General features: G+C 72.6%; 88 protein-coding genes, 3 tRNA genes and 1 pseudogene (3 of these 92 only partly in view). 52 read left to right on the top strand and 40 right to left on the bottom strand.

Features of this window, described 5'->3' with window-relative positions:
* A protein-coding gene (locus tag ACGH52_RS13890) for a tyrosinase family oxidase copper chaperone (protein ID WP_399939424.1) crosses the window boundary here: on the top strand, positions 1–6 show its final stretch. Its footprint begins 570 nt before the window's first position; the window shows 6 of its 576 coding nt (coding positions 571–576); the start codon falls outside the window, past its left edge; its stop codon occupies positions 4–6.
* Positions 1–856 carry the 3' portion of a tyrosinase family protein gene (locus ACGH52_RS13885; protein WP_210975388.1) on the top strand. 11 nt of this gene lie to the left of the window's left edge, so the window shows 856 of its 867 coding nt (coding positions 12–867); its start codon lies beyond the left edge, outside the window; its stop codon occupies positions 854–856. Before ACGH52_RS13890 ends, ACGH52_RS13885 begins: the two co-directional genes overlap by 17 nt.
* Before the next feature lie 86 nt (positions 857–942).
* Here the strand turns inward: ACGH52_RS13885 and chpF are convergent, their stop codons facing one another.
* Positions 943–1215: a chaplin ChpF gene (gene chpF / locus ACGH52_RS13880; protein ID WP_059302409.1), complete on the bottom strand. Its 273-nt coding sequence runs from the start codon at positions 1213–1215 to the stop codon at positions 943–945.
* Between the two features lie 325 nt (positions 1216–1540).
* Here chpF and ACGH52_RS13875 point away from each other — a divergent pair, with 325 nt between their 5' ends.
* Positions 1541–2119, top strand: a complete 579-nt coding sequence (locus ACGH52_RS13875) for a DUF2087 domain-containing protein (RefSeq protein WP_247700186.1) — start codon at positions 1541–1543, stop codon at positions 2117–2119.
* Between the two features lie 6 nt (positions 2120–2125).
* Here ACGH52_RS13875 and ACGH52_RS13870 read toward each other — a convergent pair whose 3' ends face one another.
* Together ACGH52_RS13870 and ACGH52_RS13865 are read right to left on the bottom strand one after the other, a co-directional pair.
* Positions 2126–3115, bottom strand: a complete 990-nt coding sequence (locus ACGH52_RS13870; protein WP_210975390.1) for a D-2-hydroxyacid dehydrogenase family protein — start codon at positions 3113–3115, stop codon at positions 2126–2128.
* A gap of 75 nt (positions 3116–3190) precedes the next feature.
* A tRNA-Arg gene (locus ACGH52_RS13865) sits at positions 3191–3263 on the bottom strand.
* A 330-nt stretch (positions 3264–3593) separates the two neighbouring features.
* Here ACGH52_RS13865 and ACGH52_RS13860 point away from each other — a divergent pair.
* The 4 genes from ACGH52_RS13860 (at position 3594) to ACGH52_RS13845 (ending at position 10035) form a co-directional block, all read left to right on the top strand.
* Complete coding sequence (locus ACGH52_RS13860; RefSeq protein ID WP_121702006.1) at positions 3594–5201, top strand: dynamin family protein; 1608 nt, start codon at positions 3594–3596, stop codon at positions 5199–5201.
* A gap of 3 nt (positions 5202–5204) precedes the next feature.
* Positions 5205–7643: a GTPase gene (locus ACGH52_RS13855; RefSeq protein ID WP_399939419.1), complete on the top strand. Its 2439-nt coding sequence runs from the start codon at positions 5205–5207 to the stop codon at positions 7641–7643.
* A gap of 181 nt (positions 7644–7824) precedes the next feature.
* On the top strand, positions 7825–8340 hold the full coding sequence (locus tag ACGH52_RS13850; RefSeq protein WP_399946751.1) for a single-stranded DNA-binding protein: 516 nt from the start codon (positions 7825–7827) through the stop codon (positions 8338–8340).
* A 279-nt stretch (positions 8341–8619) separates the two neighbouring features.
* Positions 8620–10035 (top strand): Cys-Gln thioester bond-forming surface protein, encoded by a 1416-nt coding sequence (locus ACGH52_RS13845; protein ID WP_399939415.1) that lies wholly within the window; start codon positions 8620–8622, stop codon positions 10033–10035.
* Here ACGH52_RS13845 and ACGH52_RS13840 read toward each other — a convergent pair.
* A complete protein-coding gene (locus tag ACGH52_RS13840) occupies positions 9986–10501 on the bottom strand; it encodes an HAD domain-containing protein (protein WP_121701267.1) in 516 nt (171 codons plus the stop codon). The two genes, ACGH52_RS13845 and ACGH52_RS13840, sit on opposite strands and share 50 nt — an antisense overlap.
* A gap of 135 nt (positions 10502–10636) precedes the next feature.
* Here ACGH52_RS13840 and ettA point away from each other — a divergent pair, with 135 nt between their 5' ends.
* From ettA to ACGH52_RS13825, 3 genes are read left to right on the top strand one after another with little or no spacing between them, the layout of a single operon-like run.
* On the top strand, positions 10637–12301 hold the full coding sequence (ettA, locus tag ACGH52_RS13835) for an energy-dependent translational throttle protein EttA (protein WP_076974368.1): 1665 nt from the start codon (positions 10637–10639) through the stop codon (positions 12299–12301).
* Between the two features lie 2 nt (positions 12302–12303).
* Positions 12304–12714, top strand: coding sequence for a thioesterase family protein (locus ACGH52_RS13830; RefSeq protein ID WP_059302402.1), 411 nt, complete (start codon positions 12304–12306; stop codon positions 12712–12714).
* Positions 12711–13412 carry a hypothetical protein gene (locus tag ACGH52_RS13825; protein WP_399939410.1) on the top strand — a complete coding sequence of 234 codons (702 nt, stop codon included), beginning with the start codon at positions 12711–12713 and terminating at the stop codon, positions 13410–13412. The genes ACGH52_RS13830 and ACGH52_RS13825 overlap by 4 nt, the downstream gene beginning before the upstream one ends.
* 89 nt (positions 13413–13501) lie before the next feature.
* On the opposite strand, the gene ACGH52_RS13820 is transcribed toward ACGH52_RS13825, so the two are convergent.
* The 4 genes from ACGH52_RS13820 to ACGH52_RS13805 form a co-directional block, all read right to left on the bottom strand.
* Positions 13502–14461, bottom strand: coding sequence for an ABC transporter ATP-binding protein (locus ACGH52_RS13820; RefSeq protein WP_076974366.1), 960 nt, complete (start codon positions 14459–14461; stop codon positions 13502–13504).
* Positions 14462–14535: 74 nt separating this feature from the next.
* A complete protein-coding gene (locus tag ACGH52_RS13815; protein ID WP_399939407.1) occupies positions 14536–17259 on the bottom strand; it encodes an FtsX-like permease family protein in 2724 nt (907 codons plus the stop codon).
* 172 nt (positions 17260–17431) lie between these two features.
* The gene (locus ACGH52_RS13810) at positions 17432–20725 is read right to left on the bottom strand and encodes an FtsX-like permease family protein (RefSeq protein WP_399946748.1); all 3294 of its coding nucleotides are present in this window, start codon (positions 20723–20725) and stop codon (positions 17432–17434) included.
* Positions 20726–20923: 198 nt separating this feature from the next.
* The gene (locus ACGH52_RS13805; RefSeq protein ID WP_059302397.1) at positions 20924–21337 is read right to left on the bottom strand and encodes a globin; all 414 of its coding nucleotides are present in this window, start codon (positions 21335–21337) and stop codon (positions 20924–20926) included.
* Positions 21338–21423: 86 nt separating this feature from the next.
* Between ACGH52_RS13805 and ACGH52_RS13800 the strand changes: the two genes are divergently transcribed.
* Positions 21424–22398, top strand: a complete 975-nt coding sequence (locus tag ACGH52_RS13800) for a methyltransferase domain-containing protein (protein WP_210975397.1) — start codon at positions 21424–21426, stop codon at positions 22396–22398.
* 18 nt (positions 22399–22416) lie between these two features.
* Here ACGH52_RS13800 and ACGH52_RS13795 read toward each other — a convergent pair whose 3' ends face one another.
* From ACGH52_RS13795 to ACGH52_RS13730, 14 genes are all read right to left on the bottom strand, one after another.
* Positions 22417–24021 (bottom strand): FHA domain-containing protein, encoded by a 1605-nt coding sequence (locus ACGH52_RS13795; RefSeq protein ID WP_399939403.1) that lies wholly within the window; start codon positions 24019–24021, stop codon positions 22417–22419.
* Between the two features lie 46 nt (positions 24022–24067).
* Complete coding sequence (locus ACGH52_RS13790; RefSeq protein ID WP_059302422.1) at positions 24068–25414, bottom strand: VWA domain-containing protein; 1347 nt, start codon at positions 25412–25414, stop codon at positions 24068–24070.
* Positions 25415–25528: 114 nt separating this feature from the next.
* Entirely contained in the window at positions 25529–26911 is a 1383-nt protein-coding gene (locus tag ACGH52_RS13785) for a PP2C family serine/threonine-protein phosphatase (RefSeq protein ID WP_210975399.1), read from the bottom strand.
* A gap of 3 nt (positions 26912–26914) precedes the next feature.
* Positions 26915–29632 carry a tetratricopeptide repeat protein gene (locus tag ACGH52_RS13780; protein WP_399939398.1) on the bottom strand — a complete coding sequence of 906 codons (2718 nt, stop codon included), beginning with the start codon at positions 29630–29632 and terminating at the stop codon, positions 26915–26917.
* Positions 29633–29666: 34 nt separating this feature from the next.
* Positions 29667–30995: a hypothetical protein gene (locus ACGH52_RS13775; RefSeq protein ID WP_399939395.1), complete on the bottom strand. Its 1329-nt coding sequence runs from the start codon at positions 30993–30995 to the stop codon at positions 29667–29669.
* 70 nt (positions 30996–31065) lie between these two features.
* A complete protein-coding gene (locus ACGH52_RS13770; RefSeq protein WP_121701859.1) occupies positions 31066–32115 on the bottom strand; it encodes a glutamate ABC transporter substrate-binding protein in 1050 nt (349 codons plus the stop codon).
* 83 nt (positions 32116–32198) lie between these two features.
* Complete coding sequence (locus ACGH52_RS13765; RefSeq protein ID WP_107487804.1) at positions 32199–33563, bottom strand: hypothetical protein; 1365 nt, start codon at positions 33561–33563, stop codon at positions 32199–32201.
* 154 nt (positions 33564–33717) lie between these two features.
* Positions 33718–34689: an N-acetylglucosamine kinase gene (locus ACGH52_RS13760; RefSeq protein WP_193777580.1), complete on the bottom strand. Its 972-nt coding sequence runs from the start codon at positions 34687–34689 to the stop codon at positions 33718–33720.
* Complete coding sequence (locus ACGH52_RS13755) at positions 34680–35945, bottom strand: 6-phospho-beta-glucosidase (protein ID WP_399939390.1); 1266 nt, start codon at positions 35943–35945, stop codon at positions 34680–34682. Before ACGH52_RS13755 ends, ACGH52_RS13760 begins: the two co-directional genes overlap by 10 nt.
* 7 nt (positions 35946–35952) lie before the next feature.
* Entirely contained in the window at positions 35953–36864 is a 912-nt protein-coding gene (locus ACGH52_RS13750) for a carbohydrate ABC transporter permease (RefSeq protein WP_121701856.1), read from the bottom strand.
* Positions 36861–37805 carry a carbohydrate ABC transporter permease gene (locus ACGH52_RS13745; RefSeq protein ID WP_059302388.1) on the bottom strand — a complete coding sequence of 315 codons (945 nt, stop codon included), beginning with the start codon at positions 37803–37805 and terminating at the stop codon, positions 36861–36863. The genes ACGH52_RS13750 and ACGH52_RS13745 overlap by 4 nt, the downstream gene beginning before the upstream one ends.
* A gap of 6 nt (positions 37806–37811) precedes the next feature.
* Entirely contained in the window at positions 37812–39149 is a 1338-nt protein-coding gene (locus ACGH52_RS13740; protein ID WP_059302387.1) for an ABC transporter substrate-binding protein, read from the bottom strand.
* Positions 39150–39243: 94 nt separating this feature from the next.
* Positions 39244–40461: an ROK family protein gene (locus tag ACGH52_RS13735; RefSeq protein WP_399939385.1), complete on the bottom strand. Its 1218-nt coding sequence runs from the start codon at positions 40459–40461 to the stop codon at positions 39244–39246.
* Between the two features lie 236 nt (positions 40462–40697).
* A complete protein-coding gene (locus tag ACGH52_RS13730; protein WP_399946744.1) occupies positions 40698–41882 on the bottom strand; it encodes a mechanosensitive ion channel family protein in 1185 nt (394 codons plus the stop codon).
* Positions 41883–42138: 256 nt separating this feature from the next.
* Between ACGH52_RS13730 and ACGH52_RS13725 the strand changes: the two genes are divergently transcribed.
* Positions 42139–42675 (top strand): HNH endonuclease, encoded by a 537-nt coding sequence (locus tag ACGH52_RS13725; RefSeq protein ID WP_059302385.1) that lies wholly within the window; start codon positions 42139–42141, stop codon positions 42673–42675.
* Between the two features lie 31 nt (positions 42676–42706).
* On the opposite strand, the pseudogene ACGH52_RS13720 reads toward ACGH52_RS13725, so the two are convergent.
* A pseudogene (locus ACGH52_RS13720) lies at positions 42707–43247 on the bottom strand (Uma2 family endonuclease).
* A 24-nt stretch (positions 43248–43271) separates the two neighbouring features.
* Positions 43272–43928, bottom strand: coding sequence for a class I SAM-dependent methyltransferase (locus tag ACGH52_RS13715; protein ID WP_399939382.1), 657 nt, complete (start codon positions 43926–43928; stop codon positions 43272–43274).
* Between the two features lie 254 nt (positions 43929–44182).
* On the opposite strand from ACGH52_RS13715, the gene ACGH52_RS13710 reads away from it, so the two are divergent.
* The 3 genes from ACGH52_RS13710 (at position 44183) to ACGH52_RS13700 (ending at position 46994) form a co-directional block, all read left to right on the top strand.
* On the top strand, positions 44183–44494 hold the full coding sequence (locus tag ACGH52_RS13710; protein WP_210977989.1) for a hypothetical protein: 312 nt from the start codon (positions 44183–44185) through the stop codon (positions 44492–44494).
* Positions 44495–44503: 9 nt separating this feature from the next.
* Positions 44504–46615 (top strand): 4-alpha-glucanotransferase, encoded by a 2112-nt coding sequence (gene malQ / locus ACGH52_RS13705; RefSeq protein WP_399939379.1) that lies wholly within the window; start codon positions 44504–44506, stop codon positions 46613–46615.
* 85 nt (positions 46616–46700) lie between these two features.
* Positions 46701–46994: a hypothetical protein gene (locus ACGH52_RS13700; protein ID WP_059302377.1), complete on the top strand. Its 294-nt coding sequence runs from the start codon at positions 46701–46703 to the stop codon at positions 46992–46994.
* An 88-nt stretch (positions 46995–47082) separates the two neighbouring features.
* Here ACGH52_RS13700 and ACGH52_RS13695 read toward each other — a convergent pair whose 3' ends face one another.
* Positions 47083–47601, bottom strand: coding sequence for a MarR family winged helix-turn-helix transcriptional regulator (locus tag ACGH52_RS13695; protein ID WP_210977991.1), 519 nt, complete (start codon positions 47599–47601; stop codon positions 47083–47085).
* A 195-nt stretch (positions 47602–47796) separates the two neighbouring features.
* Between ACGH52_RS13695 and ACGH52_RS13690 the strand changes: the two genes are divergently transcribed.
* Both ACGH52_RS13690 and ACGH52_RS13685 read left to right on the top strand, forming a co-directional pair.
* A complete protein-coding gene (locus tag ACGH52_RS13690; protein WP_210977992.1) occupies positions 47797–48717 on the top strand; it encodes a DMT family transporter in 921 nt (306 codons plus the stop codon).
* Between the two features lie 9 nt (positions 48718–48726).
* Positions 48727–49629 (top strand): LysR family transcriptional regulator, encoded by a 903-nt coding sequence (locus ACGH52_RS13685; protein ID WP_076974345.1) that lies wholly within the window; start codon positions 48727–48729, stop codon positions 49627–49629.
* 101 nt (positions 49630–49730) lie between these two features.
* Here ACGH52_RS13685 and pepN (ACGH52_RS13680) read toward each other — a convergent pair whose 3' ends face one another.
* Positions 49731–52304: an aminopeptidase N gene (gene pepN / locus ACGH52_RS13680; RefSeq protein ID WP_121701064.1), complete on the bottom strand. Its 2574-nt coding sequence runs from the start codon at positions 52302–52304 to the stop codon at positions 49731–49733.
* Between the two features lie 112 nt (positions 52305–52416).
* Here pepN (ACGH52_RS13680) and ACGH52_RS13675 point away from each other — a divergent pair, with 112 nt between their 5' ends.
* Positions 52417–52893 carry a DUF1203 domain-containing protein gene (locus tag ACGH52_RS13675; RefSeq protein WP_399939373.1) on the top strand — a complete coding sequence of 159 codons (477 nt, stop codon included), beginning with the start codon at positions 52417–52419 and terminating at the stop codon, positions 52891–52893.
* Positions 52894–52918: 25 nt separating this feature from the next.
* Here ACGH52_RS13675 and ACGH52_RS13670 read toward each other — a convergent pair whose 3' ends face one another.
* Both ACGH52_RS13670 and ACGH52_RS13665 read right to left on the bottom strand, forming a co-directional pair.
* Positions 52919–54166 (bottom strand): TerD family protein, encoded by a 1248-nt coding sequence (locus ACGH52_RS13670; RefSeq protein WP_399939370.1) that lies wholly within the window; start codon positions 54164–54166, stop codon positions 52919–52921.
* 124 nt (positions 54167–54290) lie between these two features.
* The gene (locus ACGH52_RS13665) at positions 54291–55310 is read right to left on the bottom strand and encodes an aspartate-semialdehyde dehydrogenase (RefSeq protein ID WP_210977994.1); all 1020 of its coding nucleotides are present in this window, start codon (positions 55308–55310) and stop codon (positions 54291–54293) included.
* 349 nt (positions 55311–55659) lie between these two features.
* Here ACGH52_RS13665 and ACGH52_RS13660 point away from each other — a divergent pair, with 349 nt between their 5' ends.
* Both ACGH52_RS13660 and ACGH52_RS13655 read left to right on the top strand, forming a co-directional pair.
* Positions 55660–56196, top strand: a complete 537-nt coding sequence (locus ACGH52_RS13660) for an RNA polymerase sigma factor (RefSeq protein ID WP_076974340.1) — start codon at positions 55660–55662, stop codon at positions 56194–56196.
* 1 nt (position 56197) lies between these two features.
* Positions 56198–56947, top strand: a complete 750-nt coding sequence (locus ACGH52_RS13655; RefSeq protein ID WP_399939366.1) for a hypothetical protein — start codon at positions 56198–56200, stop codon at positions 56945–56947.
* Between the two features lie 90 nt (positions 56948–57037).
* Here the strand turns inward: ACGH52_RS13655 and ACGH52_RS13650 are convergent, their stop codons facing one another.
* Positions 57038–60334 carry a S8 family serine peptidase gene (locus ACGH52_RS13650; protein ID WP_121701849.1) on the bottom strand — a complete coding sequence of 1099 codons (3297 nt, stop codon included), beginning with the start codon at positions 60332–60334 and terminating at the stop codon, positions 57038–57040.
* Positions 60335–60669: 335 nt separating this feature from the next.
* Between ACGH52_RS13650 and ACGH52_RS13645 the strand changes: the two genes are divergently transcribed.
* The gene (locus tag ACGH52_RS13645; RefSeq protein WP_121701848.1) at positions 60670–61809 is read left to right on the top strand and encodes a serine hydrolase; all 1140 of its coding nucleotides are present in this window, start codon (positions 60670–60672) and stop codon (positions 61807–61809) included.
* Positions 61810–61831: 22 nt separating this feature from the next.
* Here the strand turns inward: ACGH52_RS13645 and ACGH52_RS13640 are convergent, their stop codons facing one another.
* A complete protein-coding gene (locus ACGH52_RS13640; protein WP_193777579.1) occupies positions 61832–62905 on the bottom strand; it encodes a hypothetical protein in 1074 nt (357 codons plus the stop codon).
* Positions 62906–63227: 322 nt separating this feature from the next.
* Positions 63228–65801 carry an aminopeptidase N gene (pepN, locus tag ACGH52_RS13635; RefSeq protein WP_399939361.1) on the bottom strand — a complete coding sequence of 858 codons (2574 nt, stop codon included), beginning with the start codon at positions 65799–65801 and terminating at the stop codon, positions 63228–63230.
* Positions 65802–65971: 170 nt separating this feature from the next.
* On the opposite strand from pepN (ACGH52_RS13635), the gene ACGH52_RS13630 reads away from it, so the two are divergent.
* Positions 65972–66610, top strand: coding sequence for a DsbA family protein (locus tag ACGH52_RS13630; RefSeq protein WP_193777577.1), 639 nt, complete (start codon positions 65972–65974; stop codon positions 66608–66610).
* A 117-nt stretch (positions 66611–66727) separates the two neighbouring features.
* Here the strand turns inward: ACGH52_RS13630 and ACGH52_RS13625 are convergent, their stop codons facing one another.
* Together ACGH52_RS13625 and ACGH52_RS13620 are read right to left on the bottom strand one after the other, a co-directional pair.
* Positions 66728–67369 (bottom strand): superoxide dismutase, encoded by a 642-nt coding sequence (locus tag ACGH52_RS13625; RefSeq protein WP_121701845.1) that lies wholly within the window; start codon positions 67367–67369, stop codon positions 66728–66730.
* A 153-nt stretch (positions 67370–67522) separates the two neighbouring features.
* Positions 67523–68908, bottom strand: a complete 1386-nt coding sequence (locus ACGH52_RS13620) for an amino acid permease (RefSeq protein ID WP_121701844.1) — start codon at positions 68906–68908, stop codon at positions 67523–67525.
* A 332-nt stretch (positions 68909–69240) separates the two neighbouring features.
* Here ACGH52_RS13620 and ACGH52_RS13615 point away from each other — a divergent pair, with 332 nt between their 5' ends.
* Positions 69241–69825: a biotin transporter BioY gene (locus ACGH52_RS13615; RefSeq protein ID WP_076974332.1), complete on the top strand. Its 585-nt coding sequence runs from the start codon at positions 69241–69243 to the stop codon at positions 69823–69825.
* 76 nt (positions 69826–69901) lie between these two features.
* Here ACGH52_RS13615 and ACGH52_RS13610 read toward each other — a convergent pair whose 3' ends face one another.
* Positions 69902–71359 (bottom strand): amino acid permease, encoded by a 1458-nt coding sequence (locus tag ACGH52_RS13610; protein WP_399939356.1) that lies wholly within the window; start codon positions 71357–71359, stop codon positions 69902–69904.
* Positions 71360–71566: 207 nt separating this feature from the next.
* Here ACGH52_RS13610 and ACGH52_RS13605 point away from each other — a divergent pair, with 207 nt between their 5' ends.
* Positions 71567–72052 carry a ribose-5-phosphate isomerase gene (locus ACGH52_RS13605; protein WP_210978001.1) on the top strand — a complete coding sequence of 162 codons (486 nt, stop codon included), beginning with the start codon at positions 71567–71569 and terminating at the stop codon, positions 72050–72052.
* An 868-nt stretch (positions 72053–72920) separates the two neighbouring features.
* Positions 72921–73739, top strand: coding sequence for an Fpg/Nei family DNA glycosylase (locus ACGH52_RS13600; protein ID WP_399939353.1), 819 nt, complete (start codon positions 72921–72923; stop codon positions 73737–73739).
* A gap of 16 nt (positions 73740–73755) precedes the next feature.
* Here ACGH52_RS13600 and ACGH52_RS13595 read toward each other — a convergent pair whose 3' ends face one another.
* Positions 73756–75027 (bottom strand): GNAT family N-acetyltransferase, encoded by a 1272-nt coding sequence (locus ACGH52_RS13595; protein WP_399939350.1) that lies wholly within the window; start codon positions 75025–75027, stop codon positions 73756–73758.
* Positions 75028–75189: 162 nt separating this feature from the next.
* Between ACGH52_RS13595 and ACGH52_RS13590 the strand changes: the two genes are divergently transcribed.
* Together ACGH52_RS13590 and ACGH52_RS13585 are read left to right on the top strand one after the other, a co-directional pair.
* The gene (locus ACGH52_RS13590) at positions 75190–76377 is read left to right on the top strand and encodes a PP2C family protein-serine/threonine phosphatase (RefSeq protein ID WP_210977290.1); all 1188 of its coding nucleotides are present in this window, start codon (positions 75190–75192) and stop codon (positions 76375–76377) included.
* Positions 76378–76401: 24 nt separating this feature from the next.
* Entirely contained in the window at positions 76402–76890 is a 489-nt protein-coding gene (locus ACGH52_RS13585) for an HD domain-containing protein (RefSeq protein WP_399939346.1), read from the top strand.
* Between the two features lie 10 nt (positions 76891–76900).
* Here ACGH52_RS13585 and ACGH52_RS13580 read toward each other — a convergent pair whose 3' ends face one another.
* Positions 76901–78067, bottom strand: a complete 1167-nt coding sequence (locus ACGH52_RS13580) for an acyltransferase family protein (RefSeq protein ID WP_210977292.1) — start codon at positions 78065–78067, stop codon at positions 76901–76903.
* A 700-nt stretch (positions 78068–78767) separates the two neighbouring features.
* Between ACGH52_RS13580 and ACGH52_RS13575 the strand changes: the two genes are divergently transcribed.
* A complete protein-coding gene (locus tag ACGH52_RS13575; RefSeq protein WP_059302352.1) occupies positions 78768–78962 on the top strand; it encodes a hypothetical protein in 195 nt (64 codons plus the stop codon).
* A gap of 98 nt (positions 78963–79060) precedes the next feature.
* Here ACGH52_RS13575 and ACGH52_RS13570 read toward each other — a convergent pair.
* Positions 79061–79131, bottom strand: a tRNA-Gly gene (locus tag ACGH52_RS13570).
* Between the two features lie 162 nt (positions 79132–79293).
* Here ACGH52_RS13570 and ACGH52_RS13565 point away from each other — a divergent pair.
* The 5 genes from ACGH52_RS13565 to clpX all read left to right on the top strand — a co-directional run bounded on the left by ACGH52_RS13565 (position 79294) and on the right by clpX (position 84145).
* Positions 79294–79370, top strand: a tRNA-Pro gene (locus tag ACGH52_RS13565).
* Between the two features lie 202 nt (positions 79371–79572).
* On the top strand, positions 79573–80979 hold the full coding sequence (gene tig, locus ACGH52_RS13560) for a trigger factor (RefSeq protein WP_399939343.1): 1407 nt from the start codon (positions 79573–79575) through the stop codon (positions 80977–80979).
* Positions 80980–81300: 321 nt separating this feature from the next.
* Complete coding sequence (locus tag ACGH52_RS13555) at positions 81301–81906, top strand: ATP-dependent Clp protease proteolytic subunit (protein ID WP_059302418.1); 606 nt, start codon at positions 81301–81303, stop codon at positions 81904–81906.
* 50 nt (positions 81907–81956) lie between these two features.
* Positions 81957–82667, top strand: coding sequence for an ATP-dependent Clp protease proteolytic subunit (locus ACGH52_RS13550; protein ID WP_076974315.1), 711 nt, complete (start codon positions 81957–81959; stop codon positions 82665–82667).
* A 191-nt stretch (positions 82668–82858) separates the two neighbouring features.
* The gene (clpX, locus tag ACGH52_RS13545; protein ID WP_076974314.1) at positions 82859–84145 is read left to right on the top strand and encodes an ATP-dependent Clp protease ATP-binding subunit ClpX; all 1287 of its coding nucleotides are present in this window, start codon (positions 82859–82861) and stop codon (positions 84143–84145) included.
* A gap of 77 nt (positions 84146–84222) precedes the next feature.
* Here clpX and ACGH52_RS13540 read toward each other — a convergent pair whose 3' ends face one another.
* Positions 84223–85209 carry a hypothetical protein gene (locus tag ACGH52_RS13540; RefSeq protein ID WP_076974313.1) on the bottom strand — a complete coding sequence of 329 codons (987 nt, stop codon included), beginning with the start codon at positions 85207–85209 and terminating at the stop codon, positions 84223–84225.
* 138 nt (positions 85210–85347) lie between these two features.
* Here ACGH52_RS13540 and ACGH52_RS13535 point away from each other — a divergent pair, with 138 nt between their 5' ends.
* The 10 genes from ACGH52_RS13535 (at position 85348) to ACGH52_RS13490 (ending at position 99424) form a co-directional block, all read left to right on the top strand.
* Positions 85348–87972, top strand: coding sequence for a valine--tRNA ligase (locus tag ACGH52_RS13535; RefSeq protein ID WP_076974312.1), 2625 nt, complete (start codon positions 85348–85350; stop codon positions 87970–87972).
* 180 nt (positions 87973–88152) lie between these two features.
* Positions 88153–89676 (top strand): bifunctional folylpolyglutamate synthase/dihydrofolate synthase, encoded by a 1524-nt coding sequence (locus tag ACGH52_RS13530; RefSeq protein WP_399939338.1) that lies wholly within the window; start codon positions 88153–88155, stop codon positions 89674–89676.
* A 6-nt stretch (positions 89677–89682) separates the two neighbouring features.
* Positions 89683–90039, top strand: coding sequence for a DUF4233 domain-containing protein (locus ACGH52_RS13525; protein ID WP_059302345.1), 357 nt, complete (start codon positions 89683–89685; stop codon positions 90037–90039).
* Between the two features lie 116 nt (positions 90040–90155).
* Positions 90156–90569, top strand: coding sequence for a nucleoside-diphosphate kinase (gene ndk / locus ACGH52_RS13520; RefSeq protein ID WP_059302344.1), 414 nt, complete (start codon positions 90156–90158; stop codon positions 90567–90569).
* 319 nt (positions 90570–90888) lie between these two features.
* Positions 90889–91908, top strand: a complete 1020-nt coding sequence (locus ACGH52_RS13515) for a rod shape-determining protein (protein ID WP_059302343.1) — start codon at positions 90889–90891, stop codon at positions 91906–91908.
* Between the two features lie 182 nt (positions 91909–92090).
* Positions 92091–93134 carry a rod shape-determining protein MreC gene (gene mreC / locus ACGH52_RS13510; RefSeq protein ID WP_121702650.1) on the top strand — a complete coding sequence of 348 codons (1044 nt, stop codon included), beginning with the start codon at positions 92091–92093 and terminating at the stop codon, positions 93132–93134.
* 13 nt (positions 93135–93147) lie between these two features.
* Positions 93148–93819 carry a rod shape-determining protein MreD gene (gene mreD, locus ACGH52_RS13505; RefSeq protein WP_059302341.1) on the top strand — a complete coding sequence of 224 codons (672 nt, stop codon included), beginning with the start codon at positions 93148–93150 and terminating at the stop codon, positions 93817–93819.
* 52 nt (positions 93820–93871) lie between these two features.
* Positions 93872–96181, top strand: coding sequence for a penicillin-binding protein 2 (gene mrdA, locus ACGH52_RS13500; RefSeq protein ID WP_121702649.1), 2310 nt, complete (start codon positions 93872–93874; stop codon positions 96179–96181).
* Positions 96178–97374, top strand: a complete 1197-nt coding sequence (gene rodA, locus ACGH52_RS13495; protein WP_059302339.1) for a rod shape-determining protein RodA — start codon at positions 96178–96180, stop codon at positions 97372–97374. The genes mrdA and rodA overlap by 4 nt, the downstream gene beginning before the upstream one ends.
* Before the next feature lie 91 nt (positions 97375–97465).
* Positions 97466–99424: a TIGR03960 family B12-binding radical SAM protein gene (locus ACGH52_RS13490; protein ID WP_059302338.1), complete on the top strand. Its 1959-nt coding sequence runs from the start codon at positions 97466–97468 to the stop codon at positions 99422–99424.
* A 47-nt stretch (positions 99425–99471) separates the two neighbouring features.
* Here ACGH52_RS13490 and ACGH52_RS13485 read toward each other — a convergent pair whose 3' ends face one another.
* Positions 99472–100818 (bottom strand): MFS transporter, encoded by a 1347-nt coding sequence (locus ACGH52_RS13485; RefSeq protein WP_399946741.1) that lies wholly within the window; start codon positions 100816–100818, stop codon positions 99472–99474.
* A 304-nt stretch (positions 100819–101122) separates the two neighbouring features.
* Here ACGH52_RS13485 and ACGH52_RS13480 point away from each other — a divergent pair, with 304 nt between their 5' ends.
* The 9 genes from ACGH52_RS13480 to ACGH52_RS13440 all read left to right on the top strand — a co-directional run bounded on the left by ACGH52_RS13480 (position 101123) and on the right by ACGH52_RS13440 (position 115253).
* Positions 101123–103246 (top strand): TIR domain-containing protein, encoded by a 2124-nt coding sequence (locus ACGH52_RS13480; protein ID WP_076974305.1) that lies wholly within the window; start codon positions 101123–101125, stop codon positions 103244–103246.
* A gap of 48 nt (positions 103247–103294) precedes the next feature.
* Positions 103295–104371: a hypothetical protein gene (locus ACGH52_RS13475; protein WP_399939330.1), complete on the top strand. Its 1077-nt coding sequence runs from the start codon at positions 103295–103297 to the stop codon at positions 104369–104371.
* Positions 104372–104418: 47 nt separating this feature from the next.
* Positions 104419–105195, top strand: a complete 777-nt coding sequence (locus tag ACGH52_RS13470; protein ID WP_210977299.1) for a TIGR03936 family radical SAM-associated protein — start codon at positions 104419–104421, stop codon at positions 105193–105195.
* A gap of 274 nt (positions 105196–105469) precedes the next feature.
* A complete protein-coding gene (locus ACGH52_RS13465) occupies positions 105470–109450 on the top strand; it encodes an Rne/Rng family ribonuclease (RefSeq protein ID WP_399939327.1) in 3981 nt (1326 codons plus the stop codon).
* Positions 109451–109600: 150 nt separating this feature from the next.
* Positions 109601–110662 carry an iron-containing alcohol dehydrogenase family protein gene (locus ACGH52_RS13460; RefSeq protein ID WP_193777405.1) on the top strand — a complete coding sequence of 354 codons (1062 nt, stop codon included), beginning with the start codon at positions 109601–109603 and terminating at the stop codon, positions 110660–110662.
* 199 nt (positions 110663–110861) lie between these two features.
* A complete protein-coding gene (gene rplU, locus ACGH52_RS13455; RefSeq protein ID WP_007449531.1) occupies positions 110862–111182 on the top strand; it encodes a 50S ribosomal protein L21 in 321 nt (106 codons plus the stop codon).
* Positions 111183–111196: 14 nt separating this feature from the next.
* Positions 111197–111451 carry a 50S ribosomal protein L27 gene (gene rpmA, locus ACGH52_RS13450; RefSeq protein WP_003976205.1) on the top strand — a complete coding sequence of 85 codons (255 nt, stop codon included), beginning with the start codon at positions 111197–111199 and terminating at the stop codon, positions 111449–111451.
* Positions 111452–111561: 110 nt separating this feature from the next.
* Positions 111562–112998, top strand: coding sequence for a GTPase ObgE (gene obgE, locus ACGH52_RS13445; RefSeq protein WP_210977302.1), 1437 nt, complete (start codon positions 111562–111564; stop codon positions 112996–112998).
* A 248-nt stretch (positions 112999–113246) separates the two neighbouring features.
* A complete protein-coding gene (locus tag ACGH52_RS13440; protein ID WP_079252591.1) occupies positions 113247–115253 on the top strand; it encodes a glycosyltransferase in 2007 nt (668 codons plus the stop codon).
* Between the two features lie 78 nt (positions 115254–115331).
* On the opposite strand, the gene ACGH52_RS13435 is transcribed toward ACGH52_RS13440, so the two are convergent.
* On the bottom strand, positions 115332–115343 hold the 3' end of the coding sequence (locus ACGH52_RS13435; protein ID WP_076974300.1) for a bifunctional glycosyltransferase/CDP-glycerol:glycerophosphate glycerophosphotransferase. It continues 3552 nt past the right edge of the window; the window shows 12 of its 3564 coding nt (coding positions 3553–3564); its start codon lies beyond the right edge, outside the window — the gene reads right to left on this strand; its stop codon occupies positions 115332–115334.

Here is a 115343-nt window from a genome sequence, read left to right as displayed (position 1 = left end):
GCGTAAGGACGTCAGCACGCTGACCCGCAGCGAGAAGCGGCGGTTCGTCAACGCGCTGCTGGAGGTCAAACGACGCGGCGAGTACGACCAGTTCGTGCGCACCCACATCGAGTACTACGTCTCCGACGGCGAGGACGGACTGCGTACGGCCCACATGGCGCCGTCCTTCCTGCCCTGGCACCGCCGGTTCCTGCTGGACCTGGAGGAGGCGCTGCGCCGGGTGGACGATTCGGTCACCGTGCCGTACTGGGACTGGACCAAGAACCGCGGCGCCAAGTCGACACCCTGGACCGCCGACCTCCTGGGCGGCACCGGGAGGCGGTCCGACCACCGGGTCACCACCGGTCCCTTCGCCCACGCCGAGGGCAACTGGACCATCAAGGTGAACGTCACCGACACGGAGTACCTCACCCGGGACCTCGGACGCGCGGGCGACCCCCTCGACCTGCCCTCGAAGAGCGACCTGGAGCGGGCGCTGGACGACCCGATGTACGACACCTCGCCCTACGACTCCACGGTCCGCAAGGGGTTCCGCAACAAGCTGGAGGGGTGGGGGACCGGCCGGGGCAGCGTCTCCTGGCTCAATCACAACCGCGTGCACCGCTGGGTCGGCGGCGCCATGGTCGGCGGCGCCTCCGTCAACGACCCGGTGTTCTGGCTGCACCACGCCTTCGTCGACCTCCAGTGGTCGCGCTGGCAGGCCCGCCACCGCGGCGCCCGCTACCTGCCCGCCGAGCCGCCCGGCCGGGGCAGCGCGCAGCGCGGGCGGATCGTCGCACGGCACGAGAAGCTGCCGCCGTGGGACGTGACGCCGGACGAGCTGGAGGACGTCGGCCGGATCTACCGGTACGCCTGAGCGCGTCCGACCCGGGGAACCGGACGCATCCGTACCGGGTACGGGAAGAGCCCCGGCCTAGGCCGGGGCTCTTCGGTGCCTGGGACTCAGCTGCCGTAGCCGCCGCTCTTGTCCTCGTCGTCGCCGTTTTCGCAGGCGTTGCCGAAGGCCGGGTTCAGCAGACCGATCACGTTGATGGTGTTGCCGCAGACGTTGACCGGCACGTGCACCGGGACCTGGACGACGTTGCCGGACAGGACACCGGGCGAGCCGACGGCCGCGCCCTCCGCGCCCGCGTCCGCCATGGCCATGCCGGTGCCGCTGAGCACCACGGCACCGGCACCGAGGGCGATGCCGGCGGCCTTCGCGATGCGAGACATCACGTTCTCCTTCTGACTCGGGGAGCACGGCGGCAGGACCCGCCGCCGCACTGTCGGTTCAACGCACCCGGTCGCAGCGGGTCACGGGGGGAATGTGCGGATCACCCTTTTTGAGCGTGCGGGCGGCGGGTGTCGGCGACGCGCGGAAAACCGTTCCCGTGCGCGGCGGTGTGTCCACTAGCCTCCCGGCATGCCGAATGACCGATCCGACTCGTCCGCCGAGGATTCCGAGTCCTTCCAGTCGCCTCAGTCGCCTCAGTCGCCTCTGTCGTCCTACTCGTCCCGGTCGCCCCAGCGGGCCCGGCGGTCCGTGGAGTCTTCGTCGCTGCCGTCCGCGCTCGCCGCGCTGCCCGCCCTCTTCGCCGAGGAGAGCCGGGTGCGGGCCTTCGCGGCCGTGGCACTGGGCGCGGGCGACGCCGCAGGGGTGGCACGGGCGGCCGGCCTCTCCGCGAAGGAGACGTCCGGCGCGCTGCGCCGACTGCGGGAGCAGGGCGTGGTGGCGTCCGGGGAGGACGGCGGACTCGTCGTCGTCCACGACCGTTTCCGGGAGCTGGCCCGCGCTGCCCGCCCGGCGTCGCAGGCGTCCGACGACCCCGCCGCGGCGGGCGACGACGGCCGGGTCGGCATGATCGTGCGGACCTTCGTCAGGGACGGCCGGCTGGTCCGTCTCCCCGCACGCTGGACGCGCAAGAAGGTGGTGCTGCGGCACATCGCCGAGCAGACCTTCGCCCCCGGCGTGGAGTACCCGGAACGCACCGTCGACGAGAAGCTGCGGGCCTGGTGCGAGGACGGCGAGGTCGACCATGTGACGCTCCGGCGCCATCTGGTGGACTTCGGCCACCTGAGCCGGAGCGAGGGAATCTACACGCGCCCGGCGGACGCCGCCCGGACGGGCACCGCCTGAGCGTCCTTACCCCCGGCCCGGGGCCGGAGGCGGGGACACGGGCAGCCGCCGTACGGGGGAGCCCGCGAGGTAGGCCGCGATCGCCTCGACGGCCTGGCCGTAGTACGTGGCGTAGTTGGCGCGCGAGACATAGCCCAGGTGGGGCGTCGCGAGCAGGCGCGGGGCCGTGCGCATCGGGTGACCGGCGGGCAGCGGCTCGGTGTCGAAGACGTCCACGCCCGCACCGGCGATGCGGCCCTCGTGCAGCGCGGCGAGCAGCGCCTCCTGGTCGACGATCGCCGCGCGCGAGGTGTTGACCAGGTAGGCGGTCGGCTTGAGCAGGGCCAGTTCGGCGGGGCCGAGCAGGCCGCGGGTGCGCTCGCCCAGCGCCAGGTGGACGGAGACGAAGTCGGCGCTCCGCAGGAGTTCTTCCTTGGACGGGGCCAGTTCCACGCCGACCTCGTCGGTGCGCTCCCGGGTGAGGTTCTGGCTCCAGGCGCTCACCCGCATGCCGAAGGCCAGGCCGACCCGGGCCACCCGCCCGCCGATCTTGCCCAGGCCCAGCAGTCCGAGTCGGCGGCCGTGCAGGTCGGCGCCCACCGTCTGCTGCCAGGGGCCGCCCTCGCGCAGTCCGTTGCCCTCCTGGACGATGCCGCGGGCCAGGCCGAGCAGCAGGGCCCAGGTCAGCTCGACGGGTGGGGTGGAGGAGGAGGCCGTACCGCAGACGGTGACGCCGTGCGCCTCGGCGGCGGCGTAGTCGATCACGCTGTTGCGCATGCCGGAGGCGACGATCAGTCTCAGCCGGGGCAGCCGGGCGAGCAACGAGCCCGGGAACGGCACGCGTTCGCGCAGGGTGACCACGATGTCGGCGTCCGCGAGCGCCGCGGCGAGGGCGTCCTCGTCCGGGAAGTGGGTGTCGTAGGAGACGACGTCCACGGAGTCGGCGACGGGGGACCAGTCGGCCACCTCGGTCGCCACCCGCTGGTAGTCGTCGAGCACGGCACAGCGCAGTCGCACGGTGATGGTCCCTCTCGCCGAACGGGAAATGGCGTCGGCACCGGCGAAGGTGCCCTCCCGGAGGAGGGAGCCCGGCGCCCCCGGCAGGACTCGAACCTGCGGCCAAGCGCTTAGAAGGCGCCTGCTCTATCCACTGAGCTACGGGGGCCTGATGTGGCGGCCTCGGTCCTGGCGCCCTGGCGTGGGCCGTTCCGTGGCGTCGCCGGGGACAAGGATAGGGCTCCCCGCTCCATGTCCCGGACGCTTCCCCTCCGTGGCTCGATGTGGAGGTTCGGTGAAGCGATCCCGATAATCGCAGGCAGTTACGAATCGTGCATCGCTTTTGGCGTCTCGCGCACCGGGTGTTGTCCACTCGTTATGCCTGAACTGTCCTCGCGCCCCAGTAGTCCCTTCCGTCCGGAGTGTCCGGTCGGGGCGCAGACATGCTCATCATGCTCATATGCTTCAGAATTCCCTCAAAATTGGGCATTCTTCACATGTGGTGACCTTGGACGTACGGCCTCAGCTGCTCGACGCACTCTCCGCCCTGCGCGACCGTGTCGCGGCCGCACGCTTCCCGCTGCCCCTGCCGGGGGCCCCACGCGCGCGTGCCAACCGCGACGAACTGCTCGCGCAGCTCGACGACTACCTGGTGCCCCGCCTGAAGGAGCCGGAAGCGCCCTTGCTGGCCGTGGTGGGCGGGTCCACCGGCGCCGGGAAGTCGACCCTGGTGAACTCCCTGGTGGGCCGCCGGGTCAGCGAGGCGGGCGTGCTGCGGCCCACGACCCGCACGCCGGTCCTGGTGTGCCACCCGGAGGACCACCACTGGTTCAGCGGCATGCGGGTGCTGCCCGACCTCACGCGCGTGTGGGTGCCCCACCGGGACCCCGACGACGACCTGCTGCTGCCCGGCGAGAACCCCGCGCGCGTGCTGCGGGTCGAGACCGCCGACACCCTGCCGCCCGGCATCGCCCTCCTCGACGCGCCCGACGTCGACTCCCTCGTCGCCGACAACCGCGTCCTGGCGGCCGAACTGATCTGCGCCGCCGACATCTGGGTGATGGTCACCACGGCCGCGCGGTACGCCGACGCGGTGCCCTGGCACCTGCTGCGCACCGCCAAGGAGTACGACGCCACCCTCGTCACCGTGCTCGACCGGGTGCCCCACCAGGTGGTGTCCGAGGTGTCGCGGCAGTACGGGGCGCTGCTCACCAAGGCCGGACTGGGCGACGTTCCCCGCTTCACGGTCCCCGAGCTGCCCGAGTCGGCCTGGGGCGGCGGCCTGCTGCCCGCCAGCGCCGTGGCGCCCCTGCGGTCCTGGCTCGTCCACCGGGCGCAGGAACTGGAGGCCCGGCACCACGCCATGGCCCGCACGGCGCACGGCATCCTGGACTCGCTCAAGTCCCGGATGCCCGAACTGGCCGGGGCCACCGCCGCACAGTACGCCGCCGCGCTGCGGCTCACCGCCGCCGTCGACGGCGCCTACGACGGCGAGCACGCGCGCGTACGGGGGCGGTTGCAGGCGGGCGCCGTGCTCGCCGGGGACGCGCTCAAGCGCTGGCGGGCCTTCCCCCTCGACTGCTCCCCGGAAGAGCTCCTCGACTCGCTGGTGGAGAGCCTGAGCGCCCTGCTGCTGTGCGCCGTCACGGCCGCCGACGAACGCGTCGACGAGGCCTGGCGGCACGAACCGGCCGCGGACGCCCCCGAACTCGCCGGCCACGCCCCCGCACCGGAGAGCGCCGAGCACCGCATCGGGATGGCCGTACGGCGCTGGCGGCGCGAACTGGAGGAGTACGCCGAGGACGAGGTGCGCGAGCTGGACCGGAACCTGGCACCGGACCCCGGGGTGGTGGCCGGTCTGGTCGCCACCGTGCTGCTGGGCGGGCGGCGCGCGCGCGTCGCCGGGGAGCGGCTCGCCGAGCGGATCGGCGCCCACGGCGCGCTGCGGCTGCGCGACCGGGGCGGACGGCTGCTCGAGGAACACGTCGACCGGGTCATGCACGTCGAGCGGGAGCGCAGGCTGGCGCCGCTCGACGGTCTCGAGGTGCACCCCGAGCCACAGGCAGAGCTGATCGCCGCGCTGTCCGTACTGCAGAAGGAGAGGTGACCGGTGACCGCCGTCACTGACCAGGACCCCACCGAGCACACCGAGCACACCGACCCCGCGACGAAGGAGGCGGAGCGCGCGGACCGGGCGGCCGATACGTCGGGCTCCCGGGAGGACCGGGAGGACCGAGGCGTCCTGGGCGACCGAGGCGACCGAGGCGACCGGGCTGTCCGGGAGAGGCGTGACGGCCGGGAGCAGCGAGACGGCCGGGACGACCGGGCTGCACGGGAGCAGCGAGATCGACGGGAGGAAGGAGACGGCCGGGACCGGCGGGACGATCGGGACCGCAGGGACGGCCAGAGCCGTCGGGGCGGCCGGGACGAGCGACAGAGCCGGGACGAGCGACACAGCCGGGACGACCGGGACCGGGACCACCTGGACCACCGGGACCGAGAGCACCGGGACGACCGGGGCCCGCGCGACGGCCGAGGCGGGTCGGACAGCCGGGGCCGGGAGGACGCTGCCGGGCAGGCAGCCGTCCGCGAGCGTGCCGCCCGTGAGCGCGCCCCGCGCGAGGACGCGGCGGGGGAGGCGGGCGAGGACGGGAACGCGGGGCGCGGGAGGCGTTCGCGGGAACGCGGCAGCGAGCGCTCGGACGGCTCTCACGCGCGCGTGCGGGACGAGGCCCCCGGGGCGCACCCCCGCGCGGACCGTACCGAGGACTCGACCGGCGGGCCGGGCGGGCCGGGTGGCGCGGGTGGCGCGGGAGGTTCCGGGGACGGGGAGGCCGCCTGGGGCGACGGGCTGATCGCACGGCGGGTGGACGAGAACGGCGGGGCCGAGCAGTTCGCCGTCCTGCCGAGCAGGCCCCCCGCGACCTCGGCCGCCCTGATGCCGCTCGCCTACGACGGGAACCTCAGGTCGCGCCTGGACGCCCTGCGCGAACTGGTGGGACTCTCCCGGACCCGGCTCGACAGCGGCACCCTGGCCGAGGCGGGCCGGGTCCTGGACGAGGCCGCCGCGCGGCGCAGGCTCTCCGGACAGCACACCGTCGTCGCCATCGCGGGCGCGACCGGCAGCGGCAAGTCGCAGCTGTTCAACACCCTCGCCGGGGTGACCATCTCCGAGACCGGCGTCCGCCGGCCGACCACCGCCGCACCCATCGCGTGCAGTTGGAGCGACGGCGCCGCCAGCCTCCTCGACCGGCTCGGCATCCCGGGCCGCCTGCGCCGCCGTCCGCTCCAGCACCCGGACTCCGAGTCGCCGCTGCGCGGGCTGGTCCTGATCGACCTGCCCGACCACGACTCGGCGGCCGTACAGCACCGCGAGCAGGTGGACCGCATCCTGGCCCTGGTCGACGCCGTCATCTGGGTCGTCGACCCGGAGAAGTACGCCGACGCCCTGATCCACGAGCGCTATCTGCGGCCGATGGCGGGCCACGCCGAGGTCACCTTCGTCGTCCTCAACCAGGTCGACCGGCTGCCCGGGGAGGCCGCCGAGCAGGTCCTCGACGACCTGCGGCGCCTGCTCGACGAGGACGGCATCGCGCTGGGCGAGCACGGCGAACCGGGCGCGACCGTGCTCTCCCTGTCCGCGCTCACCGGTGAGGGGGTCGGCGAACTGCGCGAGACACTCGGCCAGTTCGTCGCCCAACGGCAGGCTCCGGCCCGCCGCATCGCGGCCGATGTGGACGCCGCCGCCCGGCACCTGCGTCCCCTGTACGTCACGGGGCGGCGCACCGGGCTCAGCGAGGAGGCGCGGGAGGAGTTCGCGGACCGGCTGGCCGACGCGGTGGGCGCCACCGCGGCGGGCGAGGCGGCCGAACGCGCCTGGCTGCGCAACGCCAACCGCGCGTGCGGGACTCCCTGGCTGCGGCTGTGGCGCTGGTACCACGACCGGCGCGATCCCGTGACGGGACGGCTGTCCACGCGCTCCCAGGCGGACGAGGAGGCCACGGCCCGTCAGCGCGTCGAACAGGCGGTGCGTACGGTCTCGGACCGGGCATCGGCCGGACTGCCGGCGCCGTGGGCGCTGGCGATGCGTGAGGCGGCCGTCCGCGGCGCCCAGGGGCTGCCCGAGGCCCTCGACGAGCTGGTGGTGCGCGCGGGGCTGCCGCCGGGACGCCCGCCGCGGCCCGGATGGTGGCCGGTGGCCGTCCTCGCCCAGGCGACCATGACCCTGCTCCAGGTGGTGGGCGGCCTGTGGCTGCTGGGCCAGATCATCGGCATCGTGCCGCCGAACCTGGGAGTGCCCGTGCTGCTGATGCTGGCCGGCATCGTCGGCGGTCCGCTCATCGAGTGGAGCTGCCGTCTGGCGGCTCGCGGACCCGCCAAGCGCTACGGCCACGAGGCGGAACGCCTGTTGCGGGAGGCGGCCGCGGGGTGCGGCCGGGCCAGGGTGCTGGATCCGCTGGCGGCGGAACTGCTGCGCTACCGCGAGGTGCGGGAACAGTACGCGCGGGTCACAGGGGCGGGGACGGGGGTGGGGGCCGCGGCGAGGTAGCGGCGCCCGTCCACGGCCGCCACCCGTGCGGGTGGTGGAGTTCTCCACAGGCGCCGGGCCGGTCCACAGCCCGCGGCGGACCGGCCCGAACGCGGGCAATCTGGCCTCCACGGCGATCGCGACGGACGCGGTCGCCCCGGCCGCCGTACGGGACAGGCCCGTGCGGGAGGGAGGACTCGCGATGAACGAGACGATGATCTGCGCGGTGGGGAACGTGGCCACCCAGCCGGTCTTCCGGCACCTGGCGAACGGACCGTCGCTGCGCTTCCGGCTCGCGGTCACCGCGCGCTACTGGGACCGCGAGAAGAGCGCCTGGACGGACGGACACACCAACTTCTTCACGGTGTGGGCCAACCGGCAGCTCGCCGCCAACGCCTCGGGATCACTGGCGGTGGGCGACCCCGTCGTCGTGCAGGGCAGGCTCAAGGTGCGCACCGATGTGCGCGAGGGGCAGAGCAGGACCTCGGCCGACATCGACGCGGTGGCGATCGGTCACGATCTCGCCCGCGGCACGGCAGCCTTCCGGCGCACCGGCAGGGCGGAGGCATCGACCTCCCCGCCCCAGCCGGAACCCAACTGGGAGATGGCTGCCGCGGGACCGACCGGGGCACCGGCCGGGGAGCCGACGGGGGAGTCGGCGGAGCAGCCGACCGCTCCGGCCCCCGAACAGCGACCGGAGCCCGTCCCGGTGGGATGACACCGATGACACCGACGCCGACGGGCCCCTCCCAAACCGCCCGAAGTGCGGCTTGTCCCCGCATGCGCCCGGGGCGGACCCAGGTGGATTTGTCGATAAGCCCTGCTCAAAGGTGCTCTCGGCGATAACGATTCCGATTCGGATCACCGCGCGGGCGACGATCACCGGCAAGCCCGGTCCGTCACGTCCTTAGGATGCCGAACGAGCCTTGTGTGGCTGCTGATTCTGCTGGTGGGACCGTTCCCCCCACGCCAACGGGTCCTGCTCGAAGGGGAATTTGTGTTTTCTTCGCTCGCTGCGCCGTTCCTGCCCGGTCGAGGGGCGGCGCGTCTGGCCGCCGGAGCGCTGGCGTCCGCGCTCGCCGTCGCCGGTGCGGTGACCGCCGCGGCACCGGCCGCCGCCCAGGACGGCGCGCGGGACGGCGTACGGGGACAGGGCGGGGCGACGGCCACGATAGGCGGCCTGAAGACGCACGGCACCGCGGTCATCCACGGGGAGGACGGCGACCAGCAGGTGTCGGCCGGCCTGTTCGAGATGTCCGTCGAGGGCGGCGGCATGCTGCAGACGTACTGCGTCGACATCCAGAACCCGACGCAGAAGGACGCGAAGTACCAGGAGACTCCCTGGAGCGGGACGTCGCTGGGCACCAACAAGGACGCCGGCCGCGTCCGCTGGATCCTGGGGCACTCCTACCCGCAGGTCAACGACCTGGCCGCGCTCGCGAAGAAGGCGGGCGTCCGGGGCGGGCTCACCGAGGAGGACGCGGCGGCCGGTACCCAGGTCGCCATCTGGCGGTACTCGGACGACACGGACGTCGAGGCCGTCGACCCGCAGGCCGAGCGGCTCGCCGACTACCTGGAGAAGAACGCCCGCGACCTGGCCGAGCCCGCGGCGTCCCTCGCCCTCGACCCGCCGGCCGTCTCGGGCCGCCCCGGCGAGCGGCTCGGCCCGGTGACGGTCCACACCAACGCGGGCGGCGCGACGGTGACGCCCCCGGTGGACGCCACCGCCAAGGACGCCGTACGGATCGTCGACAAGAAGGGCGAGCCGGTCACCGAGGTCACCGACGGCACCCAGATCTTCTTCGACGTGCCCGAGGACGCGGAGGCCGGCACCGCCCGGCTGTCCGTCCAGGCGTCGACGACCGTGCCGGTCGGCCGCGCCTTCGCCTCCGAGAGCCGCAGCCAGACGCAGATCCTGGCCGGTTCCAGCGAGTCGACGGTCACGGCGACGGCGACCGCCACCTGGGCCGCCGAGGGTGCGATACCCGCCCTGTCCGCCGAGAAGAACTGCGCCGAGGGCACCCTCGACATCACCGCGCTCAACAAGGGCGACGAGCCCTTCACCTTCGAACTCCTGGACACCGAGTACACCGTCGCGCCGGGCGCGACCCGGACGGTGCCGGTCCCGCTGCCGGAGGACCGCGCCTACGACTTCACGATCCGCGGCCCGGCCGGTTTCGCACAGCGCTTCAACGGCGTCCTCGACTGCCGCACCCAGAGCGCCGCCCTGGCCGACACCACCCACACCCTCAGCGAACCGGCCCCCGCCCCGGTCGTCACCCCCTCCCCCAACCCCAACCTCGCCGAAACCGGCAGCTCCGACGCGACCCCCCTGATCGGCGGCGCGGCCATCGGCCTCGTGGTCATCGGCGGCGCGGTCCTCCTCTTCGTCCGCCGAAGGAACGAGCAGTAACGGCGAGCAGGGCGAAGTCGGCGTCCGTGAGGCCCTCGACCGGGTCGACGCGGTGGAGCAGGTACGGGCCGGGGTGAGCGGCCGCCACCCACTGGCGGTCCATGGCGCCGATCTCGTCGTCGACCCAGACGAAGGGACGGCCATCGGCCCACTCGACCAGGGGACGGGTCTTCCAGTGCAGCCCCCGCGGGCCTCCCTCCGCGCAGGCGTCCGGCCGGTCCAGTACGGGCAGTCTGGGGAGGCCGATGCGCGGGGCGACGGCCTCGTTCGCCTCTTCCCCCCACGTCGTCGCCCAGACAAGATCACAGCCCAGGGCCGACAGGCGCGCCCCGACCCCGGGGTCCAGCCGGGCCAGCAGCGGATTCCCCTCGTCGACGGGGCGAGCGGCGCCGACCGGTGATCCGAACGGGATCAGCGGGCCGTCGATGTCGAGGAAGAGGAGCGGACGCCCCGTCGCGCTGGTCACGGCGGCACGGTAGCGCAGCGCACGAAACCCCCAGGTCAGAGAGGTCGCGTCAAACGGGTTTCCGCCCAGGGGTGGCGGTGCGGCAAGATGGGGTGTATCTGCCCACTGCCTGATCAAGCTGCCGGACGGTTTCTCTTGGCTGAGTACATTTACACCATGCGCAAGGCGCGCAAGGCGCACGGCGACAAGGTGATCCTTGATGACGTCACCCTGAGCTTCCTGCCCGGCGCGAAGATCGGTGTGGTCGGACCGAACGGTGCCGGTAAGTCGACCGTTCTGAAGATCATGGCGGGGCTGGAGCAGCCCTCGAACGGGGACGCCTTCCTGTCCCCGGGTTACACCGTCGGCATCCTGCTGCAGGAGCCCCCGCTCAACGACGAGAAGACCGTCCTGGAGAACGTCCAGGAGGGTGTCGCCGAGGTCAAGGGCAAGCTCGACCGGTTCAACGAGATCGCCGAGCAGATGGCGACCGACTACTCGGACGCGCTCCTCGAGGAGATGGGCAAGCTCCAGGAGGAGCTGGACCACGCCAACGCCTGGGACCTCGACGCCCAGCTGGAGCAGGCCATGGACGCGCTGGGCTGCCCGCCCGGCGACTGGCCGGTCGTGAACCTCTCCGGTGGTGAGAAGCGTCGCGTGGCGCTGTGCAAGCTGCTGCTGGAGGCGCCCGACCTGCTGCTGCTCGACGAGCCGACGAACCACCTCGACGCCGAGTCCGTCAACTGGCTGGAGCAGCACCTCGCCAAGTACGAGGGCACCGTCGTGGCCGTGACCCACGACCGGTACTTCCTGGACAACGTCGCCGGCTGGATCTGCGAGGTCGACCGCGGCCGCCTGCACGGCTACGAGGGCAACTACTCCAAGTACCTGGAGACCAAGGCCACCCGCCTCAAGGTCGAGGGCCAGAAGGACGCCAAGCGGCAGAAGCGCCTCAAGGACGAGCTGGAGTGGGTGCGCTCCAACGCCAAGGGGCGGCAGGCCAAGTCCAAGGCCCGCCTGGCGCGGTACGAGGAGATGGCCGCCGAGGCCGACAAGATGCGGAAGCTGGACTTCGAGGAGATCCAGATCCCGCCGGGCCCCCGGCTCGGCAACGTCGTCGTCGAGGTGAACAACCTCAGCAAGGCCTTCGGCGAGAAGGTGCTGATCGACGACCTGTCCTTCACGCTGCCCCGCAACGGGATCGTCGGGGTCATCGGCCCCAACGGCGCCGGTAAGACGACCCTGTTCAAGATGATCCAGGGGCTTGAGGAGCCGGACTCCGGCGAGATCAAGGTCGGCGACACCGTCAAGATCTCCTACGTCGACCAGAGCCGCGAGCACATCGACCCGAAGAAGACGCTGTGGGCCGTCGTCTCCGACGAACTGGACTACATCAACGTCGGTCAGGTGGAGATGCCGTCGCGCGCGTACGTCTCCGCCTTCGGGTTCAAGGGGCCGGACCAGCAGAAGGCGGCCGGAGTCCTCTCCGGCGGTGAGCGCAACCGGCTGAACCTCGCGCTCACCCTCAAGCAGGGCGGCAACCTGCTGCTCCTCGACGAGCCGACCAACGACCTCGACGTCGAGACCCTGAGCAGCCTGGAGAACGCTCTGCTCGAGTTCCCCGGGTGCGCCGTGGTCGTCTCCCACGACCGGTGGTTCCTGGACCGGGTGGCCACCCACATCCTCGCCTACGAGGGCGAGTCCAAGTGGTTCTGGTTCGAGGGCAACTTCGAGTCCTACGAGAAGAACAAGGTCGAGCGGCTGGGTGCGGACGCCGCCCGTCCGCACCGCGCCACCTACAAGAAGCTGACCCGGGGCTGATCTTGCGGCACATCTACCGCTGCCCACTGCGCTGGGCGGACATGGACGCGTACGGCCACGTCAACAACGTGGTCTTCCTCCGCTACCTGGAGGAGGCCCGTATCGACTTCCTGTTCCGCCCGGACAAGGACTTCAAGCAGGGGTCGGTGGTGGCCCGCCATGAGATCGACTACAAGCGGCAGCTCGTCCACCGGCACCACCCGGTCGACGTCGAGCTGTGGGTCACGGAGATCCGGGCGGCCTCGTTCACCCTCACCTACGAGGTCAAGGACGGGGACGAGGTCTACGTCCGCGCCTCCACGGTGATCGTGCCGTTCGACTTCGAGGCGCAGCGGCCCCGCCGGATCACCGCGGAGGAACGGGAGTTCCTCCAGGAGTACACGGACGCCAAGGAGGAGGCCGTCGCCGCATGACGGTCCTCCACCTGGCCGACGAGGGGGAGGCCGCGGATCTCGCGGCCTTCCTCTCCCGGCTGCTCCACTACGACCGTTCGGCCGCGGTGCGCCTCCAGGCGGCCGGCACCGCCCTGGCCGTCTTCGGGCGGCCGCCCTCCTTCGAGGTGCTGGCCGTGCGCGCGGTACGGCTGGCCAAGCCGTACGAGAACGGGCTCGACGACACGCTCGACGTGACCGTCTCCGCCGGTGAGCTGCTGGAGACCGTGGACGAGCAGACGGCCACATCCGGCGTGCCGGACGCGGTGACCGGGCCGCCCTGGGCCGGGGTGCTGCCCCCGCGCGGGGGCTGGCGGACCGAGGCGGGGCTGCCCGCCCCGGATGCCCTGCGCGCGCTGGTCGCCGCGGCGGTGGCGGAGTTCCGGGCACGTACCGAGGAGCTGGCGGCCGAGGACCGTACGCGGGCCGAACTCGACCGGATCGGGCGGGACATCTGGTCCCGGACGGTCGGGGAGACCGGGCTGCCGGTACGGGCCGTGCACGCGGCCCAGTCCCTCGGGTTCCTGCGGCCCTCCGGAGCGTCGGGGTCCGGCGCGGGCGGGGGCGAGGGCGCGCCGACGCTGTTCTCCTCCGGCGCGTGGCTGCGGCTGCGCACGCCCTTCGGGTCCGTCGCGCTGCGGCGGGCGGGGACCGGGGCCCTGGGCATCAGCGTGCGCTGAAGCCGTCCGGACCCACGGCCCGTCCGGACCCCACGGCCCGTCCGGACCCCACGGCCCGTCCGGACCCCACGGCCCGTCCGGACCGCCGCTCAGTGCTGGGCCTCGCTGTCGTCCGGGCGTACGGCGATGTGGTCCGACTCCAGTTCCAGGGCGACGCGGTCGCGCATGCCGAGGGCGGCGGTGTAGTCGGCGGGCAGCTGGAGCCGCCCGGCGCGGTCGAGCATGGCGTACTCGCGGGCCACCACCGTCTCGTGGCCGGTCTCGGCGTCCACCTCGCTGCGGCGCAGCACCTCCGTGGAGGTGCGGCCGTCGCGGATGGCGACGGTGCGGCGGACCTCACCGGCCACCGCCTGGTCGTGGGTGACGATGACGACCGTGGTGCCCAACTGCTCGTTCGCCGTGCGGAACGCGGCGAAGATCTGTTCCGCGGTGTGGGAGTCCAGCTCACCCGTCGGCTCGTCCGCGAGCAGCACCGACGGGTCGCACGCGAGGGCCACGGCGATGGCGACCCGCTGCTGCTGCCCGCCGGACAGCTGCTGCGGGCGCCGGTCGCGGCAGTCCGCGATGCCCATCAGGTCCAGCAGCTCCAGCGCGCGCTCGGTGCGCGCCGCCCGGCGTCCGCCGGTGCCGGCCAGCTGCATGGGCAGGGCCACGTTCTGCGCGGCCGTCAGGTACGGCATCAGGTTCCGAGAGGTCTGCTGCCACACGAAACCGACCACCGTGCGGCGGTAGGCCAGGCGGTCCTTGGCCGTCATCGCGAGCAGGTCGCGCCCCGCGACCCGGGCAGCTCCGGCGGTCGGCGTGTCCAGCCCGGCCAGGATGTTCATCAGCGTGGACTTGCCGCTGCCCGAGGCGCCGACCAGCGCCATCAGCTCGCCCTCCCGCACCAGCAGGTCGAGCCCCTGCAGGGCCTGCACCTCCACGCCGTCCGCGCTGAAGATCCGGACCAGGCGGTCGCAGGTGATCAGGGCGTCGTGGCCGTACGCGGGCCGGTCCCGGGACGCCGTGGCGCGGTCGGCCAGGTCCGCGAGGGTGGGGTTGGTCGTCATCGGGTCTCCTCCGTGTCTGCGTCCGCGGTCCGCCGTGTCTCCGTCCGCGGTCCGCCGTCCGTCCGGTCGCCCCGTCACCGCGCGTCACCCGCCCGGAGTTCCGCCACCGCGCCGCGGCGGCCCGACCACCAGGCCTGGAGCGCCGCCACCCCCACCGTCAGGACCAGCACCGCCACCGCCGGGACGGCCAGCGACCACGGGTCGGCGCTCAGTTCCGCGCGCCCCGCGGGGGATGTCGGCGCCGACACCGCGATGGTCGTCAGGTCGATGCCGGGGGAGAGCAGCCGGACGGCCGCCCAGCCGGTCAGGACGCCGCCCAGTGCCGCGGGCAGGGCCTGCGGGAGCGACTCCAGGACGAGCAGGCGGCGGCCCTGGGCGCGGGTGAGGCCCATGGTGCGCAGCCGGGCGAGGAGGGCGGTGCGTTCGGGGGCGGTGCTCGCGAGGGACAGCAGCAGGGCCAGGGCGGCGTAACCGGCGGCGGAGGTCACGGCGGCCGTGTAGAGGTGCTCCGCACCGGACTGCAGCGGCGAGTCCACGTACGTGCCGCGTTCCTCGGACCGCAGCTGGACGGTGCCGGCGCCGTCCGTCGCCCGGCGTACCGCGCCCGCGTCCAGGTCGTCGCCGGTCAGCAGCAGTACGTTCGGCCGGACCGCCCCGGTCGGCAGCCCGGCCCGGTCCACGACGAGGAAGTCGTCGCCGGACACGGCCGGGGTGCGGTCGCGGACCAGCGCGATCCGCAGCGTGGCCGTGCTGCCGTCGGCCAGGCGCACCCGGAAGGAGTCGCCGCCGAACCGTTCGGCGACCGCGGGCGAGGCCAGGGCGGGCAGCACGGCGTCCTCGGCACCGCCCGCGGCTCCGTCCGGCCGTCTCAGCTCGCCCGCGGGGAACGCGCCGAGGTCCGTCCGCCCGGCCAGCGCCGCGTAGTCGCCCGGGTCCACCGTCGCGAGCGGCAGCGACTGGCGGCCGTCGTTCGCCCTGGCCCGGTAGTCGAGGCCGACCTCGGTGACCTCCCGCACCCCGGGCGTCTTTCCGAGGCGGCCGGGCAGCCCGGCGGGCAGCGCGGACTCCGCCTCCACCCGGCCGTCGGCGCCGACGGAGAGCAGCGCCGCCCGGTCGCGGGCGTCGGCCACGCCGCTGAGGACCGAGCCGCCGAACGCCGCCACGGTGAACGCGGTCAGCAGCGCGAGCAGCGGCAGTACGGCGGAGGCGGAGCCGCGGGCGGCCCGGGCCAGCGCGAGCGGTCCGACGGCGCCCCGCAGCCGCCGGGCCGGGCGGGCCAGTGCGCGCAGCGGCAGCGGATACAGGCGCACCAGCACCAGCGCGGCGATCACCCCGACCAGGACCGGGGCCATCGCCACCAGGTCACCGGCGCCGTCCGTCGCCCCGCGCCGGCGCAGCAGCTCGACCGCGCCGAGCGCGAGGACCACGACGGTCAGTTCGGCGACCGTACGGCGCCGCGACGCACGCGGGGACACCGCGTCGCGGCGGCCGTCGTGGACCCCTATGGCGCGGTGCGCGGCGGCGGCCCGCAGCGGCAGCGCCAGGCAGGCCACAGCGGTGACCGCGGCGGCGGCCCACAGCGAGGGGAGCAGCCGGCCGCCGGGCAGTGCGAGCAGGGCCACGCCGCATCCGAGGGCGCCCGCGGGCACGGCCGCGGCCGCCGTCTCGGCCAGCAGCCGCCCCGCCATGCCCCGTACGGAGGCGCCGCGGGCCCGCAGCAGTGCCAGTTCGGCGCGGCGCCGGTCGGTGGCCAGGCCGCCCGCCATGAGCAGGACGACGGCGGCGACCGTGCCCGTGCCCGAGGCGGCGACGACGATCAGCGGGCCGATGTCGCCGCGGAGTTCCCCGTACGTGGTGAAGGCGGCGTCGAGTCCGGTCGTGACGTCGGTGAGGGGGCTGATCGTCGCGTGCAGCTTCTCCAGGCCGGGTCCCGACTCCAGGGAGGCCACGGCGGAGGCGAGGGGGTCGAGGTCGCGGCTGTGCAGGGCGTCCGGGTCGGGGGTCAGGTGCCAGTAGCGGACCGTGGGGGTCACGCTCAGCAGCGCGGGGGCCGCCTCGGGGGCGAGCAGCAGGCCGCCGGTCCAGTAGGCGGGGTTGGAGGCCCCCATCGGTCCCGGCGTGCGCCGCAGGGAGGGGCCGCGCAGCAGGGAGTCGACGGACCAGTAGGCACTGTCGGGCTCCTCGGGCGTGACGATGCCGGTGACGCGGACGGTGAGGTCCTGTGAGCCGGGCAGGTGGATGACGGAGCCCACCTCGATGTGCAGCGTGCGGGCCGTCTCCTCGGTCACCGCGGCCTGCACCTCGGAGGTCGAGGCGGTCGCCTCCCCGCCGGGGACCTCGGGCAGTCGGCCGGAGCGCAGCCGGGAGTGGTCGGCGAGACCGTGCGGGGCGGCGAGGAGCATTTCGGCGGGGAGGCCGTCGGGCCTGGGCAGCCACGTGTCCGGCGAGGGCAGGGTCTCGGTGGTGCGGACGCCGTAGGAGGACCGCTTCTCGTCGATGACGAGCGGACGTTCGACCGTGTCGAGGGTGGACTCGTAGAGCTCGGTGAGGCGTTCGGGCCGGACGCTCTCCTCCGTGTGGGCCACCCCTCCGTCGAGGTCGGGCTCGGCGGTCACCAGGATGCCGCTCTCGCCGACCGGGGCGTGCTCGACGGCCTGGCGCAGACCGGCGTCCGTGTACCGGTCCAGCGCCCGGGGGAAGGCGGCGGCCAGGCACGCGGTCACCGCCACCAGCAGCGCCAGCGCGACGGCGGCACCGGGCGCGGCCCGCAGCCGGGTCCGCACCCAGGGCGCGGTCACGGGGTTCACCGTCCGGTACCTCCGTCCTCGAGGGGCCCCGGGGTATCCGCGCGGCGCGGTGGTGGCGCGGGCGGAGTGGCCGTCACAGGGGTCGTTCGACGCTCCGGCAGGGCGCGGGGCCGGGTGGGCGCCCGAGGTGCGGTCGTAAGCGTCCTGAGCGCGGTCGTGGGGTTCACCGGCCGGTGCCTCCGGGGTCCTTGAGGGTCACCGTCGTGTCGGTGCGGCGCAGGGCCAGGGCCGCGGTGACCAGGAGCGGGACGACGGCCATGCCGGCCACCAGCAGGAGGATGCGGTCGCCCGGCAGGGCCACGTGGACCTCCGGCACGGGGCGGGTGGCCTGCGGGGTCAGTACGGTCAGCGGGATCACCGCCCGGGTCAGGACCGAGCCCAGGGCGGCGCCGGTCAGCAGGGCCAGGCCGGTCAGCACACCCTGCTCGGCGGCGACCGTGCGGGCCAGTCGGCGGCGCGAGGCGCCCAGGGCGCGCAGCACGGAGAACTCGGTGCCGCGCTCGCGCAGGGACCCGGCCGCGCTGACCGCGAAGCCGACCGCGGCGAGCGCCCCCGCCACCAGGGTCGCCGCGGCGAACGCCGCCCCGGGGCCGGCGCCGAACGGGTCGTCCCGCAGCCGCTCCGCGACCTCGTCGCGCACCAGCACCTGGGCCGGTGCGGTGTCCGGGAACGCCCGCAGGCCCGCCGCCGCCTCGTCGGTCCGCCCCCGCCCGGCCCGCAGCCACCACTCGGTGGGCGCGACGGCGGCGCCGTACTCGCTCTGCAACTGCTGGTTGACCGCGGGCAGGTCGACCAGCAGGGCGCCGCCGAACTGCCCCGAGGGGTTCTCGGCTCCGGTGCCCGGCAGTTCGCGCACGGAGCGGACGATCCGCACCGGGACGTCGTGGCCGCCGATCAGCACCGTGACGCGCTGCCCGGCGCGGGCGCCCGAGGAGTCGAGGAAACGGTCGGTGGCCACCCCGGTCACCTCGGCCGGCTCCGGCTGCGCGACCCGCAGCCGCACGGTCAGCGTGGTGATCTTCCAGCTGCCGACCTCCGAATGCCCGGTGTCGTACTCGACGGCGAGCGGACCGGAGCCGAGGACGCGCGGCGTGGACGGGGCGCCGCCCGGGAGGGGCGTGGCCGACGGCGGCGCAAGTTCCGACCCGGCCGTCCAGGCGTCGGGCAGCGGCACTGGGCGTACCGTCCCGTCGGCGGCCGTGGCCGTCACCTGCCGTACGGTCAGCCGGTGTTGTTCGCTCCGGCCGCCGGGCTGGACCACCGTGGACTCGACGCCGGTCAGGGTGAGCGGTCCGGCGGAGACGTCCAGGCCGAGGGTGTGCTCCCGGCCGTCGGCGGCCAGTGAACCGGCCGCCAGCCGGTACGGCGTGCCCCAGCGGTCCTCGACGGTGACCGTCACGTCCGCCGACCCGGAGTCGGCCGCGCCCGGGTCGGCGCCCTGGACGGTCAGGGTCGCCGCCAGCGCGAGCCGGGCCGTGCCCGCCGGGATGCTCGCGCCCTTCGACGGGCGAGCGGGCGCCATCCCGGACAGCAGCGCCCGCGGCGACTCGTCGGCGAGGTCCGGCCGCATCAGCATCAGGCCCGCCGCGTGCGAGGTGTCCAGCGCCAGCACCGTCGCCGTCCGGTCGCCGGACAGGGAGACCTCGGACCGGGCCGCGGGGGCGACTTGCGCCACCCCCGTGACACCCGCGACCTGGTCGGTGCGGCCCGGGCCCGGCGTGCCCGCGGCCTGCACCCGGATCGGCGCCCCCGTGCGGAAGTCGGCCTGGTCGTCCTGCGAACGGGACCACGAGGCGCCCTGCCCGATCGCCATCGTGCCCAGCGCCACGGCCAGCACCAGCAGCAGCACCGGCCCCGCCCCGCGCATCGGACGGCGGCTCAGCTGCCAGCCCGCCAGCGCCGCCGCGAGACCGCGCCCGCTCGCCGCCCGGCGCTCCGCGAGCCGTGCCACCAGCGGCAGCAGCCGCAGCGCCAGCACCGTCCCGGCCAGCAGCGCCAGCGTGGGCGTCGCCACGAACAGCGGATCGACCCCCAGACCGCCCGCGGCCGCGCCCTCGGCCCCGGCCCCGCCCTCGCCCGCCCCGGCGGCGGAGGTCTGCTGGTCCAGCTGCCAGTAGGCGATACCGGCGAGCACCAGCAGGCCCACGTCCGCGCCGGCCCGCAGCCAGCCCGGCAGCGCCCGGGACCGGCCGCCACCCGCCTCCGGCGCGAGGGTCAGCGCGGGCAGCGTCACGGCCAGCGTGCACCCGAGGGCCGCGACCGCCGCCACCAGCCACACCGTGCCGCCCCCGCCGGCCGTCGGCTCCCAGCCGAGCCCGATCCGCGCCAGCGCCCCGTGTCCGGCCAGCAGCCGGATCAGCGGCCCGGCCAGCAGCGGCGCGCAGACCAGCGCGGGCACCGCCAGCAGCAGCGCCTCCAGCGCAGACCCCGCCGCCAGCCGGCCCCGGGAGGCGCCGCGGGCCCGCAGCAGCCGCAGCTCGTCCGCCCGCTCCACGCTCAGCAGCCGCGCCACCAGCAGCAGCGCGCCGCCCGCGAGCAGCACGAGCTGCGACGCGATGACCAGGAGAGTGGAACGGGAGACCTCCAGCGAACGGTCGAGACGCTCCAGGATCGCGGGCAGTTCGGTGGTCGCCGCGGTGGTGCCGCTCAGCACCTGCTGCTCGCGCAGCCACGCCAGGCCGCCCCGGGCCGCGTCCCCGAGGTCCCGCGTCCGCCCGGTCGTCAGCGACGCGTAGTCCGCCGTCACCAGCCACCCGGACGACCCCGCGCTGACCCGGCCGCCGCTCAGCGCAGCGGGCGGGGCGAGCAGCGGCCCGTACGTCGTGAAGCCGCCCTGCTGGAGGCCGCGCCCGGACAGGTCGTCGAGGCGCCAGTACGGTGACCCGGCGTCGACCGGCCGGTACAGACCGCTCACCACGACGCGGACGGCGGGGCCGTCGAGCCGGTCGGTGAGGGTGAGCCGGTCGCCCGTACCGACCCCGATGCGCTCGGCGGCGGCCACCGGCACCGCCACCTCGACGGTGCCCTCGGCGTCCGGGCCCCCGTCCGCGACGGGCACCCGGCCCTCCTCGACGCGGACCTGCGTCGGGTCCAGCGCCGCGAAGTACGTCAGGTCGGGATCACCGGACCGCTCGGTGGGCGGACGCAGGGAGCCCGGCAGCGCGTACGGGCCCGAGCGCACCAGGGTCCGTACCGTACGCGGCAGCCCCTCGAAGGTCTTCGCGGCGCCCTCGCGCACGGTCGCGTCGGCGGCCGACCGCTGCTCGGCCGGTACGTCCGCCTTCACGATCAGCGCGGCGTCGGCCCCGGTGCGCGCGTCGGCGAGGGCGTGCCGCAGGGCCGCGTCGCCGATGGCGCCCGAGTAGGCGGTCAGGGTGGCCAGCACCGTGGTGGTGAGCAGGACGGTGAGCAGGGCCGCGGCCAGCAGCAGGCGATGCGCCCGCGCCCGCAGCAGCACGAACCCCACGAGCCCCCCGTACCCCGCCACCCGGCCCCCCGCCGCTGTTGTCCAGACCTCTCCGGGATGCTGTCAGAGGGGAAGGTCCGGAAGTAAGCGCTCGGGACGTGGACTTGACCGGATTGTGACCGGAATTCGGCGACGGCTGACCGGAATGCGCCCGTCAGTCCGCCGGGTCGCGCGAGGCCCGGACCGGGATCAGCCCGCGGTGTTGATCATCGAGGCCGCCGCGTACGTCAGGTACTTCCACAGCGTCTGCTCGTGCTCCTCGGACAGGCCCAGCTCGTCGAGCGCGACCCGCATGTGCTTCAGCCAGGCGTCGTGCGCGGCCCGGTCGACGGCGAAGGGCGCGTGCCGCATCCGCAGCCGCGGGTGGCCGCGGTTGTCGCTGTACGTCGTCGGGCCGCCCCAGTACTGCATGAGGAACAGCGCGAAACGGTCCTCGGCCGGCCCGAGGTCCTCCTCCGGGTACATCGGCCGCAGGATCGGGTCCTCGGCGACCCCCTCGTAGAAACGGTGGACGAGCCGGCGGAAGGTCTCCTCCCCGCCGACCTGCTCGTAGAAGGTCTGCTCCTGAAGCGTGCCGCGCCGAATCTCGTTCACGCCGTCCATGGTCTCAGACACGGGGGCATAGGACTCAAGACCTAGGACCGCTCCGGGACCCTGCCCGCCGCGCGCCCGGCCCGTACTGTGGAGGCATGGGCGGGTACGAGGATCTGGACAGCCTCGCCGCCTCCGCGCGGGCGGAGCTGGTGCGGGAGATCGAGCTGAGCGGTGCCTGGGCGGCCGACCCGGTGTGGCGGGAGGCGTTCCTGGCGGTCCCGCGCCACCTGTTCGTGCCGTACTACTACGTCGGCGTCCGCGGCGGCTACGAACGCCGGTGGGGCGAGGACCCCGACCCCGCCGCCCGCGAGCGCTGGGCGCGCGGCGCGTACGCCGACGCCCCGCTGGCGACCCGGCTGCGCGACGGCGAACTGCTCTCCTCCAGCAGCCAGCCCTCGCTGATGGCGATGATGCTGGTCGAGCTGGGCGTGCGGGACGGCGACCGGGTCCTGGAGATCGGCGCCGGCACCGGCTACAACGCCGCCCTGCTCGCCCATCGCCTCGGCGACGACGACCTGGTCACCACCGTCGATCTGGAGCCCGAGATCACCGAGTCCGCCCGCCGGCACCTCGAGACCGCCGGGTACCACCCGGTCGTCGTCACGGGCGACGGCGCCCGGGGCGTCCCCGAGCGCGCCCCCTACGACCGGATCCTCGCCACCTGCACCCTGTCCTCGGTGCCGCGCGCCTGGCCGGCCCAGTGCCGTCCCGGCGGCCGGATCCTGACCCCGCTGGCCACCGGCCTCGTCGTCCTCACCGTCCGCGACGCCGGGCACGCCGAGGGGCGCTTCCTGCACACCCCCGCGTACTTCGTACCGCTGCGCGGCGCGGACCGCGGCGAGCCCATGACGCCGGGGCTGGGCGGCGTACCGCGCCGGGCCCGGGAGAACGACCTGTTCCGCTTCCTGCTGGCGCTGAGCCGGGGCGGGCTCGATCCGCAGGAGGCGTACGCCCTGTGGGACCGCGAGGACGCCCCGCCCCGCGAGCGCTACGGCATCACCGTCAGCGGCGAACGGGCCTGGGCGTGGCTGGACGACCCCGAGGGCCCCTACGCCTGGCCGTTCGCCTGACGGTGCTGCCGGGTGGCGCTAGCCCCGGCGGATCGTGATCGTCGTCCAGGCGCCCACGTGCACCCGGTCGCCGTCCTGGAGCGGCACCGGCACGAAGGGCTGGATCGGCTCCTCGCCGCCGTTGACCGTCGTGCCGTTCGTCGAGTTCTGGTCGACGACCGCCCAGCCACCGTCCGGCTGCTGCACCAGCACCGCGTGCTGGTGCGAGACGCCCGGGTCCTCCGGCGGCACGGCCAGATCGATGTCCGGGGTGTCGCCGGTGGAGTGCCTCCGGCGCCCGATGGTGATCTGGTTGCCGGTGAGCGCGCGCTGCTGCTCGGGCGAGTACGCGGGCAGGTTCAGACCCGCGGCCTCGGGGCCGGAGCGCTGCATCATCGCCATGAAGTACTCGCGGTCCGGACCGATCGTCGCCGACCAGGTCGTCGGCTGCTGGGGCCGCTGCGGCTGCTGGGGCTGCTGCGGGAAACCCTGGCCGGGCGGGGGCGGGGGTGCCTGGGTGGCGCCGGGCTGCGGGTAGCCGTAGCCACCGCCCTGGGCCGGGGCCGGGCCCCGGCCGTTCGGACCGCCGGGGCCTCCCGGACCGGTGGACGACGGCGGGGAGAGCACCCAGTCGTCGTCACCGCCGCCGAAGGACGGGCCGCCCTGCTGCGGGCGGTTGGTCTCCTGCGGGAAGGCGGGCGGGGCGGGCGGACCGGACTGGAACCCCTGCGGGGCGCCACCGGGGCCGCCAGGGCCACCGGCGCCACCGGGCGGGGGCGGAACGGGCCCGGGCGGCGGCGGAACCGGACGCGACGGATCGCCCCCGAAACCGGGAGGGGCCGGGGGACCGGAGGGACCCCCCTGGCCGCCGGGACGGCCGGGCCCGTTCGGACCGCCGGGAGCGTGCGGGCTGTTGGGCCCACCGGGACCACCGGGGCCACCGAAGCCGCCACCAGGCCCACCGGGACCACCAGGACCGTTGGGCCCACCAGGCCCACCCGGGCCGCCGAAGCCGCCCGCGGGGCCACCCGGACCGCCGGGACCACCTGGGCCACCGGGCCCATTGGGACCGTAGGGACCGTTCGGGCCACCGGGGCCACCGGGGCCACCGGGGCCGCCCGCGGGACCGCCGGGTCCACCGGGGCCACCCGGACCGCCGCGGCCCGACGGGTCGGCGCCGAAGGGCGGCGGGCCCGGGGGGATCGGTTCTGCGGGACGGTTCATCTGGGACGGGCGGGAGCCCTGGTAGTCGTACGAGTCACCGCCGCCGTACGACGGACCCGCGGGCGGCTGCCCGAAGTGCGGCGCCGGGGCGGGGCCGCCGGACGCCGGCGGACGCGGGGCGGCCGGGGTGTACGAGGTGGCGGTGTTGGTCAGGAAGTTCCACCGGCACTCCTCGCAGAACGGCGCACCGCCCTCCCGCGGCGTGCGGCACTGCGGGCACAACTGCGGCTCGCCGCCGGGACCGCCGGGACCGCCGCCCGGCCCCCCGGGACCGCCCGGACCGGCGGGCGGCGGGAAGCCGTAGCCGCCGCCGGGCGGCGGTGGCGGCGGAGGGGGCGGCACGGCACCGGCCATGCGGTGACCGCAGACCTCGCACCAGTCGTCGGAACCCGACTGGTGTCCGTTCGGGCAGGTCGGCATGTCGGAGCTTCCCTCTCTTGCGGGCGTGTCGCGCGGTTGTTGTGCGTCACTTCTTTACACGAACCGTCTTGGTCGACCGGGTCTCGAGAGTCATCTCGTCGGCCTCCTCGACCTTCGCTTTCAGTCGCACAGTACCTGCCGCCGCGTCCACTACGTCCACCACCTTCGCGAGCAGTTTCGCCGTATCGGCGTTTCCGGAGGCGCCGGCGAGCTGAACCGCGCGGCCCAGTCTGGCCGTTGCTCCGTCGATGTCTCCCGCTTTGCGTAGATCCAGCCCTTGTTGGATGGCTTGTGCCAGTTCGGCCTGCCCGGTGTAGTGGGCGACTTGCGGGTTGATCGACGTGGAGGCCGTCATGTCGTCCGTCCACACGGCCCGTACGAGACCCTGTGCGCCGAGGTTCTGGACACTGCCCCCAGGCTCCGGGATGACCAGGGAGACGCGGGCGGCGAGCATCTCCTGGCCGATGCCCGCGGCCGGTACCTCCACGCAGACGTGGTAGTCACGGGACTCGTCGCCCCAGGAACCGATGGGGTAGTCGCCGGCCCGCGGGCCCGCCTCGGTGCGGCGGCCGGTCAGTTCTTCGACCGTCGGGGCGACCTGCTTGACGAACTTCACCGTGGTGCCGACCGGGGTCCACAGCCGCAGCGCCACGTCCGCGACCTCCTTGCCCATGGCCGTCTCCATCATCCGCGTGAAGTCGGCGGCCAGACCGGCCGGATCGGCGACGATGTCGGCGGTGCCGAGCAGGGCGGAGGCGATCCCTGTGACTTCTTTCACTTCCCAGTCGGTGCCCACACCACGGGCGTCGCAGGTGAAACGCCCGGCGCAGGCGTCGAGCGCGGCCCTGAGGTCCTCGGGCGACTCGTGCTCGTTGCGGCCGTCGGTGAGCAGGATGCCGTGCCGGATGGCGACGTCCGCGGTGGACAGCAGCCGGTCGGCCAGCCGCAGCCAGGTGCCGATGGCGGTGCCGCCGCCCGCGCCGAGGCTGCGCAGCGCCTGCTTGGCCTGTGCCCGGGTGGTGGCGTCGGCGACCGCGAGCCGGCCGCCGCCCGGGTAGACCTCCTTGGCCACGTGCGTGCCGCCGACCACGGCGAAGTGCACGCCGTCGCGCAGGGTGTCGATCGCGGCGGACGTGGCGTCGCGGGCGTTGCGCATCTTGGTCGGCGGGTAGTCCATCGAGCCCGAGCAGTCGACCATCAGCGCCACGGCGGCGGACGGGCCCTGACCGGGCGAGTACAGGTGGGGCGCGGCGACCGCGCTCCCGACCGTGCCGCCGCCGGTCGCGGTGACCGTGACGATGGCGTTGACCTCACGGCCGCCCTCGGGCAGGTACTCGTTCTGGTAGACGTCCACCGCGAACTGCGGCACGTTCGACTTCGAGAAATTGGCCATGCCGGATCGCATCCCCCTTTACGTCCCCACAGCGGTGGGGGTCCTGACTTGCGGGTGCGGACCGCCCCCTGCGGTCCGCGAGGCCGCCCCTCCACCCGTGTCCGTGCGGGGGCCTCAGGCCGATCCTGCCCCCTGCGGCGGGGCCGGGAACGGCAGGAGGGCCACTGTTACGTTGTCGTGGCCCCCGCCGTCCAGGGCGTGACCGACCAGGACGCGGGCGCCGTGCAGCGGCCGGGCGGCGGCGTCCAGGGGCATGGCCTCGGCCATCTCCTCGGCGGACTCCGCGTAGTTCCACAGGCCGTCCGTGCAGACCACGACCACACCGGGGCGGTCCGGCTTGAACGACGCGGTGTGCGGCTCCAGTTCGTAGGCGTCGGCGCCCAGCCAGCCGGTGATCGCGTGGGCGCGCTCGTCGGCGTAGGCCTCCGCCTCGCTCATCAGACCGGCGGCGACCATCTGCGCGGCCCACGAGTCGTCCTCGGTGAGCCGGGCGGGCGGGGTGGTGCGGTCGGCCGGCACCCAGTAGACCCGGCTGTCGCCGACCCAGCCGACGACCAGCAGACCCGCGGTGACCACGGCGCCGACCAGGGTGCAGGCGGGCGCGTTCTGGTGCGGGGCCTGCTCGCGGGCGGTGGCGGGCTCGTCGGCCAGCGCGTTGACGGCCTGCGAGGCGGCGAGGATGGCGTCGTGCATGGCCTGCTGCGGGTGCGTGCCGCGCGGCAGGGCGCCGAGCAGCGACGCGCCGGCCGCCCGGGACGCGGCGAGGGAGGCGTCGTCGGGGCGGGTCGCCGAGGACACGCCGTCGCAGACGATCGCCACGGAGGCGGGGGCGCCGTCGGGCAGCGCGGTGCAGCCCACCGCGAACGCGTCCTCGTTGCGGTGGTGGCGCAGACCGCGGTCGCTGACGGCGGCGACCGGTCCCGACTCCTGCTCCATGTGGTCGCGTTCGCGGGGCTGGGCGTGCCCGCAGTTCTCGCAGTAGCCGTCGTCGTCGACCCGGCCCGCGCGGCAGGCCACACACACCTTCTCGGCCGCGGCCGGTGCGGTGGGCGGGGCCGGTGCGGCGGGCGCGACGGGTTCGGCCGCGGCGGCCTGTTGGGCGGGCACGGCCTGTTCGGCGGTCAGCCGCGGGTCGGGCGCCTGCAACGGGTACTCGTCGGGCTCGCCCGGCCGGTCGAACCGCACACCGGGCGCGGGCGGAGGCGGCGGGGGCGGCGGCAGCAGCGGGGAGCCGCCCGAGTCCGTGCCCGGGAGTTCGGCCGCCGCGTGCACCGGGGCGGGGCGGCCGTGGCCGTCCGAGTCCCGGGCCACGGGCCAGTCCACGCCCTCCTGCGCGGGCACCGCGCCGTTGATGGCGAGTGTCGGACTGTCCTCGGGCCGCGCGGGCACGACGGACAGGTCGTATCCGCACGCACCGCAGAAGCGGTCACCCGACTCGAGGGGCTCCTCGCAGCTCGGGCACTTCGACACAGCGGCCTGCTGGGGCATCTGCGACATCAACTACACCCACGTCCGGGGGCGGTAACGATTGGCACGTTCCACCAGGTCGATCCTCTCCTCGCCGCCCCGCGCCAGCCGGGCCAGCGTGCGGTACGAACGCTCCAGGCCGAAGCGCAGCCCGCGTTCGTCCAGGCCACTGCCGAGCAGTGTCCGTCCCCCGGCGGCGGGAGGGACGGAACCCCGACCTCCGGAGAGTACCCAGTCCAGCGCGCAACCGAGGACCTCGGCCGACAGCTGCTCGCGCCGCGCCGGATCCAGACCGTACACGTCCAGCGCCTCGACCTGCCGCGCGGCGGCCACCAGATCGTCCAGGAACTCCAGGTCACCCGCCGCCGCGGTGCGCCGCCGCAGCCGCGCCCGGACGGCCGCCACGCGTGCCGCGGTGCAGTGGACGGACGTCTCCGGCACGGACTCCAACGTCCGTACGGCACCGGCCCGGTCACCGGCGGCCAGCTGCACCCGGGCGAGACCGAACGCCGCGCTGACGTGGCTCGGGTCGGAGGACCACACCAGCCGGTAGTACTCGGCGGCGTTGTCGAGCTGCCCCAGCACCTCCGCGCACAGGCCGAGCGCCAGCTTGGGCGCGATCTCGCCGGGGAAGGCGTCGTAGATCGCGTCGAAGGCCAGCGCGGCGTCCTCGTGGGCGCCGGTCACCAGGGCGGCGAGACCCCGGTACCAGACCACCCGCCAGTCGTCGGGACGCTCGCTCTCCAGGGTCTCCAGCGCCTCCAGGGCGCCGGACGCGTCGCCGCTCTCCAGCCGGGCCCTGATCTGCCGCAGCCGGGTCTCGGTCGACGGCGCCGGGGCCGCGGCCAGCGCGGTCAGCAGCTCGGCCGGCGCGGAGGCCATGAGGCCCGCCAGGAAGCCCGCGTTGGGGTCACCGGCGTCGACCCGGGGGACCGGCAGCGCCAGCGAGGCGGCGGGCGCGTCGGCGTCCTTGACCAGACCGACGGGCCCGGTGCCGAGACCGCCGACCGAGCTGACCGCACCCGGCAGCGAGGCGCTCGCGCCCCCGGACGCGGCCACCGGCGTACCCGTCCCCGTACCCGCGCCGACCGGCGGGGCGTGTGCGACGGTCCCGCCCGGCGCGCCCACGGCGGGGCCGGACCCGCCCGGCAGCGCGGGCGCGGAGCCCGCACCTCCCGGCAGGGCCGCACCGGAGCCGCCCCGGCGGCCTCTCGGACTCGGCACCCGCGCTCCCAGCCGCGACACCTCGCCGTCCAGACGCGGGAACAACTCCGTGTCCGTGACCCGGACCTCGGGCCCGAACAGGGTGGAGACGGCGGGCCTGGCGCGGCCCGTCTGGAGCGAGACCACCTCGCGCAGCACACCCGTCAGCTGCTCCGCCATCTCCTGCGCGGAGGCGAACCTGCGGGCCGGGTCCGGGTCGGTGGCCCGCACCAGCAGCCGGTAGAACGACTCGTACTGCCGGAAGACCTCGATGCTGTCCGGGTCGGGCAGCGAGTCCGCGTAGACGGTGGTGTAGCCCTGGAAGTCGAAGGACAGCACGGCGAGGGTCCGGCCGACCGTGTACAGGTCGGACGCCACCGAGGGGCCGACGTCGGCGACCTCCGGGGCCTGGTAGCCCACCGTGCCGTAGATGGCCGACTCGTCGTCGTCCATGCGGCGCACCGCGCCCATGTCTATGAGCTTGAGCTGGTCCTCGGTCTGGATGGCGTTGTCGACCTTGAAGTCGCAGTACAGCAGCTTGCGGCTGTGCAGGTGGCCGAGCGCCTCCAGCGCCTCGATGCCGTACGCGCAGGCCTGCTCGACCGGCAGCGGGTCGCGCCGGCCCTGAGGGGAGCGCCGGGCGTTGGCGATCTCCTTGAGCGACTTGCCGCCGACGTACTCCATGACGATGTAGCCGTCGAGGGAGCCGGTGCGCTGGTCGAGGTGCTCGACGAAGTTGTAGATCCGCACGATGTTGGCGTGCTCGATCTCGGCGAGGAAGCGCCGCTCGGAGATCGCCGCCGCCATCGCGTCCTGGTCGCCGGTGTCCAGCAGGCCCTTGAGGACCACCCAGCGGTCGGAGACCGCCTTGTCGACGGCGAGGTAGACCCAGCCGAGGCCGCCGTGCGCCAGGCAGCCCACCACCTCGTACTGGCCGTGCACCACGTCACCGGCCGTCAGCTTGGGCACGAACGAGTAGGGGTGGCCGCACTTGGTGCAGAAGCCCTCCGTGCGGCCCGGCCGCTCGCCGCGCGACCGCCCGACCGGCGCCCCGCAGTCCGAACGCGAGCAGAACCGCTTGCGCTCCGGCACCTCCGGGTGGTCCATCACCATCTCGCGCGGATCGGGCCGCGGCACCGCCGGTACCTCGACGAGCCCGACGCCGAGGCGCCCGCGCGCGGTGGATGCGGCACCCGAACCGGAGCTGCGCACCGACACCGAACGCCCCGTGGAGCGGCCCGACACGGCTCGCGAGAGCCGCCCCGACACGGAGCGCCGGGACTTCGAGGACTGCGAGGACGTACGGGAGCTGCGGGCGCTGGAGCGGGAGCTGCCGCCGCTGCCCGACGAACCGCGCGATCCGCGCGAGCCCTTGCCTCCGCCTCCACCCCCGCCTCCGGTGACGCCGGTCGGTGTCGAGCCCAGCGCGCCGCCCGCCGCGACGACCGGCGCGAGACCGCACGTGTCGCAGTACAGCTCGCCGCCGCCCATGTCCTCGTAGGTCCCGCCGCAGCCGGGGCGCTGACACGTCCGCCCTGCCTCACTCATGACGCTGCCTCCCCCTCGTCGCTCCGGTCACCGCTCATGCGCCGGGCCCCGTCCGGTCCACCGGGCCGCCCTGGCCGGGCACGCGCCGTGCGGTGCCGAGCAGTTCGGCCGCCGCGTGCTGGTAGCGCAGCACGGCCTGCTCGGCGACGCGCAGGTCGCAGGGCGCGCTCCACAGCATGCGGCGGGCCTTCTCGTACTTCTCGGCCAGCTCGGGGTCCTCGGCGTGGCCCAGCCGGGCCATCTTCGCCTTGTACGCGTCGAGACGGCCGCGCAGCTCGGCGCGGACCGCGAGCGGCGCGGTGACCGCCGTCAACGACTCACGGGCCCGCAGCAGTTCGTCCTCGGCCTTCTCCTCCAGGGACTCCAGGAGCGGCGACAGCCGGTGCCACTGGGCGTGCCTGCGGTACTCGGCGGCCGCGGCGAGCTGCTCCTGGAGCACGATCGGCGGCCCGCCGACCACCGGGACCTCCGTCGCGGCGATCTTCGCCAGCACCTCGCCCCGCGCGGTACGGGCCTCGGCCAGCGTGCGGTCCGCGCGCGAGAGCACGTCCCGCAGCCGCACGATCCGCTGCTCGGCGTCCTGGCGCACCGCCAGCACCGCGTCGATCTCGCGGCGCACCTCCTCCAGGGCGCGCGCCTCCCGGTCGTAGACCGTGGTGTCGGGGCGGCCGCCGCCCGGCGCCGAACTGCCCTGGGCGGGCTGCCAGAAGGCCAGCGGGTCGGAGATCACCTGCTCCCGCAGCCGCGTCAGGGTGCGGGTGATCCGCTCCAGGTCGTCACCGGCCGGGTGCTCGCCGGGGCGCACGCCCACCGAGTGGGCCAGCTTGCGGGTGCGCTGCAGCTCGGCGGCGAGTAAATCGATCCGGGCGGGCAGCGCCGACCACACCGCGTCGGCGGCGACCACCATGTCCAGGGAACCGGCGTACAGCTGGTTCATCCGTTCCACCAGCGTCACCAGCGAGTACCGCTCGCTGAGCCGGCCCGGGCCGCCCTGCAGGGTGGGCGCGTTCGCGGTGGCTCCGCCGGACACCGTGACGGCCTCGCCGCGCAGCAGCTCCGTCAGCTCCGCCAGGTCCTCGCGGCTGGACCAGCGGCGCCGGGAGCGGATCTCCCGGGCGGTGCGCAGCGCGCCCGTGTACGCGTCGAAGTAGGACCACAGCAGCGTGATCGACGCCTCCGCGGCACTCCAGCGCTCGGCGGTGACGCCGGTCAGCTCGGCGCCCTCGAGGAGTCTGCGGCCCGCGTGGTCCTGGAGGGCGAGGAGCGAGGTCTCGATCGCCTCGTGCTCCGCGCCGAGCCGCGCCAGCGCACGGTCCACCTCGTCCCGGTCCATCACCGGCCCGGTGGGTCCCGTGTCGCCCATCGATCACCTCTCGCCGTCGCGGACTTGTGTGCCGTGCGTGTGTTCTGTGCTTCGCCTGCGCCGCCGCCGGTCAGCTCCTGCGCAGGTACTGCGGGGTCGGCGGCAGCGACTTCGCCGCACCGTCCATGGTCTCCGACAGCCACTCCTCGTACGAGTGCTGCCAGCCGCCCGCCCGGTCCGCGCGCCACTCCTCGAGGACCCGGTTGACCCGGCGTACCAGATCGTCGGCGTCCTTCTTCATCGCCACGCCGTAGTACTCGGTGGTGAAGGCGTCGCCCTTCAGTTCGACCGTCGGGTCCTGCGCGGCCTGGCTCGCGGCGAGGGCGCCGTCGGTGACCACCGCGTCCACCTCGCCGAGCTGGAGCCGCACCAGGCAGTCGAGTTGGTTGGGCACGGTGGTGCGCAGGTCGACGCCCTCGGCGAGCCTGCCGTCCCGCTGGTCCTGCTCCAGCGTGCTCAGCGCCGTCGAACCCGCCGCCGTGCAGATCTCCTTGCCGGCCAGCGTGCCGTCGTACCCGGTGATCTTCGAGGACTTGGGAGCCAGCACCTGCTGGCCGGTCCTGAAGTAGGGGGCGGAGAACGCGACGTCCTCCATCCGGTCGCAGTTGATGGTCATCGTGCGGACCACCATGTCGACCCGGCCGTCCTGGATCGCGGGGATGCGCTGGTCGGTGGGGATCGCCTTGAACTGCACCGCGTCCTCGTCGCCGAGGATGTCCTTGGCGATCCGGTGCGCCAGGTCGATGTCGAAGCCCTCCAGTTCGGCGTCGCCGCCGCTGTTCGGGTCGCGGTAGCCCCAGCGGTAGCTGTTCTGGTCGACGCCGACGATCAGCTTGCGCTTCTCGCCCTCGCGGGCGCGGATCTCGTCGATGGTGGGACCGTCGTCCCCGGACGGGGCGAGGGTCTGCTTCTCCGGGTCCGTGCACTCCTGCGCGGCCCGTGCCTGGCTGCCGTGGGCGACGCCGTGGCCGTCGTCGTCCGCAGCGCCGCCACCGCCGGTGCCGTGCCAGGGGACCATCGGCAGGAGCAGGGCAGCCAGCACCGCGAGGGCGCAGGCGAAGGCCATCGCCCCCACGCCGCCCCAGCCCTTCAGGCCGGTCCGCAACCGTCCCGCCCGCATCCGCACGCCCCCTCTCACGGGTCCTGCCTTCACGGCCTCCACGGGCACCCCTTCCCACCGGCCCGCCGGGCCCGCACCCCGACTCACCGGTACTCCGACAGCCTGCGGCCGATGCCTATGAGCGCGCCGGCCGCCCCCAGTGCGGCGAGCACGCCCGCGCCCTGCGGCAGGTAGCCCATCGCGTCCAGGCCGTCGCCCGCCGCCTGCTCGAACTCCGCCTTCTCGTGCTTCAGCGCGGTGGCGAGCGCGGCGTCGACGCCGTCGAAGCACTCCACCGTGGCGCCTTCGCCACCGATCACCAGGTTCAACGCCTGCTGGTAGTTGCCGTTCTCGTCCTGCGTACGGGCCGAGGTGTGGCGCTTCTTCCACTCCGTCATGTCGCCGTTCGCCGTGTCGACCGGCTGTTCGCCCGCCTTGTCGTCGGCGAGCCGCCCCGCCTCGGCCAGCGCCGCGCCGAGGCTGTCCAGGTTCTTGCCGAAGGCCAGGTCGTAGGAGTCGTACGTCTTGTCGCCCACCTTGGTCGTCTCCGCGCCGCGGGAGACCAGGGTCAGGTTCTCGTTGCCCCTCGCCTTGAGGGAGGCGATGCGGGCCTCGTTCAGCGCGTTGAGGGAGCGTACGCCGTGCTCGTAGGAGTCGGTCAGATGCGACCGCGCGACGCTGTGGCCGACGACCAGCCAGAGCAGCACCACCGCGGAGGCGGCGGTCGCCGCGACCAGGCCGTGGTTCAGCACGCGGTTGGTGCGCCGGTAGTTCCGGTGCTGGGCCCAGGCCAGCGCGGCGAGCAGGACGACGCCGAGGGCGATCGCCGCCCAGGGGTAGGGCTTGGCGTCGCCGTAGTCGGCGCCCAGCCGCTGGTTCTCCTTCTTGTAGAGGTCCTCCGCCGCCGGGAGCATCTCCTTCTGCATCTTCTCGTTGGCGTAGCGCAGATAGGCGCCGCCGACCGGGAAGCCCTGCCGGTTGTAGGTGCGGGCGCGCTCGACCAGGCCCTTGTACTCGGGCAGCAGGCGGTTGAGCTTCGCGATGGTCGTCGCCGCCGGTGACTTCGGCTCGGAGTTGGCGGCGGCCGTCACGAGCCCGTCGGCGGCCGTACGGATGCCGTTGTCGTAGCGCGTACGGGAGTCCTCCGTCTCCTGGCCGCCGGCCAGGAAGCCGCTGGAGGCCGCGGTGTTGGCCTCGGCCAGGGAGCGGTAGATGTCGGCCGCGGCGGAGCTGAGCGGCTGGCTGCGGGTGATGACGTCGTCGGCGGCCGTGGTCCGCGCGTTCATCTGCCAGGCGGTGACGGTGCCGAAGGCGACGACGAGCACGGCGAGCACCGCGCCGATGATGCGCAGCCGCCCCGGCTCGGTGACCGCCGCCGCGCGCAGCCGGTCCACGCCCTCGGCGAACGCGGTGCGCCGCGGCGCCGTGTCCGGCGGCGGTGGCGCGCTGGTCTCCGGCGCTTGAGTCACTGCTGACCTCCCCCATGGTCATCCGTCGCCGCAAGTATCGCTGTCCGCAGCGACATTCGCACCGGCCTTCGCCCGATCTTGATGTGGTCCCGGTGCAACGCACCACCCCTGCCCATGAATACGCCACGGGAACCGGTTCGGTTCCCGTGGCGGCTCAGGCGGCGAAGTGTGCCCGGGCGCGCTCCCCGGCCCCGGGCGCCGCGCCCACGTGGTCGAGGCCCAGCAGCACCGCGCCCAGCACCGGCCGGGCCGTCACCACCCGGGGCACGGCCTTGGGGGCACGGACCGCCAGCAGGTCCCGTATCCGCCCGTCGAGCTGCGGGTGCCGGGCCGCCAGCACGCTGCCGCCCAGCAGGACCGGCGCCGGTTCGGCCAGCAGGTCGAGGCGGGTCAGCGCGACCGTGGCCATGGCCACCACCTCGTCGGCCTGCCGGTCCACGACGGAGCGCGCCAGCGGGTCGCCGCCGGCCGCCGTGGCGAACAGCACGGGCGTCAGTTCGTGCCGCCGCGCCGGTTCGACCCGCCGCAGGTGCAGGGCCTCGATGAGGGCGTACATGGAGTCGAGGCCGAAGTGGGCCGGCAGGGTGCGGGCCAGTTCCGTCGCCTCGCCCCGGCCGTCCTCCGCGCGCGCGGCGTGCCACAGCGCCTCCTCGGCCAGACCCCAGCCGCCTCCCCAGTCGCCGGAGATGCGGCCGATGGCCGGGAAGCGGGCGGTGCGGCCGTCGGGGCGCATGCCGACGCAGTTCACACCGGCCCCGCACACGACCGCGACCCCCAGCGGCTCGGCGACGCCCGCCCGCAGGATCGCGAACGTGTCGTTGCGGACCTCGACGCTCACGCCCCACGCGCGCGCGTGCAGCGCGGCGGCCAGCTGCTCCTCCTCCACGGGCAGGTCGGCGTTGGCCAGACACGCCGACACATGCTCGACGGAGGCGACCCCGGCCGCCGCGAACGCCCGCGTCACCGCGTCCGCCAGGGTGTCCACCGCCCGTTCGACGCCGACCGCGGGCGGCCGGAAGGCCCCGCCGCGGGCCGTGCCGAGGACCTCCCCGTCGGCCGCCACCACGGCCACGTCGGTCTTGCTGTTGCCCGCGTCGACGGCGAGGACGCTTGCGCTCAGGCCCACGCGAGGTGCTCCCGGTTGTGCGCGATCAGCCGGTCGGTGAGCTGTTCGGCGTACGCGTACTGGCCCACGAGGGGGTGGGCGAGCAGCGCCCGGAAGACCCGGTCCCGGCCGCCGCGCAGGGCCGCGTCCAGGGCCAGGTCCTCGTAGGCGGTCACGTGCGCGATGAGCCCCGCGTACAGCGGGTCCACGTCCGCCACCGGCAGCGGGGCGGCACCCTTGCCGCCCACCGCGGCCGGGACCTCGACGACCGCGTCGTCGGGGAGGAAGGGCAGCGTGCCCCGGTTGTAGGTGTTCACCACCTGGTACGGGGAGCCCGTGCCGCCGAGCAGGGCGGCGGCGAGGTCGACGGCCGCCTCGGAGTAGTAGGCGCCGCCGCGCTTGGCGAGCAGCGCGGGCTTCTCGTCCAGGGCCGGATCGCCGTACATCTCCAGCAGTTGCCGCTCCATGTGGGCCACCTCGGCGGCCCGGGACGGCTTGGTGCGCAGCTCGTCGACGACCTCGTCGTGGGCGTAGTAGTAGCGCAGGTAGTAGGAGGGGACGACGCCCAGGCGGTCCAGGAGCGGGCGGGGCAGGCGCAGGTCGGCGGCGACCGCCTCCCCGTGCTCGGCCAGCAGGCGGGGCAGCACGTCCTCGCCCTCGGGACCGCCGAGGCGTACGCCGGTCTCCCAGGTGAGGTGGTTGAGGCCGACGTGGTCCAGGTGGACGTCGGCGGGCGCCACCCCGAGCAGCGCGGCGAACTTGCGCTGGAGCCCGATCGCCACGTTGCACAGCCCGACCGCCCGGTGCCCGGCCTGGAGCAGGGCGCGGGTGACGATGCCGACCGGGTTGGTGAAGTCGATGATCCAGGCGTCCGGGTTGGCCCGGCGCACCCGCTCGGCGATGTCCAGCACCACCGGCACCGTGCGCAGCGCCTTGGCGAGCCCGCCCGCGCCGGTCGTCTCCTGGCCGACGCAGCCGCACTCCAGCGGCCAGGTCTCGTCCTGCTGCCTGGCGGCCTGCCCGCCGACCCGCAGCTGGAGCAGCACGGCGTCGGCACCGTCGACGGCCGCGTCCAGGTCGGAGGTGGTGACCACGCGGCCATCGTGCCCCTGCCGGGCGAAGATGCGCCGGGCGAGGCCGCCGACCAACTCCAGCCGCTCCCGCGCCGGATCGACCAGGACCAGCTCCTGGACCGGCAGCGTGTCCCGCAACCGGGCGAAGCCGTCGATCAGTTCGGGCGTGTAGGTCGAACCGCCGCCGACCACGGTGAGTTTCATGAAGTCATCAACCCTTTACTCCGGTCAGTGTGACGCCCTCGACGAACGCCTTCTGCGCGAAGAAGAACACGAGGATCACGGGGGCCATGACCAGCACGGTCGCGGCCATGGTGAGGTTCCAGTCGGTGTGGTGGGCGCCCTTGAAGGACTCCAGGCCGTAGGAGAGCGTCCAGGCGCCGGGGTTCTCGGAGGCGTAGATCTGGGGGCCGAAGTAGTCGTTCCAGGCGTAGAAGAACTGGAAGAGGGCCACGGCGGCGATGCCCGGCCTGGCCATCGGCAGGACGACCTTCAGCAGGGTGCTCAGCTCCCCGCAGCCGTCGACCTTCGCCGCGTCCAGGTACTCGTCCGGGATGGTCAGCAGGAACTGGCGCAGCAGGAAGATGGAGAAGGCGTCGCCGAAGGCCATCGGGATGATCAGCGGCCACAGCGTGCCGGACAGGTCCAGCTGCTTCGCCCAGAACAGGTACATCGGGATGATGATCACCTGCGGGGGCAGCATCATCATCGAGATCACCAGCATCAGGGACAGGTGCCGCCCCCGGAAGCGGAACTTGGCCAACGCGTACGCCACCGGGATCGACGACGCCACGGTCAGCACGGTGCCGAGCCCCGCGTACAGCAGCGTGTTCTTCCACCAGGTGAGGAAGCCGGGCGTGTCCAGGACCGTGCGGTAGTTGCCCCACTCCCAGGTGTGCGGCCACAGGTCGCGGGTGAGGGCCTGCTGGTCGCTCATCAGCGAGGTGAGCACCACGAAGACGAACGGCAGCGTGAAGAAGAGGGCGGCGGCCACGCCGAGGGAGTGGACGGCGATCCAGTGCAGCAGGACGCGCCGGCGGGCGGTGCGCTCCTCGGTGGGCGGCGGGCCGGCGGCCGCGGCGGGCCGGGCCGGCAGCTGGGCCGTCGGTACCTGGGTGGTCATCGGTCACCTGCCTGGATCAGACCGCCCCGGCGGCGCATCAGCAGCGCCGTGAACGCCATGGCGAGCGCGAACAGTACGAGCGCGACCACACAGGCGGAGCCGTAGTCGAAGCGCTGGAAGCCGAGGTTGTAGACGAGCTGGGGGAGGGTGAGGGTCGACTTGTCGGGATAGCCGGGCTCGAAGGACTGGCCGGAGCCGCCGATGATCCCGGAGGCGACCTTCCCGGCGACCAGCGGCTGCGTGTAGTACTGCATGGTCTGGATCACGCCCGTGACCACGGCGAACAGCACGATCGGCGAGATGTTCGGCAGCGTCACGAACCGGAACCGCTGCCAGGCCGACGCCCCGTCCAGCTCGGCCGCCTCGTACTGCTCCCTCGGCACGTCGAGCAGCGCGGCCATGAAGATCACCATCAGGTCGCCCACGCCCCACACCGCGAGCGCGGTCAGCGCCGGTTTGGACCAGGCGGCGTCCGTGAACCAGCCGGGCGCCGGTACGCCGAGGCCCTCCAGGACCGAGTTGACCGGCCCCGTGCCGGGGTTGAGGAGGAAGACGAAGGCCAGCGTCGCGGCGACGGGCGGGGCGAGGTAGGGCAGGTAGAAGAGGGTGCGGAAGACCCCGGCGCCCGTCTTGATCTTCGTGATGAGCAGCCCGACCCCGAGCCCGAACGCCACCCGGCAGGTCACCATCACCAGGACCAGCCAGAGGGTGTTGCGCAGCGCGGGCCAGAACAGCGGGTAGTCCTGGAAGACGTACGCCCAGTTCTCCAGGCCCCGGAACTCCGGGACGCCGAAGCCGTCGTACTTCATCAGCGAGAAGTACACGGTGGACACCAGGGGATAGGCGAAGAAGACGCCGAACCCGACGAGCCACGGTGACATGAAGGCCGCCGTCCGAAGCGCCGAGGACCGGCGCTTCGCGCGGAGCGTGTGGGTGGCCATGGACCGCTACTTCGCCTGCGCGATGTCGCGGTCGATCTGCGCGGCGGTCTTCTCCAGACCGGCCTGGAGATCCTTCACCTTGCCCGACTCGTACTGGTAGCCGAAGTCCTGGAGGGTCAGCTGGTACGTGGCGCCGTTGACGGAGGCGGGCGGGGAGTTCGACTCGGGGTGCTGGGCGATGTCCAGGAAGGTCTTGAACGCCGGGTCGGTCTTCAGGTCGGGGGACTTGAGGGCCGGGAAGGTGGAGGGCACGTTGCGGATGGCGTTGGCGAAGGCGACGACGGCCCCGGTGTCGGTCGTCATGTACTTCACCAGCTCCCACGCGGCGTTCTGCTTCTTGCTCTGCGGGGCGATGCCCATGACGGTGCCGGACAGGAACCCCTTGCCGTACTCGTCCGCCTCGTCGTCGGCGACGGGCATCGGCGCGGTGCCGATCTCGAAGTCGACGCCCGCGTCCTTCGCCATGCCGAGCCGCCACTCGCCGTCCAGCTGCATGGCGACCTGGCCGGTCTGGAAGGGGTGCTTGGCGCCCCACTCGTCACCGAAGGTGTTGCGGTACCTCTCCAGCTTCTCGAAGCCGCCCAGGTCGTCGACGAGCTTCTTCTGGTACGTGAACATCTCGGCGAAGGCCGGGTCCTCGGCGACGCTGGACTTGCCGTCCTCGTCGAAGTAGGCGTGGTCCCACTGGGACATGTAGTGGTCGACGACGGTCTCGTAGCCGTGGTAGTTCGGCATGAAGCCGAGTTGCTGGTACCCCTCGCCCTTGGTCTTCGTCAGCTTCTTCGCCACCTGGGCGAACTCCGACCAGGTCTTCGGCGGGGCCTTGATCCCGGCCGCCTCGAAGGCGTCCTTGTTGTAGTAGAGGCCGTAGGCGTCGCCGAGCAGCGGCAGGGCGCAGCGCGTCCCCTCGAACTGGGTGTACTCCAGCATCGGCTTCGGGATCAGTGCGTCGAGATCGAGCTTGGACTTCTCGACGAAGGGCTTCAGGTCGAGGAAGGCGCCCGAGGAGCAGAACTTGCCGATGTTGGAGGTGGTGAACGAGGACACCACGTCGGGGCCGCTCGAACCGCCCGCGCGCAGGGCCTGGTTGAGCTTGTCGTCGTTGATGTTGCCGACGACCTTCACCTTGATGTTGGGGTGCGCCTTCTCGAAGCGGTCCACGTTGGCCTGCACGGCCTTCACCTCGGCGGGCGCGCTCCAGCCGTGCCAGAAGGTGAGGGTCGTCTCGGCGTCCGGGTCGTCGGAGGCGCCGGATTCGGACTGGCCGGTACAGGCGGTGGCGAGCAGCGCGAGCGAGGCGGAGGCGGCGATCGCGAGGGCCGCTTTTCGGGATATTCCGGGCATGGCGAAGCTCCCAGGGGCAGGGTGGGGACAGGTGGGTGGGGCGGGGTGGGGCCGGTGGGACGGGGCGGGGTGGAGCCGGTGGGTGGCGCGGGGGTCAGCGCGAGGTGTCGAAGACCTCGTCGCGGGTGGTCGCGAGCGCGCTCTCCAGCGCGCCGCGCAGGACGGGGTGCTCGGCCACCTCGCCGACGGCGAGCCGGGGCCGGGAGGCGGCCAGTTCCTCCAGCTCGTCCCGGACCAGGTCGCGCAGCGCCTCCCCGCCCGCGGTGAGGGCGGTGCCGCTCAGCACCACCAGCTCGGGGTCGAGCACCGAGACGAGGGAGGCGAGGCCGGTGGCCAGGCGGGTGGCGTAGGTCTGGAGCAGTCGGCGGTGCGGGCCGTCGCCGGTGCCCGCCCGCGCCGCCCGGGCGACCAGGGCGGCGGCGACCTCGGTGTACGGCCCCGAGGGCACGTCGGTGACCCCCAGCTCCCGGGCCAGTCCCGCCAGGGCCTGGGAACCGGCCAGCTCCTGGAAGCCGCCGCTGCCGGTGCGGCTGACCTTGCGGACCAGCGGCGCGCCCGGCACCGGCAGGAACCCGACCTCCCCGGCGCCGCCGGTCCAGCCGCGGTGCAGCCGGCCGCCCAGGACCAGGGCGGCGCCCAGACCCTCCTGGTTCCACAGCAGGACGAAGTCCTCGTGCCCCCGGGCCGCGCCGAGGCGCTGCTCGGCCACGGCGGCGAGGTTCACGTCGTTCTCGTACTCCACCGGCATCGGCAGGGCGGCGGCGAGTTCCTCCAGGAGGGCGGGGGAGTGCCAGCCGGGCAGGTGGGAGGCGTACCGCAGCCGCCCGGTGCCGGGGTCGAAGGCGCCCGGCGTGCCGACGACGAGGCGGCGGACGTCGGCGCGGGCGAGTCCGGCGGCCTTCACCGCGCCGTCGAGGGCGTCGGTGACCTGCTGGACGACGGGGACGGCGGGGCGGCGGCCCGGGGTGGGCAGCTCGTACCGGCCGACGGTGCGCCCGGTGACGTCGGCGACCGCGGCCAGGATGCGGCCCGGGCTGACGTCGAGCCCGGCGGCGTACGCGGCGGCCGGGTTGACCTCGTAGAGCTGGGCGCCGGGCCCGGGGCGCCCCTCGGTCGTGCCCCCCGCCAGGACCAGCCCCGCCGCCTCCAGGCGGGCCAGCAACTGCGAGGCGGTCGGCTTCGACAGACCGGTCAGCTTGCCGATCCGGGTCCGGGACAGCGGCCCGTGCTCCAGCAGGAGGTCGAGTGCGGCCCGGTCGTTCATGGCGCGCAGGACGCGCGGGGTGCCCGGCGTACCGGCGGTTCCTGCCATGCGTGTCCACACCTGCCTCTCGACCGCTCAGCTTTTCAGGGGGCGGCGGGGGAAGTCCACCGCGGACTCCACCGCGAGGTCCACCGCGAAGTCCACCGCACCCGGATACTGTTAGGAAAGTTTCCTGTTGGCTGGAAAACGTAGGCCCGCCGCCGGGAGCCGTCAAGAGAGCGCCCCCGAGGCAACGCAGTCGTTACCTCGGGGGCGGAAGAGAGCGGGGCGGCCGGGCGGGCCGGTTACTTGGTGGTGCTGGGCGGCGGAATGGGGGAGGCCGCCATGGACTGCGGCGACACGGTGCTCGCGTACGCCGACGGCGCCGCGACGCCCGCCGTCGGGTCGGCGACGGCCGGGGCGCCCTCCATCGGGACGGTGGCGCCGCCGACGATCGCGATGCCGGCCGCGTCGAAGGCCCGCTTGATGCGCCAGCGCAGCTCACGCTCGACGGTGAGGGACTTGCCGGGCATGGTCTTCGCGGAGACCCGCACCACCATGGAGTCGAGCAGTACGGAGTCCAGGCCGAGCGTCTCGATGGGCCCCCAGAGCATCTCGTTCCAGGGCTCCTCCTTGCTCATCCGCTCGCCGACCGCGGAGAGGGTCTCCTTCACCTGGTCCAGGTCCTGGTCGGAGCGGACGGTCACGTCGACCCCGGCCGTGGACCAGCCCTGGGAGAGGTTGCCGATGCGCTTGACCTCGCCGTTGCGGACGTACCAGATCTCGCCGTCGACGCCGCGCAGCTTGGTCACCCGCAGCCCGACCTCTATGACCTCGCCGGAGGCGACGCCCGCGTCGATGCTGTCGCCGACGCCGTACTGGTCCTCCAGGATCATGAACACGCCGGACAGGAAGTCGGTGACCAGGTTGCGGGCGCCGAAGCCGATCGCGACACCGGCGACACCGGCGGAGGCCAGCAGCGGGGCCAGGTTGATCTGGAAGGTGCCGAGCACCATCAGGGCCGCGGTGCCGAGGATGAGGAAGCTGGCCACCGAGCGGAGCACGGACCCGATGGCCTCGGAGCGCTGGCGGCGCCGCTCGGCGTTGACCAGCAGGCCGCTCAGCGCGGTGCCGCCGGAGGCGCCGCTCCTGCGGTTCATCCGGTCTATCAGCTTGGTGATCGCCCGCCGCACCACCGCGCGCAGCACGACCGCGATCACCACGATCAGCAGCACCCGCAGCCCGATCGCGAGCCACGTCGACCAGTTCTCCTCGACCCAGCCCGCGGCGTTGGTCGCGCTCTCGTGGGCCTCCTTCAGCGAGGGCACGGTCGGGGTCGTCGGTGACGGCGACGGCGAGGGCGACGACGCAGAGGACGCGGACGGCGAACCGGCGGCCAGCAGGGGCAGGACGGCGGCGGACAGGGACACGGCGGAAACCTCCAGGTGCGGCGGCCCGTCCTGCGCGGTCCGGTCCGAGGTCCGGTCCAAGGTCACGGAAAGGTCACCGGACGGGCAGATGCACCACACTAACGGGGCACCGGACGCGGTTCGGCCCGAAATGGGCGGGCGAGACACTGCTCACCCACACCAGAACTGGTCACGCCCGCGACCGCGCTTCGCGTGTGGTCGAAAACACTCCCAGCCCGTTACCGGGACATGGTGGCGCTACGACCAGGCATGAGGGGAGACTGAACCAGATCGTCCCGGCGCGAGCCACGCGCCGCCGACGCCCAAGGAGGCACCCGTGCCGCATGTCCTGGTCCTCAACGCGTCGTACGAGCCACTCGGCGTCGTACCGCTCCGCCGCGCGCTCGTCCTCGTCCTGGAGAACAAGGCCGTGTGCCTCGAGGAGTCCGGCGCCTATCTGCACAGCGCGACCGTCACCGTGCCCGCACCCAGCGTGGTCCGGCTCAAGCGGTTCGTGCGGGTGCCCTACCGTGGCCCCGTCCCGCTCACCCGCCGTGCCCTGTTCGCCCGCGACGGAGGCCGCTGCATGTACTGCGGCGCCGTCGCCACCAGCGTCGACCACGTCGTCCCGCGCAGCCGCGGGGGCCTGCACGCGTGGGACAACGTGGTGGCGTCCTGCCGCCGCTGCAACCACGTCAAGGCCGACCGCCACCTGGTCGAGCTGGGCTGGCGCCTGCGCCACAAACCGGCCCCGCCCACCGGCCTGGCCTGGCGCATCATCGGCACCGGCCATCGGGACCCGCGCTGGATGCCGTACTTGCAGCCGTACGGCGCGGAGGACGCCATGGCCCGGATCGACGGCATCTCCGCCTGACGTCCGGGCCTCCGCTTGCTCGTGCTCCGGGTCAGCGCACCCAGTTCTTCAGCGGCTCGGTGTCCAGGGCCATCTCGACCGGCTCGGGCAGCGCGACCTCCTTGCCGAAGGGCAGCGTCCGCACGGTCTCGTACCGCCCTCCGTCCGGACGGCTGTGCACCTTGACCTCGCGGGTGTCCCGGTCGATCAGCAGATACACCGGGATGCCCGTCTCCGCGTAGGCCCGCGGCTTGTCGACCCGGTCGCGCCGATCGGTGTCCGAGTCGTACGAGGTGAACCTCGACGACCATGAGGACGGGGGCGGGGTCGGCCCATTCGCCCGCCCCGGCGAAGGCGTGGCTGGGGACGAGCGAACCGTCGGGGCGGGCACGGCCCTCGCGGTGGCGCCCGACGCTCAGTCCCTGCCGGGAGTCGAGCCACAGCTCGGGGCGCTGTGACAGGCAGGTGCGCGTGAGCCACTGGATGACGCGCCCCCGGGATCCGTCGGGCCAGACCTTCCGGCCGAGACGCCCACCGAGGAACTCCAGCCGGGCCTCCTCTCTCACGTGACCACCACCACTGCGGGGGTCCACACAACGTAGAGGAGATCGGGCCGGTCAGGGGCGGCGCCAGATGAGGGTGTAGCGCCAGAAGAGGCGGCGGCGCAGTCGGGCGCCGGGCAGAAGCGTGTGGGCCTGCACGGCGATGTCGGAGAAGGCCATGCCGGCCGGGCGGGTCCGGGCGGTCATCGAGGTGGGCGGGGCGGCGGCCCGGCCCCTGTTCTTGAGCCACCCGAGGGCGACGTTCGGGAGGACGGCGGCCGCGCCGAGAAAGTGGTCCGTGGCGGTCCGCGGCCGGTAGAGGCCGACGACGACCAGGGTGCCGCCGGGAGCGAGGCGGCTGCGGTAGGTGTCGAGGGCCTCGGTGAACGGCAGGTGGTGGAGGGTGGCGACGCAGGTGATGGCGTCGTGGGGCCCGGCGGGGATGCCCGTCAGGGCGTCCGCGACGGTGAAGGACACCGCCGTCGGCCCGGGAGTCAGCGCGCTCGCCTGCGAGACGATCACGGGATCGGAGTCGACGCCGTGGACCGCGTCGGCGCGGGCGGCGAGCAGGCGGGCCAGGTCGCCGGTGCCGGAACCGATGTCCAGCGCGCTGCCGAAGCGGTCGGGGAGCTGCCGCAGGATCCAGTGGTGGTAGTGGGCGTTGTGGTCCCAGGGATGTGCGGCGTTGAACCGGTCGAGCGTCTGTACGAGTCGGTGGGGCAGCGACGGCATCTGTCTCCTTCGACGGACCGGTTTGGGCGGTCCGTGCGTGGGTTAGGTGATTTTTTGGCCGGGTCTGGATGTATTCGGGAGGGGCTGGACGTGACCAGGACCACGTTGGCGGTATTGGGGCGTCTGTCCTCGCGCGGACTGGGTAGGGGCTGCCGTAACTCGCCACAAGCGTGCTCGACACCACGCCCGACCCAGAGCCTGATCCAGAGCTTGATCCAGAGTCCGACCCAGAGCCTGATCCAAAGGAGACCCCCGTGGCTGCACTGGCACCCCTTCTGCTGCCGTCCCCCTCCAAACCCGTGGCGGAGCCGTCCACCCCCTGGGCGGAGCCCTCCGCCGCCTCCGAGACCCCGCACTACTGCGTCTTCGGCGCCACCGGAAGCTGCGCCGAGACCCCGCTGACCAGCGAACCGCCGCTGCCCGACGCCGAGCCCCTCACCAGCGAGTCGCCGTTCGCCGACGCCGTACCGCTGACCAGCGAGTCCTCGCCCGAACTCACGGCCGACGTGCCGGATCAGGGCGGCCCCTCCTTCGCCGTCCCCGTCCCGGAACCCACGAGGTCGTAGAGGAAGCAGATGCCCGCAGCCCAGCCGGCCGAGCCCCCCGCCGAGGACCTTCCCGAGGATCTGACCAGGCTCGCCGCCCTGCACGGCGTCGCCACCTCCTACCGCCCCTCCCCGGACCGCACCGTCCCCGCCTCGGCCACCGCCGTCACCCTCGCGCTGGCCGCCCTCGGCGTGGACGCGAGCAGCCCCGGGACCGTACGGGCCGCGCTCGCCGCCCGCGAGGCCGAGCTGCGCGAACGGCTGCTGCCGCCCACCGTCGTCCGCTGGGACGGCGGCGCCGACCCGCCCGCGCTGGCCGCCCTGCCCGCGGGCACCCGGCTGCGCGTCGACACCGAGCAGGGCGAGCGCCACGACGGCGCCGGGCGGCTTCCGCACGGGGTGCACCGGCTGACCGCCACCGCGCCCGACGGTCGCACCGCCGAGGCCCACCTGATCGTCGCGCCCGCCCGGCTGCCCACCCCCGCCGCCCGCTCCCACGGGCTCCTCGTCCAGCTCTACTCCCTCCTCTCCCGCCGCTCCTGGGGCATGGGCGACCTCGGCGACCTCGGCGAGCTGGCCGCCTGGGCCGGACGCTCCCTCGGCGCCGGATTCGTCCAGGTCAACCCGCTGCACGCGGCCGTACCCGGCGTCCCCACCGATCCCTCCCCCTACCGGCCGTCCTCGCGCCGCTTCCCCGACCCGGTGCACCTGCGGATCGAGGACGTGCCCGAGTCCGCGTACGTCACCGACCACGAGCGCGCCCGTGCCCTGCGCGAACGGGCCGGGCGGCTGCGCGAGGGCGTCCTGGACAAGGGCGCCCTCATCGACCGGGACGCCGTGTGGGAGCTGAAGCGCGAGGCCCTGGCACTGCTCCACGAGGTCCCCCTCGGCCCCGGCCGCCGCGCCGCCTACTGCGACTACCTCGCCGAACAGGGCACCGCCCTGGAGGACCACGCCACCTGGTGCGCCCTCGCCGAGGTCCACGGCTCCGACTGGCACCGGTGGCCGGAAGGCCTGCGCGACCCCCGTTCCGCCGACACCGACCGCGCCCGCCGCGAGCTGATGGACCGCGTCGACTTCCACTCCCGGCTCACCTGGCTGACCGACACCCAGCTCACCGCCGCCCAGCACACTGCCCGCGAGGCGGGCATGCCGGTCGGGATCGTCCACGACCTCGCCGTCGGCGTGCACCCGCGCGGCGCCGACTCCTGGGCGCAGCAGGAGTACTTCGCCGCCGGGATGTCGGTGGGCGCGCCGCCGGACGCCTTCAACTCCCTCGGCCAGGACTGGGGTCTGCCGCCCTGGCGTCCGGACCGCCTCGCCGCGTCCGGGTACGCGCCCTTCCGGGGGCTGCTGCGCGGCCTCTTCCGGTACGCCGGAGCCCTGCGGGTCGACCACGTCATGGGCCTGTTCCGGCTCTGGTGGGTGCCCGAGGGCCGGCCGCCCACCGAGGGCACCTACGTCCACTACGATGCCGAGGCCATGCTCGCCGTCCTCGTCCTGGAGGCCGACCGGGCCGGTGCCGTCGTCATCGGCGAGGACCTGGGCACCGTGGAGCCCGGGGTGCGCGAGGCGCTGCGCGAGCGCGGGGTGCTGGGCACCTCGGTGCTGTGGTTCGAACGGGACTGGACCGGCGACGGCCGCCCCCTGCCGCCCGAGCGGTGGCGCGCCGACTGCCTGGCCACCGCCACCACCCACGACCTGCCGTCCACCGCCGCCCGCCTCACCGGAGAGCACGTCGAACTCCGCGACCGGCTCGGCCTGCTCACCCGCCCGCTGGAGGAGGAGCGCGCCGAGGCCGCCGCGGACACCGCGGAGTGGCTCGACGTACTGGCCCGGCTGGGCCTGCTGCACGGCACCGGCGGCCACACCGGAACGCCCGCCGAGGAGGCGGAGATCCAGGCCGTGCACCGCTTCCTGCTGCGCACCCCCGCCCGCATGGTCGGCCTCTGGCTCCCGGACGCCGTCGGCGACCGCCGCCCGCAGAACCTGCCCGGCACCTGGGACCAGTACCCGAACTGGCGGCTGCCCGTCGCCGACGCCGAGGGCCGCCCGGTGACGCTGGAGGACCTGGCGGCCTCGCCCCGCCTGCACGCCCTGATCGACGTCGTACGGGAGCGCGGCGGCGACCTGGACGGCTGAGCGGGGCGGCCGTGCCGTGTGCCCGCGGGCCCCGTACGGGCACCCCGGGCGCGCGGTCGCCGGGACCGTTCGCTAACTTTGCACCGTGGACAAGAAGAACGCCCTGCGCGCCGGCGCCCTGGCAGCCGGTACGACGCTGATGATGCTGCTCATGTCGTCCCCCGCGCTCGCGCTGACGCGCGACGACGGCGACGACCCCGGCACCGGCCTGAGCGTCGTCGAGACGCTGGGTCTCTACGTCCTGGCCCCGCTCGCGCTGTTCGCGGTCATCGCGGGCCTGGTCATGGCCCTGGACCGGTCCCACCCGGACCACCGCGTGTCGACTCCCGGCACGAAGGCCAAGACCAAGGCCAAGGCGAAGGTCGGCGCGAAGGCCTGACCTCCCGCCCACCACTTCACCGAGGGCGCCGCACCCACCGCACGTACGCGGAGGGGACGGCGCCCTTCGGCGTTTGCGCGGGCGGTCCCTACTTCTCCGTACCGGCGAGGAGGTCCCGCAGCAGGCCGGCCAGCTGACCGGCCCGTTCCGCGTCGAGGGAGGCCAGCGCCTCGGTCTGGGCGTCGAGGCCCGCGCCGACCGCCTCGTCGATCAGTTCGAGACCCCGTTCGGTGAGCGTGACCTGCAAGCCGCGGCGGTCGTGCGGGTCGGGGGAGCGGCGCAGCAGCCCCGCCCGCTCCAGCTTGTCCAGGCGGCCGGTCATGCCGCCGGTGGTGAGCATCAGCGTGGCCGAGAGCTGCCGGGGGGAGAGCGTGTACGGCTCGCCGGAGCGGCGCAGGGTGGCCAGGGCGTCGAACTCCCCGCGCGAGATCCCGAAGCGCGCGTACGCCTGCTCCATCCGGTCGCCCATCGCGCGCGCCAGCCGGAAGACCCGGCCGAACACCTCCATGCCGGCCGTGTCCAGGTCGGGCCGCACCGCCGCCCACTCGTCGATGATCACGTCGACGGGGTCCTTGCGGGGGGCGGGCTGCGGGGGGCGTTCTGTCATGGGGTCAGTATCGAGAGCGTTCCGCTCGGCCGCAAGAAAGTAGCTTTCCATAAACTTACTTAGAAGTAAGCCAGCTGTCAGTCCCCTCCATCTTTCAGTTCTGCTTCACAGAACGGTCGGAAAGTTTCGATGGACCTGATGGGTTCCACCCTGCGACGGTAGGCCCGCCAGGCCCCCGACCAGGAAAGGACCTACGTGGCCACAGCCGCCCCCCGCACCACCCCCCGACGGACCGCCGAGGCGCGGCCGACGGCGCCCGTCGCCCTCGGGCTCGCGCTCGCCGTCCTCGCCACCCTCGTCTGGTCCGGCAGCTTCGTCACCTCGCGGGCCCTCGGCGACAGCGTGCCGCCCGTCCAGCACGCCTTCTGGCGATGGGTGGTGGCCCTCGCCGTCGTCGCCCCCTTCGGCGCCCGGCGGGCCTGGCGGCAGCGCGCCCTGATCCGGCGCCACCTCGGTTTCGTGGTCCTTGCCTCCCTGCTGGGCGTGACCGTCTACAACACCCTCGTCAACCAGGCCGGCGTCACCACCCCCGCCGCCAACATGGGCATGATCATGGCGGCCTCCCCGGTGCTCATGGCCCTGTACGAACGGGCGGGCGGCGTCCGGCTCGGCGGCCGCCGGATCGCCGGGCTGGTCGTCGCCTGCGCGGGCGTCCTGCTGCTCGTCGGAGGGGACGGGGCGTCCTTCTCGGCCGGAGACCTGTGGATGATCGCCGCCGCCTGCTGCTTCGGGTCGTACAGCGCGCTGCTGCGCCGCCGGCCCGCGGGGCTGGACGGGGCGGGGTTCCTGTTCACCACGTTCCTGTGCGGCACGGTGCTGCTGCTGCCCGCGCAGGGCGTCAGCCTCGCCGTCCAGGGCGCCTTCCGGCCGACGGCGGAGACCGTCTGGCCGCTGCTGTACGTCGGCGTCGCCTCCTCCGCCGTCGCGTTCTTCGCCTGGAACAAGGCGATCTCCCTGATCGGACCGTCCCGCGCCGGGGTCGTCTACTACCTCCAGCCGGTGTGCGTCGCCCTGCTGTCCTGGGCGCTGCTCGCCGAACCGACCGGCTGGGCGCAGGCGGGCTGCATGGCGCTGATCCTCGGCGGCGTCGTCCTCGGCGCGGGGGCGCGCCGGTAGGTTGCCGCCATGGCCGACTGGGACATCCGCAAGCTGCACATCCTGCGGACGCTGCGCGAGAGGGGCACGGTGACCGCGACGGCCGAGGCGCTGCACATGACGCCGTCCGCCGTCTCCCAGCAGCTGACGAACCTCTCCAGGCAGCTCGGGGTGGAGCTGCTCCAGGCCCACGGCAGAAGGGTCCGGCTGACGGACGCGGCCCGGCTGGTGTTGCGGCACGCCGAGGCGGTGTTCGAGCAACTGGAACGCGCCGACGCGGAGTTGGCGGCCCACCTCCGCGGGGAGGCGGGCGAGGTCAGGGTCGGCGCCTTCTCCACCGCCGTGCCCGCCCTGGTCGTACCGGCCGTCACCGCGCTGCGCGCCACGCACCCGGGGGTCGCGGTGCGGGTGCGGGAGGCCGAGGCGCAGGAGGCGTACGAGCTGCTGGCCGCCGGGGAGGTGGACCTCGCGCTGTCGCTGGCCGCGCAGGCGCCGACCGTCGTCGACCCGCGCTTCACCCGCGTCCCGCTGCTCGCCGACCCGCTGGACGTCGCCCTGCCCGGCGACCACCCGCTGGCCCGCGCGCAGCGGCTGCGGCTGGCCGACCTCGCCGCCGAACCGTGGATCTTCGGCGGCAGCGGGCCCTGGTCCGAGATCACCCGCGGCGCCTGCGAGGCCGCCGGGTTCCGCCCCCACCAGGGCCACGCGGCGGCCGGCTGGCCGGCGATCCTCGCCATGGTCGAGGCGGGCATGGGCGTCGCCCTGGTACCGCGCATGGCGGCCGTGCCCCGGGAGGGCGTGGCGATGCGCGAGCTGCACGCGGACCGCCCCGTCCGACACGTGGTCGCGGCCGTGCGCAACGGTGCGCAGGAGGCCCCCGCGATCGCCACCGTCCTGACGGCCCTGCGCGCGGCGGCGGACGCGCGGGCCTGACCGTCCGCCCGGGCGCACGCGAGGGGGCGCCCGGCGCGACACGCGCACCGGACGCCCCCTCGTACCCACCGCCTACTCGGTAACCGGCCCTCGGTAACCGCCTACTCGGCCGCCGCCGCGTCCGCCGCCTGGGCCCGCAGGGCGCGCTCGACGCCCGAGCGGGACTCCGAGACCAGTCGGCGCAGGGCCGCGTTCGGCTCGGCGGAGGACAGCCACGCGTCCGTGCGGTCCAGGGTCTCCTGGGACACCTGCACCGCCGGGTACAGGCCGACCGCGATCTGCTGGGCCATCTCGTGCGAACGGGACTCCCAGACGCCCTTCAGCGCCTCGAAGTACCGCTCCGTGTACGACGCCAGCAGTTCGCGCTGGTCGGTCTGGACGAAGCCGGCGATGACCGCCTCCTGGAGGGCGTTCGGCAGCTTGTCGGACTCCACGACCGACTCCCAGGCCTCCGCCTTGGCCGCCTCGGTCGGGCGGGCGGCCCGCGCGGTGGCCGCGTGGCGCTCACCGGCGGCGGTCTTGTCCCGCTCGTACTCGGCCGCGATCTCCGACCCGCCGAACCGGCCCACGGCCGCGAGCCGCTGCACGAACGCCCAGCGCAGCTCCGTGTCGACGGCCAGGCCCTCGATGGTCTGCGTGCCGTCGAGCAGCGCGTCGAGGAGGTCCAGCTGCTCCGGCGTCCTGGCCGTCGCCGCGAACGCCCGCGCCCACGCCAGCTGGTGGTCGCTGCCCGCCTCGGCGGCGCGCAGGTGCGCCAGCGTGGCCTCGGTCCAGCGGGTGAGCAGCGTCTCGCGGGCGGTCGGGGCGGCGTACTGGTCGATGGCCAGCTTCACCTGGCGGTGCAGCGACTGCACGACACCGATGTCGGACTCCTTGCCGATGCCCGACAGGACCAGGGAGAGGTAGTCCCGGGTCGCCAGCTCCGCGTCCCGGGTCATGTCCCACGCCGACGCCCAGCACAGGGCGCGGGGGAGGGACTCCGTGAAGTCGCCCAGGTGCTCGGTGACGACGGCCAGCGACTGCTCGTCCAGGCGGACCTTGGCGTACGACAGGTCGTCGTCGTTCAGGAGCAGCACCGCCGGGCGGGGCTTGCCCACCAGCTGCGGCACGGCCGTCAGTTCACCGTCGACGTCCAGCTCGACGCGCTCCCCGCGCACCAGCTTGCCGGCGCCGTCGAGGTCGTAGGCGCCGATCGCGATGCGGTGCGGGCGCAGCGTCGGCTCGCCCTTGGCACCGGCGGGCAGGGCCGGGGCCTCCTGGCGGACGGCGAAGGAGGTGATGACGCCGTTCGCGTCCGTCTCGATCTCCGGGCGCAGTACGTTGATGCCGGCCGTCTCCAGCCACGCCTTCGACCAGGTCTTCAGGTCGCGGCCGGAGGTCTCCTCCAGCGCGCCCAGCAGGTCGGACAGGCGGGTGTTGCCGAACGCGTGCCGCTTGAAGTACGCCTGCACGCCCTGGAAGAACGCCTCTTCACCGACGTAGGCCACGAGCTGCTTGAGGACGCTGGCGCCCTTGGCGTACGTGATGCCGTCGAAGTTGACGAGCACGTCGTCCAGGTCGCTGATGTCCGCCATGATCGGGTGCGTGGACGGCAGCTGGTCCTGCCGGTACGCCCAGGTCTTCATCTGGTTGGCGAACGTGGTCCACGAGTGCGGCCACTTGGAGCCCGGCGCGGCGGCCTGGCAGGCGGCCTCGGCGTAGGTGGCGAACGACTCGTTCAGCCACAGGTCGTTCCACCACTCCATGGTGACCAGGTCGCCGAACCACATGTGCGCCAGCTCGTGCAGGATCGTCGCGGCCCGCACCTCGTACGCGGCGTCCGTCACCTTGGAGCGGAACACGTACTGGTCCCGGATGGTCACCGCGCCCGCGTTCTCCATCGCGCCCGCGTTGAACTCCGGCACGAAGAGCTGGTCGTACTTCTTGAACGGGTACTGGTAGTCGAACTTCTCCTGGAACCAGTCGAAGCCCTGCCGGGTGACCTCGAAGATGGCGTCCGCGTCGAGGTGCTCGGCGAGCGAGGGGCGGCAGTAGATGCCGAGCGGGACGGACTGGCCGTCCTTCTCGTACACGCTGTGCACCGAGTGGTACGGGCCGACGATCAGCGCCGTGATGTACGACGAGATGCGCGGGGTCGGCTCGAACTCCCAGACGTTGTCCTTCGGCTCGGGCGTCGGCGAGTTGGAGATGACCGTCCAGCCCTCGGGGGCCCTCACGGTGAACTGGAACGTCGCCTTCAGGTCCGGCTGCTCGAAGCTCGCGAAGACGCGGCGCGCGTCCGGCACCTCGAACTGCGTGTACAGGTACGCCTGCTCGTCCACCGGGTCGACGAACCGGTGCAGTCCCTCGCCGGTGTTGGTGTACGCGCAGTCCGCGGCCACGCGCAGGACGTTGCGCCCCGGCAGCAGGCCCGGCAGGGCGATGCGGGAGTCCTGGAACACCTCGGCGGGGTCGAGGGCGTCGCCGTTGAGCGTCACCTCGTGGACCGTCGGCGCGACCAGGTCGATGAAGGACTCGCCGCCGCCCTCGGCGACGTCGAAGCGCACCGTGGTCACGGACCGGTAGGTCCCGCCCTCCTGCGCGCCGGTGAGGTCGAGATCGATCTCGTACGAGTCAACGGTCAGCAGCGTCGCCCGCTGCCGCGCCTCTTCGCGAGTCAGGTTTGTGCCAGGCACGCGGTCATCTCCTCGTTATGTGTGGGTTGCGCCATCCTTCCACGTGACCTGGGCCCAACGCGATGTCCGTTTCCCGCCGGTGCGCGGGCCTCGCGCGCGCGAGCCTGGACCCATGAACGGCTGCACCGCACACCCCGTCCCCCCGGCCACCCTCCAGGACCTGCGCGCCACCGACGACGCGGGCCGCGTCCCCGCGCCCTTCACCGACGACGAGGGCGGCGCGCCCCTGCGCTGCTGCCTGCGCCGCAGTCGCGTCGGCGAGCGCATCGCCCTGGTCTCCTACGCCCCGCTGCGCCGCTGGGCGGCACGCACGGGCGCCGACCCGGGCGCCTACGACGAGCAGGGCCCCGTCTTCGTCCACGCCGAGGAGTGCGCGGGGCCGGAGACGGACGCGCTCCCCTTCACCCACTCGCACCGCGTTCTGCGCCGCTACTCCGCGCACGGGAACATCCTGGGCGGGCGGCTGGTCGAGGACCCCGGCGCCTTCCCACCCGCCCTCCGGGAAGCGTTCGACGACCCGTCCGTGGCGTTCGTCCACGTCCGGGCCGTCGAGTACGGCTGCTTCCTGTACGAGGTGCGTCGCGGCTGAGACCCGCCCGCCTCAGCTACCCGCCTCAGCCGCCCACCCCGAGCCACCACGGGCCGTCGGCCTCGATGCGCAGAATGCCGGGCGCCTGCACGGGAGCCAGTACGTCGAGGCGGCCCACCTCGTTGACGAGGAGGTCCTCCTCGTCGCCCCGCCACTCGGGGTCGTCCGAGGTGAAGTAGTGCCAGACGACGAAGTTGCTCTGTCCCTGGTGGACGAAGGACAGCACGCCCGCGGGACCCTCGTACACCAGCAGGTCCGGACCCCTGCCGTTGAGACTGTGCACCAGGCGCCGGGCGTGGGCGAGCGGCAGCACCCGTAGCGTCCAGGGCGTGTCGGCGCGCACCACCAGGGAGAGCGGGCGGTCCTCGGGGACGGTGGCGAACGTGCGGGCGTGGACCTCGTCCTCGTACGTCGACAGCAGATCCTGGTCGGCGCGTCCGTACGCGTCACAGGAGTCGATGTGCACCGAGATGCTGTCCCTGCACTCGATTTCGACGACCACGCGAGCGCCGGGCGGCAGGTTCGGCGGGCAGGTGACGCGCTCCTTGCCCGAGGCGTGGTGCGTGAACGGCGGGAAGGAGAGCGCCAGCTCCGCCGCCAGGCGGTCGGCGGGCGGGGCCGGGAAGGACGCGGCGACCGGTGCCGCGTGCGGGGGCGCCGCCGGAGGGGCGTAAGAGGGCAAAGGGGCGGGTGGCAGGGGAGGAGGGGGCGCGGGGGCCGGGGCCACGGGCACCGGCTGCGGGTCCTCGGCGACCGAGATGCCGAAGTCCGTGGCGAGCCCGGCGAGACCCGAGGCGTACCCCTGCCCCACCGCGCGGAACTTCCAGCCGCCGTTCCTGCGGTAGAACTCGCCGAAGACGAACGCGGTCTCCGTCGAGGCGTCCCCGATCGTGAAGGACGCGACCTGCTGCCCGTCCGGCAGAGCGACCCGGACATCCAGGAAGGGCACCTGCCCGAACGTTCCTGCGTCGGTGGACGCGGCCACCACGACCCGGTCCATGCCGAGTTCGACGGCCGCGAGGTCCAGCCACAGCCAGTCGGCGCCCGTTCCGTCGGCCCCCTGGCCCTTGCCCAGGTGGCGCACGGCGCCCGACGGGTGCGCCGGCTGGTTGTAGAAGACGAGGTCGGCGTCCGAGCGGACCCGGCCCGTCGCGTCGAGCAGCAGGGCCGAAACGTCCACGTCCGGCACCTGGGCGCCCTGCCGCCAGGTCACCGCCACCTGGAGGCTGGCTGCGGGGACGGGCAGATTGCCGCCCTTCGTCATCACCGTCATGGCGTGATCTTCACATGATCGGCACGACCGGCGGGGCGGATTGCCACACTCCGCATCGAGCGGGCGTCACACGGGAGGGGGCGGCCACCCCGTACCGGGTGACCGCCCCCTGGGAAGCGGTGGACTACTTGGCGGACAGCTCCGCCGCCACCAGCTCCGCGATCTGCACCGCGTTCAGGGCCGCGCCCTTGCGCAGGTTGTCGTTGGAGACGAACAGGGCAAGGCCGTGGTCCACGGTCTCGTCCTGGCGGATACGGCCCACGTACGACGGGTCCTGACCGGCCGCCTCCAGCGGGGTCGGCACCTCGGTGAGCGCCACGCCGGGGGCACCGGCCAGCAGCTCCTTGGCGCGCTCCACGCTGATCGGGCGGGCGAAGCGGGCGTTGATCTGCAGGGAGTGGCCGCTGAAGACGGGCACGCGCACGCAGGTGCCGGACACCTTCAGCTCCGGGATCTCCAGGATCTTGCGGGACTCGTTGCGGAGCTTCTGCTCCTCGTCCGTCTCGTGCAGGCCGTCGTCGACGATGGAGCCGGCCAGCGGCAGCACGTTGTACGCGATCGGCGCCACGTACTTGTCCGGCTTCGGGAACTCCACCGCCGAACCGTCGTGGGTCAGCTTGGGGGCGTCCGCGCCCACCTTCTGGACCTGCTCGAACAGCTCGTCCACCCCGGCCAGGCCGGAACCGGACACGGCCTGGTAGGTGGCGACGACGAGGGCTTCGAGGCCCGCCTCCGCGTGCAGCGGACGCAGCACCGGCATCGCGGCCATCGTGGTGCAGTTCGGGTTGGCGATGATGCCCTTGGGGCGGTCGGCGATCGCGTGCGGGTTCACCTCGGAGACCACCAGGGGCACCTCGGGGTCACGGCGCCAGGCGGAGGAGTTGTCGATCACGACGGCGCCCTGCGAGGCGACCTTTTCGGCCAGCGCCTTGGAGGTGGCGCCGCCCGCCGAGAACAGCACGATGTCGAGCCCGGAGTAGTCGGCGGTGGCCGCGTCCTCCACCGTCACACCGTCCAGCTCCTTGCCGGCGCTGCGGGCCGAGGCGAACAGGCGCAGCTCGGTGACGGGGAAGTCGCGCTCCGTGAGGATCCCGCGCATGACCGTGCCCACCTGACCGGTGGCTCCGACGATTCCGACCCTCACGGTGACTCCTTCTCCGTTTGTGCGCGTGTCTTCACGCGCGCTTTGCTCGGCCGAGACTTTTCCATCATGGGGCGAAGCCCGGTCCGCCTGTCCAATCCTTTGCGCGGTGTGCCCGCACACTGGGACGCGGCGACTCGGACACGGGGTGTCGTCCTTGCGTACGAACCCCTGCTGAGCTGCAGGAATTCCGCCGCCTGGCCCCCGCGCCGCAAGCTCTGCTGTTCCGCCCCTGCCCATCCCTTCCCACCCCACACGACGATGTGACGTACGCCTCGCACCGAAAGGCGTCCGCGCGGGCGAACGTTTCGCACGCCCCGCGCGTCCTAGGGGAAACGTGGCCGGGGGAGGGGTGGCTTTGCTGCGCAGAAAGGCCCGCCGCGGCCAGGGGGACGACGTACGCGAGGACCCCCTGGACGCGGCACAGGAGCGCCGGGTGCGGGCGGTGCTCGCGCTGGGCGGGGTGCCGCAGGCGGACCTGCCGGACGGGGTGCAGCAGGTCCGCCTGCGGCTGCTGGAGCGGACGGCCAGTGGCCGCGAGGCGCCGCGCGACGTGTCCGCCTGGGCGGCCGTCGTCGCCTCCAACCTGGCCATGGACTGGCACCGGGCCAGGCGCCGCCAGGACCGGCTCGGGGAACGCCTGGCCGCGTTGCGCCAGACGGAGCACCCCGGCGACGAGGACGCCAGCGTCCTGTCCCTCGCCGTCGCACAGGGCCTGGACGAGCTGCCGGACGCCCAGCGCCAGGTCCTCGTCCTGCGCTTCTACGCCGATCTGCCGGTGCGCGGCATCGCCGAGGAGCTGGGCATCCCCGAGGGCACGGTCAAGAGCAGGCTGCACACGGCCGTACGGGCCCTGCGCGCCCGCCTGCACGAGGACGAGGTGGTGTGAGATGGCCGCCGAACAGCACCCCGGTGGATACGACGCGCTGATGGCCGCGATCACGGGCGAGCCGCTGCCGCCGGACGCGGGGGCGGACGCCCAGGGCGCGTACCGCTCGGCGTCGGCCGACGTGGCGCTGCTGCGGGAGCAACTGCACCTGCTCGGCGACGCCCTGGGCGACGCCGTCCCGGAAGAGCGCGCGGCGGCGACGGCGGAACCGGCCCGGGTCCCGGCCCCGCGCCGCCGCCCCTTCCGCCTCGCCCTGGGCGTCCTCGCGGCGGCCTGCGCGGGGGTCGTCGTCACGGGCCTGGGCTGGCTGGTCGTGCAGAGCGGCAGCGGCGCCTCCGAGGACGCGGCGAGCGGCAGCGCGGCCGACAAGTCCGCGGCGCGGCCGGACAGCCCCTCCGCGGGCCAGGAGGCCGCCGTGGTCTTCGGCACCCCCCGCTACCTCGCCTGCGCCCGGCTGGTCGCCGAGGGCACGGTGACCGGCGTCGAAGCGGTGCCGGGCACCGCACGGCACCGGATCAAGCTGCGCGTGACGCACGCCTACGCACCCGAGGGGAGCACCACCGGGCCGACGACGACGTTCGTCCTGGACGACGGCCTCGCCACCCTCGCCCCCGGCGACCGGGTCCTCGCCGGGGCCCTCCGGGACCGGCCCACCGCGGACACGGTGATCACCGGCGACCGGAACATCGCCACCGCCCGCACCCGGGTCACCGCCTCCCTCCCCGAGTCCCGGACCCTCACCTGCGACTGACCGCGCCGGACCACACGGAAGGGGCGGGCGCCCGACCCGGCGCGCCCGCCCCCTGGGGCCTGCCGCAGGCCCCGCCCGTACCGCACCGGACTACGGCACGACCTTCCCGATCCGCACGCTGCCGAGGCCCGCGACCGTGCCGTGGGCGTTGACCAGCTGGACCCGGCCGAAGAACTCGCGGCCCTCGGGGGCGGCGGCCAGGGCCGTGACGCTGCCGGAGACCGTCGCCGAGTCGCCCGTGCCGAGCTTCACCGGCGCCGAGCCGTCCACCGTGACCGAGCCGAGGGTGTCGGCGAAGTACACGTCCCGGTAGTCGTACTCCGTGCTGCCCGAGGGCACCGAGTAGCCCACGACCTCGACGGTGTACGTACCGGCGGCCGGCTTCGCGAGGGAGACCGACTCCTCCGAGTCGCCGTCGGCGGACTGGGCGACGACGGCGCCGTTCTCGCCGTAGACCGTCAGGTCCAGGTCGGCGGACGGGTCGGAGACGCCCCCGATGGCGACGTCCAGCGACTCGGCGCCCGCGGGCACCTCGACCGTGGAGGTGGCCGTGTCGCCCTGCCCGATGGCCGGGCGGGACGTCTCGGAGGAGCCGAGCGGGCCGCCGACCAGCTTGCCGTCGAGCGGGGCGTAGCGGTTGGTCACCGTCCAGGAGGCGTCGGCCGGGGTGCCGGCCTCGGCCTCGGGCACCGTGACGACCTCCGGGGCGAAGTCCGCGCCGAGCACGGTGACGTCCAGCGTGTAGGGGTTGTCGAGGAGCGGCGAGGTCCGCCGGGCCTCGACCTCGACCTCCCAGACGCCCGGCTGCGGGTCGGCGTACGAGCGCACGTCGGGGCGGCAGCCGTTGCCGTCGAGGTAGTTGTTGTAGCAGTACGGCGTGGAGGTGTTGTCGACCGGGACGCCGTAGGGGTGGAGGGAGATGAACCGGGTCTGGCTCTTCCCCTCGAGCCCGCCGATCGCCACCTCCAGCGCCTTCGCGCCCTCGGGGACGGTCACGAAGTAGGACGTGGTGGCGTTGCGCTGCACCGAGCCCTTCGCGGAGAAGTCGTACTTCAGCGGGGCGGAGACCACGACCGTGGTCAGGACCTGCTGGTCGACACCCTCGGTGCGCGGGTCGTCCACCTCCAGGATCGCGCTCTTGAGACCGGCGGAGCCGGGCCGCGCCTCGACCTCGACGGTGACCGGCTCGTTCAGCGGCAGCCGCACCTCGTCCCGGCCGACGACGCGGAAGGTGTGCCCCGCGTTGTTCTCGAACTCCAGCTCGTGCCGGACCGCCCGGTCCGGGCCCGAGGTACGCGTGAGCGTGATCTCGTACGTCTTCTTCTGCCCGGCCTTCAGGCCGCCCTCGCGGTCGTAGAGGCCGGTGCCGTATCCCGGGGTCGCCAGGGCCTCGTCGATCGCGGTGTCGACCGGCGCCTTGACCGTGTACTCGTGGGCGTCGGCGCCGCGCCGGATCGACTTCCAGGCGTCGGGGACGTCGATCAGACCCGCGCCCTCCTCGTACGCCTGCACACCCTTGATGTGGTCGGCGGTGGAGGTCAGCGCCGTGCGCAGCTTCGCCGGGGTGAGGTCGATGCGGGCCTGCTTCGCCGCCGACAGGAGCAGCGCCGAGGCGCCGGCGGCCTGCGGGGACGCCATCGAGGTGCCCTGGAGCATGCCGTAGCCGGCGGGCAGGTCGTAGCCCGCCTCGGGGACCGGGGCGCCGGGCATCCAGGTCTGGATGGAGTTGACCGCGGCGCCGGGCGCGGTCAGCGTCGGCGTGAAGCCGCCGTCCTCACGCGGGCCGCGCGAGGAGAACGGCATCATCGCGTACGCGGTCCGCACCGCGGAGCCGTAGTTGGCGGCCCAGGTCTCGCGGGAGATGGAGGCGCCGACCGAGATCACCTTGTCGGCGAGTCCGGGGTCGCCGATGGTGTTGGCGCCGGGGCCCGAGTTGCCCGCGGAGATCACCAGCTGCACGCCGTAGGTGTCGATGAGGCGGGTGTACAGCTCGGCGCGGGCGTTGTTGCCGTCGTTGAGGGCGGGCAGGCCGCCGATCGACATGTTGACGATGTCGACGCCGCGGTCGACGACGAGGTCGATCATGCCCTCGGTGAGCGCGACGTTGGTGCAGCCGCCGCTCCAGGTGCAGGCCCGGGAGGAGACGATCTTCGCGCCGGGCGCGGCGCCGTCCATCCGGCCGCCGAACAGCCCGTTGGCGGCGGCGAGCCCGGCGACGTGCGTGCCGTGCTCGGACTCGATGACGCCGATGTTGACGAAGTCCGCCTTGGCGCCCGCGGAGTTGTGGACGACGTCCTTGCGGACCTCGACCACGAAGGGCTGGCGCTCGGCCACGTCCGTCTTCGGGTCGTCGGTGCCGAAGTACCCGACCTGGAAGCCGTCCTTGTAGGGCTTCATCGGGGTGTCGTCGGAGAAGTCGTGGTTGCCGTTGAGGTCGACGCGGACCGTGCCGGCCCCGGCGTCGTACAGGACGCCCCAGGAGTCGGTGGTGTCGCCGTCCCGGTTGGCGTCGCCCTTGGCGTCACCGCCGGTGGTGTACGACTCCAGGAAGGTGCTGACCCGGTAGGAGCCCGCGGGCGCCGTCCAGGTCTGCCCGCCGTAGGTGAAGGTGGGCCCGGCCACGGAGGTGGTCATCGGACGCCAGGTGCGGTCGCCGTCGACGACCGGGTCGGTCGCGGTGACCCAGTCGACGATCTTGCGCTCGCCGGTGGTGGTCTTCTGCAGCGCCGGGTGGCCGAGGTCGACGCCCGAGTCGAGGATGCCGATGGTGACACCGCGGCCGTCCGACTTCGGGTTCTTCTTCACGAAGTCGACGGCGCCCGTCTCGAAGGACGGGTTGTACGGGTTCTTCGCCGGGGTCCAGCGGTTCGGCGCCGGGTAGGAACGGCCCTGGTGCGAGGCGCCCTCGGCCGTGTCCGCGCTCGGCGTCGGGTCGTCCAGCGGGATCTCGTCGCGCAGGTCGATGCCGTTCACGGAGGAGAGCTTCGCGGCGGCGGCGATGGCCGAGTCCGCCTTGGCGGTGGGCACGGTGGCGCGTACGTAGCCCAGCTCGTCGTAGGTGCGGCCGACGGTGCCGCCGGCGACCGCGTCCAGCTCCTTGGCCACCTGCTCGGTCCGGCCCGGCGCGGTGGCGACCATCATCGTGACGTTCTTCTCGCCGTCGGCCTTCGCCTCCGCGAGCAGGTCCGCGTCGTGGGAACCGAGCTTGTCGTGCGCGGACTTGACGGTGGCGTCGACGGGAGGCGCGGTCGTCGCCGGGCCGTCGGCGGCGAGGGCCGCGGGCACGGGCCCGACGGCGGCGAGCGCCGCGGCGAGGCCCGTGGCCACGGCCAGGCGGGCCGCGCGTCTCGCGCCCGGTATCGGTTCGCGCTGGGGGCTGTTGGTCATCGGCATCCCTTGGGGTGAAGGAACGAGCGGCACGACCGAGGCCGACCGGCCCTGGCCGAGACAGTCCGGAATCCGATCCCGGACGACCGCTCAGCTTTACTCAAGGGATCACTGATTGGGGAGAGTTGTTCGGGACGGGAAGAGGGCATGGCGTAATTCCGCCATACGCCATCGGGGACACATGGGACGGCCGGTGACAATCCCATGGCCCGCACTGCACCGACACGGGTGAAAAGGGGCCGAATCATGTTCAACCCTCGCGGACCACGGCAACCTTCATCCGGTCGGTGCGGTCTCTCCCGGGACCGAGCAGTACCGAGAAATGGGGGGAAGACATGACCGTACGCGTACGGACCGCCGTGCTCGCGGCCACCGCCCTGGCCCTGTCGGCGTCCGTCGCGGGCCCCGCCGTGGCCGCGCCCGCCGCCACCGGCGGCCACGACGCGACCCGCCGGGCAGTCGAGGCCGCCGTCGAGGACGGAGTGCCCGGCGTCACGGCGACCGCCCGCGACGGCCGCGGCACCTGGTCCACGGTCGCCGGGGTGGGCGATCTGCGCACCGGCGAGCCGCGCTCCGCGCAGGACCGCTACCGGGTCGGCAGCATCACCAAGACCTTCGTCGCCACCGTGCTGCTCCAACTGGAGGCCGAGGACCGGCTCTCGCTCGACGACACGGTGGACCAGTGGCTGCCGGGCCTGGTCGCGGGCCACGGCCACGACGGCGGCCGGATCACCCTGCGCCAACTCCTGAACCACACCAGCGGCGTCTACGACTACACGTCCGACGAGGGGTTCGTCCGCGACCACTTCCTCAAGGACGGCTTCTTCGAGCACCGCCACGACACGGTGACACCGCGCGAGCTGGTCGCGATCGCCATGGCCCACGAGCCGGACTTCGCCCCCGGCGCTTCCTGGAACTACTCCAACACCAACTACGTCCTGGCCGGCCTGGTGATCGAGGAGGCCACCGGCCGCCCGTACGGCGAGGAGGTGCGCCGCCGGATCGTCCAGCCGCTCGGGCTGCGCGCCACCTCCTTCCCGGGCACCCGCACCGGCCTGCCCCGCCCCAGCAGCCGGGCCTACTCCAAGCTCGCCCCGACGGCGACCGGCCCGACGTACGACGTCACGCGGCTCAACCCGTCCATCGCCGGCGCGTCGGGCGAGGCGGTCTCCAGCTCGGCCGACCTGAACCGCTTCTACACCGCCCTGTTCCGCGGCCGGCTGCTGCCCGCGAAGCAGCTGGCCGAGATGACGACCACCGTCCCGGCGAGGGACGGCGCCGAGTACGGCCTCGGACTGATCAAGCGGGAACTCGACTGCGGGGTGACCGTCTGGGGGCACGCCGGCGGCATCCACGGCTCCTCATCGGAGGCGGTGGCGACCAGGGACGGCCGGCACGCGCTCGCCTTCAACTTCAACGGCGACTGGTCCGGCGACGGCGAGGCCGTGATCGAGGCGGAGTTCTGCGCCGGGTGACCCGGGGCGGGTCCGGCACCTCCTAGCGGGGCAGCACCACGACATACGCCGCGGGCTCCCGGTCCCCGGCCGCCATCAGCGCCGTACGCACCACGGCCGCCTGGTGCTCCGGGCAGTCCCGCACCTTGCGCGGGGTGAGGTGCACGACCGTGATCCCCAGCCGCTCCAGGTGCTCGCGCTTGCGGGCGTGCTCCGCCCAGGCGGCGTCGTCCTCCTGCTGCCGGTGCGCCCGGGTGTCCAGCTCCAGCGCCACCGCGTGCTCGGGCCAGAACGCGTCCACGCCGCCCAGGTGGGGGCCGCCGGGCAGGCGCAGGTCGACGTTCCAGACCGGCTCGGGCAGGGCGTGCTCGCGCACCATCCGGTACAGCCGCTGCTCGGCCAGCGCCCGCCCCTCGGCGACCAGCGAGTCCACCGCGTCCACCACGTGCGGGCGGCTGAGCAGCCGGGCCCGGTTCAGCTCCCGTACCACCGCGGCCGGTTCGCAGTGCCCGCCGCGCACCGCCTCCGTCAGCAGCCTGCGCACCGTGCCCGGGTCGGTCAGCTCCGCCACGGCGTCCGCCAGGGCCCGCGCCACCGGTGCCACCGGGACCCCGGTCAGCTCCACGGCGGTCGGCAGCGCGGTCGTGCGGACGACACGCGCACAGCCGGTCGTGCGCAGCCGGCGCAGCCGCGGGACCAGGACGTCGATGGCGTCCAGGGACGACAGCGGTGGAGCGGCGGAGAAGCCGTGCAGCGTCAGCGCGGCCAGACCGGTGATCATCGCCTCCGCGTACGCGGGCACCGGTGCCTGCTCCCCGCCCGGCTGGACCGGCACGGAGGCGGTCACGCCGGTCGCCGTCCCGGCGGCGGTGCGGTCCCGCGCCGCGTAGAGCAGCACCGCGTGCAGGCGCTCGTCGCTGGTCGGCGGGCCCGGATGCAGCAGGACGATGTTCGGCAGGAGTTGCTGCCAGGGGCCGCCGGGCCGGCACTGCTCGTTGGTCTCCGCGGCGGAGACACCGTGCGCCCGCAACTGGGCGGCCGTCATCAGCCGACGCCGGCCGACGGCCAGTTCGTGCAGCGGGCGGGGGCGGGGGGAGAGCGGGGTGTTGTGCGTCATGACCAGCAATTTCCCGCGCCCGATCCGCCCCTTAACCCCTGTTACACGCCCATCACCGAACCGGGACAACCCCGAACTAAAGGACGCGTGTTCGGATGCCGAAACCCCTGGTCCGAACGGGTGGGACCAGGGGTTACGGCTGCCAGCGCACGCATCTTGTAACGATGACGGAACGCCAATTCATTGGCCAAAGGTACGGCACTCATGCCACGCCGGGCGGGGCATGCGCCTTAAAGGGGCGCGGGGCTGTATCAATGTGCGGCTCCGCCGCGTGAGCGCGACCAGCCACAACGAAGCCGCACCCGACGAACAACCGAACCTCCTACGCACCCCCGTCGCAAGCCTGCGCACGCAAAGCCCGCGCCAGATCGTCCCGAGCCTCCAGCACCAGCCTCCGCAACGCCGGCGCCGCCCCCTCGTGCGCCGCCAGCCACGCGTCGGTCGCGTCCAGCGTCTCCCGGGAGTCCCGCAGCGACGGGAACAGGCCCCGGACCACGTCCATCCCGATCTGGATGGACCGCTCGGCCCACACCCGCTCGATCGCCGCGAAGTACTTCTCGGTGTACGGCGCGAGCAACTCCCGCTGCGAGGGCTGCGCGAACCCGGCGATGGTCGCCTCCACCAGGGCGTTGGACAGCTTGTCCGACTCGACGACCTGCGCCCAGGCCTGCGCCTTGACCACCTCGGACGGCCGCGAGGCCAGGCAGCGCACCTGGTGCCGCTTGCCGGAGGCCGTGTCGTCGCGGGCCAGTTCGGTGGCCAGGACGGCCTCGTCGGCCACGCCGTGGGCGGCCAGCGGGGCGAGGAAGACCCAGCGCAGCTCCTGGTCGACGTCCAGGCCGTCGATCTTCTCCGTGCCGTCCAGCAGCCCCCGGAGCAGCGCCAGGTCCCCCTCCTCGGAGGCCACCGACGCGAAGAACCGCGCCCACGCCAGCTGCTGCTCGCTGCCCGGCGCCGCGTCCCGCAGCTCGCGCAGCGCACCCTCGGCGAGGAGCCGCCCGCCGGTCTCCCGCCAGTCGGGGGCGGCGTAGTGCACCAGCGCCGAGCCGGTCCAGGCGTGCAGCATCTGCAGGACGCCGATGTCGGACTCGCGCCCCGCGAAGCGCAGCACCAGCGCCGCGAAGTCCCGCGCCGGAAGCAGCGCGTCCCGCGTCATGTTCCACAGCGCCGACCAGCACAGGGCGCGCGCCAGCGGGTCGGTCAGGGCGCCCAGGTGCTCGCGCAGCGTCGCCAGCGAGGTGGCGTCGAAGCGCGTCTTGCAGTACGTGAGGTCGTCGTCGTTGACCAGGACCAGCTCGGGCGCCTGGGCACCGGCCAGCTCCGCGACCACCGTGCGCGGCCCCTCGACGTCCACCTCGGCGCGCGCGTACCGCTCCAGCGCGCCCTCGGCCGTACGCCGGTACAGGCCCACCGCGACGCGGTGCGGGCGCAGTTCGGGATGTGACTCCGCCGCCTCCTGCACCACGGCCAGTTCGTCGACGGTGCCCGCCGCGCTCAGCAGCACCTGCGGGGTCAGCGAGTTGACGCCCGCCGTCTGCAGCCAGGAACGCGACCACGCCGCCATGTCCCGCCCGCTGGTCTCCTCCAGGACCGACAGCAGATCGCCCAGCCGGGTGTTGCCGTACGCGTGCCGCTTGAAGTAGCGCCGCGCGCCCTCCAGGAACGCGTCCTGCCCGACGTACGCCACCAGCTGCTTCAGCGCCGAGGCACCCTTGGCGTAGGTGATGCCGTCGAAGTTGAGCTTGGCGTCCTCCAGGTCACGGATGTCGGCCGTGATCGGGTGGGTGGAGGGGAGCTGGTCGGCGCGGTAGGCCCACGCCTTGCGGCGGTTGGCGAAGGTGATCCAGGCGTCCTTGAAGCGGGTCGCGCCGACGTTCGCGAAGGCGCCCATGAAGTCGGCGAAGGACTCCTTCAGCCACAGGTCGTCCCACCACTCCATGGTGACCAGGTCGCCGAACCACATGTGCGCCATCTCGTGCAGGATCGTGTTGGCGCGGCCCTCGTACGACGCCCGCGTCACCTTCCCGCGGAAGATGTACTCCTCCCGGAAGGTCACCATCCCCGGGTTCTCCATCGCGCCGAGGTTGTACTCGGGCACGAACGCCTGGTCGTACTTCCCGAAGGGGTACGGGTAGTCGAAGTGGTCGTGGAAGAAGTCCAGGCCCTGCTTGGTGATCAGGAAGACGTCGTCGGCGTCGAAGTGCGGGGCCAGCCCCTTGCGGCACAGGGCGCCGAGCGGGATCTCCAGCCGGGTGCCGTCCTCGAGGACGCGCTCGTAGGAGTCGGTCACGTAGTGGTAGGGACCGGCCACGACACAGGTGATGTACGTCGAGATCGGCTTCGTCTCCGCGAACCGCCACACCCCGTCGGCGCGCTCACCCGCGCCGTTGGACCACACCGTCCACTCCTCGGGCGCGCGCACCTCGAAGCGGAAGGGCGCCTTGAGGTCCGGCTGCTCGAAGTTGGCGAAGACCCGGCGCGAGTCGGCCGGCTCGTATTGGGTGTACAGGTACACCTCGCCGTCCTCGGGGTCGACGAAGCGGTGCAGCCCCTCGCCGGTGCGGGAGTAGGCGCACTGGGCGTCGACCACCAGCTCGTTGTCGGCGGCCAGGTCCTCCAGGGCGATCCGGGAGCCGTCGAAGACCTCGCTCGGGTCGAGGTCGCGGCCGTTCAGGGAGACGGCGGTGACGCTCGGCGCGATCAGGTCGGCGAAGCTGCTCGCGCCGGGCTCGTTGCAGCGGAAGCGGATCGTGGTGACGGACCGGAACGTGCGCGGCCCCTCGCCCTGCGCGGCACCGACGGCCGAGCGCACGTCGAGGGACACCTCGTACCCGTCGACGGACAGCAGGGCGGCCCGCTCCCGGGCCTCGTCGCGGGACAGATTCTCACCGGGCACGGGCGGCACTCCCTCGGATGGTGTTCGGTCTATGCGTGTGACGTGGTGTTCAGTATGCGGACAGCACCGATCCTGCCATGCGGCCCTGACGCACGGCAGCCGGGAATGGGTGGGCCGGGCGGCCGGTTGCCCGGAGAAACGCTCGCACGCGGAGCCTCATGAGGAGAGACATGTCGGAGAAGACGCCCGTCGACTTCTGGTTCGACCCCCTGTGCCCCTGGGCCTGGATGACCTCCCGCTGGGTCCTGGAGGTGGAGAAGGTCAGGGACATCGAGGTCCGCTGGCACGTGATGAGCCTGGCCGTCCTCAACGAGGACAAGCTCGACGAGCTGCCCGCGGACTACCGCGAGCTGCTGGAGGTCAAGGCCTGGGGCCCGGTCCGCGTCGTCATCGCGGCCCAGGAGGAGCACGGCGCCGAGGTGCTCGGCGACCTCTACACGGCGCTCGGCACCCGCATCCACAACCAGGAGGAGGGGCCGGGCCGGGAGACGGTCGCCGCCGCCCTGAAGGACGTCGGCCTGCCCGAGTCCCTCATGGACCACTGGGACGACACCCCCTACGAGCCCCAGCTGCGCGCCTCCCACAAGGAGGGCATCGACAAGGTCGGCCAGGAGGTCGGCACCCCGGTGATCGCGGTACCCGGCGCCGACGGCGAGCAGATCGCCTTCTTCGGTCCGGTCGTCACCCCCGCCCCCAAGGGCGAGGACGCCGCCAGGCTCTGGGACGGCACCCTCGCCGTGGCGTCCGTGCCGGGCTTCTACGAGATCAAGCGGACCCGCACCAAGGAGCCGGACTTCAGCAACCTGTAGGACCCCCGCACACAGGAAGCCCCCGCGAGTCACGCCCTCGCGGGGGCTTCCCTCATTCCGCCCGCCCGGCGAAGGTTGAGAAGACGATCACGAGGCGGGACGACCGGGGGCCGGCTCTCAGGGCGCCAGCAGCAGCGTGTTGGTCCGGGACTTGGCGGCCGCGTAGCGCTTGGCGACGTCCTGCCAGTTGACGACGGCCCACATGGCCTCGATGAAGTCGACCTTCTGGTTCTTGTACTGCAGGTAGAAGGCGTGCTCCCAGGCGTCGAAGACCAGGATCGGGGTGGAGCCCTGGCCGACGTTGCCCTGGTGGTCGTAGATCTGCTCGACGATCAGCCGGCCGCTCAGCGGCTCGTAGGCCAGCACGCCCCAGCCCGAGCCCTGGGTGGTCGCGGCGGCCTTGGTGAGCTGCGCCTTGAACCCGGCGAAGGAGCCGAAGGACTCGGCGATCGCGTCGGCCAGTTCGCCCACGCCGTCCTTGTCCAGGGGCTCGCCGCCGCCGTCGCCGGTCATGTTGTGCCAGTAGATCGAGTGCAGGATGTGGCCGGAGAGGTGGAAGGCCAGGTTCTTCTCCAGGCCGTTGATCGAGCCCCACGTCTCCTTGTCCCGCGCCTCGGCAAGCTGCTCCAGCGTGTCATTGGCGCCCTTGACGTACGCGGCGTGGTGCTTGTCGTGGTGCAGCTCGATGATCTCGGGGCTGATCACGGGGGCCAGCGCGGAGTAGTCGTACGGCAGTTCAGGAAGTGAGTAGACGGACATGGCGGATCCCCTCCGACCTCTTATTGCAAAAGGCTTGCAAGTGCACGCTAGCAGCAAGAGTCCACGGAGGGACGGAGGGGCGTGCCGACGCGCACGCGAAAGGGCCCCCGCACGCGTTCGTGCGGAGGCCCTCGGGAGAGACCGGGCGCCCGGCTAACCGCGGGCGGTCGCCCGGCGCTGCCGGAGGTAGCCCACGGCGGCCAGGGCCAGCGTCATCGCGCCCGTCGAGTACAGCTGCACCCGGGTGTCCGGCTCGCGGGCCATCAGCACGAACACCGCGGCCATGCCCGCCAGCGCCACCCAGGTCAGCCACGGGAAGCCCCACATGCGCACGACCAGCTTCTCGGGCGCCTCCCGCTCCAGGCGGCGGCGCAGCCGCAGCTGTGAGGCGGCGATGAAGATCCAGACGACCAGGATGACCGCGCCGATCATGTTCAGCAGCCAGGAGAAGACGTCGTCCGGCCGCCAGTAGCTGAGCAGCACGCAGCCGAAGCCGAAGAGGGAGGAGACCAGCACCGCGATCCGCGGCACCCCGCCCGACACCCGGCCGAGCGCCCTCGGGCCCTGGCCGCGCTCGACCAGCGAGTAGCCGATGCGGGAGGCCCCGTAGATGTTGGCGTTCATCGCGCTCAGCAGCGCGACCAGCACGACGACGTTCATGAGCTGCCCGGCGCCGGGAATGCCGAGTTCGTCGAGGGCGGCGACGTACGGGCCCTTCTCCACGACCTCCTTGGAGTCCCACGGGACCAGCGTCACGATGACCGCCATCGAGCCGATGTAGAACAGCGCGATGCGCCACATCGCCGTCCGTACGGCGCTCGCCACGCCCTTGACCGGGTTCTCCGACTCGGCCGCCGCGATGGTGACCGTCTCCAGGCCGCCGTAGGCGAACACCGAGGCGAGCAGGCCGATGATCAGGCCGTTGCCGCCGTTCGGCAGGAAGTCGCCCAGGTGGGAGGTGCCGGGGGAGTCGGTGCCCGGCAGGACGCCGCAGATCGCCAGCACGCCCAGCACCAGGAACAGCGAGATCGCGCCGACCTTGAGGGCGGCGAACCAGAACTCGAACTCGCCGAAGTTCTTCACGGCGGCCAGGTTCGTCCCGCAGAACACCACCATGAACAGCGCCACCCACGCCCACTCGGGCGTGCCCGGCAGCCAGCCGTGCACGATCTGCGCGGCGCCGATGCCCTCCAGGCCGACGGCCGTGCACAGCAGCACCCAGAACGCCCAGCCCGCGGTGAACCCGGCCCAGGGGCCGATCGCCCGCTCGGCGTGCGCGGAGAAGGAACCGGAGGACGGATACGCGGCGGACATCTCGCCCAGCATCCGCATCACCAGCATCACCAGGAGGCCGGAGAGGGTGTAGGCGACGACGATCGAGGGCCCGGCGGCGGCGATACCGGCGCCCGAGCCGACGAACAGCCCGGCGCCGATCACCCCGCCGAGGGCGATCATCGACAGATGGCGCTGCTTGAGGCCGTGGGAGAGGGAGGAGTCCACCGGCTGCCGGGGCGCCTCGGTGGTGGTGCTGTTGGACATGGAGCGGCTCGTCCAATGCGTGGGGGGACGGGGGCAGGGCAAAAGCGCCCACAGTTTCCGGTCTCGCGCCGCCCGGCGACAGCGGATGCCCACGATACGGACGAAGCGGATACGGAACGTAGCCATCCGAATTCAGGATTCCGCTTACTGGTGACGGTCGCCTCACCCCCTCGGTGACCGGTGTCACCCCGGTGCGTGTGTATCCCGCATCCTTTGTCGGGAGCCCACCAAGCCGACGAGCGGGCCTTTGTCGAGCGCTGCTGGTGATCGGCCCCGGGACGCTGGGATAGCGTCGCGGTGTCCCGACATGTCCACACCACCGCGGAGTCCCCATGAGCACCGCTGCCGTATCCGCCCGCCGCTCCGGGCAGGTCCTCGCCGACCTCATCCCCTCCTCCCGAGTCCGGGACGTCGCGCTCGTGGCGGGCGGCGCCGTACTCACCGGCATCGCGGCCCAGATCGCGGTGCCCGTGCCCGGCTCCCCCGTGCCGGTGACCGGCCAGACCTTCGCGGCCCTGCTCGTCGGCACCACGCTCGGCGCCCGCCGCGGCCTGCTCTCCCTCGCGCTGTACGCCCTGGTCGGCATGGCGGGCATGCCGTGGTTCGCGGAGGGCGGCTCCGGCACCGCCGCCCCCTCCCTCGGCTACGTCTTCGGCATGCTGCTCGCCGTCACGGTCGTGGGCGCCCTGGCCCGCCGCGGCGCCGACCGCTCGGTGCTGCGCACGGCCGGCACGATGCTGCTCGGCGAGGCGATCATCTACGCCGTCGGCGTGCCGTACCTGGCCCTCGCCGCCGACATGTCCCTCACCGCCGCGATCGCGGCCGGCCTCACCCCGTTCCTGATCGGCGACGCGCTCAAGGCCGCGCTGGCCATGGGCGTCCTGCCCACCGCCTGGAAGCTGGTCGACAAGCGGTAACAGGCCGCAGGCCCACGAAAGGGGCCCGCCGGAGCGCAGCAGCGATCCGGCGGGCCCCTCTCACGTCCCGGGGCGGTCAGCCCTTCTCGGCGACGGTCCCGCGAGCGTCGATCCGGCGCTTGACGATCCGCTGCTTGACGAAGGCGACGACGAGGACCAGCGCGGCGACGAGCAGCGACAGCAGCACGGTGGTGCGCCCGTCGTGCTCGGTGTCGGTCAGCATGTAGCCCAGCACGAAGACGATCACAGCGGCGGCGGCCCAGGTCAGATACGGGAACAGCCACATCCGCACCACCAGCTTCTCCGGTGCCTCGGCCTGGATGATCCGGCGCATCCGCAGCTGCGAGAAGCAGATCACCAGCCACACGAAGAGGGCCACGGCGCCGGAGGAGTTGACCAGGAAGAGGAAGACGGAGTCCGGGAACTCGTAGTTGAAGAAGACGGCGACGAAGCCGAACACCACGGAGACCAGGATCGCCGTCCGCGGCACCCCGCGCCGGGTGGTCCGGGCGAAGGCCCGCGGCGCGTCACCGCGCTCACCGAGCGAGAAGGCCATGCGGGAAGCGGTGTAGAGACCGGAGTTCAGACAGGACAGCACGGACGTCAGCACGATGAAGTTCATGATCTGACCGGCGTTCGCGATGCCGAGCGAGTCCAGCGCGGCGACGTAGGAGCCCTTGTCGACGATCGACTGCGAGTCCCAGGGCAGCAGGGCGATCACGACGAAGATGGAGCCCAGGTAGAAGACGGCGATGCGCCAGATGATGCTGTTGGTCGCCTTGGTGACGGCCCGCTGCGGGTCCTCGGACTCACCGGCGGCGAGGGTGGGGATCTCGCTGCCCATGAAGGAGAAGACGACGAGCAGCACGCCGGTGAGGATGGCCCCGGCCCCGTTCGGCAGGAACCCGCCGTGTTCCGTCAGGTTCCCCAGCCCCGCCTGCTCGCTGTCCACGCCGGGCAGCACGCCGAAGACGGCCAGCCCGCCGACGACGATGAACGCGGCGATGGCGACGACCTTGATCCCGGCGAACCAGAACTCGAACTCGCCGTAGGAGCCGACGGAGGCGAGGTTGGTGGCGGTCAGCACGACCATCACGATCAGCGCCCACCCCCACTGCGGCACGGCGGGGATCCACCCCTCCAGGATCTTTGCCCCGGCCGTCGCCTCCACGGCCAGCACCACGACCCAGAAGAACCAGTAGAGCCAGCCGATGGAGAACCCGGCCCAGGGGCCGAGCGCCCGGTCGGCGTGGGCGGAGAACGACCCGGAGGTCGGATTGGCGGCCGACATCTCCCCGAGCATCCGCATCACCAGCACCACGAGCGTGCCGACGAGGGCGTACGAGAGAAGGATGCCGGGTCCCGCGGTGGCGATCCCGGAACTGGAACCCACGAACAGCCCGGCCCCGATGACGCCGCCGATGGCGATCATCGAGAGATGGCGGTTCTTGAGCCCGGCCTGAAGCCCGGACCCGGTTCCCGAGGGGCCCGCGGGCTCCTCCTCGGATTTGGTCAAGGTCGGCTGCGAAGTCATGGGGGGAGGTTTCCTTTGCGCCGGTCGAGCATTTTCCCGTACGAGCGGTGTACGAGCCGGACCAGTGAAACGGAGGTGAACGGATTCGGGAACCTTTGAATCCGGATCGTTACTTGAGCTTTCCCTGAGCTTCCATAGTTTCACCAGCCCTTTTCATGGCTGCCACCCGAAGCGCCCGCCTCCCGGCCCGCGTGTCACACTCGACGCATGCGCGTGTATCTCGGCTCGGACCATGCGGGCTTCGAACTCAAGAATCACCTCGTCGAATGGCTCGAGGCGGCGGGCCACGAGCCCGTCGACTGCGGCCCGCACATCTATGACGCCCAGGACGACTACCCGCCCTTCTGCCTGCGCGCCGCCGAGCGCACGGCCGCGGACCCCGACGCCCTCGGCATCGTGATCGGCGGCTCCGGCAACGGCGAGCAGATCGCGGCGAACAAGGTGAAGGGCGTGCGCGCGGCGCTGGCCTGGAGCGAGGAGACGGCGGCGCTGGGCCGCCAGCACAACAACGCCAACGTCGTCGCGGTCGGCGCCCGCATGCACACGCAGGACGAGGCGACGAAGTTCGTCGAGACCTTCCTCGCCACCCCGTTCTCCGGCGACGAACGCCACATCCGCCGCATCGACATGCTCACGTCCTACGAATCAACAGGCGACCTCCCGCCCGTCCCGGCCCACCACCCCCAGCAGTAGCCCCCGCTCCCCGACCCGCCAACACGGGGGCGGCGCCCCGCCCCCGCAGCAACAGGAGCAGCCGCCCGCCCCGCGTCCCCGACGGTCCGTCCAACCGGAGAGACCCACGGGGCGGGAGCGACCCTGCTGAGGGAGTGGATGAGCCCGCTTCGGGGGAACGCAAGCCCGCTGGTGGGCGACGCGATCGTGCTGGACGGCGACCTCAGCCCGCTTGGCGCGGACGAGCCCGCTGAGCGGGGACGCGAGCCCGCTTCGCGGGAACGGAAGCCCGCTGGCGGGCGACGCGGTTCTGCCGGACGGCGACGTCAGCCCGCTGAGTGGGGACGCGAGCCCGCCGGGTGGGAACGGGCCCGTCTGGTGGGGACGCGAGCCAGCTTGGCGTGGTCGAGTCGGCTGAGCAGGGACACGAGCCCGTTTCGCAGGAGGTCAAGCCCGCTGGTGGGCAACGCGATCCTGCTGGACGGCGACGTCAGCCCACTGAGCGGGGACGCAAGCCCGCCGGGTGGGAGCGGACCCCGGGTGGGGATGGGAGTCCGCCGGGTGGGACGCGAGCCCGCCGGGTGGGGACGCGAGCCCGCTGGGCGGATGAGTGCCCAAGGACGGGTGCTGTGTAGGGAAACGGACCCGAAGGGGTGTAGGGAAACGGGCCCGCAGGAGCGTAGAGAAACAGGCCCGCAGGGATGTAGCGAATCAGCCCCGCAGGGATGCAGGGAATCAGCCCCGCAGGGGTGCAGGACAACCGGCCCGCAGGGGTGCAGGGGACGGAGTCCCCGCCGGGGTGTGGGGCGGAGCCCCGCGGCGAGTCGAGCCTCTCGACCCACCGAGTCGGGTGGGCGGGTGGGCAAAAAGACAAAGAAAGGACACACCCGTGCCAGAGGGCCACACGATTCACCGGCTGGCCCAGGACTACACCGCCGCCTTCGCCCGGACGGCAGTCCACACCACCAGCCCCCAGGGCAAGTTCGCCGACGCCGCAGCCCTCCTAGACGGCACCGTCCTGACCACCGCCGACGCCCACGGCAAACACCTCTTCCTGGGCTTCGGCGCAGCCGAGGACCCCACCTGGGTCCACATCCACCTCGGCCTCTTCGGCAAGGTCACCTTCGGCCCGGCCCCCGCACCCCCGCCCACGGACACCGTCCGCCTCCGCCTCGCGAACGACACCGCGTACGTCGACCTCCGCGGCCCCACCACCTGCGCCCTCATCACGCCCCCGGAGAAGCAGGCGATACACGACCGCCTCGGCCCCGACCCCCTGCGCCCGGACGCCGACCCCGCGGCCGCCTACCGCCGGATCTCCCGCAGCCGCACCACCGTCGCCGCCCTGCTCATGGACCAGAAGGTCATCGCCGGCGTCGGCAACGTCTACCGCGCCGAGGTCCTCTTCCGCCACGGCATCGACCCGTACCGCCCCGGCAAGGACCTCACCCGCCCCGAGTGGGACGCGATCTGGCAGGACCTCACCGCCCTCATGCGCGAGGGCGTACGCAACAACCGCATCGACACCGTCCGCCCCGAGCACACCCCCGAGGCCATGGGCCGCCCGCCCCGCGTCGACGACCACGGCGGCGAGGTCTACGTCTACCGGCGGGCGAACCAGCCCTGCCACCTCTGCGGCAGCCCGGTCCGCACCGCCGACCTCGCCGCCCGCAACCTCTTCTGGTGCCCGGCCTGCCAGCGGCGTTAGCCCCCCGCGCCCGCGCTCAGAATCCGTGCGGCAGCCACGGCGCCACGTCGGACCCGAACCCCACCGACGCCGCCGCCAGCGCCCCGGGCCGCACCTCGCGCACCCGCCCGGCCGCGCCCAGCGAACCGAGGCTCACGCCCCCGAGGTACGCCGCCCCCAACTCCCGTACCGACAGTGCGAGATCGGCCGCATCCGACGTACGCTCGCACGACGCCCCCTTCGCGTCGCCGCTCAGCCGCCAACGCCCCGCGTTCCAGGGGCAGAAGGCGTCCTCGACCTCGAACACCACGTCCACCGGCGCCTGGTAGGTCCGCGCCGCGAGCGCCGCCCCCACGTCCACCAGCCGTACGTACAACGCGTCCCGCAGCTCCGGCCGGCACCGCCGGATGTCCGACACCTGGTGCCGCCACGCCTCGTCGACCGGCCGCCCCCGCACCGCCAGCGTCGAGGTCAGGTCGATGTCGTACAGGAAGCGCCACAGCGCCGCCTCGGTCGCCGGATCGAGGCCGGCCAGGTCGTCGAGGACCACCGTGCCCTTGGCACCCTCGGGCCCCCAGGACGGCCGTACCCGGAACCGCGCGTACCCGGTGACCTCGCCGCCCCGCCGGGCGACCACGCACTGCAGGGGCGAGGCGCCGTCCCGCCCGCTCTCCGGGTCCAGCAGCGCCAGCCGCTCCCAGCCGGGCCGCCGGTCCAGCATCCCGGGCCGCCCCGGCACCAGCCGCGCGTACACCGCCTCGCACGCGTCGAGCACGTCCGCGGGCGCCTCGTACCGCAGCCGTACGTCATCCGTGCCGGCCGGCACCGACAGCCGGACCCGGCTCGTGTCGATCTCCGCGCTGAGCCCGAAGGTCGCGGCGCCGTACCCGAACCGGCCGTAGATCGCCGGCTCGGAGGCCGTCAGCACGGCCAGCGGCTCGCCCCAGGCCCGTACGTCGTCCAACTGCCGCCGCATCATCGAGGTCAGCACGCCCCGGCGCCGGTGCGTGGCGGCGACGCTCACCATCGTCACGCCCGCGGCGGGCACCAGCGCGCCACCCGGCACGGTCATCCGGAAGGCGAACGCCCCCGCCGTCCCGACGCACGCGCCGCCCTCCCCGTCGCTTTCCCAGACCCCGATCGACCGGTCGACCTGCGTCAGCTCCCGGAACAGCTCCAACTCCTCGGCGGGCTCCGGAACCCCGCTGAAGGCACGGACCAGCGTCCCGTACCACCTGTCCCACTCGTCGCGCCGCAGCACTCGCGGCTCCGTCTGCACACCGCCGTCTTTACCCGTGGAGCTTTCCATGCAGCATGCGTATCAGGGCCGCGCGAGACCGGCGAGGCAATTTCCCCGGGGTTGCGGCGCGGGAGCCGTTCGTGAAGTTCACTGTGAAGTCCGGCCCCGGACGGGGGACAAGTGGGACCTCCCGTGCCAAGCGGCCGGTGAGATGGATAGGGTCCCGAACTAATGGCAGCAGGACGACAGCGGCGCGCGGAGGCCGAGACCTTCACGGCCCGGTGGAAGAAGCAGTGGCACCGGGCCCGCGTCGGCGTGCGCCGAGCCGCCGTCGACTACTTCCGCGGCGACGGTTCGGACTGGATCGCGCTCGCCGGACTGCTGCTGACGATCCCCGTCATCGCGGCCACCACGATGGCCAACTCGGTGTGGTGCTCGCCCTCCGCGCTGGTCATCCCGATCGTCGCGGGCGGCCTGCTGCTGCGCCCGGCGAGCCTGCTCGGCCTGTACGCCGCGGCGGCCACCGCGCTGATCGTGGAGTCCGTGCAGCTCGGCCCGTACACCGAGGGCCCCTCCCGGGTCACGCCCGGCGTGGTCCTGGTGGTCGCCGCCTGCGGCTTCTTCGGACTCCTCGTCGCCCAGTTCCGCAGCCGGGTCGGCGTGCCCTGGCGGCGCGGCGGCACCATGCTCTTCGACCTGCGCGAACGCATCCGCGTCCAGAGCAAGCTGCCCAAGCTGCCGAAGGGCTGGCACCGCGAGATGGCGCTGCGCCCGGCGGGCGGGCAGTCCTTCTCCGGCGACTTCGTCGTCGCGGCCCGCACCAACGGTGGCCGGACCCTGGAGGTCGTCCTCACCGACGTCTCCGGCAAGGGCATGGACGCCGCCTCGCGCGCCCTGCTGCTGTCGGGGGCCTTCGGCGGACTCCTCGGCAGCCTGCCCCCGCACGCCTTCCTGCCGGCCGCCAACGGCTACCTGCTCCGCCAGGACTGGGACGAGGGCTTCGCCACCTCCATCCACCTCGTCCTGGACCTCGACTCCGGCGACTACGAGCTGTACTCGGCCGGGCATCCACCGGGCCTCCAGCTCAGCGCGGGCACCGGCCGCTGGGAGGAGAAGTCGGCCGAGGGGCCGCTGCTCGGCGTGTACGACGGCGCGCAGTTCGACCAGGTGAAGGGGTCGCTGCGGCCCGGCGACGTGCTGATGCTGTTCACGGACGGCCTGGTGGAGACCTCCGAACGGGACATCGCCGAGGGCATCGACCGCCTCACCGGCGAGGCCGACCGCTATGTCGCGGGCGGCTTCCACGGCGCGGCCTGGCACCTGATCGAGGCGGTGGCCAAGGACGTCAACGACGACCGGGCGCTGCTGCTGATCTGCCGGGAGGGCCCGACGGCCCAGTCCGCACCGGCCAGGGGCTGAGGCCCGCGCCGACATACTGGGCCCATGCCGCCCACGCCGCCGCCCCTGCCCCGCGACTGCGGACCGCCCGCCCCGCCGCTCTCCCTGACCGAGGTCGAGGCCACCGCCCGCGCCGCCCACGCCGGACAGACCGACAAGGCGGGCCGGCCGTACGCCGAACACCTGCGGGCCGTCGCCGAGGGCGTACGGGCGCGCGGTGGCGACGACGAGCAGATCGCGGCCGCCTGGCTGCACGACGCCGTCGAGGACGACGCGCTGACCGAGCGCTGGCTGGACGAGGCGCCGCTGAGCCGCCGTACCAAGGACATCGTCCTGGCCCTCACCAAGCGGGCGGGGGAGCCGCCCGAGGCGTACGCCGCGCGGATCCTGGCCACCCCCGGCGCGCGGCTGGTCAAGGAGGCGGACCTGGCGCACAACGCCGACCCCGCGCGGCTGGCCGTCCTCGACGAGGCGACCCGCACGCGACTGGCCGAGAAGTACGCACGCATGCGCGCACTTCTCGGCCAGGGGTGACCCACCGGTCCTAGACGGAGACCTTCTCCCCGCTGCCCTGCGGCGCGGCGGGGGCGGTGGCCGTGCCGCGCTCGCGCGCCTCGGACCGCTCCCGCTGCTCGCGGCCCCGGGCGGCGTCGCCGGGATCCCGCTTGAAGGCCCAGTCCATCCGCGGTTCCACCACGTACCGCAGCACCCGCTGGACGGGCTTGGTGCACAGCAGGGTGACGGCGGCGGCGCCGAGCACGGTGAGCCCGATCTCGCCGAGCGGCTGGTCCAGGAAGGAGTGCTGGAACCAGCCGGTGTAGCTGCCCTCCTTCACCAGGAAGCCGTGCAGCAGGTAGCCGTAGATCGTGCCGGCGCCGAGCGCCGTGAACCACATGCGCCGGCCGGGCACCCAGGCGAAGAAGCACGCGGTCAGCACCACGGAGCAGCCGAAGAGCGCCAGCGTCAGGACGGGCCCGGACCACCAGGGGGCGCCCGTGTCCTGCATGGCGGCGTTGCGGTAGAACCAGCCGGTCTCCATGCGCGGCACCGACCACCAGGCGATCACCAGCGCCGCCGCGACCACCGGCACGGACCAGATCCGCACCGAGCGGCGCCGTACCAGCTGGAAGTGCTCGGGGCGCAGGACCAGACCCAGCACGAAGCACGGCAGGAACTGCAGCACCCGCTGCATGTTCAGGTCGTTGCCCACGCTGGGCGTCACGGAGGCCAGCGCGGCGATGCCGAGGGCGATCGGCAGCGGCCAACGGACCGTCTGCCAGATGGGGGTGGTCAGCCGCCAGACGAACAGCGCGCACAGGAACCACAGGAGATAGGTGGGGTCCAGCAGGCTGAAGTCGCTCTGCGGGTCCTCGCTGACGCGGCGGTGCAGCGTGTAGGCGACCTCGAAGACGAGGTACGGGACGGCGACACCGGTGATCAGCCGTTTGACGCGCTTGGGGCTCAGGTCGAAACTGCGCGAGAAGTAGCCGGAGATGACGATGAACGCCGGCATGTGGAACGTGTACAGGACCCGGTAGAGGGTCTCCACGGTCCGGTTCCCGTCCAGGATCTGTCCCCAGGCGTGGCCCACACCGACCAGCACGATCGCCAGGTACTTGGCGTTGTCGAAGAACGCGTCGCGCTGCCGGCTCGGCGGGGAGGGCGGGGACGGCGACTTCCGGTCGCCCTGAGGTCGCAGCGAGCTAGTCATGCAACCCCCCGCCGGGAACTCGGCGAGTGGCCACAGGACCTCGCTGCTCTGGTGGGGGACGAGGCAGCGTAGAACATCTGAGGCACCCTAGCGTTCTCCGTGGGATTCCGTAAAACCCTCGACGTCATTCCTGCATTTCGGGTCTTGAGCGCGGTGTGAGTACGGTGTGAGTACCGTTCGGGTACCCCGGTATTCGGGGAACTCGGCTCCTCCGGTCGCGTGACGGCCCCCACATCCCCGGCCCGTCGCCGCGCGTCCAAGCCCCTCCCGGAGCACCCCACTTGTCACGACACGTCAGGACTAAACAGCGCATAAGACCGGCGGGCGACTCCACTGGAATGTCCGCTTCAATGCGCTTACAGGCCTCATGGGTGATCCTGTGATCTCCCTGTGATGACCCTGTCGGCGCACCCGCCGCTGTGTCGGCCACGACAATTCGAAATATCTGCGAACGCGTTGTGTGGGCATGGAAACGAAACAGCTCGAATTCCCCGTACGGGTGCCCCGTCGAAATTCCGTACGGAGTGCGACGGTGGGCCGCGCCCGCGTGCGCGGGGGAGCGCGCCGCCGAAGGAACCGGCCGGACGATGTGTCACCCGCCGCATGACGAGGCCCGGTTGGTGGCACGATGGTTCTGGCGGGGGTGTGCGGTGCCGCACCTCCGGGCGGTAGTGCGGACCGACCGAGGGTGTGATCAGTTGTGGCCATTTCACTGTCAGTGGTGCTGCTCTTGGGGATCATCCTGGTGGTGCTGCTGCGGGGAGGGTCCATCAAGGCGGGGCCGGCGATCGTCGCGGTCCTCTTCGGCTTCTTCCTGGCCTCGACCGGCATGGCCGACGACATCCAACGCTTCCTGGACTCGATAGCGGACACGATCAACTCGATCCAGTTCTAGCCCGCCGCTTCCAGGCCTCCGTGCGGCCCCGGGCAGCCCCGGACCGCACAAAGGCCTCCGGCCCGATCCCCTGGGGGACCGGGCCGGAGGCCTCTCGGAGCGGGCGACGGGAATCGAACCCGCGTAGCCAGTTTGGAAGACTGGGGCTCTACCATTGAGCTACGCCCGCACAGCACGCACCGCAGGTCGGTGACCGCGGCACTGAACGCATCGTAGCGGGTCGCCGCCCCTCGCCGCACACCCCTTCCGGTCCGCGCCGGACCTTCCCGGACGCGCGGGAAACTCTGCGGTCCCGGTGCCTGGCGGCATGTACCCTACGTGTCGCACCAGACGGGGTGTGGCGCAGCTTGGTAGCGCGTCCGCTTTGGGAGCGGAAGGCCGTGGGTTCAAATCCCGCCACCCCGACCATCGACCGACCACCGACCGATCATCGACTGACCGGCGAGTGATCGCCGGGTGATCGCCTTTTGGGCCGTGTAGTCGCTGCCGTTACTATGCAAGCTGCACGCCCGTGTGTCATCAGCGTCTGAAGTCTCCGGGCGGCGAAATTTGCCGGACACTCTCTGGTTCCGGCAGAACCGAAGAAGTCAGCCACCAAGGAGACCGAACCGTGAAGAGCGCCGTGGAGACCCTGAACCCGACCCGGGTTCGGCTCACTGTCGAGGTGCCCTTCGAGGAGCTCAAGGACAGCCTCGACGCGGCGTACAAGAAGATCAACCAGCAGGTCACGGTGAAGGGCTTCCGCAAGGGCAAGATCCCGGCCCGGGTCATCGACCAGCGGTTCGGCCGCGGTGCGGTTCTGGAGGAGGCGGTCAACGACGCGCTTCCGAAGTTCTACACCGACGCGGTCAACGAGGCCGAGCTGAACCCGCTCGGCCAGCCCGAGGTCGACATCACGGAGCTGAAGGACGGCGAGACGCTGAACTTCACCGCCGAGGTCGACATCCGCCCCTCCATCGAGATCCCGGACTACTCCGGCATCGAGGTCGAGGTCGACGCCGTCGAGGTCAGCGACGAGGACGTCGAGAAGTCGGTGGAGCAGCTGCGCGAGCGCTTCGCCTCCACCTCCCCGGTCGAGCGCGCCGCCGCCGACGGCGACGTGATCACCATCGACCTGCAGGCCAAGGTCGACGGCGAGGTCCTCGAGGACGGCGTCGCCGACGGCGTGTCCTACACCGTCGGCTCCGGCGAACTGCTGGACGGCATCGACGACGCCGTGAAGGGCCTGGAGGCCGGTGGCGAGACCACCTTCACCTCCGAGCTCAAGGGCGGTTCGGCGGCCGGCAAGGAGGCCGAGGTCACCGTCAAGGTCACCCAGGTCGCCGCGCGCGAGCTGCCCGAGCTGGACGACGACTTCGCCCAGCTCGCGTCGGAGTTCGACACGCTGGAGGAGCTGCAGGCCGACAGCCGCAAGCGCCTGGCCAACATGAAGCAGTACGACCAGGCCACGCAGGCCCAGGAGCGCGTGCTGGACAAGCTGCTCGAGCTGGTCGAGGTCCCGGTCCCCGAGAAGCTCCTCGAGGACGAGATCAACACCCGTAAGCACAACCTCGAGCACCACCAGCTCGGCCAGATGGGCCTCGACCTCGAGAAGTACCTGGAGCTCCAGGGCAAGACCGCCGAGGAGTTCGAGACCGAGACCCGTGAGGCCGCGGTCAAGGGCATCAAGACCCAGTTCGTCCTCGACGAGCTGGTCAAGCAGGAGAAGCTCAACGTCAGCCAGGAAGAGCTGACCGAGCACCTCATGCGCCGCGCCGCCTCCTCCGGCATGTCCCCCGACCAGTTCGCCCAGGCCGTCGTCGAGCAGGGCCAGGTCCCGCTCCTCGTCGGCGAGGTCGCCCGCGGCAAGGCCCTGGCCGCCGTGGTCGAGAAGGCCACGGTCAAGGACACCAACGGCGAGATCGTCGACCTGGACGACGAGGAGGACGAGGAGACGGAGGCCGCCGAGGCCGCCGCCACCGAGCCCGCCGACGCCGAGAAGGCCGACGACAAGGCCGAGGAGAAGACCGAGGGCTGATCCCCTCGCGTCTCCCCAGACGGACGCAGAACGGGCCCCGGACACATCAGTGCCGGGGCCCGTTCCGCATACGGCGGGACAGCCCACCCGGGGGCGCGGGGCCGTGTCGATGTGCGGCTCCGCCGCGTGGGCCCGCACCCCCGCGGAGCGCTACGCCCCCGGCGAACACCCGCGGAACCGGGATGGCACCGCACGGTCACCGCGTTAGGGTCCATGAATACGAGGGCAGGGGAGTCCCCGAAAGCGGCTCCAGCCCCGCAGGGAAACGTGAGACGGCCCGGCGCCGTCGTAAGACGAGCAGGTGGATACGTGACGAATCTGATGCCCTCAGCCGCCGGCGAGCCCTCTATCGGTGGCGGCCTCGGCGACCAGGTCTACAACCGACTGCTCGGCGAGCGGATCATCTTCCTCGGCCAGCCGGTCGACGACGACATTGCGAACAAGATCACCGCACAGCTGCTGCTCCTTGCCTCCGACCCGGACAAGGACATCTTCCTGTACATCAACAGCCCGGGCGGTTCGATCACGGCCGGTATGGCGATCTACGACACCATGCAGTACATCAAGAACGACGTGGTGACGATCGCGATGGGTCTCGCGGCCTCCATGGGGCAGTTCCTGCTCAGCGCGGGCACCCCCGGCAAGCGCTTCGCGCTGCCGAACGCCGAGATCCTGATCCACCAGCCCTCCGCCGGCCTCGCCGGTTCGGCCTCGGACATCAAGATCCACGCCGAGCGGCTGCTGCACACCAAGAAGCGCATGGCCGAGCTGACCTCCCAGCACACCGGCCAGACGATCGAGCAGATCACCCGCGACTCGGACCGCGACCGCTGGTTCGACGCCTTCGAGGCCAAGGAGTACGGCCTCATCGACGACGTCATCGCCACGGCCGCCGGCATGCCGGGCGGCGGCGGCACGGGCGCCTGAGCCATTCCCCGCCCCGAGCCGACCGCCTCAGCCCCTTTACAGGAGACACTGTGAACGACTTCCCCGGCAGCGGCCTGTACGACCGCATGAACGCCACGCAGGACATGCGCGCCGCCTCCCAGGGCCGCTACACCGGCCCGCAGGCCGAGTCCCGCTACGTCATCCCGCGCTTCGTCGAGCGCACCTCGCAGGGCGTGCGCGAGTACGACCCGTACGCGAAGCTCTTCGAGGAGCGGGTGATCTTCCTCGGCGTCCAGATCGACGACGCCTCGGCCAACGACGTCATGGCGCAGCTGCTGTGCCTGGAGTCGATGGACCCCGACCGGGACATCTCGGTCTACATCAACAGCCCCGGCGGCTCCTTCACCGCGCTCACGGCCATCTACGACACGATGCAGTACGTGAAGCCGGACGTCCAGACGGTCTGCATGGGCCAGGCCGCCTCCGCCGCCGCCGTCCTGCTGGCCGCCGGTACGCCGGGCAAGCGCATGGCGCTGCCGAACGCCCGCGTCCTGATCCACCAGCCGTACAGCGAGACCGGCCGCGGTCAGGTCTCCGACCTGGAGATCGCCGCCAACGAGATCCTCCGGATGCGCTCGCAGCTGGAGGAGATGCTGGCCAAGCACTCCACCACGCCGGTCGAGAAGATCCGCGAGGACATCGAGCGCGACAAGATCCTCACGGCCGAGGACGCGCTGAGCTACGGCCTGATCGACCAGATCATCACCACCCGGAAGATGGACAACTCCTCTCTCCGCTAGGCGGGAGGCTGTATCGTCTGCCGCTCCTTGGCACGGTTTGACGCGATTCACGTCAAAGGGAACCGTGCCAAGGGGGGCCCGGACGAGGGGCCCGGCAAGGTACCGTCGGACATAAGGCAGCACCAGGAGTCCGCCCGCCGTTGACGTGACGTCGACGTCCGGGAGTCTCCCAGGCGAAGGGGAAGCACACCGTGGCACGCATCGGTGACGGCGGCGATCTGCTCAAGTGCTCGTTCTGCGGGAAGAGCCAGAAGCAGGTCAAGAAGCTCATCGCAGGGCCCGGTGTGTACATCTGCGACGAGTGCATCGATCTCTGCAACGAGATCATCGAGGAAGAGCTGGCCGAGACCAGTGAGGTGCGCTGGGAGGAGCTTCCGAAGCCCCGCGAGATCTACGAGTTCCTCGAGAGCTACGTGGTCGGCCAGGAAGCGGCCAAGAAAGCCCTCTCCGTCGCGGTGTACAACCACTACAAGCGGGTCCAGGCCGGCGAGAACGGCGGCGCCCAAGGCCGCGAGGACGCCATCGAGTTGGCGAAGTCCAACATCCTCCTGCTGGGCCCCACGGGCTCCGGCAAGACCCTCCTCGCTCAGACCCTCGCCCGCATGCTGAACGTGCCCTTCGCGATCGCCGACGCCACGGCGCTCACCGAGGCGGGGTACGTCGGCGAGGACGTCGAGAACATCCTGCTCAAGCTGATCCAGGCCGCTGACTACGACGTCAAGAAGGCCGAGACCGGGATCATCTACATCGACGAGATCGACAAGGTCGCGCGGAAGAGCGAAAACCCCTCCATCACCCGCGACGTGTCGGGCGAGGGCGTCCAGCAGGCCCTGCTGAAGATCCTGGAGGGCACCACGGCCTCCGTCCCGCCGCAGGGCGGCCGCAAGCACCCGCACCAGGAGTTCATCCAGATCGACACGACGAACGTGCTGTTCATCGTGGGCGGTGCCTTCGCGGGCCTGGAGAAGATCATCGAGGGCCGGGCCGGCGCCAAGGGCATCGGCTTCGGCGCGACGATCCGCTCCAAGCGGGAGATCGAGTCCAAGGACCAGTTCGAGCAGGTCATGCCGGAGGACCTGGTCAAGTTCGGCATGATCCCCGAGTTCATCGGCCGGCTCCCGGTCATCACCTCGGTGCACAACCTGGACCGCGAGGCGCTCCTCCAGATCCTGGTCGAGCCGCGCAACGCCCTCGTCAAGCAGTACGAGCGCCTCTTCGAACTCGACGGCGTCGAGCTGGACTTCGAGCGCGAGGCCCTGGAGGCCATCGCCGACCAGGCCATCCTCCGCCAGACCGGAGCCCGCGGCCTGCGCGCCATCATGGAGGAGGTCCTCCAGGGCGTGATGTACGAGGTCCCGTCCCGCAAGGACGTCGCCCGCGTCGTCATCACCGCCGACGTGGTCCTCTCCAACGTCAACCCGACGCTCATCCCCCGTGATTCGCGGGGCCGGGGCCCGGGCGAGCAGAAGACGGCGTAGCCGGTCACGCACCACGTACGCGGGAGGGGCCCGGTCGATGCGACCGGGCCCCTCCCGCGTACGTGGTGGGTCGTGCGTCAGGCCTTGACGCGGACCTCGTCCCGCAGCTTCGTCGTCATGTCGACCGCGGTGTCCTTGTTCACTCCGGTACCGGAGTTGTCGCCGGGGGAGACCATGGCGATCGTGCTGTAGTCGGCCCAGGCGCAGAACCAGTCGGTCGACTCCTTCTTGGTGAGCGCGTTGGTGGCCTTGGTCGACTGGCACTTGGCGACGGTGCCGTCGATCTCGACCTCCTCGGGCTCGCCGACCAGCTCGGCGTTCTGCATGCCGCCGGTGTCGCTGGTGGAGCTCTCCTTGACTTCCTTCTGGATGTTGGCGAAGAACTTGTCCAGGGTCGCCTGCGGGTCGTCGATCTTGCCGTAACCGCCCACCATCGTGAAGCCCTTGGCGGTCAGCAGCTCCGACTGGTCGGGCAGGGTGGACGGGTCCTGGGGGTCGTAGCCGCTGAAGTCGGCGGTCGACCACTGCCCGATCACGGCGGTGCCGTCCTTGACGCCGCTCTTCTCCATGTCCTTGGCGGTGTCGGAGTCGCCGCTCTCCTGGCCCTGGACCTTCGTGTACTCGCTGAGCGCCTTCGCCGGCGTCGTCAGCTTGTGGGCGCCGTCGTCCTCCAGGCCGCCCGCGCCGCCGCCCCCGCCGATCACGAAGTACGCGCCCACGCCGATCGCCGCCACGACCGCCACCGCGCCGATGATCAGACCGGCCTTCTTCTTGCCGCCGCCACCCGCGGCAGGGGGCTGCGGCATGCCGTAGGGCTGCTGGCCGTAGGGCGGCTGCTGGCCGTACGGGGGCTGCTGGCCGTACGGGGGAGTCTGCGGCGGGACGCCGCCCTGCTGGGGCTGCTGCGGGTAGCCGTAGCCCGGCTGCGGGGGAGGGGCCTGCTGGGGGTAGCCGTAGCCGGGCTGGGGAGCCTGCGGCGGCTGCTGGCCGTACGGCCCCGGCTGGCCGTACGGTCCGGGCTGCTGGGGCTGCCCGCCGTACGGGCCCGGCTGGTTGTGGCTCATTGTTGGGTTCCCCCTCAGATGCTTTACGTGGTGCTGACATCCTGACTCAGACCTGGCGTGCGCAGGTCACCGGGGGCCGCACCGTTACAGAAGAAACGCGTTTCGGGACAGGGCGGTGACGCCCGTAAACTGACCCCCGTGACCGAGAACTCTCAGCAGCCGCAGCCCGCACCCAGCACCGAACTGCCGACCCAGTACACGCCGGCCGAGGTAGAGGGGCAGCTGTACGAGCGCTGGGTGGAACGGGGTTACTTCGAGGCCGACGCGAAGAGCGAGAAGCCGCCGTACACCGTCGTCATCCCGCCGCCGAACGTCACGGGCAGCCTGCACCTCGGGCACGCCTTCGAGCACACGCTCATCGACGCCCTGACCCGCCGCAAGCGCATGCAGGGGTACGAGACGCTGTGGCAGCCCGGCATGGACCACGCCGGCATCGCCACGCAGAACGTCGTCGAGCGCGAGCTGGGCAAGGAGGGCAAGTCCCGGCACGACCTCGGCCGGGAGGCCTTCGTCGAGCGCGTCTGGCAGTGGAAGAGCGAGTCCGGCGGGCAGATCAGCGGGCAGATGCGCCGTCTCGGCGACGCCGTCGCCTGGTCGCGCGAGCGCTTCACGATGGACGAGGGCCTGTCCCAGGCCGTCCAGACCATCTTCAAGCGGCTCTACGACGACGAGCTGATCTACCGCGCCGAGCGCATCATCAACTGGTGCCCCAGGTGTCTGACGGCCATCTCCGACATCGAGGTCGAGTACCAGGACGACGACGGCGAGCTGGTCTCCATGAAGTACGGGGACGGGGACGAGACCATCGTCGTCGCCACCACCCGTGCCGAGACGATGCTCGGTGACACCGCCGTCGCCGTCCACCCGGACGACGAGCGTTACAAGCACCTGGTCGGCAAGCTCATCAAGCTGCCGCTCACCGACCGCTCCATCCCGGTCGTCGCCGACGAGCACGTCGACCCCGAGTTCGGCACCGGCGCCGTCAAGGTGACGCCCGCCCACGACCCGAACGACTTCGAGATCGGTCGGCGCCACGACCTGCCCGCCATCGCGGTCATGGACGAGCACGCCGTCATCACCGCCCACGGCCCCTTCCAGGGCCAGGACCGGCTCGAGGCCCGCTCGGCCATCGTCGCCGCGCTGCGCGCCGAGGGCCGGATCGTCGCCGAGAAGCGGCCCTACGTCCACTCCGTCGGCCACTGCTCGCGCTGCAAGACCACCATCGAGCCGCGCCTGTCCATGCAGTGGTGGGTCAAGGTCGGCCCGCTGGCGAAGGCCGCCGGTGACGCGGTCCGCGACGGCAAGGTCAAGATCCACCCGCAGGAGATGGAGAAGCGGTACTTCGACTGGGTCGACAACCTCCACGACTGGTGCATCTCGCGCCAGCTCTGGTGGGGCCACCGCATCCCCGTCTGGTACGGCCCCGACGGCGAGGTCGTCTGCGTCGGACCCGACGAGGAGCCGCCGAGCGGCGAGGGCTGGTACCAGGACTCCGACGTCCTGGACACCTGGTTCTCCTCCGGCCTGTGGCCCTTCTCCACGCTCGGCTGGCCCGAGCAGACCGAGTCGCTCGCGAAGTTCTACCCGAACTCCGTCCTGGTCACCGGTTACGACATCCTCTTCTTCTGGGTCGCCCGGATGATGATGTTCGGCCTCTACGCGATGGACGGCACCCCGCCGTTCCACACCATCGCCCTGCACGGCATGGTCCGTGACCAGAACGGCAAGAAGATGTCCAAGTCCTTCGGGAACGTGGTGAACCCGCTGGACTGGATGGACAAGTACGGCTCCGACGCGCTCCGCTTCACCCTCGCGCGCGGCGCCAACCCGGGCGTCGACGTCCCGATCGGCGAGGACTGGGTCCAGGGCTCCCGGAACTTCGCCAACAAGATCTGGAACGCCACCCGCTTCGCGCTGATGAACGGCGCGACGGTGGAGGGCCCGCTGCCGGACGCGTCGAAGATGTCCTCGACCGACCGGTGGATCCTCTCCCGCCTCAACTCGGTCGTCGCCGAGGTCGACGCGTACTACGAGGACTACCAGTTCGCGAAGCTCTCCGACGCCCTGTTCCACTTCGCCTGGGACGAGGTCTTCGACTGGTACGTCGAGCTGTCCAAGACCACCTTCCAGGCGGGCGGCGAGGCCGCCGAGGTCAGCAAGCGGGTCCTCGGTGAGGTCCTGGACGTCACACTGCGTCTCCTCCACCCGGTCGTCCCCTTCGTCACCGAGACGCTGTGGACGACGCTCACCGGTGGCGAGTCGGTCGTCATCGCCGAGTGGCCGTCGGACTCCGGATTCCGGGACGCCGACGCCGAGCGGGAGATCGAGACCGTCCAGTCGGTGATCACCGAGGTCCGGCGCTTCCGCGCCGACCAGGGGCTCCAGCCCGGCCAGCGGGTCCCGGCCCGGCTGACGCTCGCGGGCAGCCCGCTCGCGGCGCACGAGGCGGCCGTCCGGCAGCTGCTGCGGCTCCAGCCGGAGGGCGAGTCCTTCACGGCGACGGCGACGCTGCCGGTCGCGGGCGTCGAGGTGGCCCTCGACCTCTCCGGTGTCATCGACTTCGCCGCGGAGCGCAAGCGGCTGGCGAAGGACCTGGCCGCCGCGGAGAAGGAGAAGGCGCAGGCGAACGCCAAGCTCGGCAACGAGGCGTTCCTGGCGAAGGCGCCGGACCACGTCGTGGACAAGATCCGGGGCCGCCTGGCCAAGGCGGACGAGGACATCGCCCGCATCGCCGCCCAGCTGGAGAAGCTGCCGGAGGCGTAACGCCTGTACGCCAATGAGGCTCCCGGTGCCGTCCTGGCTCCGGGAGCCTTCAGGTACCAAGGGGCGCGGGGTTGTATCGATGTGCGGCTCCGCCGCGTGGGCGCGACAAGCCACACGAACCCGCACAGGGCACGGGACCTCAGCCGCCCCACCGTCGGAGACCTCCGTAGACTGGTCCCCGTGAGCGACAACCCCGGTGAGAACGACCAGCCCGACCCCTCCGACCCCCTCGACTCCTTCGACGAGATCATCGACGCGGAGACCACCCGCGACCCCGACCTCGCCGTCATCGAGGCCGGCAGCCGCACCCTGCGCACCCAGGGCGGCCCCCCGGAGGCCGACGTCCCCGGGCGCCCCGAGGACCCGGAGGTGGACGCGGCGCTGCGCGCCGTCGAGACGGAGCTGGCGACCCGCTGGGGCGAGACCAAGCTGGAGCCGTCCGTCACCAGGATCGCCGCGCTGATGGACGTGCTGGGCGAGCCGCAGCGCTCGTACCCCTCCATCCACATCACCGGGACCAACGGCAAGACCTCCACCGCCCGCATGATCGAGGCCCTGCTCGGCGCCTTCGAGCTGCGCACCGGGCGGTACACCTCGCCGCACGTGCAGTCGATCACCGAGCGGATCAGCCTGGACGGGGCGCCGATCTCCGCCGAGCGGTTCATCGAGACGTACGAGGACATCAAGCCGTACGTCGAGATGGTCGACGGGCAGCAGGAGTACCGGCTGTCGTTCTTCGAGGTGCTGACCGGCATGGCGTACGCCGCCTTCGCCGACGCGCCCGTGGACGTGGCCGTCGTCGAGGTCGGGATGGGCGGCTCCTGGGACGCCACCAACGTCATCGACGGGGACGTCGCCGTCGTCACCCCCATCGACCTGGACCACACCGACCGGCTCGGCGGGACGCCCGGCGAGATCGCGGTCGAGAAGTCCGGGATCGTCAAGCAGGACGCCACCGTGATCCTGGCCCAGCAGCCGGTGGACGCGGCGCAGGTGATGCTGAAGAAGGCCGTGGACGTCAACGCCACCGTGGCCCGCGAGGGGCTGGAGTTCGGCGTCGTCGCCCGCGAGGTCGCCGTCGGCGGGCAGCTGGTGACGCTGCGCGGGCTGGGCGGCGAGTACACCGAGGTCTACCTGCCGCTGCACGGCGCCCACCAGGCGCACAACGCGGCGGTCGCGCTGGCCGCCGTCGAGGCGTTCTTCGGCGTCGGCGCGCAGCGTCCCGAGCCGCTGGACGTGGACACCGTGCGCAAGGCCTTCGCCTCCGTCGCCTCGCCGGGGCGGATGGAGGTGGTGCGGCGCTCGCCGACCGTGGTCCTGGACGCCGCGCACAACCCGGCCGGCGCGCGGGTGACCGCCGAGGCGGTGGGGGAGGCGTTCCAGTTCAGCCGGCTCATCGGCGTGGTCGGCGCCAGTGCCGACAAGAACGTGCGTGGGCTCCTCGAAGCCTTCGAGTCGGTCTTCGCCGAGGTGGTCGTCACCCAGAACTCCAGCCACCGCGCGATGGACGCCGACGAGCTGGCCGCGATCGCCGTGGAGGTCTTCGGCGACGACCGCGTCCAGGTCGAGCCGCGGCTGCCGGACGCCCTGGAGGCCGCGATCACGCTGGCCGAGGAGGAGGGCGAGTTCGCGGGCGGCGGTGTGCTCGTCACCGGTTCCGTCATCACCGTCGGCGAGGCCCGACTGCTCCTGAGGAGGGGCTGAGAAACCGTGCGTACGCTCTGTGCTTCGACTCTGATCGGCGAGTTCTTCGTGATCGGCTTCGCCGGACTGGTCGCCATGAAGGACCCGGACCTGTCCGTGGGGACGGTGTGGACGGTCAGCGGCATCGCCATGGTCCTCAGCGTGCTCCTGTGCGGGGTGATCACCCGGCCCGGCGGGGTCGCCCTCGGCTGGGCGCTGCAGGTCGCGCTGATCGCCTCCGGCTTCGTGGTGCCGACCATGTTCTTCCTCGGCGCGGTCTTCGCCGCCCTGTGGTGGGCGTCCGTGCACTACGGACGGAAGATCGACGAGGCGAAGGCGAGGTTCGCCGCCCAGGCCGAGGCGTCCGCGCCCGACCCCGCCTGAGAGGCGCGACCGGACCGACGGACCCGGTGTGCCTGACGCTGCGTGACGGGCGCCACGACACGCCCGGTAACCTCATTCATCACCCGCATGACCGCACACCTCCAAGGGAGCCCCTCGTGACCCAGCGCAGCCTCGTCCTCCTCAAGCCCGACGCCGTCCGTCGTGGCCTGACCGGCGAGATCATCAGCCGTATCGAGCGCAAGGCCGGCTGGCAGATCACCGCGCTGGAACTGCGCACCCTGGACACCGACACGCTGGAGCAGCACTACGGCGAGCACAAGGGCAAGCCCTTCTACGAGCCGCTGGTCGAGTTCATGGCGTCCGGGCCGGTCGTCGCGATGGTCGTCGAGGGCGAGCGGGTCATCGAGGGAGTGCGCGCGCTGGCCGGTCCGACCGACCCGATCGCCGCCGCCCCCGGCTCCATCCGCGGGGACTACGGTGTGATCGTCCGCGAGAACCTGATCCACGCCTCCGACTCCGAGGAGTCGGCCGAGCGTGAGCTGAAGATCTTCTTCCCGGGCCGGGTCTGATCCTCCTTCGGGACACGCCGGGAGCGCCTTTTTTCTGACAGCATGTCAGCCGAATGGACCGGGCGGAGCCGGGGCGGTCGCGCGAAAGCGACCGCCCTGTGGCATATGCGCGCCTGATCGGGGGAACGGATCCCACCGTTGGCCCGTCTCCACAAGCGAGGCGGTGCGCCATCTGCTGACAATGGCGGAGACCCTCGCGCAGTGTTCGCGAAAGCGCGTCTACGATGGAAGCCTCCACGCGTCACTGCACCCACTTCGCCGACCTGAAAAGCCCTCAAAAGCTCCTGGGAAGGCCAGTCGAATCCTGATGGGGAACTCAATGTCGTTCATCGGCCGTGACATGGCTGTCGACCTCGGGACCGCCAACACGCTGGTGTACGTCAGGGGTCGCGGGATCGTACTCAACGAGCCGTCCGTCGTCGCGATCAACACCAACACCGGTGGCATCCTCGCGGTCGGCGCCGAAGCGAAGAAGATGATCGGGCGCACGCCCGGCAACATCGTTGCCGTGCGCCCGCTGAAGGACGGCGTCATCGCCGACTTCGAGATCACCGAGCGGATGCTCCGCTACTTCATCCTGAAGATCCACAAGCGGCGTTATCTGGCTCGTCCGCGGGTCGTCGTCTGTGTGCCCTCGGGCATCACCGGCGTCGAGCGCCGCGCCGTCATCGAGGCGTCGTCCCAGGCCGGCGCCCGGCAGGTGCACATCATCGAGGAGCCCATGGCCGCGGCCATCGGCTCCGGCCTGCCGGTCCACGAGGCCACGGGCAACATGGTGGTGGACATCGGCGGCGGCACCACGGAGGTCGCGGTCATCTCGCTCGGCGGCATCGTCACGGCCCAGTCCATCCGCGTCGCGGGTGACGAGCTGGACAACGCGATCATCCAGCACGTGAAGAAGGAGTACAGCCTTCTGCTGGGTGAGCGCACGGCCGAACAGATCAAGATCACGATCGGTTCGGCGTACGACCTCGACTCCGACGAGCACACCGAAATCCGCGGCCGGGACCTCGTCTCCGGGCTGCCCAAGACCGTCGTCATCTCCGCCGGTGAAGTACGCAAGGCGATCGAAGAGCCGGTCAACGCCATCGTCGACGCCGTCAAGACGACCCTCGACAAGTGTCCGCCGGAGCTGTCCGGCGACATCATGGACCGGGGCATCGTCCTGACCGGCGGCGGTGCGCTGCTGCGCGGGCTCGACGAACGGCTGCGCCGGGAGACCGGGATGCCGATCCACATCGCCGAGGACCCGCTGGACAGCGTGGCGCTCGGCAGCGGCAAGTGCGTCGAGGAGTTCGAGGCGCTCCAGCAGGTGCTGGACGCCTCGCCCCGCAGATGACGTCACACTTCGGTTCCGCCGTACGAGACGATCTCCTCTCGTGCGGCGGATCGTTGATATAGAGGGTTCCGGTACCGGATGCGCGAGAAGCGCCCGACGTACCGCATCACCTGAATTCCTGAACACCGCCACGTACATTCCGAGATTCCCGAATTTCGACGAGGAAGGCACGGCCGCCGCACGTGAGGGACACGAAAGAGAGCCGGCTGCTCCTGGTGCTGCTGATCGCCATCGCGTTCGCACTGATCACGGTGGACATCCGCGGCGGGGAGGACTCACCGGTCGACGGTGCCCGGCAGGCCGCGGCCAACGTCTTCGGTCCGATCGAGAACGGGGTCTCCTCCGCGGTCGACCCGGTCGGCAACGCGGTCTCCGCGATCCGCGACTCCGGCGACCGGCACGACCGGCTCGCGCGCCTGGAGACGGAGAACGCGGCCCTCAAGGCGAAGCTCGGCAGCGACGAGCGCGGCCGCAGCCGGCTCAAGCAGTTCGACAAGATGCTCGGACTCGCCGGAGCCGGGCAGTACGGCATCAAGGGCGCCCAGGTCATCGCCATAGGAGCCGCCCAGGGTTTCTCCTGGACCATCACCATCGACGCCGGTGCCAACGACGGCGTCAAGCGCGACATGACCGTCCTCAACGGCGACGGCCTCGTCGGACGCGTGACCACCGTCGGTCCGAACACCGCCACCGTGCTGCTCGCCAACGACCCGGACTTCACCGTCGGCACCCGGATGGAGTCCGGCGACGAACTCGGCTTCGCCTCCGGCCAGGGCAGCCGCCCGCTGCGCGTCGAACTCCTCAACGGCAAGGCCGACGTCAAGAAGGGCGACCGCCTGGTCACCTTCGGCTCCCAGGCCGACAAGCCGTTCGTGCCGGGCGTGCCCGTCGGCACCATCACCCGCATCGACCCCAACGGCGGCGACCTCACCCGCATCCTCGACGTCACGCCGTTCGTCAGCTTCACCAAGCTCGACATCGTCGGCGTCGTCGTCCAGGCCCCGGCGAAGGACCCGCGCGACACGGTGCTCCCGGAGAAGAAGCAGCCGAAGCCCACGCCGACCGTGACGGTCACCGTCACCCCCGGGGCCGACCCCGAGGGCCAGGCCCAGAACGACGAGGCCGGGCAGAACGACGAGGCCGGGCAGAACGACGCGACCGGCCAGAACGACACGGCCGGCCAGAACGACCAGACAGAGCAGCAGAACGAGCAGCCCGAGCCGTAGGAGCCTTCACCCCATGCGCGTCAACCGGATCCTGCTGTCCGTCGCCCTGGTCGTCGTCGCCCTGGTGATCCAGGTCAGCGTCCTCGCCCGCCTCCACCTGCCCGGTGCCGTCCCCGACCTGCTGCTGCTCACCGTCCTCGGCCTCGCCCTGGTCTACGGCCACGTCGGCGGCGCCCTCGTCGGCTTCGGCGCCGGACTCCTCGCCGACCTCGCCCCGCCCGCCGACCACGCCGCCGGCCGCTACGCCCTCGTGCTCTGCGTCATCGGCTACCTCGCCGGGCTCGCCAGACCGGACAACGGACGGCTCCGCTCGGCCACCGGCCCCATGGTCGTCGTGGTCGCCGCCGCCATCGGCACCACCCTGCTCTACGCCGGCGTCGGCGCCCTCGTCGGCGACACCGCCGCCCGCCACGTCGGCCTGCCCAGCCTGCTGTTCACGGCCGCCCTGTACGACCTGCTGCTCGCGCCCTTCGTCGTCCCCGGCATCATGGCGCTCGCCCGGCGCGCCGAACACGACCCGCTGGCCGACACCAACGCCGCCGCCCAGAGCCCCGACATCTCCTCCGGCTGGCTCTCGGGAGGCACCGGCCTGCGCATCGGCAAACAGCGCAACGCACTGCGGGTGAAGACGGCCCGGGCCCGGGTGGCCCGCGCCGGACGCATCAAGGGGGTCAAGCGGCTGTGACCAGGCGGCAGCATTCCAGCAGCACACACTTCGTGAGGGGGAGCCAGAACCAGTGACCAATATCCCCGAGACCGGCCGCAGCACCCGCGTCCAGACCCGGCTCGTCGTCATCCAGATCCTCGTCCTCTCCCTCCTCGCCACCCTCGGCGGCCGCCTCTGGTACCTCCAGATCCGCCAGGGCGACGAATACGCCGAGGAAGCCTCCGGCAACCACGTCCAGCAGGTCGTCCAGCCCGCCACCCGCGGTTCGATCCTGGACGCCCGCGGCGTCGCCCTCGCCGACAACGAGACCCGGCTCGTGGTCTCCGCCTCCCGCACCGAGCTGCTGAAGATGAAGGACGACGGCAAGGCCGTCCTCACCAAACTCGCCGCCGTCCTCGGCATGAAGCCCCAGGACGTCATCGACAAGGTCCGGCTCTGCGACGCCAAGACCCCGCAGCCCTGCTGGAACGGCTCGCCCTACCAGCCGATCCCCGTCACCGACGAGGCCACCGTCAAGCAGGCCCTGCAGATCCGCGAGCGCGCCGAGGACTTCCCCGGCATCACCGCCGAACCCATGGCCGTACGCCGCTACGCCGCCCCCGGCAAGTCCAACACCGCCCAGGTCCTCGGCTACCTCTCGCCGGTCACCGACGAGGAACTGCAGAAGGCCCAGGACACCGACTCGCCCTACCTGCGCTCCGACCAGGTCGGCCGCTCCGGCCTGGAGCGCCAGTACGACAAGGCGCTGCGCGGCAAGGCCGGTGTCACCCGCTACGAGGTCGACAACCTCGGCCGCGTCATCGGCGAGGCCGAGTCCGACGCGGGCACCCCCGGCTCCAACCTCGTCACCAGCATCGACGCCCGCGTCCAACGGGTCGCCGAGTACGAGCTGAACGAGGCGATGAAGGCCGCCCGCAAGGAGATGGACCGCAACACCAACCGGACCTACGAGGCCGACGCCGGGGCGGTCGTGGTGATGGAGGCCAAGACCGGCCGCGTCGTCGCCATGGCCTCCAACCCCGACTACGACCCCAACGCCTGGGTCGGCGGCATCTCCGCCAAGGACTACAAGCAGCTCACCGGGAAGGACTCCAACTACCCGCTGCTCAACCGCGCCACCCAGGGCCAGGCGGCCCCCGGCTCCATCTTCAAGGTCGTCTCCTCGGCCGCCGCGGTCGAGGCCGGCTACGACTTCGACGGCAACTACGACTGCTCCAGCGCCTACAACGTCGGCGGCCAGGTCTTCAAGAACTTCGAGTCGGCCAACGAAGGCATGATCAGCATCGGCCGCGCCCTCGAACTCTCCTGCGACACCGTCTTCTACCGCCTGTCCCACCAGGAGTGGAAGAAGGACGGCGGGACGAACCCCAAGAACCCCAACGACTACTTCTACAAGGCCGCCCACCAGTTCGGCCTCGGCGCCAAGACCGGCATCGACCTCCCCAACGAGGTCACCGGCCGCGTCCCCGACCGCCAGTGGAAGCAGGACTACTGGGAGGCCAACAAGGACGCCTGGTGCAAGTCCGGCAAGAAGGACGGCTCCTACGTCGAGAAGATCGCGTACGAGAACTGCCTCGAAGGCAACAAGATGCGCGCCGGTGACTCCATCAACTACTCCATCGGCCAGGGCGACACCCTCGTCACCCCGATCCAGATGGCCACCATCTACGCGGCCATCTCCAACGGCGGCACCCTGTACGACCCGAGCATCGGCAAGGCCGTCGTCAGCCCCGACGGCAAGAGCGTCCGCGAGATCGAGCCCACCGCGCACGGCAAGCTGCCCATAAGCAAGACCACGCTGGCCAAGATGGACGACGCCCTCGCGGGCGTGGCCACCCGGGGCACCGCCGCCTGGCGGTTCGCCCAGGTCGGCTGGCCGCAGGACAAGATCCCGATGCACGCCAAGACCGGTACCGCCGAGGTCTACGGCAAGCAGACCACGTCCTGGTTCGCGACGTACACCAAGGACTACTCGATCGTCATGACGATCTCCCAGGGCGGCACCGGCTCCGGCGCCTCGGGACCCGCCGTCCGCAACATCTACGACGCGCTGTACGGCGTCTCCGACGACGGCGACATCGACCCGAAGAAGGCCCTGCTGCCCAAGCCGCAGGCGAGCCTCCCGAAGATCAAGACGGACGGCACCATCCTCTCGCCGAAGATGCCCAAGGACGTCGTCAAGGAACTCCTGCCCGACGAGAAGGCCTCCCCGGACGAGGAGTACGCCCCCGTCGAGGAAGGCGACCAGCCGGCGACCACCCCCAACCAGAACGGCCAGAACCGCGACACCCGCCGCCACCGGCGGCGCGGCGGCCCACGCGGCGCACGGCGCGGCGCCCGACCGGGCGGCGCCGGAAGAGGCCGGAGGCCACGCACATGACCGGCAACAGCTTCCACGTCTCCGGATACGGCCCCGACAAGGGCGGCTGGACCCGCCTCTTCGCCCGGGACTCCATGGCACGGCGGCTCGACTGGCCGATACTGCTGGCCGCCGTGGCCCTGTCCCTGATGGGCTCGCTGCTCGTCTACTCCGCGACCCGCAACCGCACCGAACTCAACCAGGGCGACCAGTACTTCTTCCTCACCCGGCACCTCCTGAACACCGGCATCGGCCTCGCCCTGATGGTCGCCACCGTCTGGCTCGGCCACCGCGCCCTGCGCACCGCCGTGCCGGTCCTCTACGGCGCCTCCGTCTTCCTGATCCTGCTGGTGCTCACCCCACTCGGCTCGACCATCAACGGCGCCCACTCCTGGATCAAGCTCCCCGGCGGCTTCTCGCTGCAGCCCTCGGAGTTCGTGAAGATCACCATCATCCTGGGCATGGCGATGCTGCTCGCCGCACGCGTTGACGCGGGGGACCGGCCGCACCCCGACCAGCGCACCGTGCTCCAGGCCCTGGGCCTGGCCACCGTGCCCATGCTCATTGTGATGCTCATGCCCGACCTCGGGTCGGTCATGGTCATGGTCATCATCGTGCTCGGCATCCTGCTCGCCTCCGGCGCCAGCAACCGCTGGATCTTCGGCCTGCTCGGCGCCGGCACCGCGGGAGCGCTCGCCGTCTGGCAGCTCGGCATCCTGGACGACTACCAGATCGCCCGCTTCGCCGCCTTCGCCAACCCCGCCCTCGACCCCGCGGGCGTCGGCTACAACACCAACCAGGCCCGCATCGCCATCGGCTCCGGCGGACTCACCGGCTCCGGCCTCTTCGAGGGCTCCCAGACCACCGGCCGGTTCGTCCCCGAACAGCAGACCGACTTCGTCTTCACCGTCGCGGGCGAGGAACTGGGCTTCCTCGGCGCGGGCCTCATCATCGCCCTGCTCGGCGTGGTCCTCTGGCGCGCCTGCAGGATCGCCCGCAGCACCCCCGACCTGTACGGCACGGTCGTGGCCGCCGGGATCGTCGCCTGGTTCGCCTTCCAGACCTTCGAGAACGTCGGCATGACGCTCGGCATCATGCCGGTCACCGGTCTGCCCCTGCCCTTCGTCTCCTACGGCGGCTCCTCCATGTTCGCCGTGTGGATAGCGGTCGGCCTCCTTCAGTCGATCACCGTGCAGAGACCGATGTCGGCGTAGCCCGGCCCCCGCGGGGTGAGCGGTAAGGGGGACCGTCCCGGCCGGGTTAGGCTGGATGGTCCCCCCTGTCCGCACACAAAGGTCCCGTGAGATGCCTGCCGAAGCCACCCAGGCCGCCGAGTCCGTGTTTCCGCAGCTCGAAGCCCTGCTCCCGCATGTGCAGAAGCCGATCCAATACGTCGGCGGAGAGCTGAACTCCACGGTCAAGGACTGGGAATCCTGCGACGTCCGCTGGGCCCTGATGTACCCCGACGCCTACGAGGTCGGCCTGCCCAACCAGGGCGTCATGATCCTCTACGAGGTACTCAACGAGCAGCAGGGCGTCCTCGCCGAGCGCACCTACAGCGTCTGGCCGGACCTCGAGGAGCTGATGCGGGAGCACTCCGTCCCGCAGTTCACCGTCGACAGCCACCGCCCGGTCGGCGCCTTCGACGTCTTCGGCCTCTCCTTCTCCACGGAGCTGGGCTACACCAACATGCTCACCGCCCTGGACCTGGCGGGCATCCCCCTGGAGGCGAAGGACCGCGGCATCGACGACCCGGTCGTCCTGGCCGGCGGCCACGCCGCCTTCAACCCCGAGCCGATCGCCGACTTCATCGACTGCGCCGTCATCGGCGACGGCGAGCAGGCCGTCCTGGAAGTCACCGCGATCATCCGCGCCTGGAAGGCCGAGGGCCGCCCGGGAGGCCGCGAGGAACTCCTGCTCCGCCTGTCCAGGACCGGCGGCGTCTACGTCCCCGCCTTCTACGACGTCGAGTACCTCCCCGACGGCCGTATCGCCCGCGTCGTGCCCAACCGCTCCGGCGTCCCGTGGCGCGTCAGCAAGCACACCGTCATGGACCTCGACGAGTGGCCCTACCCCAAGCAGCCCCTCGTCCCGCTCGCCGAGACCGTCCACGAGCGCATGTCCGTGGAGATCTTCCGCGGCTGCACCCGCGGCTGCCGCTTCTGCCAGGCCGGCATGATCACCCGCCCGGTGCGCGAGCGCTCCATCACCGGCATCGGCGAGATGGTCGACAAGGGCCTGAAGGCCACCGGCTTCGAGGAGGTCGGCCTGCTCTCCCTCTCCTCCGCCGACCACACGGAGATCGCCGACGTCGCCAAGGGCCTCGCCGACCGGTACGAGGAGGACAAGATCGGCCTGTCCCTCCCCTCCACCCGCGTCGACGCCTTCAACATCGACCTGGCCAACGAGCTGACCCGCAACGGCCGCCGCTCCGGCCTCACCTTCGCCCCCGAGGGCGGCTCCGAGCGCATCCGCAAGGTCATCAACAAGATGGTCTCCGAGGACGACCTCATCCGGACCGTCGCCACGGCCTACGGCAACGGCTGGCGCCAGGTGAAGCTGTACTTCATGTGCGGCCTGCCCACCGAGACCGACGACGACGTCCTCCAGATCGCCGACATGGCCACCCGCGTGATCGCCAAGGGCCGCGAGGTCTCCGGCTCCGGCGACATCCGCTGCACGGTCTCCATCGGCGGCTTCGTCCCCAAGCCCCACACCCCCTTCCAGTGGGCCCCGCAACTGTCGGCGGAGGAGACGGACGCCCGCCTCCAGAAGCTCCGCGACAAGATCCGCGGCGACAAGAAGTACGGCCGCTCCATCGGCTTCCGCTACCACGACGGCAAGCCCGGCATCGTCGAGGGCCTCCTCTCCCGCGGCGACCGCCGCCTCGGCGCCGTCATCCGCGCCGTCTACGACGACGGCGGCCGCTTCGACGGCTGGCGCGAGCACTTCTCCTACGACCGCTGGATGGCCTGCGCCGACAAGGCGCTGGAGCCGACCGGCGTCGACGTCGACTGGTACACCACCCGCGAACGCGGCTACGAGGAGGTCCTCCCCTGGGACCACCTCGACTCCGGCCTCGACAAGGAGTGGCTCTGGGAGGACTGGCAGGACGCCCTCGACGAGACCGAGGTCGACGACTGCCGCTGGACGCCTTGCTTCGACTGCGGGGTGTGCCCGGCGATGGACACCGAGATCCAGGTCGGTCCGACCGGCAAGAAGTTGCTGCCTCTGACGGTCAAGAACGCCGCTTCGGCCGGGTGAGGCGCGGCAGCCGGGGTGCCGAGGGGCACCCCGGTGCGCGGTGAGGGTCAGTCGGCCGGTGTCTTCGTGGGCGTCGGGGGAGCGGGTGTGCGCCAGGCCAGGAGTGCGCCGGCCGTGAGGGCCAGGGCGGCCAGCAGGGTGGCGATCAGGAACGGATCGCGGGAGTGCAGGGTCGGGGCGAAGCCGATGCCGACGCAGAGCGCCACCCCGGTCGCGCCGCCCAGTTGGTCGGCGGCGCGCTGGACGCCCGAGGCGATTCCGGCGTCGTCCTCGGTGACACCGGTGACCGCGAGGTACTGGAGCCCCACTAGGCCGAAGGCCATTCCGGCCGCGATCAGGAGCATCGCCGGGATCATCGCCGCCCTGCCCGCCTCCAGGGTCGAGGCGAGCGCGATCGCGGCCATCGCGGCGGCGGTGAGCCCGATGCCGGTCAGCACGCACGCACGTGCTCCCCAGCGGTTCAGCAGGCGCGGCACGAGCGCGGAGAACCCGAGCAGCGAGACCGCGAGCGGCAGCATCGTCAGGCCGGAGCCCAGGGGGCCGATGTGCAACCGGTCCTGCAAGTAGAAGGTGAACAGCAGGAACGAGGTGGACAACCCTCCGCTCAGCAGCATCGTGGTCAGGTTGGCCGCCACCCGCGTGCGGTCGGCGAAGAAGCGCGGCGGCAGCAGCGGATGGCGCGAGCGTGCCTCGACCCGGACGAACCCGGCTCCGGCGGCCACCGCCCCGGCCAGCGACGCCGGAACCACCCATGCGGGCACCCCGGGTTCACCGGCCTCGACCACGCCGAGGGTGAACAGCAGCGGGCAGGCGGTCAGCAGCAGCGCGCCGGGCAGGTCCAGCGGCGGTGCGTCCCCGGCCGCGGGTCGGTCGCCGTCGACCAGGAAGACGGCCGCCACCATCACGAGCAGGAGGAACGGGACCGCGACCAGGAAGACCCACCGCCAGCCGAGGTGGGCGGTGATGACGCCGGACACGACGAATCCGAGGACGAGACCGCAGCTCGCCACCGCCGCCCACACACTCAGGGCCCGCGTCCGGGCCGGCCCTTCGGGGAACAGCAGGACGATGGTGGCCATCGCGGCGGGCAGCGCGACGGCCTCACCGGCGCCCTGCAACAGGCGCGCGACCACCAGCAGGGAGAAGGTGGGGGCCAGCCCGGCCAGCAGGGACGCGGCGCCGAACAGGCCGGTGCCGAGCAGCAGTACGCGCCGCCGCCCGAGCAGGTCGCCGAGGCGGCCGCCGAGCATCAGCAGCCCGCCCCCGGTGACCGTGTAACCGACCACGACCCAGGTCAGGGTGTGGCCGTCGACGCCGAAGTCGGCGCCGATCGAGGGCAGGGCGATGTTGACCACGGTCACGTCGACCGCGATGAAGAACTGCAGCATGGACATCGCGCACAGCACCAGCCGTGCGCGGGTGGGGGACGGGCTGTGCCCGCGTGAGGAAGGGATGCCTGGAAGCATCGGGTGCTCCGTTGCTCAGAGGAGGTCCCGAGCAGCACGAGCGTGCCGCTCCGGTCTGATCACGAAGCGGCTGGACGTCCAGGAAGGGTGTGTGGCTCGAACGCCCCGCCGCTAGCGGGACGTCCTGGTCACCGCGGCGCAGGCGGCCGCGCACGAGGAAGCAGACATGCTCCGGACGTTATCAGGGGTACGGTCTGTGCCGTTCGATCGCGCGCGACTGGGGGAGCGGGGTATGGGCTTGGGGGCGGACGCCGGGGCGGGCGGCGTCGACGTGCTGATCATCACGGCGCTGAAAGAGGAGTACGAGGCGGCCCGCGCGGCCGGCTCGGCGGGGTACGCGGGGCATCCCGGTGTCGCGGCCTGGGAGGAACACGAGTCGGAGTCCCTGCTTCCGTTTCTCGTCGGCACCTACGTCCTGGCCGACGGCAGGAGCATGACCGTCGCGCTGGCACGGCCCACCCGGATGGGCGCCACCGCGACCGCGCCGGTCGTGTCCACGCTCGTGGAACGCCTGCGGCCCCGTTGTCTCGCCATGTGCGGAGTGTGCGCGGGCAACCCGGCGCACGCGGCGCTCGGTGACGTCGTGGTGGCCGAGCTGGCGTACGCCTACGACGAGGGCAAGCGCACGGAGGACGGCTTCGAGGGGGACCATCGCCAGATCCCCGCGCCGGAGGGGTGGCTGCGCGCCGCGCAGGACCTCGGGACGTCCGACCTGCCCAGTTTCGGTGAGGCCTCCCCGCACGAGGCGCGGATCTGGCTGATGGAGCGCCTCTACGCGGGCGAGGACCCCAGGCGGCATCCGGCACGTTCCCGTTTCCTCTCGCAGGCGTCCTGGACCGACCAGATCCAGAGCTTGCAGGCCGACGGCCTGGTGACCCGGGACGGCGCCGCCCTGTCGTTGACGGACGCGGGGTACGCGCTCATCGAGCAACTCGTCTACGACGACCTGGAGGGCCCGCGCGAGCTGCCGTTCGCCGTCGTCGTCGGGCCCATGGCCAGCGGCAACGTGGTGGTGAAGGACGGGCTCACCTGGAGTCGGCTGAAGCAGTGGGGCGTGCGCTCCGTCGCGGGTCTGGAGATGGAGTCCGCCGTCATCGCGCAGGTCGCCCATCGACTGGGGCTGTCCGACTGGGTGGTGGCCAAGGGGGTCATGGACCACGCGGATCCGCGCAAGGACGACCGGTACAAGCAGTTCGCGGCGCGCTCCTCGGCGGAGGTCCTGTTCAAGCTGCTGGGGCGGCGCCTGGCCTCGCCGCACGTGGTCGCGGAGTCCGCCGCCCTGTCGAGGATCAGGTCCGTCTACGTCCTCGGCGGTGTGACGGGCGAGACGACGTACCCCGACTACGAGCAGTCCCAGCTCGCGCACGTCTGCGAGCAGTTGGGGCAGGCCGTCGCGAAGGCCGGTGCGGAACTGGTCGTGTGCAGCCCCTTCCCGGACTCCGCCGACCTCCACGCGGTGATCGGTTACGTCCAGTCCGGCGCGGGGCGCATCGTCCATCTGCACAGTCCGCGGCACCCGGAGGTCGCCGAGAGACAGACGGAGATGCTCGCGATGCTGGGGTCCGGTCACGACACGGAGATCAAGAACTGGTACTACCCGGGACCCGAGGACGACGACTCCCGGGAGCAGGCGTGGCTGCTGTGCCAGATCCAGGCCATGGAGGAGGCCGACGTCGTGATCGCGGTCGGGGGCCGCGTCTCGAAGACCGCGAACACGGTGCTCCACCTGGCGGAGGCGCGCCGCAAGCCGATCGTGCCGTTCGGGTTCCTCGGTGGCGCGTCCCGGCGTGCGTACCAGCGGCGGGACTGGGCCGCGGTCTACCCGGCGCTCGAACACCGTCGGCTCATGGAGCGGGACGCGGTGCCCGACGCCATGAAGATCGCGGACCAGCTGGTGACCGCCCGGCTGCGCACGCCGCACAACTACCGGTGGCCGCCCCGTCGCGTCTTCATCAGCCGCGCGAGGCCCGACGCCGCGTTCGCGCAGGCCCTGGAGACGTACCTCTCCGGTGCGGGGATCACGGCGCTGGTCGGTGAGAAGGAACTGCGGCCGGACCGCATGGTCAACCCCACGATCGAGGACGCGGTCCTGTCCGCGGACCTGTTCGTCGTCCTGTGGAGCAGGTCGTACGCCCTGAGCAGGTTCTGCTACGACGAGATCGAGTTGGCCCTGCGTCGGCACGCGGTGGGTGAGATCCAGCTCTGGATCATCAACCTCGACGGCTCGGACATCGTCCCGCCCCAGGCCCGGGCCCTGCCGCAGGCCCTGGCCAGGACGCCCCACGCCCTCGTCGCGCTCGTCCGCGAACTGCTGGAACACGCGGAACCGGCGCGTACCGTCCCGGGCGGCGAGTAGCCGCGGGCAGGACGTCGCGGGATCCGAATCGGGTCGAACGGCGTCCTCATGTGCATGGTGGATCTGGAGAAGGCGCCCGGGGCGCAACCGCAGGCGGGGCCGGGGGAGCCGGTGCGCCGGTCGGACGCCGAGGGGTGTCTGGCCGTGGCGATCCGGATTCCGGTGCGGATCGTGGTGCTGGTGCTGGTCGTGCCGGTGCGCATGGTGTGGGACGCGCTGGTCGTCGCGGGGCGGTTCCTGCGGGACACGGTGCTGCGTCCCGTCGGGCGGGCGCTGGCGTGGCTCGGGCGGGCCGTCTTCGTGTGGCCGCTGGTCGGGCTGTGGCGGTACGTCGTCGTGCCGCTCGCCAAGGGCGTGGGATGGCTGGGGCACGTGCTGCTCGTGGTGCCGGCGGTGTGGCTGTACCGGTGGGTGCTGACGCCGTTCGGGCAGGCGCTCGCCTGGTTCTTCACGCGGGTGGGGGCGGTGCTCGCGGCGATCGGCCGGGGGCTGTACGCCGGTCTGGCGTGGCTCGGGCGGTACCTGGCCGTCGTACCGGCGGTGTGGCTGTACCGGTGGGTGCTGACCCCGGTCGGACACGCGCTCGCCTGGTGCGGCCGTCAGGTGGCGCGGGGGGTGGGGCTGGTCGTCACCGGTGTGGGGTTCGTTCTGTACTGGACCTTCCGGGTGCTGCTGGTGCTGCCTGCCCTCGCCGTGTGGCGGTGGGTGCTCACTCCGGTCGGCCGGGCCCTCGCGGTCGTCGGCCGGGAGGTGGCGGACGCCCTCGGGCACGCCTGGCGGATCGCCGGGCACCTCTCGCGCGCCGTCGGGCGGTTCCTCGGCACCGTCCTGCGGTGGACCGTGGCCGAACCGGCGCGCTGGGTGTACCGCAGTGTGCTGACCCCGGTGGGGCACGCCGTGCGGGACACCGTCCTGCGGCCCCTCGCCGAGGCGGGGCGCGGTGCGCGGCGGGCGGCCCGGCAGGCGCTGGCCTCGGCCCGGCTGTCCGTACGGCAGACCCGCGCCGACGTGCGCCGGATGCTCTTCGGGCAGCCCGCCGAGCAGCAGCCGGTGGACCGGCGGGAACCATCCGCCGCCGAGGCACGTACTCTTGATAGCAGTACGACCGCTCTCATGAAGGACTGACGACACTGGGCAAGCGACAGCCCGTAGGCCCGCCGCCCGTTCCCGCGGTGCAGCGCATCCGACTGCGTTACACCAAGCGCGGCCGCCTCCGGTTCACCAGCCACCGTGACTTCCAGCGCGCCTTCGAGCGTGCGCTGCGCCGCGCCGAGGTGCCGATGGCGTACTCGGCGGGGTTCACCCCGCACCCGAAGGTGTCGTACGCCAATGCCGCACCCACCGGCACGGGCAGTGAGGCGGAGTACCTGGAGATCGCGCTCACCGAAGCGCGCGACCCGGAGCGGCTGCGGCTGCTCCTCGACGAGTCGCTGCCCGCCGGGCTCGACGTCGTCGAGGCGGTCGAGGCCCGGACCTCCGGGCTCGCCGACCGGCTGACGGCCTCCGTGTGGGAGCTGCGGCTGGACGGTGTGGAGTCCGCCGAGGCCGAAGCCGCCGTCGCGGCGTTCAACGCGGCCCCGGCGGTGGAGGTCCAGCGCCGTACGAAGAACGGTGTCCGTACCTTCGACACCCGCTCCGCCGTCGCGCACCTCGAGAGCGTCACCACGCACGGTTCACCGGCTGATAGGCCGACCGACCGGCCCTGTGCGATACTGCGGCTGGTTGTTCGGCACGTGACGCCTGCCGTACGACCCGACGACGTCCTGTCCGGTCTTCGCGCCGTGGCCGACCTGGCGCCGCCGGTCCCCGCAGCGGTGACCAGGCTGGCGCAGGGGCTGTTCGATGAAGAGACCGGTGCGGTGACCGACCCGCTCGCGCCCGACCGCGAGGCAGAAGCGCCCGTGCCGCATCCGGCCGCCGCTTCCGCCGCCGCGAAGGCGCCGGTGTAAGGAAGGTTCCGCGTAGGGACGGACGTCGTAGCGCCGCCCTCGAACTCGGGAGCCACCTGGGTCGGGCAGCGCACCGACCACAAGACTTTCGCCAGGCCGTGCACGACAAGGGGTACGGAACCGGCGAGACAAGACACGGATGAGCTTCCGAGCGGCGCCCGCGCCCCGGACGGCGGCGACCGCGCACCGCGCGAGCCGCGGACGTCACCGGCGGTCGACATGTCGATGCCGGACCAGGCGCGGCGCCCGGGAGCCTGACGGGAGAAACCCCCGCATGCTCGAACCGACCGAACCCACCGAGTCGTCGACCGCTTCGACGGACTCCGGATCGAACACCCCCAGCGACACCCTGCCGCCGCGCCGTCGGCGCAGGGCCGCGTCCCGCCCGGCGGGTCCGCCGTCCGGTGGCGCCGAGGCGTCGGCGGAGACCGTCGCACCGGCCGAGGCGGCCCCCGCCGAGGTGGCCGAGGCCCCCGAGCCGGCTGCGGAGCCCGCTGCTCCCGCCCGGCCGCGGCGCCGTGCGGTCCGCAGGGCCTCCGCGCCCGCCGGGGCACCCGTGGCGGCGGAGGCGGCCGAGACCGTCGTACCCGCCACTCCCGCGGCCGAGGCACCGGCGCAGGCCGAGGAGCCCGTCGAGGCGACCGAGAGTGCCGCGCCCAAGGGGCGTGGCCGCCGTCGCGCCACGCGCAGCGTGACCTCGGCCAGCGAGCCCGCCGCCGAGCCGACCGCCGACGAGCCCGCCGCCGCCGTGGCCCCGGAGCCCGCCGAGGCCGAGACGGAGGAAGCCGCGACCGACGCCGAGAGCGCCGCGTCCAAGGGCCGGACCCGTCGGCGCGCCACGCGCCGCGTGACCGCTCCGGCCGAGGCGCCCGCCGAGGCCGCCGCCGACACGGGCGCGCCCGAGGCCGCCGCGGCCCCCGAGCCCGCGAAGCCGACGAGGAGCACCGGGACCACCGCGCCCGCCGAGACCACCGCGCCCGCGGAGGACGCCGAGACCGGCGAGGACGCCGCGCCGCGCCGTGCGCGCCGCCGGTCCACCCGCAAGGCCGCCACCGGTTTCGCAGCCCCGGCGCAGACCGCCGCCGCGGCGTCCGACGAGGCGGACGCGCCCAAGCGCCCGAAGCGCCCCGCGGTCGCCGTGTTCCAGGCGCCCGTGTTCGCCGAGCCCCAGTTCCAGACGCCCGAGCGGGCTGCGGCCGAGGCCGCCGCCGAGGCGGCCGGTGCCGAGCCCGCGAAGCCCGTCGAGGAGAGCGGAGAGGCTCCGGAGGAGCAGTCCGCCGGGTCGCGCCGCCGCCGCAAGCGCCGGGGTGCCGCCGCCGAGGAGGCCGCCGAGGAGCGGGCCACCGCCGCCGTCACCCGGGACGAGACCCCGGCGAAGGCCGACGCCGAGTCCGAGTCCGAGTCCGACACCGACACCGACGCCGACTCCGAGTCCGACGAGTCGGGCGAGGACCACGACGACGCCGACGGCTACGAGGAGTCCGGCTCCCGCCGCCGTCGTCGCCGGGGCGGCCGTCGCCGCCGCCGGGGTGACGCCGCCGACGGCGACCTGACGGACGGCGAGAGCGAGCACACGGCCGCCGAGCAGGACGCCGAGGACACCGCCGAGCAGGCGGAGGAGGACGCCGAGGAGGGCGAGGAGGCGTCCGGCGAGAGCGGTTCCAGCAGCAGCCGTCGCCGCCGTCGCCGTCGCCGCCGGGCCGGGGACGGCTCCGCGGAGGCCGAGTCTTCCTCCGACGACCCCGAGCGCACCGTCGTCAAGGTCCGTGAGCCGCGGCCCGCGCGGGAGAAGAGCGAGCCGTCCGACGAGGTGCAGTCCATCAAGGGCTCCACCCGTCTGGAGGCCAAGAAGCAGCGCCGCCGGGAAGGCCGCGAGCAGGGCCGCCGGCGCGTGCCGATCATCACCGAGGCCGAGTTCCTGGCCCGCCGCGAGGCCGTCGAGCGCGTCATGGTCGTCCGCCAGCACGGCGAGCGCACCCAGATCGGCGTCCTGGAGGACGGGGTGCTCGTCGAGCACTACGTCAACAAGGAGCAGGCCACCTCGTACGTCGGCAACGTCTACCTCGGCAAGGTGCAGAACGTGCTGCCGTCGATGGAGGCCGCCTTCATCGACATCGGCAAGGGCCGCAACGCCGTCCTGTACGCCGGTGAGGTCAACTTCGAGGCGCTGGGCATGGCCAACGGCCCGCGCCGCATCGAGTCCGCCCTCAAGTCCGGCCAGCCGGTCCTGGTGCAGGTCACCAAGGACCCGATCGGTCACAAGGGCGCCCGCCTGACCAGCCAGGTCTCGCTGCCCGGCCGCTACCTGGTCTACGTGCCCGAGGGCTCGATGACCGGCATCAGCCGCAAGCTGCCCGACACCGAGCGGTCCCGGCTGAAGACGATCCTGAAGAAGATCGTCCCCGAGGACGCGGGCGTCATCGTGCGCACCGCCGCCGAGGGCGCCAGCGAGGACGAGCTGCGCCGCGACGTCGAGCGGCTCCAGGCGCAGTGGGAGGACATCCAGAAGAAGGCGAAGAGCGGCGGCAGCTCGAACGCGCCCTCGCTGCTCTACGGCGAGCCGGACATGACCGTCCGGGTCGTGCGCGACATCTTCAACGAGGACTTCTCCAAGGTCGTCGTCAGCGGTGACGAGGCCTGGCAGACCATCCACGGCTACGTGTCCCACGTGGCGCCGGACCTCGCCGAGCGGCTGTCCAGGTGGACCAGCGAGGTCGACGTCTTCGCCACGTACCGGATCGACGAGCAGCTCGCCAAGGCGCTGGACCGCAAGGTCTGGCTGCCCAGCGGCGGTTCGCTGGTGATCGACCGGACCGAGGCGATGGTCGTCATCGACGTCAACACCGGCAAGTTCACCGGTCAGGGCGGCAACCTCGAGGAGACGGTCACCAGGAACAACCTGGAGGCGGCCGAGGAGATCGTGCGCCAGCTCAGGCTGCGCGACCTCGGCGGCATCATCGTCATCGACTTCATCGACATGGTCCTGGAGTCCAACCGGGACCTGGTGCTGCGCCGCCTGCTGGAGTGCCTGGGCCGGGACCGGACCAAGCACCAGGTGGCCGAGGTGACCTCGCTGGGCCTGGTGCAGATGACCCGCAAGCGGGTCGGCCAGGGGCTGCTGGAGTCGTTCTCGGAGACCTGCGTCCACTGCAACGGCCGCGGTGTCATCGTCCACCTCGACCAGCCGACGTCCGCCGCGGGCGGCGGCGGTGGCAAGCGCCGCAAGCGGGCCCGGGCCGGCGGCGAGCAGCCGCACGAGCACGAGGCCGTCGCCGGGGTCGAGACCGGCCCGACGGCGGAGCAGGAGGCGGACACCGAGTCCGAGTCCGAGGTGGCCGCCGAGGTGGCCGAGCCGGTCGCCCTCCCGGCGCCCGACTTCAGCGCCGACGAGGAGCTGTACAGCAGCGCCGCCGAGGCCGAGGCCGCCGCCACCCGTGGTCGTGGCCGCCGTCGCGCGAGCCGTCGGGCGTCCGCCCCGGCCGGTGCGCCGAAGGCAGCGAAGGGCGAGGCCGCTAAGGCCGGGTCCGCGCCCGCCGAGGCGCCGACCGCGCAGGACGTCACGGTGCAGGAGGAGGTCGAGCGTCCCGTGCGGCCCGAGCCCGCCGCCGAGGTGCTCGCCGAGCCCGCCGCCGTCGAGGACGCGGTCTCCGGCGCCCCGGCCCCGGCTCCGTCCGAGGCGCCCGCGCCGGAGGAGGCCGCGCCCAAGGGCCGTACCCGCCGCCGGGCCACCCGGAAGGTGTCCGCACCGGCCGGTTCGCCCGAGGGCGCCGAGGCCGCCGTGCTGACGGTCCCGGAGAGCACGACCGCGGTGTCCGAGCAGCCCGCGCCTGAGCCCGAGCAGGCACCGGAGGAGGCCCCGGCCGCGGCCGAGAGCGCCGCCCCGGCCCGTCCGCGGCGCCGTGCGGTGCGCAAGCCCACCACGTCCACCGCGTCCGAGGAGGCGGCCGTCGTGGTCGTCCCGTCGGCCCCGGCGGAGGAGGCGGCCGGGCAGGCCGAGGAGCAGACCGACGCCGAGGCCGCCCCGGCCAAGAAGGCGGCGGCCCGCAAGACGGCCAAGAAGGCGACGGCGAAGAAGGCCGCCACCAAGAAGACCGCGGCCAAGAAGACGACGACCGCGAAGAAGGCCACGGCCAAGAAGGCGGCCAAGACGACGACCGCCAAGAAGGCCACGGCCAAGAAGACGGCGTCGAAGAAGACCGCGGCGGCCGCCCAGCAGGCACCGTCGTCGGTCACGGCCGCCACCGACGAGGGCTGATCCGGCACCTGTCCGATCCGGCACCTGTCGCGAAACGTGTGGCCCCGTTCGAACGGATTCCGTTCGGCCGGGGCCGCACGTTTCCCCAGCCGTCCCCGGGCGCATCATCAGTGACAGCCGGACCGCCCCGGCGAGGTGAGAGGAGACCATGTGCCGGTACTGACGAGGCTCATCCCCTCGCCGCTCGTCGTGGACGTCCGGCCGGGCGCCCTGGACGACCTGGCGAGCGTCCTCGCGGACCAGCGGATCTCGCAGTCCGGGAAGCTGGCCGTGGCGATCAGCGACGGCTCGGGGGCACGGCTGCGGCGGCGGCTGGAGCCGTCCCTGCCCGGCGCCGACTGGTTCGAGGTCGGCGGCGGCACGCTCGACGACGCGGTGCGGCTGGCCGACGGCATGAAGTCGGGCCGCTACGACGCGATCGTGGGACTCGGCGGCGGCAAGGTCATCGACTGCGCCAAGTTCGCCGCGGCCCGGGTGGGCCTGCCCATGGTCGCCGTGGCCACCAACCTGTCCCACGACGGCATCTGCTCGCCGGTCTCCATCCTCGACAACGACGCGGGCCGCGGCTCCTACGGCGTGCCGACGCCCATCGCGCTCGTCGTCGACCTCGCGGTGATCCGCGAGGCGCCGATCCGCTTCGTACGCTCCGGGATCGGCGACGCCGTCTCCAACATCTCCGCGGTCGCCGACTGGGAACTGGCCCACCGGGTGAACGGCGAGAAGGTCGACGGCCTCGCCGCGGCCCTGGCCCGGCAGGCCGGTCAGGCCGTGCTGCGCCACCCGGGAGGCTGCGGCGACGACGGGTTCCTGACCGTACTGACCGAGGGCCTGGTGCTGTCCGGCATCGCCATGACCATCGCCGGGCACACCCGCCCCTCGTCCGGCGCCTGCCACGAGATCAGCCACGCCCTCGACCTGCTGTATCCCCGGCGCGCGGCCAGCCACGGCGAGCAGGTGGGCATCGGCGCGGCCTTCGCGACGCATCTGCGCGGCGACCGGGAGGGTGCCCTGCTGATGGCGGACACGCTGCGCCGGCACGGGCTGCCGGTGGTGGCACGGGAGATCGGGTTCGACGACGAGGAGTTCGTGCGGGCCGTGGGGTTCGCGCCGCAGACCCGGCCCGGCCGGTACACGATCCTGGAGCACCTCGACCTGTCGCCCGCGCGGGCACGGGAGGCGTACGCCGAGTATGTCGCGGCGGTCTCCGGTTGACGCCGGGGGCCCGGTTTGACCCCTGTCGTGCGGGCCCGTAATCTTGAGCGTCGGCGTGTCGACTGACGCGTCACATCCCCGTAAACCTCTTTCCTTCCGGATGCGGGCCCTTGTGGGCCCCGGCCGGGAGAGGCTGTCCGTGTGTCACCGGGTGGCTGGACTGCGGGGGTGCCGTTCCGAGCGAGAGAGTGAGATCCGCGTGTACGCCATCGTGCGCAGCGGTGGTCGCCAGCACAAGGTTGCTGTCGGCGACATCGTTGAGGTTGACAAGATTTCCACCGCCCAGGTCGGCGACACGGTCGAGCTCTCGACCCTGCTCGTCGTCGACGGCGACGCTGTGACCAGCGACCCGTGGGTGCTGGCCGGCATCAAGGTCCAGGCCGAGGTCGTGGACCACCACAAGGGCCAGAAGATTGACATTCTGCGCTACAAGAACAAGACCGGCTACCGCCGTCGTCAGGGCCACCGCCAGCAGTACACGGCGATCAAGGTCACTGAGATCCCCGCGGCTGCGAAGTAAGGGACTGAGGAGACATGGCACACAAGAAGGGCGCATCGTCCACCCGGAACGGTCGCGACTCGAATGCCCAGCGGCTCGGCGTGAAGCGCTTCGGCGGTCAGGCCGTCAACGCGGGTGAGATCCTGGTCCGCCAGCGTGGCACCCACTTCCACCCCGGCGCCGGCGTCGGCCGTGGCGGCGACGACACGCTGTTCGCGCTGCAGGCCGGTGCGGTGCAGTTCGGCACCCACCGTGGCCGCAAGGTCGTGAACATCGTTCCGGTCGCCTGATCGGACACTTTCGCGAGGCGGGCCTCACTTCCCCGAGGGGAAGCGGGTCCGCCTTTCGCGTGTTAACCAAGAGACATCCCCGCAGTAAGCAGTAACTGGAGGCACATCCCATGACCACCTTCGTGGACCGCGTCGAACTGCACGTCGCCGCGGGTAACGGAGGCCACGGCTGTGCCTCCGTCCACCGTGAGAAGTTCAAGCCGCTCGGCGGCCCGGACGGCGGCAACGGCGGCCGGGGCGGCGACGTGATCCTCACCGTGGACCAGTCGGTGACCACGCTCCTCGACTACCACCACTCGCCCCACCGCAAGGCGACCAACGGCAAGCCCGGCGAGGGCGGCAACCGCTCCGGCAAGGACGGCCAGGACTTGGTCTTGCCCGTGCCCGACGGCACCGTGGTCCTCGACGGCGCGGGCAACGTGCTGGCCGACCTGGTGGGCCACGGCACCTCCTACGTCGCCGCCCAGGGCGGCCGGGGCGGCCTCGGCAACGCGGCGCTGGCCTCGGCGCGGCGCAAGGCGCCCGGTTTCGCGCTGCTCGGCGAGCCCGGCGACCTCCAGGACATCCACCTGGAGCTGAAGACCGTCGCCGACGTGGCGCTGGTCGGCTACCCGAGCGCCGGCAAGTCCTCGCTGATCTCCGTGCTGAGCGCGGCCAAGCCGAAGATCGCCGACTACCCCTTCACGACGCTCGTCCCCAACCTGGGCGTGGTGACGGCCGGCTCGACCGTGTTCACCGTCGCCGACGTCCCCGGTCTCATCCCCGGCGCCAGCCAGGGCAAGGGGCTGGGCCTGGAGTTCCTGCGGCACGTGGAGCGGTGCAGCGTGCTGGTGCACGTCCTGGACACGGCGACGCTGGAGTCCGAGCGCGACCCGCTGTCCGACCTGGACGTCATCGAGGCCGAGCTGCGCGAGTACGGCGGCCTGGACAACCGGCCCCGGATCGTCGTCCTCAACAAGATCGACGTGCCCGACGGCAAGGACCTCGCCGAGATGGTCCGGCCGGATCTGGAGGCGCGCGGCTACCGGGTCTTCGAGGTGTCGGCCGTGGCCCACATGGGCCTCAAGGAGCTGTCCTTCGCGCTGGCCGAGCTGGTCGCCGGAGCGCGTGCCGCCCGGCCCAAGGAGGAGGCCACCCGGATCGTCATCCGGCCCAAGGCCGTGGACGACGCGGGCTTCACCGTCACCCGCGAGGAGGACGGCCTGTTCCGGGTGCGCGGCGAGAAGCCCGAACGCTGGGTGCGCCAGACCGACTTCAACAACGACGAGGCCGTCGGCTACCTCGCCGACCGGCTCAACCGCCTCGGTGTCGAGGACAAGTTGATGAAGGCGGGTGCCCGCAACGGCGACGGCGTCGCCATCGGCCCCGAGGACAACGCGGTCGTCTTCGACTGGGAGCCCTCGGTCACGGCCGGCGCCGAGATGCTCGGCCGCCGCGGCGAGGACCACCGCTTCGAGGCGCCCCGCCCGGCCGCCCAGCGACGCCGGGACCGCGACGCCGAACGGGACGAGGCCCAGCAGGAGTTCGACGGCTTCGAGGCGTTCTGACACCCCTGCGCGAGCACCGCGCACCGCCGCCCGTGGAACCAGTGTCCTGCGGGCGGCATCTTGCTGTTCACAGGGTTACACAGGTGTGTCGGGGCCGTGATCCGCTGTCCCGCATCCATGTGTACGTTGTGAGAAGGATGTGGCCACCTGTGTGGCCAGGGGCGGGGGAACGGCCCGACCAGCCGCTCCCGGGAGCAGAGAGAAGCCGCAAAGTGAAGATCGCATTCCTCGTTCGGGACCTGTGTCACATGGGGGGCGTGGTCAGCGCCACGCAGAACCTCGCCGGGGCGCTGGCCGAGCGGCACGACGTCGAGATCGTGGCGCTGCGCAAGGTGCGCGACGAGTCGTACTTCCCGCTGGACCCGCGGGTCAAGGTCCGGGCGCTCACCGACATGCGGCCGCACTCCCCGGTGTCCGACGTGGACAACCCGCTGTCCGACAAGTTCCCGCTGATCTACCCGCTCAACGCCGGTGCCAAGACGCCGGTGGTGAGCCGGCTCGCGGAGCTGCGGCTGCTGGAGTACTTCGCCACCACCGACGCCGACGTCGTCGTCAGCTCCAGCCCCCGCAACACGATCATGCTGGCGCAGGCGCCCGGTGACTTCCTGAAGGTCACCCAGGAACACTCGATGCCCGCGATCTACGCCACGGACATCAAGCAGCGCCTCTTCCCGGCCTACCGGCACCTGCACGCCCTCACGGCGCTCACCCCGGAGGAGGTCGCCTCGCTCGCCCGGCAGGTGCCCGCGGTGCGCAACCGGCTGGCGGTGATGCCCAACTGCGTGCCCTCCTCCACGATCCGCTCCAGCGGCACCAACAAGGTCGTGGTCTCCGCCGGTCACCTGACGGACAACAAGAACCACGCCCTGCTGATCGAGGCGTTCGCCAAGGTCCACGCCGTCGCTCCCGACTGGACCCTGCGCATCTACGGCCACGGCGCCGAGAAGAAGAAGCTGCGGGCCCGCATCGAGGAACTGGGACTCTCCAACAGCATCCTGCTGATGGGCCAGACCTCGCCCGTCACCCCGGAGTTCGGCAAAGGCTCGATCTTCGTCCTGCCCTCCAAGCGGGAGGCGTTCGGCAACGTCGTCGTGGAGGCGATGGCCGCCGGACTGCCCGTCGTCGCCACGGACGCCGACCACGGGCCGCGCAACATCCTCACCGACGGCGAGGACGGGCTGATCGTCCCGCGCGGCGACGTGGAGGCGATGGCCGAGGCGATCCGGCGCCTGGTCCAGGACGACGGACTGCGCCGGAAGATGGCCGCCGCCGGCATACGCAACGCCGAGCGCTTCCACGAGCGGGCCAGCCGCGAACGCTTCGAGGCCATCCTCGAAGAGGCCTTCGCCCGCAGGGAGTTGCCCCGCCACGCCACGGCCCGGGTGGACCGGGAGGGCTCGGTCCACGTCGCCGTGGGCACGCTGCCGCCGAGCGCCGGGCAGGCCGACCTCGTGCTGCGCAAGGGCGGCGCCGGCGGCGAGGAGCACCGCTTCCCGTTCTCCGCCGAGGGCGACGCCGTTGTGCCCTGGGACGCCCACCTCGCGCACGGCACCTGGGAGCTGACCCTGGCCACCCGCGAGGGCGAGCGCGAGGTGGGCCTGACCACCGACGGCTACGGCTGCGACACCCGGGACCTGCTCGCCGTGGAACTGCCGCGCACGCAGGGGCCGTCCCTGGCGCTGCTGCTGCCGTACATGCACGAGGACGGCGGGCTGCGGCTGCGCAGCGCGCTGCGTGACGTCCACGCCGAGGTCGGCCCGGTCAGGGTCGACGAGCGGACCATCGCCGTACGCGCCGAACTGTGGGGCGCGCGGCCCGCCGCGGGCGCCGTGGTGGAGGCCGTGCACCGCCGGGACAAGGAGCGGGTGCTGACCTTCCCGCTGCGCGACGAGGGCGACGGCTGGGTGGCCGTGGACCTGGACTGCGCCACCCTGGTGCGCGAGCACGGCGAGGACGACGAGGAGAAGGAGGTCATCTGGGACCTGTCGCTGCGCACCGCGCCCGACGCGCCCCGGGTGCCGCTGGCCAAGCTGGGCACCGACGTACTCCAGCCGATCAATGTGTTCACCTTCCCCCGCCCGGTGATCCGCGAGACCGTGGCCGCCGGGCCGACCGTGCTGACCCGCGCGGTGCGCAAGTCCCGCCGGGCGCTGGGCCAGACGCCCGCCCCGCTGCCGCCCACCCGCCGGCGCACCGAGCTGCGGCCCTACTTCACGGCCGCCTGCCAGCTCGCGGTGAAGACCGTGCGGCTCTGAGCGGGCCGCAGGCGAAAGGGGCGGGCCCGGAGGATCACGATCCTCCGGGCCCGCCCCTTTCGCCTGCGCGGCGGCGGGTCAGCCCTCGCG

The organism is Streptomyces sp. BBFR25 (genome assembly GCF_044590125.1).
Classification (GTDB): Bacteria; Actinomycetota; Actinomycetes; order Streptomycetales; family Streptomycetaceae; genus Streptomyces; species Streptomyces canus_D.
The sequence above is the reverse complement of the archived record's forward strand: the minus strand, read 5'-3'. Positions and strand labels throughout refer to the sequence as shown.

Excerpts from the sequence above, each read along its gene's own strand:
- chpF (WP_059302409.1), bottom strand. The coding sequence starts at position 1,215 with ATGTCTCGCATCGCGAAGGCCGCCGGCATCGCCCTCGGTGCCGGTGCC.
- ACGH52_RS13850 (WP_399946751.1), top strand. The coding sequence starts at position 7,825 with ATGAACGAGACGATGATCTGCGCGGTGGGGAACGTGGCCACCCAGCCG.
- ACGH52_RS13825 (WP_399939410.1), top strand. The coding sequence starts at position 12,711 with ATGACGGTCCTCCACCTGGCCGACGAGGGGGAGGCCGCGGATCTCGCG.
- ACGH52_RS13820 (WP_076974366.1), bottom strand. The coding sequence starts at position 14,461 with ATGACGACCAACCCCACCCTCGCGGACCTGGCCGACCGCGCCACGGCG.
- ACGH52_RS13805 (WP_059302397.1), bottom strand. The coding sequence starts at position 21,337 with ATGGACGGCGTGAACGAGATTCGGCGCGGCACGCTTCAGGAGCAGACC.
- ACGH52_RS13800 (WP_210975397.1), top strand. The coding sequence starts at position 21,424 with ATGGGCGGGTACGAGGATCTGGACAGCCTCGCCGCCTCCGCGCGGGCG.
- ACGH52_RS13795 (WP_399939403.1), bottom strand. The coding sequence starts at position 24,021 with ATGCCGACCTGCCCGAACGGACACCAGTCGGGTTCCGACGACTGGTGC.
- ACGH52_RS13790 (WP_059302422.1), bottom strand. The coding sequence starts at position 25,414 with ATGGCCAATTTCTCGAAGTCGAACGTGCCGCAGTTCGCGGTGGACGTC.
- ACGH52_RS13785 (WP_210975399.1), bottom strand. The coding sequence starts at position 26,911 with ATGTCGCAGATGCCCCAGCAGGCCGCTGTGTCGAAGTGCCCGAGCTGC.
- ACGH52_RS13780 (WP_399939398.1), bottom strand. The coding sequence starts at position 29,632 with ATGAGTGAGGCAGGGCGGACGTGTCAGCGCCCCGGCTGCGGCGGGACC.
- ACGH52_RS13775 (WP_399939395.1), bottom strand. The coding sequence starts at position 30,995 with ATGGGCGACACGGGACCCACCGGGCCGGTGATGGACCGGGACGAGGTG.
- ACGH52_RS13770 (WP_121701859.1), bottom strand. The coding sequence starts at position 32,115 with ATGCGGGCGGGACGGTTGCGGACCGGCCTGAAGGGCTGGGGCGGCGTG.
- ACGH52_RS13755 (WP_399939390.1), bottom strand. The coding sequence starts at position 35,945 with ATGAAACTCACCGTGGTCGGCGGCGGTTCGACCTACACGCCCGAACTG.
- ACGH52_RS13750 (WP_121701856.1), bottom strand. The coding sequence starts at position 36,864 with ATGACCACCCAGGTACCGACGGCCCAGCTGCCGGCCCGGCCCGCCGCG.
- ACGH52_RS13745 (WP_059302388.1), bottom strand. The coding sequence starts at position 37,805 with ATGGCCACCCACACGCTCCGCGCGAAGCGCCGGTCCTCGGCGCTTCGG.
- ACGH52_RS13740 (WP_059302387.1), bottom strand. The coding sequence starts at position 39,149 with ATGCCCGGAATATCCCGAAAAGCGGCCCTCGCGATCGCCGCCTCCGCC.
- ACGH52_RS13735 (WP_399939385.1), bottom strand. The coding sequence starts at position 40,461 with ATGGCAGGAACCGCCGGTACGCCGGGCACCCCGCGCGTCCTGCGCGCC.
- ACGH52_RS13715 (WP_399939382.1), bottom strand. The coding sequence starts at position 43,928 with ATGCCGTCGCTGCCCCACCGACTCGTACAGACGCTCGACCGGTTCAAC.
- malQ (WP_399939379.1), top strand. The coding sequence starts at position 44,504 with ATGCCCGCAGCCCAGCCGGCCGAGCCCCCCGCCGAGGACCTTCCCGAG.
- ACGH52_RS13695 (WP_210977991.1), bottom strand. The coding sequence starts at position 47,601 with ATGACAGAACGCCCCCCGCAGCCCGCCCCCCGCAAGGACCCCGTCGAC.
- ACGH52_RS13685 (WP_076974345.1), top strand. The coding sequence starts at position 48,727 with ATGGCCGACTGGGACATCCGCAAGCTGCACATCCTGCGGACGCTGCGC.
- ACGH52_RS13675 (WP_399939373.1), top strand. The coding sequence starts at position 52,417 with ATGAACGGCTGCACCGCACACCCCGTCCCCCCGGCCACCCTCCAGGAC.
- ACGH52_RS13670 (WP_399939370.1), bottom strand. The coding sequence starts at position 54,166 with ATGACGGTGATGACGAAGGGCGGCAATCTGCCCGTCCCCGCAGCCAGC.
- ACGH52_RS13655 (WP_399939366.1), top strand. The coding sequence starts at position 56,198 with ATGGCCGCCGAACAGCACCCCGGTGGATACGACGCGCTGATGGCCGCG.
- ACGH52_RS13650 (WP_121701849.1), bottom strand. The coding sequence starts at position 60,334 with ATGACCAACAGCCCCCAGCGCGAACCGATACCGGGCGCGAGACGCGCG.
- ACGH52_RS13645 (WP_121701848.1), top strand. The coding sequence starts at position 60,670 with ATGACCGTACGCGTACGGACCGCCGTGCTCGCGGCCACCGCCCTGGCC.
- ACGH52_RS13640 (WP_193777579.1), bottom strand. The coding sequence starts at position 62,905 with ATGACGCACAACACCCCGCTCTCCCCCCGCCCCCGCCCGCTGCACGAA.
- ACGH52_RS13630 (WP_193777577.1), top strand. The coding sequence starts at position 65,972 with ATGTCGGAGAAGACGCCCGTCGACTTCTGGTTCGACCCCCTGTGCCCC.
- ACGH52_RS13625 (WP_121701845.1), bottom strand. The coding sequence starts at position 67,369 with ATGTCCGTCTACTCACTTCCTGAACTGCCGTACGACTACTCCGCGCTG.
- ACGH52_RS13620 (WP_121701844.1), bottom strand. The coding sequence starts at position 68,908 with ATGTCCAACAGCACCACCACCGAGGCGCCCCGGCAGCCGGTGGACTCC.
- ACGH52_RS13615 (WP_076974332.1), top strand. The coding sequence starts at position 69,241 with ATGAGCACCGCTGCCGTATCCGCCCGCCGCTCCGGGCAGGTCCTCGCC.
- ACGH52_RS13610 (WP_399939356.1), bottom strand. The coding sequence starts at position 71,359 with ATGACTTCGCAGCCGACCTTGACCAAATCCGAGGAGGAGCCCGCGGGC.
- ACGH52_RS13605 (WP_210978001.1), top strand. The coding sequence starts at position 71,567 with ATGCGCGTGTATCTCGGCTCGGACCATGCGGGCTTCGAACTCAAGAAT.
- ACGH52_RS13595 (WP_399939350.1), bottom strand. The coding sequence starts at position 75,027 with ATGGAAAGCTCCACGGGTAAAGACGGCGGTGTGCAGACGGAGCCGCGA.
- ACGH52_RS13590 (WP_210977290.1), top strand. The coding sequence starts at position 75,190 with ATGGCAGCAGGACGACAGCGGCGCGCGGAGGCCGAGACCTTCACGGCC.
- ACGH52_RS13585 (WP_399939346.1), top strand. The coding sequence starts at position 76,402 with ATGCCGCCCACGCCGCCGCCCCTGCCCCGCGACTGCGGACCGCCCGCC.
- ACGH52_RS13580 (WP_210977292.1), bottom strand. The coding sequence starts at position 78,067 with ATGACTAGCTCGCTGCGACCTCAGGGCGACCGGAAGTCGCCGTCCCCG.
- ACGH52_RS13555 (WP_059302418.1), top strand. The coding sequence starts at position 81,301 with ATGCCCTCAGCCGCCGGCGAGCCCTCTATCGGTGGCGGCCTCGGCGAC.
- ACGH52_RS13540 (WP_076974313.1), bottom strand. The coding sequence starts at position 85,209 with ATGAGCCACAACCAGCCGGGCCCGTACGGCGGGCAGCCCCAGCAGCCC.
- ACGH52_RS13515 (WP_059302343.1), top strand. The coding sequence starts at position 90,889 with ATGTCGTTCATCGGCCGTGACATGGCTGTCGACCTCGGGACCGCCAAC.
- mreD (WP_059302341.1), top strand. The coding sequence starts at position 93,148 with ATGCGCGTCAACCGGATCCTGCTGTCCGTCGCCCTGGTCGTCGTCGCC.
- rodA (WP_059302339.1), top strand. The coding sequence starts at position 96,178 with ATGACCGGCAACAGCTTCCACGTCTCCGGATACGGCCCCGACAAGGGC.
- ACGH52_RS13490 (WP_059302338.1), top strand. The coding sequence starts at position 97,466 with ATGCCTGCCGAAGCCACCCAGGCCGCCGAGTCCGTGTTTCCGCAGCTC.
- ACGH52_RS13485 (WP_399946741.1), bottom strand. The coding sequence starts at position 100,818 with ATGTCCATGCTGCAGTTCTTCATCGCGGTCGACGTGACCGTGGTCAAC.
- ACGH52_RS13480 (WP_076974305.1), top strand. The coding sequence starts at position 101,123 with ATGGGCTTGGGGGCGGACGCCGGGGCGGGCGGCGTCGACGTGCTGATC.
- ACGH52_RS13475 (WP_399939330.1), top strand. The coding sequence starts at position 103,295 with ATGTGCATGGTGGATCTGGAGAAGGCGCCCGGGGCGCAACCGCAGGCG.
- ACGH52_RS13465 (WP_399939327.1), top strand. The coding sequence starts at position 105,470 with ATGCTCGAACCGACCGAACCCACCGAGTCGTCGACCGCTTCGACGGAC.
- rpmA (WP_003976205.1), top strand. The coding sequence starts at position 111,197 with ATGGCACACAAGAAGGGCGCATCGTCCACCCGGAACGGTCGCGACTCG.
- obgE (WP_210977302.1), top strand. The coding sequence starts at position 111,562 with ATGACCACCTTCGTGGACCGCGTCGAACTGCACGTCGCCGCGGGTAAC.
- ACGH52_RS13440 (WP_079252591.1), top strand. The coding sequence starts at position 113,247 with ATGGGGGGCGTGGTCAGCGCCACGCAGAACCTCGCCGGGGCGCTGGCC.